Origin of the sequence: Streptococcus sp. FSL R7-0212 (assembly GCF_038007985.1) — a bacterium.
GTDB lineage: Bacteria > Bacillota > Bacilli > Lactobacillales > Streptococcaceae > Streptococcus > Streptococcus parauberis.
Genome location: NZ_JBBOYF010000001.1, coordinates 90,001 through 205,343 on the forward strand (window position 1 = coordinate 90,001; position 115,343 = coordinate 205,343).

Genomic DNA, 115,343 nt, shown 5'->3' on the forward strand with positions numbered 1-115,343 from the left:
GAACTCAGACCATTTCTTTGACCTCATCGAACAGGAAATAGCCATCGTTAATCCTATTTTCCAGACGGTATTGAAGACATTTTTAAAGGATAAAGACAAGGTTGTAAACGCCATGGAATTGCCTTATTCCAACGCCAAACTGGAAGCTACCAATAATCTCATCAAAGTCATTAAGAGAAATGCCTTTGGTTTCAGGAACTTTGAAAACTTTAAAAAACGGATTTTGATTGCATTGAACATAAAGAAAGAGAGGACGAAGTTCGTCCTCTCTAGGTGTTAGCTTTTCATCTACCCACTACAGTTGACAAAGAGCCAAAAATATCTTGACAATTTTCCTTAGCATGTTGTAAAATAAAGTATAGGGTAAAGTACCCTAAAAACATATACTAGGAGGTGTGTTATGCTCTCTACAAATATTAAATTAATTTGTGATGCTGTTGTTAATGCCTGGAAGCCAGAATATGATTTTGAGGTAGAACATTTCAAGTTACCGCTTTCGAAAAATGATTTTTTCAACACAACCTACTCTACTTTAGGTAATAAAACTATTAATGAGTATCTTAAGTCATTTACTGGAGGTTCGTGTTATAGATATGCTACTTTTAAAAGAAGAGCCGAGATATTAATAAGTCACGGAAAAATTCGAAATCTATGTTTTCAGAAACTTGACAATACTACAATTATGAATGCATTATCACAGATTGATAGTGATATTCCAAAGTCTGTAACTCAGTTTATCAATGATAAAGATAATACATTTGATAGCACTGCTTGGCAGGATTACTTGCTGAGTTGTTCTCAGATTTTAGGAGCAATGGAAGCTGATGAAATTATGTTGTTTGCTGCATCTTGCTATTTGCATAACATTATAAGTCTTTATGGTGTTCTTCCCTTTTTAATAGAACTGTCAAATGAAGATGATAGCATTTACTTCCATTGTGTTGATTTCAATAATGACTTGAGCATATACTTCGTAAGCCTGACGAACCCTCTTGTCCCGCATTTTATTGAATAAGCAAAAAGGATACTTATGAGGTATCCTTTTTATATTAGTTCATCAAGTTTTTCTGCCAATTCCTTCTGCTTACTTGGATAGAGGTGAGAATAGGTGTCAATTGTAGTCGTTATAGAAGCATGTCCTAGCCTTTCTTTTACAACTAGATAATCTTCCCCTTGGTTTATCAGCAAGGAAGCGTGTGAGTGCCTTAAATCGTGTATTCGTATTTTTTTAAGTGACTTATCACGTTCAAGTATTTTCTTGTACTGTTTTTCAATAGCATTTTTTGTAATTCTGAGAGGGCTACTTTGAATCACTTGTAGGGTCAAGTTATCGTTAGTAAATTGTTCTAACAGATGTTTTTGGTGCTTTTGCCAAAGTTGTAGTTCCTGGCTTAATTTTTTATTTATAACAATTCTTCTTGTTCCTGCCTTGGTCTTAGTTGTACTAATATGGCTTACACCTCTATTGTCATAAACTGACTTTGTAATATGAATTATATTACTTGAAAAGTAGATGTCTTGCCATGTTAGTGCGAGTGCTTCTCCAAGTCTTATTCCTGTAAAGAATAGAACGGTAAAAAGTAATTTGATATTGTATTCTTCTGGTTCAAACAGTGTTAGAAACTGCTGGAATTCTTTGACCGTCCAAAACTGCATTTTAGTCTTTTCAACAGGCAATTTTTTTAGTAGCTTTACTGGGTTTGTAGAGTAATAACCTTTTCGCAAGCCGACGTCAAAAATCTTTTTAAGCAGAATCATGATTTTGTTGATAGTATTTGTGCTTAAAGGATTATCAGAATTTTTGGCAACTTTTTGCCTAAGATGTTCTCTGAACTGGTAAATATCTTCATAGGTTAGTTTTGCTACATTATCAACCTTTGAAAAATAACCTTTTATGTGTTTATTATAGTTATTTTCTTGTGTGTTGATATAGCTAATTTTTCGATGATTTATACTATCTTCTTCTTTCAGCAGTTCATAGAGCATTGAAAGGGTAATTTTAGCCCCATAGAAGCGTTCTTTGAGCTCTACACTTCTTAGGTAGTGTTCTGCTTCAGTAGCCTCTTTCTTGGTCTTGTAGCCCTTTCTGACTACTCTACGTTGCTTAAGTGTTATTGGGTCAAAACCATTGCTAATATCAACTATCCAACCGCCGTCTTTATCTTTTCTAATTGCCATATATTACCCCCTAGAAAGAGAGCTGTTTTGGACATCGAAGCCAAGTAGTTCGGTAGCGACGGTGGCTGGAATAGTTCCGATACGCTTATTTTGGTACACTCTAAAGCCCCTAGCAATTAGTAGTTCTTTTCCCTGTCTGATAATTCGTTTAGAAGTTCCCTCAGAGAAACCAAGTGCAACGAGGTCATTCTTATTCACGGTTGCTATCATGTGACTTACTCCTTTGTATCTAACTTTATCTTTTTGTAGGTAACGTGATTATTGAAATACTGTCCGTCTCTATAGATCTTGCTGGTGTATTCCGTTTCATATAGGACGGTTGAGTTATTATAGTCAAAAGTTTCATAGGTATAAAACTTATCTTCATCAGGTTTCTTCAAATTACGTGATGATAGATAGGCTTGTTTACCAAAGTTTTCCAATAGCTCCTGTCCGATACCTTTTTCAAAATATTTGGTAACATATCGACCGCGGTTTTCTTTGCTATCGACATCAACTTTATTTATCCGTACTGCTCCATATCCCCAAAGTTCCAAGAGTTGACGGTGTGGAACATAAGGAACGCTGAAAAGCAGAATATGAGCATGCCATGCCCCACGTTTTTGTTTTTCTAATACTGCTACATATCTCAATTGGCTTTTCTTAGTCTTAAATATGTGATAATTAAAGCGTTTAATAAAGGTTTTGAGTAAGTCTTTGAAATGGTTTCTATCGCTGATATTTTCTTTAGTGGTTAATGTGAGAAAAGAAGTCGTATCATCAAAATTACAATCGACTAGTCGGAGTAAATTCCACTTTGCTTCTAAGCGAGTTTTTTTCATACGTTCAAGACGTTGTTCTTGTTCTTCAGGTGTTAGTTGATCAAATGTTCTACGTTTTGATTTTTCCTTGCTTTCAGTATTAGCATCTATTGATTTTCCTTTTGAAAATATTGGCTTTTCATATTCCCAAATTTCAATATAGGAAGAAGTGCGGACTATTTTTTTATTGTACGAAGTCATAAAAAATAGTTCCTTTTAGCTTGGCTTTTCGCCAAAAGATTGTCTATATAATAAATAAACTAAGTTGGAGCAAAGCTCCAACACACTTTTATCAGTTTCCTAAGAATTGCTCCGCTAAACACGCTTCCAGCTTGCCGACAGTGTCGGCAGGTTCTCTTAGAAAACTGATAAAAGTATCATTGTATTCAGATAGTATAATAACTTTTTGTATTAGTATCATACACTAGTACTGGTATTGCCTTACTTTCTGATACATTTCCATCAATATAATAATGATTATATCCATCGTAATATACTTTTCCTAAATAGGAGTCATCATTAGCAACAATATTTGAATGTATATGACCAGAAATAATATCTTTATGAAAACTTCCTAAACTTGCAGGAAATTTATTTGTAAATATATTTGGATTTGAATATTTTTTCCAATCTTTACCTAAATCTTCATCAATTCCAGCGTGGACGAAAATTTGTTTTGGTGTTTCAAAATATCTTGAATCAGCATCTTTTTGTAATAACCAATTTATCAAATCAGAATGACGTTCGATAATAATGTCTTTTAATTTCAAATCAATCCGATGTAAGTATTCTTCATCAGGAATAGATAAATCACTAATAATAGAATTAACAATTGTCGTTTTTTCTTCAGTACTAATAAAACTGTTTATCGTACTTGCTCCGATTCCGGTTGAATAAGAAGTGTAGTTTCCAGATTGTATTTTTCCATTTATCCATGAAATAAACCACTCGTCATGATTTCCTAAAAGTGTAATAATCTGATCGGAGTATTTTTTTTCCAGCTCCATAATTAGCTCCATTACTAGTTTAGAATTTGGACCAACATCAATTAAATCTCCTAAAATCATAAGTTTATTATCCTGAACGGAAAGATCAATTTTTTTTAAGGCGGTTTGTAATTCAGAATAATAACCATGAATATCTGATAAAGCATAAAATAACATATTAGTTACCAATATAATTTATTAATTTATTTTTTGTTTCTTCTGACGCCCAATTTGTAGATTTAATCTCAAATTTTTTGGAAATATCGTCATAAATTAATATTTCTCCATTTCCATAGAAATTAAAGTTTTTATCAACTGCAAAAGTGTCTACTCCAATTACTTCAGAAGGCTTTCCAGCTAATATATGTTTTGAATGATTTATACTTTTCTGAGGTGTATGTCCAACTATTTGTTTATAGAAGTTTTCATTTGGCAGTAATTCTAATTCTCTAAAATCGGCCCAAACTGGAGATCCTCCACCGTCTCGTCCACCTCTATTAGGGCCTACAGCAATAGAAAATCTTATTAATTCATCATCATGTTGACCATCAATAAAGTCAAAATGCCAATCTTCAATATCAAATAATATGTTGAAACCTGCATGAGAAACTAAGTAATCATCTAATTTATAAGCAACTTGTAAATTAAAATCATCCAAAAAATCAGATACTGCAAGAAAAGCTTCTGGATCATGAAGAGAATAATCAGCTGGAAAGTGATTATAATAATTTATATCATGGTTACCAATTAATGTTATTACCTCATAATCTTTATTTGTTTTTTCGTCAATCCATTTTTTTAAGTACATAAGATCTTTAGCATATAATTTTGGATTTTCTTCCTGCCCCCTAAAATCTGTATAATCTCCCATAAAAATTATTCTTTTAATTTTATGGTCTACTAATAATTCATCAATTAAAGGTAAAATGAGTGCACTTTTTAAGTGGGTGTCGCCAATAAATAAAGTTTTCATAGAAATCTCCTTTTATTAAAATAATTTTAGTAATAGCTCTAGACAATATTATAACGCTATTTACTTGGTATTTTGTCAATGACTTGTTCAATACTAATAGGGGTATATCCAATAACATCAACTCCAACATTCAAAGCATTTTTTCCTAAAAGTTGAGTATTAAAGTTTGAATCATTATGAACATGACCAAATAAATGTATAGAATTTCTATGTTTTCCACACCATTCAAGAATTGGATAATGAAAAAGTATTATTTCCCGTTTATGATATTTAAAAACATGGTAGTCTTTAATCCATTCAAACTGATTTATAAAATTTTATGAAAAATATAATCATCATGGTTACCAATAATGAGATATTTTTTCCCATTTAATTTTTTTTAAAGTATCATTGACTTGATCAATATTTGCTTGATAAAACATATCACCTAGAATGTAAACTTCATCGTGCGACTGTATAGTCTTGTTCCAGTTTTCTATTATAGTATTATTCATATCCTCAATAGATTTAAAGGGACGGCTACAATTGGGGATGATATTTTTATGAAAGAAGTGAATATCGGCTACGAAGTACTGCATAAAAAACTACCCCAAATTCTTTCTGCTTATTCTATTATTGAGTGCATAGATATAACAAATGTAAGAGGCAAAGTCACCCACCAAGGTCGGATCTGGCTCTTGACCAAAATCTGAAGGTTTGAATGATTTATACCAATCTATATTATAATGTTTTTTTCTCATGCAATTTTTGAAATTTGAAAAAGACATTAATAATTGAAACTCTGAAGAATTTATTTCTTGATAATAGGTTTCAATATTCCTATTTTTAATGTTAATATTTTTAGATTTCAAATATCTGTAGCTAGCATCTACGAAACGATACCAGTAAATAGCTAACTCATCATCGTTTTTATCAGAAGAGAGAATGATGTCATCATAAATTTTTTCACATTCTATAAAATTTAATGTATTATTTAGTTCTTTAAATGACTGATATGTTAAAAACATTTTTTAATAACTCCTTTTGTTAAATAATTAACGTCCATTTATAGAATAAATGTATGCAACGTAACAAGCAAAATCTCCAATACGTTTTCTGTCATCATTAAAACTTTCAAACCAAGTGATATCATTGTCCTGTTCATTTGCTAAACCCTTTAAGAGTTTTAATTGATAAATAACCTTATTGTGAGTAACAGTTCTTGCTTCATCATTGGCAAGTTTTTCTTCTCTTGAGAGTGTGAGCCATTTGCCACGTGCAGAGGCATACTCTACGCAGAGTAGTACAAATGTTGTCCATTCTTCTTGGAATTCTTTATCAAGCTGATTAGAGGAATTAATAAGATTAGAATAGATTTGTTCCGCTTCCGAAAATGAAATAATCCCCTTTTCATTCTTAAAATCATCGTAGCTAAAAATTTGCATGATAAAACTCCTTATTATATTAAATTCAAATGTATTTTATCACAATTATTTTGCTACAGGTAAGATATCTGAGCAAGAAAACCATAAATTTCCGTTGAATTGTCCAACGTTTAAATCTTTCAAGATAACAGGACAAGTCTTATTATTTTTCATCTCTTGAACACTTAGAGTTGGTGTTAACGAATTAACTTTGACTTGTATCATTTCCATGAAAAAGTCTGAAGTTTCATCTTGAATAGAAACATTCAGTCGTAGGGCAACAGGATTTCCAGATTCACGATCTAAGACTTCTGTATAGCCTTTCACACCAAAGAAACGATTGCCTAATAGTTCGGGTTTCAAAAAGTCATTTAATTTCATGTGTACCTCATTTCTATCATCGCAGAGCGATGAGGAACAGATATTGTTGCTGAAAATCTAGCGAATTTAAGCAACAATATCCGTTGTAATTAGTTTGTTTCTGTTAAATAAAGTTGTAATTCTTTGATAAAGTCAAATTGAGCGGTATCAAGATAAGGACTTTCCCAGTATTGTGCTGTCTCCTTGCCTGAACCTTGCATATAAAGATAACCTGCACCTTTTTCTTCAATAGGTTTTAACTTATCAGGAGTTGCAGAACCAAAGACCATGCGATAGCCCTCATTAGAATTGGCACCAAGGGCTATTCTAAGAAAGAGATTGTCCCTGAGTTCAGTACTTAAAGTAGTACTAGCGTTTACTTGTTGGGCTGATACAAGGATAAATATGCCTGCTTGTCTTCCTAGTAGAATAATTTGTTTAATGCCATCCATAACTTCAACAATGATTTCTTTTGATTTTTTATCTGTTCCTGAAGCTTGGAAAGCTCCCATTTCATCGAAGATAAGCCATGCTGGCTTAAAACCATGGTCAGTAAAATTTGAGCCGTATTGAAAGTTATCACGCATATATTGATATCGTTCCTGCATTTCTTCAACTACTAAACGGACAATCCGAGCAATATTATTTGGTGTGGTTGCTACGTATTTATCTCCTAAGTAATATGCTAAACTTCCTAGGTCAGAATTTTTAGGGTCAGCTATGTAGACTGTTGATTGACGTTTTAAAAATTCTAAAATCAAGAAAGATATAAATACTGATTTCCCACTTCCTGTACCACCAGCAACTAGGATATGAGGACACTTGACAGGATTATAATTCACACCGTATCCTAAATCTATATCAAGGTTATCTATCTCTTGTTTCTGGTTACGAGATTGAAGAACTAACCTGTCAGGTTTCTTATAATAAAAGTGGTATTCTACAAAACTAGAACGGATAATTTTTTCATCTAATTCAAGTTCGAGAACGCCAGCAAGTACATCATCAAGTGACTGTACTTTTTTGCTAAATTCATCGCCTGTAATCAGAGCTTTGATAAGAATATGCCCTTTTTGTTTGTCTAGCTCGTATTGCAAGATTGCACTTCTAGAGATTTTTTCATATCCTGAGCTATCTTTATATGTTGTATAAAGGTGATTTGTATGTAATACATACAATAAGCTTTCTCTGATAATTAGGTAATAATCCAAATGATATCTAAAATATTTTAATTGACGATGAAATTTGTATATGACAAATCCTGCCAGAATAAATAAAGGGATTTTAATAAGGTCAGAGGCTCTAATATTTGCAATAATAGTAAGCATAATGTAGATAGAGAGGCCTAATATTGACCAATGAGCTATCTTTAATTTGCTACTTGAAATGATATAATTTCTTCTTAAGTCAGCAACTTGCTTTGGTTTGAACATAATTAGCACCTCATGGAGAATTATAAAGAAATAGTTGCTGATAAAATCGCATGGTCTGGGTAGCCTACTCGGCTCTTATAATCAGGATTTTTTAAGAATTCCCAAGAATAATTTTCATTTGATATAGGGATATTTGCAAAAATATGGTCTAACTTACAATACTTCCAAGAGTTTAAATCTGATGGAGTATATACAGTTAAGCCTGCCTTGTTCATTGCTGACTTAAGTAATGGATAAGAGTAAAACTCTCTAGCTTTTCCTTGATAGGAATGAATATCATCATTCTGTTTGAAAAAGCCATTATTAAAGTCACCTAGAACGATGGTATTTTCATGACTTGTAGGCAAATTTGAAATTAGATTATCTAATTGTATTTTGCGTTCTTTAAAATCTTTAATGATATCCTTTCCACCAGTTTTTATACGAGTACCGATAATATTTAACTCCTTACCAGATATATTTACTGTAACTCGTAAAAAATTAGGGTTGTTATCATCATTATCAATAGAAATGACTTTACTATCTGAAATTAAGGAATTTTTGATAGCTATTAGGATTTCATTTCCAAAATCAAGAGAACGGATATCTTCAAAAATTTTATACCCCTTATCTTGTAAACTGGAACAGAATAAACTATGATTTTCTTCCTTTACATATTCTGTTAGACACATAATATCAGCACCTAATTGACCTAGTTCATTTACTACCATATCAGGAATTTGCCTGCCAAGTCCTGAACGTTGATTGATATTCCAAGTGGAAATAGTGAGTTGCATAAAAATATCCTCCAAAATATAATTTGGCAAGAGGGGTTATTCCTCTTGCTAGTCGCCTAATCCGTCAAAGATTTCTCCTTGTTCGTCTTCATCATAATAGCTTTCTAATTCTTCATAGAAGATATCTAAAGCTTCTTGTTCTATTTCATACATAGAGCCACCTCTCTAATCATCCTAAAAGGGTAATGTACCCTAAAGTTATTTATAAGGGTAGGATATCAGAAAATAAATACTTTGTCAACGATTTTTGTGTAAAAATATATTTTTAGAGTACAGTTAGAGAAGTAAAAAAATCCAAAGAAATGTTATTTAACACTCCTTTGGATTTCATTTTTACTATCTGCTAAAATATCTTGAAGTTTATCGTAATTAACTGGTGCAACGATTTTTTTTAATTTTTCTTCTAAATGCTCAAAATGTTCGGAAACAGATAATATTTCAGTTTGTCTAAACTTTTCATCTCTCCTTAGTAAGATTGCTGCTTTACAAATTAGTTTAACTGTTACGCCAATTGTTACAGACCGAACTGGTAGATATTTAGGAAGTTCAATTTTTAAATTTCTAATTCCTCGGTCAGTTTTTTCGTTGATTTCAGCTTTAATCTTTACTCCATAGCCTTTTGAATATTCTATATTGTGTAAGGGTATTGTATGTGTATCCTCACTAATTTTTAACCAATTGTTTAGATTTTTTGTTTCTTCGAATGCTTTTGATAGAACTATTCCCCTAGTAACTGCTCCAGTTATCTCTTTGGAGTAAATTTCTTCTAATAGACTAATGTAATACATGCACTCACTAGATACTCTAGCTTGAAATTCCATGATTGCCCTCCTAAATCATTTAGTACCTTAAAATCATTATATCGTAATGATACAGATTAGTAAATCAAAATCTATTTTAGGTTTTTAAAATTCAAGTGAAAAAAATATTAATTCCTAAAAAGTTACTAAAGATAAAAAAATCCACCGTTTTTACGATAGAGGTAATTTCATAAAATGCTGGTTTGACTGGGTTCCTATTCATATGAACCCACGTGAACCAAACTCAAAATCCAGTGCCTCACGGACGTGTCGGTTCGACCCCGACCGCCGGTATAATTGAAAAGACAAGGTTTCTATACCTTGTCTTTTTTGATTTTTCAAAGTTCAATATTTGATTTACCTTTATTCACAACATCTTATCCTAAAATTTGATATACTATAGTAAAAGCGGTTACAGGAGAAAAGTTATGGAAATTAAAGAAATTATGACTATCATTGAAGACATGAAAGTCGGAGTCTTTGCTACAGTTGATAAAGATGGAAAACCACATGCACGGCATGCACACATTGTTGCTGCAAATGAAGAAGGTGTTTTCTTTATGACCAGTCCTAAAACGCATTTTTACCAACAGCTTATGGGTGATGAACGCATTGCTTTGACAGCCATGGTCGAAGATGGTTATCTGACACAGGTTATTCGAATTGAAGGAATGGCTCGCCCTATTAATAATGAAGAATTGCGAACCATTTTTGCCAATAATCCCTACTATAACTTTATCTATACTGACGAAGAAAGTAATACTATGCAAGCATTCCAAATCTATGACGGTGAAGGTTTCTATCACAGTATGACGCAAGGTCATAAGTATGTTTACTCAATTGGCACTACCAAAGAACCATACATTAAATCAATAACATAAGGCATACAAAACATTATAGGCTGGACAAGAACTGAAGTGCTCCCCAAAAGTTAGACTAAATATTTAAACTAAGGATGGAAAGTCAACGAAAAACTAGACACGGAGTTAAGAGAATTTAAGAATTATATTTTTCAAAGTCTTTTGGAGACTTGTAATCAAGACCTGAATGCATCCTTTTTGTATTGTAATAGGTCTCAATGTATTTAAATATTTCTTGAGTAGCCTCAGCTCTTGTCTCAAAATGAGCATCATTAATAAGCTCCCTCTTTAGCGTCTTATAAAAAGACTCCATCATTGCATTGTCATAGGGATTTCCTTTACGACTCATGCTAGATTGAGCACCGACTTGACGAAGAGTAGATTGATAACGAGAGCTTGTATATTGACTCCCTTGATCAGTATGGACAATCAAGCCAGGCTGAGGATGTTCTTTCCCACAAGCTTGTAATAAGCAATCCCTCACCAGTTTATCTTGCATCCGTGAAGACATTGACCAGCCTACAATCTTACGTGAAAAAACGTCGATATTCACGGCTAAGTATAAGGTGCCTTCTTTGGTAGGGATATAGGTCATGTCTCCCAGCCATACTTTATTAGGAGCTGTTGCTTTAAAGATCTGATTAATTAAATTGGGTCTTGAAAGCGAAGCTCCTTTTCTGTTGTAATGTTTATATTTATAACGGCTTCCCTTGGCATAAAGTCCCATCAAGTGCATCAGTTTCCCAACACGTTTCGTGTTGGTCATAATACCAGTATTATGAAGTACCTTGGTAATTCTAACCGCACCATAGCGTCCCTTATGCTCATGAAAGACAGCTTTTATCTTCTCTGAGAGAATTTCTCTCTCCACTTGTTGTTTTGAAGGACGACGATGCATGTATTCATAGAAACCTGAGCGAGAAACCTTAAGAACTTTTACTGCATGCTTAATTTTTATCTTCCCATGATGTTTCAAGAGAAATTCAAAACGTTTTACTTGCTTCGCTTCAAGAAGACCCGGAACTTTTTTAGAAGTTCAAGTTCCTCCTGAAGATAACGATTTTCTTTCTCTAACAATTTAATCTTATGTTGGGCATCAGCTAGGGCTGTCCCATTGCCTGGAAAAGCACTTTCTCCATATTCTTCAACTTCTTGAACCCAGCGATAAAGACTATTGGCATGAACCTCAAGCTCTTGGCTGACTTCTTTAACAGAGTAACCCTCTTCAAGAATGAGTTTTACTGCAGAATTTTTAAATTGTTTATCGAATTTTCTTCTTGCCATAATAAACCTTTCCACGATTTCTCTTAACTTTGTGTCTAGTTTATTATAACCTTTCCAGGATTGAGTTCTGTATTGCACAGGACTCAGTCCTTTTAATGTTAGTTTGATTCGTTTAGTATTGTAGTAGTTGATATATTCTGAAATAGCTTTTTTCAGTGCTTCAAGGGAAGTAAATTCTTTCTCAAACCCATAAAACATTTCTGTTTTCAGTGTTCCAAAGAAAGATTCCATCATGCCATTGTCTAAGCTATTGCCTTTACGAGACATTGAGGGTTTCATCCCATGGATTAAGAACATTTGACTGAGGATGTGGATTTGGAATTGGTAAAGAGATTAATAAACCGATAAAATAATATTAATTTAAAGAAACAGTAGAGGCTGTTTCTTTTTTCATGATTAACATCTCAGAAGACTTCTATTGTATTTTTGTTTTACAAGTATGTGTTTCTAGGCTTGAACCCCTCCCTTCATTGAGTGACGTTTGTTTTAATATTAAAAAACATTAAGTCTTTTCTAATTTTATGAAATAAGCATTGCAGAAATCGATTTCGATAGTGTATAATGTAATAAATTAAGCGAGCTTAACAAATAAAATAAACGGCGTTAAAAAATTTGCCGATTAGAAGGATAAATATGAAAGAGAAAAAAATCTGTAAAATTGCTATTTTAAGTTTAGTTTGTCCGCTAACCTTACTTTTAACTAGTCAGGCAGCAGCAGCTGAATCACAAAATGAAAACACAAGTAATTATCTCTCCAAGGTAAAAGCTGATGAGTCTCGTTCTCTAGAGGTGGAAAATGCTAGTAATTCCTCGAGTCCTATGTCAATTTATGAAGAGAAAGCAACAAATCAGTCTTCTGCTTTTGTTGAGCAAACTAATTCAGAAAATGAAAGCACTAATAAGAGTGAGCCTCTACCTACAAATCATGTTAATTTAGAACAGCCGATAAGGTCAGAAAATGCTGATGAGGCTTCTAGTCATGGAATAAAAGAATATGAAATAGAATTTGATCAGAAAACCAAGTATGTTAATGACGAGCTAATTGCAATGTTAGCAAAAAAAGAGGAAAAAGGGAAACAGAGCCTCAATGATTCCAAGGTTAATATTCAAGTCCCAGAACAATTTTCTTATTATTTAAATAAACTGGTTGGTGTCAAGAATATCAAGGAAATTGCTAATACAAATTTAGAAAAGTCAGAAAAAGAAGCTCTCACTAAATTAATTGATTCCTATATCAAATCGACAAATGATCAAAAGTTTGATGGACGGGGAATTGTCATTGCTTCTGTCGACTCTGGTGCAGACGTTAATAGTCAGGATATGACAATTGATCAAGATCCAAATGTTAAAAAGCATTTAAAATTAGCAGCTAATAAGGACTTGGGTTTTACAGAAAAAATCCCTTTTGGTTTTAATTATTTGACTGGAACATACGATATAAAAGATCGAAGTAATCGTCCGCATGGGATGCATATTGCTGGTATTTTGGCTGGGAACTCAAAAATCCCTGGAGGCTTTAAAGGTATTGCACCAAATGCACAAATTTTATCCTATCGTGTTTTTTCAACGGAACCTAAAGATGAAGATAATCCATCTTATGTCGGTCCAGATTCAAAATTCCATGCTATTGATGACGCTATTAGACGAAAAGCTGACATCATTAGCTTGAGTATCGGTGAACGAGCAAGTGGTTTATCTGATGATGACTTTTACGCCGCAGTTAAGAAAGCTACGGATGAAGGTATAATTGTAGTTGCGGCTATGGGGAATTACGCAGGTTCAGCTTCCACCAATTCTTACGATACTTATGTTGATAATGAATATAGATTAAAAGACACCTCGACAGCGGTAGGAGTTGCGGCAACAGAATCAGCAATCGGAGTTGGGTCGATCAACAATATGGTTGTTCCACTACCAAGAGTTTTGATTGATGGGAAAGAGTACCCATTCACAGAAGTTGGTGCACATTCTATTAAGCGCTTACCAAAAAACAAAGAAGACTTCGGCATTATCTATTTAGGAAAAGGGACACCGGAGGATATTGCCAAGTATAATCCAAATAATGACAGTTATAAGGATAAAGTCGTTCTTATTCAACGTGGAGATGAATCTTTAAAAATGAAAGTTGAACGATTTTTGAAAAACTCAAAAGGTGTTATTTTAGTGAATGAGATTGTTTCTTCTACACGTGGAAATTATCATAGGGCACCAGTTATGGGATATGATGACTTGGATTTAAAACAAAATTGGGTTATTTCATTATCACATGATGACGGTAAAGAGTTAATTGACAAGGTCCAAAAGCTTGGAAACAAAAAAGTAAATCTCCAATTTAAAACGGAGCTTAAGCCATATATTATTGCTGATCAAAACGGTGTTTCTGGCTTTAGTAGTTGGGGGCCAAATTTTGGTTTAGAAATGAAACCTGATCTTCTTGGACAAGGAGAATATATTTATTCTACTAGGAATGATGATGACTATTTCATTAGTTCCGGGACATCAATGGCATCGCCACACGTTGCCGCTTCAGCAGCTTTGCTATTGCCTAAAGTTAAAGAATGGATTAATCAGAACCCAGAATTAAAAAGCCGCTTTCAATTAACTAACAGTGACATCATGAAAATTTTATTGATGAACACGGCAACTCCATTAATTAATCATCAAGCTTCTGATCTAGGAAAAGAGATTGAGCATTCTCCTCGACAACAAGGGGCTGGTTTTATCAATGTGAATAAAGCTTTTAACTCTGAGGTATTAATTAGAAGTAAGCGAAGTGGTGGAGCATCATTAGGTGAGATAGGTAAGGACCACTCCTTTACTTTGACTTTACATAATATGAGTAACCAAAGCCAAACTTTTGACATTGAAATGGGAGATATTTTTACAACAAGTGTTAAAGAAGTCACTCGAGATGATGAGTATGGTCCAGTTAAAATAAAAGCTGTCATTCCGAATATCCTAAGTGATGTCAAGTTGTCTGGTCCAAAACAGCTTACTTTAGCAGCCAAGGGTAGTATGGAAATCACCTTTAATTTGCAAAGTTCGGAATTAATTAATGATTTCATTGAAGGCTATCTTTACTTCAAGTCACATGATGGAAAACATCCACATTTAAGTGTTCCATTTATGGGATTTATGGGGGATTGGAATAGTGAGGCAGTTTTAGACAAGCCAGCGTGGGATAAAGACGCTAACACACATCTTGTTGAACTTGTTAAGGAAAAATATCTGGAACATGATAAAAACGATTATGAGCCTCTAATTAAACATGAGTCTGACGAAGCAGTAAATCCGAAAGATTATGCGATGACAACGAATCTAAATCGTAAAGTTGGACCACGACTTATCTTTTTAAGAGATGCTAGTGACTACGATGTAGCCATTGTTAAAGGAGAACAGAAAGATCAGCTTGTCCGTGTTTTAAAAGTTGGACATTACCCGTTCAAGTATATGGAAAGTTCTTACCGTGAGAGTGCAGACCTTAAAGCTAAGTTAGAAAATATTGACAGCGATATCTTATGGGATGGTAAAATCCATGATGAAAATAGCTTTGGAGAATTGAAGAAAGCTGATCCGGGCCAATATTATTTTAGAATTCGTGCTAAAGCTGGGAAATTTGATGACTTTGAAACCATTTATTTACCAATTTTAATTGATAATGAGAAACCAGACTTTGACTTGAAGTATAAAAGCCAAACACTTCAAATTAGTGCGACAGATAACCATAAAGTTGAATCCGTTAAGGTATCATTAGAAAAAGGCTATAGATATGAAGCTTTAAATGTAAGCAAAGACCAAAACGACTCCTATGTTGTCGAAATTCCGAAAAAAGAAGGAGGACAAGTCACTTTAAGGATTGTAGCGACTGATATTGCAGGGAACGCCTGTGAAAAAACAGTAGTCCTTGACCAAAATGGGAAACTGACGGTTAAAGAAGAGACGCTTTCAAACTATAACTATCAGCCTAAAAAATCAGATGATGATTATGATGAGGCTGAAAATGACCTCCATAGTCTAGCTAGACACGAACTAGAAGATAGAGCAGACTCAGATGATGATGACGATGACTGGAGCGATGACGAAGAGGATGATGAAGACTCGGATATAGATGCTCATAATATAGTATTGACGCATGGAAAAGAAATTACTTTGCATACACTAGCTAGTCTTCAAGAAAATCATATTACTTATGATGATAACTCAAAAATAGCAACTTTAGACTATGCTATTTATCTTAAGAAAGGCTATCAAGCTCGTGTTAGAAATATCAATACTCAATACAACAGCCTTCAAAACAATCTTTCGGATCCATACAAAGCTATGTATGATACAACACTCAAATATGAAAACGACTCTTATAATAAGGAAAGTCAGGAGTATAATACTAAAAAAGTTCCGGATAAGCTCAAATTGGCAAATGGGAATAATCTCGTTTATGTTGATATTCTTGATGAGAAAGGTTCCACAGTCTTTCACAAAAATTATTTCATTTTTGTAGACTTAGAAACTCCGACTTTAGAGTTACTCAACAAAGAGGTCTTTAAAGACGATGAAGATATAACTCCTGTATTAGATACTTCTAACGATTCTGACGATTTGGATGATTTTGAAGATGACAACGAAAGTGATACCTCACAACTAGGATATTATAAAGGTATTATCAAAACAAATACCAACCAACTTACTATGAAATTTAGTGTAAAAGATAATCTTGATTTTTGGAAACTATACGTCAATAATGATATGATTGATTCCTTTAGTTTAGACGGCTATTATCAAAAAAATCAAAAATTTGTGTCCTATACAATGCCAGTTAAAGATAAGCAAAAAAATCTGTGTCAGATTAGAAGATAGGTATGGAAATAGCGTTGAAGACCATTATGTAGTTGTTATTGATCCGACTTACCAAGATAAAAAGAATGTGATTCAAGCAAGTACACTTGTAACGGCAAAAAGTTATTGGAATCAAACAAGTACTCTGCCTGTTAAAGTTAAACAAGGTATTCTTGAAAGAGGAAAAGAGTACTCAATTAATGACTTAATAGAAGTTGGAGAAGGCACTTCTTATAGTATTAAAGAACCATTATCAACACAGCAAGAAGGGATTCAAAAACTGAGTATTGAATTATTTAAAGGCAATACACGACAATTCCAAATCCTTACATTCACTATTACAGATCCACAATCTGATAATATTCAAAAGAAGGAAATTAAAGATTTGCCACTAACTGAAGATGAGAGCCAAAAACAGGTAGATGACTTAAATAGTCAGGAAGTAATACAGGTGCAAGACGGTTTAAATATTATTAATCCTATACCACTTAAAATAAAGGAAACTCAAAAACATCAACAAAAAGTGCAGGGTAACAGAGGACATACCTTACCAGAAACTGGAAGCCGAGATGATTGTTCTAGGCTTGGTGCACTGTTTAGTGTAGTTATGTCTCTGGCTATATTCCTAAAAAATCCAATTAAAGGTAAAAAATTTTAGTGGAACATCTCAAAACCTATGGCTGTATTAAGGTCATAGGTTTTTTAGCTAGTTAATTTTTGGTGCTAGACCTTGTCATCTGAAACTGAGATACTAGTAGTGTTTTTGTCAAAAAACTCAGTTAATCGATAAGATCACTGTTAAAAGGAGTATAATGATAAGAATAGTAGGAAAAAATTTTTTAATCATTTGATTTCTTGAAATGAAAGCAGGTTCAAAAAGTGAATAAAATTAAAAATATGATTGCTTCTTGTCCAGAAATTATGGATATATTAGCCATTATTAAAAGTGTTGGGTTAGAAGATTCATGGCTTTGTGCAGGAACCTTACGAAACTTTGTTTGGAATCAACTATCCAATAATGCAAACGAGCAAACAACTGATGTGGATTTAGTATTTTATGATCCAAACATAAGCTATCAAGATACTCTAAATTTAGAACAAGAAATCAAAGAGAAGTTCCCGCAGTATGATTGGGAAATAAAAAATGAAGTCTATATGCACGTCCATACTCCAAATGCGCAACCCTATCTAAATGCCTGTGATGCCATTGCTAAGTTTCCGGAAAAATGCACAGCCATTGCAGCAAGACTCGACCCAGAGAATTGTTTAGAAGTCTTTTTACCTTATGGGGAAAGTGATATTTTGGAATTTAAGGTAAGTCCAACTCCTTTCTACCAAGAAGATACCCAACGTCATAAAGTATATAACCAGAGGATGCTCAAAAAGAATTGGCAAAAGTCTTGGCCACAACTTGATATTTATTATTTCTCTGAATAAACTCGCAAAAGAAAGGCACTCTATGTCAGTTAATCTTGAATCATATAAAGAAATGCTTGCTCAACCCTGGGGTAAAATTCAATATGAATTAACCTTTGTCCAGCTTGCCCATATCAAAAATCAGAGGGTCCTAGATTTCGGGGCTGGTTTTGGCTTGATCAGTCAATTCTTAGCCAAAGAAAATGAGGTTGTCGCCATTGAACTCAATGAAGAGATGCTTGATCCACAGTCTCCCCAAGATTTTCAGAAAATTTTAGGGAGTATCGAAAAAATTGAGGAATTAGAAGCTCAGTCATTTGATTTGATTCTTAGCCACAATGTTTTGGAATATGTTAATCCACAGGAACGGGCAACTTATTTGCAGGCACTAAAGCGTGTTTTGAAGCCAAATGGACAACTTTCTATTATCAAACATAATCAAGTCGGAAAGGTTATGCAAGCAACTGTTTTTGAGAATCGAATTGATAAAGCTTTACGGTTACTAAATGGTGAAGAATTTGAATCCGTCTTTTTTTCTAAAGGTGCTACCTATACTTTGGAAGAATTGCTGGACGCTTCTCAGATGACGATGGTTAAATACCAAGGGATCCGTTGTTTTTATGGTCTCCAACCAAATACCTTCAAAACAAGTGACGGTTGGCTTGCAGAAATGACTCGGCTAGAATTAGCTGTATGTGACTTGAAACCTTACAAAGATATTAGCTTTTTACAGCATATTTGGTTGACCTTTTCTTGATTTTATAGAAAATACCCCGTAATTATAGTTAAATATGATATCTAAACTCCTTGCATTCCCGTTTAGTTTGGAGTATACTTCATCTCATATTAATAAATGAGAAGTTCTATGAGAATGGAAAATAGATTAGAACTTTTTTTGACTTGTTTGCTTTGCTTTTCTAGCTGCCCTTGTTTATTTCCCTTTTAAGGAAAAATAGATACTGCTAAGGCAGTTGGGGCTTTATATGTCGTTAGTTTTCACGATGTTGGCCATCCAATTGACTTAAAGGAAAATAAGAAGTTAGTGGGTAAAGTTAGAATTGTCTCTAAGACTAGTGAGGGCAATTCCTATCATGTGCAATCTAAGACATTAAGAGAATTTTTGATGCAAGAATATGGCCTCAACAAACATCAAATGGTTGTAGCTATTGGTTAAAAAGTTAAGAGATACTTCCTAAAAGGGTTGAGCTGTTGAGAATCAGCTAGCCCTTTTAATTTTTTAGAAAAAGACAATTTTTACTTGACTTAGAGTCCACTACAAGGTGTATACTTATATTAAGTTATCAGAATAATTAAAAAAGATAACTGGTAAAGGACAAGGAGAACTGATATGAAAGCAACTATTTTTCATGGCTCTTTGTCAACTGTAGTGGGTAGATGAAAAGCTAACACCTAGAGAGGACGAACTTCGTCCTCTCTTTCTTTATGTTCAATGCAATCAAAATCCGTTTTTTAAAGTTTTCAAAGTTCCTGAAACCAAAGGCATTTCTCTTAATGACTTTGATGAGATTATTGGTAGCTTCCAGTTTGGCGTTGGAATAAGGCAATTCCATGGCGTTTACAACCTTGTCTTTATCCTTTAAAAATGTCTTCAATACCGTCTGGAAAATAGGATTAACGATGGCTATTTCCTGTTCGATGAGGTCAAAGAAATGGTCTGAGTTCTTCTCTTGGAAATGAAATAAGAGAAGCTGATAGAGTACATAGTGTTGTCGTAGTTCCTCGGAGAAAGACAGGAGTTTTTCTAGGATTTCCTTGTTAGTCAAATGCATTCGAAACATAGGACGATAAAATCGTTTATCGCTGAGTTTACGGCTATCTTGTTGTATCAATTTCCAGTAACGTTTCAAGGCTCGGTATTCCTGCGATTTTCTGTCGAATTGATTCATAATTTGAATACGGACACGGTTCATAGCACGACTAAGGTGTTGCACGATATGAAAGCGATCGAGTACAATTTTTGCATTCGGAAAAAGTTGTTTAGCAAGTTGATAATAGGGACTAAACATATCCATGGTAATCACTTTGACCCGATTTCTAACCTTTCTAGGATAGCGAAGAAAGTGGTTTCGGATGGTTGCTTGAGTTCTTCCGTCGAGAATGGCGATGACATTTAGGGAGTCGAAATCTTGAGCGATGAAGCTCATTTTCCCCTTCTTGAAGGCATACTCGTCCCAACTCATCACCTCAGGTAGGGTATTCCAATCCGTTTCAAACTTGAACTCATTGAGCTTTCTCATAACTGACGATGTTGAAATTGATAGCCTGTGTGCAATATGTTTCATTGCTTGATTTTCGATGAGTAATTGTGCGATTTTCTGGTTAACAGCGACAGAGATTTGGTGGTTCTTCTTGACAAGAGGAGTTTCAGCGACCGCCATTTTTCCGCAATCTTTACACTTGAAACGACGCTTTCTAAGGCGGATAAGTAAAGGGTAGCCAGCAGTTTCTAAGTAGGGGATTTTAGAAGTTTTCTGGTAGTCGTACTTAGCCATTTGTCCCTTGCATTTTGGGCATTTAGGGGCTGTGTAGTCCAAGTGACCGTGGAGTTCTAAGTGAGTTCCCATATCATATTCATCAGTGATAGTGATATTTTTGTCTTTAATTCTGAGAAAATTTGTGATAAGATTTAGTTGTTCCATATGAGTCTTTCTAAAATGATAGTTTGAGCACTTTTCATTATAGGTCATATGGGACTTTTTGTATATACTCAAAAAGGCTCCATAATCTCTACAGTGGATTTACCCACTACAGAAATTATAGAGCCTTTTTCATAAAGCAGGCTTAGTTGAAGTTGAAGAAGTCTCAAAGCCTAGTATTCAAGAGGCTGACGATGTTATTATTAAAGTTGTCAGAGCATGTGTTTGTGGCTCGGACTTGTGGGCATATGCTCACGGTGACAACAAAGCAGCTCATTCCATTAATGACGGCCATGAGGCTCTAGGAATTGTTGAGGAAGTTGGAGCAGATATCACGACTGTTCAACCTGGAGATTTTGTTATCGTTCCTTTCACCCACGGATGTGGGCATTGCGATGCCTGTCGAGCTGGTTTTGATGGAACATGTGATAATCATCCTGGCTACAGTAATTGGTCTAATGGTTTCCAATCAGAATACATTCGTTTCCATTATGGCAATTGGGCCTTAGTAAAAGTTCCTGGTCAACCTTCAGACTTCTCTGAAGGAATGATAAAATCATTATTGACACTTGCAGATGTTATGCCAACTGGCTATCACGCTGCTCGTTGTGCACAAGTTTCGGCTGGTGATAAGGTAGTTGTCATAGGTGATGGTGCTGTTGGTCAATGTGCTGTTATTGCTGCTAAAATGATGGGGGCATCTCAAATTGTCTTAATGAGCCGTCATCAGGATCGTCAAGAAATGGCTTTAGCATCTGGTGCCACAGCGGTTGTTGCTGAACGGGGCGAAGAAGGTATTGCCAAAGTTAGAGAAATCCTTGGTGGTGGTGCGGATGCTGCTTTAGAATGTGTTGGGACAGAAGCAGCGATGGACCAAGCCTTAGGTGTTCTTCATAATGGTGGTCGTATCGGTTTTGTTGGTGTTCCTCACTACAATAACCGTCCATTAGGGTCAACCTTTGCTCAAAACATTTCAGTGGCTGGTGGTTCTGCCTCAGTGACGACTTATGATAAAAAAGTTCTTTTAAAAGCGGTCTTGGATGGTGATATTAATCCAGGACGTGTTTTCACACAGACCTATGCGCTTGAAGATGTCAACCAAGCTTATCAAGATATGCAGGATCGTAAGACCATAAAATCTATGTTAGTCATTGCTGAATAAGGCTAAATTGTCCTAGGCTAAATGGGCATAATTCTTTAAAATTCTGAGAAAAGACATTTCTTTTTCAAGGAGATGTCTTTTCTCATGTCTTTCTGTAAAAAAATGACAAAAATGACTTCAAAATGAAAAATTTCAAAATCATTTGTTTTATTCTTGAAACAAATTGGAGTATAATATAAGGGTTAAAGAATATCTAAAAGAAAGGCTTTTTATGACAATTCCTGTATTTTTGGAGCTTGTGGAAATGAAAGCTAAAACAGCGAGTGTTTTACCTTTTCTGATTGGTTTGTGCCTTAGCTATTATTACTATGATAGTCTTCATCCCTTCTTAGTTCTTTTATTCTTTATCGCCATGTTCTTTTTCAACATGTTTGTCGATATGTGGGATAATTATAACGATTATAAAAATGCTATTAACTTGGATTACCAAGCAAAGACTAATATTATAGGACGCGAAAGCTTATCGGTCAGTTTAATTGAAAAATTGATGGCTGGCTTTCTCTTCATTTCAGCTAGTATTGGTATCCTATTAACCGCAATAGTGGGTTGGCCCTTATTTGTGATGGGACTCTTTTGCTTTGGTGTCGGCATCCTTTATTCCTATGGTCCGAGACCCTTGTCTAGTTTACCTTTGGGTGAGTTTTTCTCTGGCTTTACGATGGGCTTTGTCATCTCACTGATTTGTGTTTATCTCAATACTTATCAAGATTTCAAGTGGGATTTACCTAACTTAGCAGCTGTTTTCTTGATTTCTCTACCCAACACCCTTTGGATAGCAAATCTCATGTTAGCAAATAATTTATGTGATAAAGAAGAAGATGAAAGTAATCACCGTTATACTTTGGTCCATTACACGGGCCTAAAAGGTGGACTTATGCTATTTGCATTAGGAAATATCATAGCAATTTTAGCAATTGTAGGACAATACTTACTTGGTTTAGCTCCAGTGACTGTATTATTGTGCTTATTTTTGATACCATTTATATATAAGCAAAGTCGCTTACTATGGCAAAAGCAAGTCAAAAGAGAAACCTTTATCTGCGCTGTCCGCATTTTAGCTTTAGGATCATTTACACAGGTTGTAACCTATTTTATTGGTATATTTTTAAAATAATAAATTGACGTTAATATTACAAGGAGAATATTATGCAAGAAATTTTAGTATTAGGAGCTGGTTACGCTGGCTTGAAAACGGTTCGTAGTTTACAAAAACAAGCTGGTGATTTCCATATTACGCTTGTTGATCGGAACGATTATCATTATGAAGCAACTGAATTACATGAAGTAGCATCTGGTTCACAGCCAAAAGAAAAAATTACTTTCTCAATCAAAGAAGTAATTGATGAAAAAAAAGTAACTTTCATTCAAGACAGTGTTGTTAAAGTTAATCCTGAAGAAAAGACTGCTGAATTAGCAAAATCTGGGACACTCCATTTTGACTACGTTGTAGTTGCTTTAGGTTTCTGCTCTGAAACCTTTGGTATTGTAGGTGCGGAAGAAAATGCCTTGCAAATGGTTGATATCAACACTGCAGAAAATATCCACCGTCATATCATTAAAATGATGGAAAAATACCGTGAAACTAAGGATAAAAATTATTTACGTATCTTAGTATGTGGTGCAGGTTTTACTGGAATTGAGTTAGCTGGTGCTCTTACTGACGAAAAGAAACGTTATGCTGAAATTGCTGGTGTTACTGCAGATCAAATTGAAATCATATGTATCGAAGCTGCAACACGTATCCTTCCAATGTTTGATGATGAGTTAGCTAATCATGGACTTGAATTGATTAAAAAACTTGGTATTAATTTAATGCTTGGTTCTATGATTAAAGAAATCAAACCAGGTGAAGTCGTATATGCAACTAGTCCTGATGAAAATGCTGAACGTCAATCAATCGCTGCAGAAACAATCATCTGGACAACAGGTGTAAGTGGAAGTAAGGTTATGGGAGAGTCTGGATTTGCAGAACGCCGTGGTCGTGTTATAATCAACGCTGATTTACGTGACCCTAAATATGACAATGTCTATATCATCGGTGATGTATCAGCGCTAATCGATCCTTCAAATGATCGTCCTTACCCAACAACTGCTCAAATTGCAACACAAATGGGTGCGCATGCTGCAAAAAATATTGCGCATCAATTGAACAATGAAGCTACTGAGAACTTTACTTATGAATCGAAAGGAACAGTTGCCTCTGTTGGTAATACTCATGGCTTAGGTATTGTTGGTAAATCAACTAAAGTTAAAGGTTATCCAGCATCGTTCATTAAAAAAGCAATTATGAATAAATCATTAGTTGATATGGGTGGTTTGAAAGAACTCTTAGCCAAAGGTCGTTTCGATTTATATCATTAAGATAAAGGCTACTATTTAATTATCGGTTTTTCTTAGCTGTGATGGGTTAGGAAGACACTATACAAATCGGAGGATTTATTAATGACTATTGAAACACTCGCACGTTTTCAATTTGCCATGACAACGATTTTTCACTTCTTTTTTGTGCCTTTTACAATCGGGACTTGTTTTGTTGTTGCAATCATGGAAACCTGTTATGTTGTCACTAAAAATGAAGAATATAAAAAGATGACAAAATTCTGGGGCAATATCATGCTCCTCAGTTTTGCTGTTGGTGTTGTTACAGGTATAATCCAGGAATTTCAATTTGGAATGAACTGGTCTGACTATTCTCGTTTCGTAGGGGACATCTTTGGGGCGCCTTTAGCTATTGAAGCCTTACTTGCATTCTTTATGGAATCAACTTTTTTAGGTTTATGGATATTTACTTGGGACAATAAAAAAATTAGTAAAAAGATGCATGCTAGCTTTATCTGGTTAGTTGTTTTCGGTTCATTGATGTCAGCAATGTGGATTCTTATTGCCAATGCCTTTATGCAACATCCAGTGGGCTATGAAGTAATCAATGGACGTGCTCAGATGACGGATTTCTTCGCGCTTATTAAAAACCACCAATTTCTCTATGAATTTTCTCATGTTATTACTGGTGCCATTACAATGGGTGGAACAGTTATTGCGGGTATGGCTGCCTTTAGATTATTGAAAAAAGATAGTTTATCTGAATCTACTCAAAAAATTTATCAAAAGTCATTACGATTGGGGCTACTTGTTACCTTAATTGGATCTATTTCAGTTATGGGTGCAGGAGACTTGCAAATGAAAGCTTTGCTTAATGACCAACCAATGAAATTTGCTGCTATGGAAGGTGACTATGAAGATTCTGGTGACCCTGCAGCATGGACAGTGGTTGCTTGGGCAAATGAAGCAAAAAAAGAACAAGTCTTTGGTATTAAAGTTCCTTACATGTTGAGTATCCTATCCTATGGTAAACCTTCTGGAGCTGTTAATGGGATGGAAACGGCAAACAAAGAATTAGTTGCTAAATATGGCGAAGACAATTATTACCCAATGGTCAATCTATTATTCTACGGCTTCCGTACGATGGCTGCATTTGGGACATTGATGCTTGGTGTATCAACAATTGGACTATTCTTAACACGTAAGAAAAATCCAATTCTATTTAGACAAAAATGGATGCTTTGGATTGTTGCCCTAACAACAGTTGCACCTTTCCTATCAAATACATTTGGGTGGATTATTACAGAACAAGGACGTTACCCATGGACAGTCTATGGATTGTTCAAAATCAAAGATAGTGTCTCACCAAACGTTTCAGTAACCTCGCTTTTTGTTTCTAATACTGTTTACTTTTTACTATTTAGTGGACTGGGTGCTATGATGGTCTATCTGACTATTCGTGAGTTGAAAAAAGGTCCGGAATTTGAAGAAGAACAATTGTTACTTATGAAAAATGCAGTTGTTGATCCATTTGAGAAAGGAGCCTACTAATGAGCGGTTTACAAATTTTTTGGTTCATCCTTATCGGAGTGCTTTTCTCAGGTTTCTTCTTCTTGGAAGGTTTTGACTTTGGTGTTGGTATGGCGGTTCAAACACTCGCCCATAATGAAGAAGAGAAAGATCAAATTGTTTCTACCATTGGTCCAGTTTGGGATGGTAATGAAGTTTGGTTGCTTACTGGTGGCGGTGCAATGTTTGCATCATTCCCATACTGGTATGCATCTCTATTTAGTGGTTATTACTTAATTTTATTAACAATCTTATTTGGATTAATTATTCGTGGTGTCTCCTTTGAATTTAGACATAATGTTCCTAAATCTCAAAAACAAATTTGGAATTGGACTTTATCAATTGGCTCTGCCATTGTTCCCTTTTTCTTTGGGGTTATGTTCATTAGTTTAATTCAAGGGATGCCTTTAGATGCTAAAGCAAATATGACTGCTCATTTTGGAGATTATTTCAATATCTTCTCTATCGTTGGTGGTGTTGCCATGGTCTTGTTATCTTATCTTCACGGTCTAAATTATATTGCTTTAAAAACAGAAGGACCTGTTAGAGAACGTGCAAACAACTTCGCACAATTTCTTTACTTTGTTCTCTATCTTGGATTAGTAGCATTTGCTATTCTTTTATTCTTCCAAACAGACTTCTTCAGTAATCATCCAATAGTAACAACTCTCTTAGTTTTATTAATTGTTGGGCTAACAGTTTTTGCTCATATCTCAAGCTTTAAAAAAGCTGAGATGCAAGCTTTTATTGCTAGTGGATTGACATTAGTGGCAGTTGTTGTCTTGATTTTCCAAGGATTATTCCCACGTGTAATGATTAGCTCTATCGGCTCAAAATATGATTTGCTAATTCAACATGCATCGTCATCACCATATACTTTAAAAGTGATGTCCTTTGTAGCTATCGGTTTAATACCTTTTGTACTTGCTTACACAGCTTGGGCATATTATATCTTTAGAAAACGGATTACTCTACCAGTTATTGTAACGGGGGAAAAATAATGCTAGATAAAGCAGTTATGCGCTTGTTCGGTATTCATAAAATATTAGGATTGCTTGCAGGATTAGATTTCCTTCAAGCAATCTTTATTATAGGACAAGCTTATTTCTTAAGTAGTGCCATTACAGGACTTTGGCAAGGCCAGAGCCTAAATGCTCAGTTGCTATCTATAATGTTTTTTGTTGGAGCTTATTTTTGCCGACATCTGATTAACTATATTAAGGATGAAAGTTTAGATAAATTCTCTGCTAGGCACGCAAAAGAAATTCGAACGCAACTTTTGAAAAAAGTTTTTGAATTAGGACCAAGTGTAGTGCAGGAACAAGGCTCAGGGAATATGATTACTATGGCTTTAGATGGTGTCTCACTCGTAGAAAATTACTTACATCTTGTTCTCAATAAGATGATGAATATGACAGTAATACCAGTAATCATACTTGCTTTCATTTACTATTTGGATATTGATTCAGGGATCATTTTAACTTTGGTTTTTCCTTTAATTATTCTATTTATGATAATACTAGGTTTGGCTGCTAAAGCAAAGGCTGACCGACAATATGCTTCTTATCAAGTCTTATCGAACCATTTCTTAGATTCACTACGAGGTATTGACACTTTAAAATTTTTTGGTTTAAGTAAACGTTATGCTAAAAGTATTTATAGTACCAGTGAAAACTTTCGCAAGTCGACCATGTCGGCATTACGAATTGGAATTTTGTCGACTTTTGCCTTAGATTTTTTTACTACCTTATCAATAGCTATTGTAGCTGTCTTTCTTGGGTTAAGATTAATTAATGAAGAAATCTTACTTTTCCCTGCCTTAACAGTCTTGATTCTTTCTCCAGACTATTTCACACCAGTTCGTGATTTTTCAAGTGATTATCATGCAACTCTTGACGGAAAAAATGCATTCCAAGCTATTCAGTCCATTTTAAGTAAAAATAGTTTTAAAAAAGACCAAGTTACTCTAAAAAGTTGGTCTCAAAATAGTCGGTTAGATTTAGAAAACATTGAACTAGCATATGATGGTAATCATTTTATGTCAATTCCAGGCATTAGTATTTCTGGTTTTCAAAAGATTGGTATCATCGGCATGAGTGGTTCTGGGAAATCAAGTCTGATTAATCTCCTTAGTGGATTTTTAGCGCCAAGCAAAGGACAATTTGTACTTGATGGTCAGAAACTAGAAAATATGGATCAAGATGATTGGAAGAAGCAGATGCTTTATATTCCACAAAATCCTTATGTTTTTGAAATGACATTAAGAGACAATTTGACCTTCTATACACCAAATGCAAACCAAGAGGAGATTGATCAAGCAATTGCGGTCGTTGGTCTCCAAGAATTAGTTGCGGAATTACCGCAAGGGTTAGATACAAAAATTGGTAATGGAGCGAGACCTTTGAGTGGAGGTCAGGCACAACGGATAGCTTTAGCTCGTGCTTTTCTGGATAAGGAACGCCGTATTATGCTTTTGGACGAACCCAGTGCTCACCTAGATATTGAAACAGAGCTGGAATTAAAAGAGAAAATGGTTCCACTTATGGCTAATCGTCTTGTCTTTTTTGCCACTCATCGTCTTCACTGGTTAAAAGAGATGGATCAGATTTTGGTTATGGATCAAGGAAAGGTTGTGGAAATGGGTTCTTATCAAGAGTTGTTGGCTAAAAAAGAACATCTTTATAATCTGCAACATGCGATGGGAGGTTTTGATGATTAAAATACCAATAATTCAAGCCCTAGCAAAAGATCAATGGGTCAAACCTTTTTTCAAACGCTATAAGAAATCATTAATATTGGCCTTGTTTTTAGGATTTTTAACTTTCTTTGCTGCCAGCTCACTCATGTTTAACTCAGGTTTTCTCATCAGTAAGTCGGCATCACTACCAAGCAATATCCTCTTAGTTTACATACCAATTGTTTTAACTCGCGCCTTTGGAATTGGTCGCCCTGTTTTTCGATATGTCGAACGACTAACAAGTCACAATTGGGTATTAAAAATGACTTCTAAGCTGCGCCTAAAACTTTATGAAACATTAGAGGAAGACGCAATTTTTCTCAGGAAGAATTATCGACTAGGCGATATCATGGGTCTGTTAGCTGAAGACATCAATCATATTCAAAATCTATATTTGAGAACTGTCTTCCCTACCATTATTGCCTGGGTCTTATATGTCTTTATTATTGTTGGACTGGGTTACTTTAATATCTGGTTTGCCCTATTTGTACTTCTGTATTTGGGAGTTCTTGTTTTTCTTTTTCCACTTTGGTCAGTTATTATTAATGGTGCCAGACAAGAGCAGGAAAAACAGTTAAAAAGTAAATTATATACAGATTTAACAGATAATGTGTTAGGAATTTCAGATTGGATTTTTAGTCAACGTGGTCAAGAATATGTTGCCTTACATGCAGAATCTGAAGCGAAGTTGGCAAGTGTTCAAGCCAAAATGAAGCATTTTAATAATAAACGTAATTTCATTTTTCAATTAGCCTTTGCCATCCTAGCAGTTGTCACCCTAGCTTGGGCTTCAAATCAGTTCCCAGGTGACCATGGAGGTGCGGCTAACTGGATTGCTGCCTTTGTTTTATCAGTCTTTCCACTGATTGATGCCTTTTCAGGCTTAGCTGCTGCAAGTCAAGAATCATCAAGTTACGCAGAATCTTTAAATCGTTTAAACGATTTGCCACAGATCAAAGAACAACAGGTCACTAGACAGCTTCCTGCTGCACCATTTAATTTGAGTATCAGAAATTTAGATTTCCATTATGCTGATTCGGATAAGTTAGTCCTGTCTGACTTGAATTTGGAAATAACAGCTGGCCAAAAACTAGCTATTCTTGGTAAAAGTGGTTCAGGTAAAAGTACCTTAGCCAGTTTAATACGTGGAGATTTACTAGTATCAGCGGGATCTATTTCTCTTTCTGGAATACCTGTTGGTGAGTTAGGAGAACACATTTCAGATTATATCGGTGTGATTCAACAAGCACCCTACCTCTTTAATACAAGTCTCTTGAACAATATTCGCCTTGGCAATAATCAAGCGAGTGAATCCGATGTCTGGGATGTCCTAGCACAAGTTGGTTTAAAAGGAATGGTTTCAGCACTACCCCACGGTATCCATACCATGGTTGATGAAGCAGGTTTGCGTTTTTCAGGTGGTGAAAGACATCGGATTGCCCTTGCTCGGATACTCTTGCAAGACACACCGATTGTACTTTTAGATGAACCAACTGTTGGTTTGGATCCAATTACTGAAAAAGCATTATTAGAGACAGTTTTGGAAGCCTTACAAGGTAAAACTCTTATTTGGATTACACACCATCTGAAGGGAATTGAAAAAGTTGATAAGGTCATCTTTATTGAGGATGGTCAAATTGAAATTTCAGGTGAACCTTCTGTTTTACAAGAAACGAATGACCGTTACCGTCAATTAAAAGCTATCGATGATGGTAAATAAAAGAGCAAGGGAAGAAATCCTTTGCTCTTTTTATATATCTCGTTTTAACAATTCCTTGGTTACTTTTAAGAGTTGTTTTTGGGCTTTTATTTTTGGTAGTTGTTCAATATCGGCCAGTGCTTTTTCGGTGTACTTATTAGCCAATGCTTTAGCTTCCTCAACACCACCATAAGTTAAAACTAATTCTTTGACTTGTAACCGATCTGCGGAGGTCATGTCTCGCTGCTTATCGAGTAGGGGTTTAAAGGCAGCAGGATTTTTTTTCATTGCTAGTAAAAGAGGCAGACTATAGACACCATTGCATAAGTCTTCTAATACAGGTTTGTTGAAAGTTTTAGGGTCTGCTGTGTAATCTAAGATGTCATCTAAAATCTGGAATGTCATTCCGATGTGATGGCCAATTCTACCAGCAAGGCTTACTACATCTTGACTTGCTCCGGCAAAATAAGCCCCTTCTTGACTAGCTAATTGGAAAAGCTCTGCCGTTTTCCCCGAAATAGCAGTTAGGTAACTTTCCACATCTTGTTCTTGATTGAAGTAGAGCTCCATTTGTTCCAATTCGCCAATTAGAATCTGTTTCATAGCTTTGGCATTGATGGTCATGTAAGGAGAATCTTGCATGCTTTCGAGGATTAATTCGAAGAAAATGGTGAAAAGAAAATCACCTGTATATACGGCCACATCTTTTCCGAATTGGGTTTGAATTGTTTTTTGACCTCGTCTAAGCGGAGAATCATCAATGACGTCATCATGAATTAAGGTGGCCATGTGGAGAATCTCTAGAGAGGCAGCAATTTGACGGAGTTGGTCACGATTTTTTTGTTCTTGGTCTCCGAATTGAGAAAAGAAAAAGAAAAAGGCTGGTCTCAGGTATTTTCCCCCGGCCGTACTTAAATCTACAATTGCAGCTTTTATATTCGAATTTCGAACATTGGCACGTTGACCGATTAATTCTACAACGGCATCTATTTCTTTTTGGATTTCTGGAAACTTGTTCCAATAACGTGACATCTATGGTTCTCCTTGCATACTTTTACCTCTCTATTCTACCTTAAATAGAAGGTGATTGCTAGAATAATATTCGGAGAAAAGTATTATTAGCAGGCATAAGCTATTGATAGACTTGGCTTTTGAGGAATTGACAGAGTCAGTTGACATAAAATTGGAATAACAGATAGTTGAGTTTTTTATTAATATTGTGTATATTTTAAGATATATCAAAGATTAAGTGAGGGGTCTTATGGTTTCAATAATTGAAAGAGCTCCTGCAAAAATTAATTTAGGCTTGGATGTGCTTGGTAAGCGGGATGATGGCTATCATGATTTATCAATGGTCATGGTAAGTGTTGATTTATGTGACTATATTACATTGTCAGACAGAGAAGACAATAAGATTGTGATAACTTCTAATTCTCCTAAAATGCCAGTAAATGATAAAAACGATGTCTTTAAAGCAGCTCAACTGATAAAAGCTGATTATGGTATAAAAAAAGGAGTAAGCATCAATTTGGACAAGAAAATTCCAATTTGTGCAGGTATGGGTGGTGGGTCAAGCGATGCAGCGGCGACAATTAGAGGACTCAATAAGCTTTGGCAATTAAATCTAACTAAAGAGGAAATGATTGCAATTGGCAAACGTATTGGCAGTGATGTTCCCTATTGTATTTCAGGTGGCTGTGCTCAGGTTGGCGGCATGGGAGAGCAGGTAGATTGTATAGATGGGAAATTGTCATCTTGGGTTGTTCTGGTTAAGCCTGAATTTGGGATTTCAACGCGAACGATTTTTTCTGAGGTTGATTGTCAAGAAATTTCTCGTGTTGATATTTCTGCCATAATAAATGCTTTAGAAACTAATAACTATCAGGCTTTGATTACTAGCATGGGAAATTCTTTGGAAAATATTAGTATTACAAGAAAGCCATTTATTCAGAAAATAAAAGATAAAATGATTTTTTCGGGAGCAGATGTTGCCTTGATGACTGGGAGTGGACCAACAGTGTTTGCTCTATGTCGGACAGAAAAACAGGCCAATCGGGTCGTTAATAGTCTAAAAGGATTTTGTAAGGAAGTTTATAAAGTAAGAACATTATAGAGGCAATTCATCTTGCTTCTTTGATTTCTTTTTGTTATAATTAACTGGTTAAGAAAATGAGGTGTGTTATGGGGACTTTAGAAAAGAAAATTGATAGCTTGGTTAATCGAATTTTGATGAAGGCTGAAAATCAGCACGAACTATTATTTGGCTCATGCCAAAGTGATGTTAAATTGACAAATACTCAGGAACATATTTTGATGCTCCTGTCACAGGATAAACTGACAAATACTGAATTAGCAAAAAAATTAAATATCAGTCAGGCTGCTGTTACAAAAGCAATTAAAAGTTTAATTAAGCAAGGCATGCTTGCTTCATCTAAGGATGCAGTAGATGCGCGTGTTACCTATTTTGAATTAACTGAACTGGCTATGCCAATTGCCCAAGAACATACACATCATCATGATCAAACACTAGATGTCTATAAGAGACTGCTTGAAAACTTCTCAGAGGAAGAGGAAGCAGTCGTTGAAAAATTCTTGACTGTATTTGCCAAGGAATTAGAAAGGTAAATTTTGAGATATTTAACAGTTGAAAATCTCTCCTTCTATTATGAAAGTGATCCCGTCCTAGAGGGGGTCACTTATCATTTAGACAGCGGAGAGTTTGTTACCTTAACCGGAGAAAATGGTGCCGCGAAATCAACCTTAATTAAAGCGACTCTAGGTATATTGACACCAAAGGTTGGTACAGTAACTTTTTCGAAAACGAATAAAGAAGGAAAAAAACTTCGAATCGCCTACCTACCGCAGCAAGTTGCCAGTTTTAATGCTGGGTTTCCATCAACTGTCTATGAGTTTGTGAAATCAGGACGGTACCCTCGTAATGGTTGGTTCAGACGTCTTACAAAGCATGATGAAGAACATATCAAAGCTAGCTTGGAATCAGTTGGCATGTGGGAAAGTCGTAACAAACGGATTGGTAGTTTATCTGGTGGACAAAAGCAAAGGGTTGTGATTGCACGAATGTTTGCTTCTGACCCTGATGTTTTTGTCCTCGATGAACCGACTACTGGTATGGATAGTGAAACGACTGAAACATTTTATCAGTTAATGAATCATAGTGCACATAAACATGGTAAAGCTGTTTTAATGATTACCCATGACCCTGAAGAGGTCAAAGATTATGCTGATCGTAATATTCATTTGGTTCGTAATGAAAACCTCCCATGGCGTTGTTTTAATGTCCATGACCAAGAAAGCAAGGAGGTTTAAGTATGTTAGAGATATTATCTTATGATTTTATGCAGAGAGCTGTAATGGCTGTTATCGCTATTAGTATTTTTGCTCCTATACTTGGTATCTTTTTAATTCTGCGTCGCCAAAGTCTAATGAGTGATACACTGAGTCACGTTTCCTTAGCAGGGGTGGCACTTGGCGTGGTCCTGGGTGTTAATCCAACTTGGACAACGATTATTGTCGTAGCGATTGCAGCGGTGGTTCTTGAGTATCTTCGTGTAGTTTACAAGCACTACATGGAAATTTCAACAGCCATTCTCATGTCAATGGGATTAGCAATCTCGCTCATTATTATGAGCAAATCTTCAAGCAACTCCAATGTTAGCCTAGAGCAGTATCTCTTTGGATCAATCATTACAATTAGCATGGAGCAGGTTATTGCCCTCTTCGTTATAGCTATTCTAATCCTTGTCTTGACTATGCTCTTTATTAGACCCATGTATATTTTGACCTTTGATGAGGATACCGCTTATGTCGATGGCTTACCTGTTAGATTGATGTCAGTTCTGTTTAATGTTGTAACCGGTATAGCTATCGCGTTAACAATCCCCGCGGCAGGAGCCTTACTAGTTTCGACTATCATGGTCTTGCCAGCAAGTATTGCTATGCGAATAGGTAAAAATTTCACTTCCGTGATTTTCTTAGGTATTGGCATTGGGTTTGTCGGTATGACTGCCGGAATCTTCCTGTCCTATTTCTGGGAAACACCAGCAAGTGCTACTATCACAATGATTTTTATCACAATTTTCTTGATTGTGAGTATTATCGGGATACTCAAAAAATTAGTTAAATAAAAATGTCCTACCTTGAGGTAGGACATTTTTTCTTGTGATTAATAAGTTAATACAGCGTACTTTTTCTTGCCACGACGGATAACAGTTAATTGTCCATCGATTTTATCTTCATCTTGTAATTGATAGTCTAAATCTTGAAGGCGTTCGCCATTGACATAGATTGCACCATTACTTACATCTTCGCGTGCTTGACGTTTTGATGGGGAGATACCAGCTGTAACTAACATCTCAACAATATTCATATTAGCTTCGGAAGATACATGATAGTTTGGCACATTGCTAAGACCTTGTTTTAATTCACTTGCTGATAATTCTTTGATATTTCCGGCAAAAAGTTGTTCAGTGATTTTGACAGCTTGATCGTAAGCAGCCTTACCATGGACTAGAGTAACAACTTCACAAGCTAATGTTTTTTGAGCTAGACGTTCATGTCGCGCAGCATCAAAAGTTTTTTCGATGGCATTAATTTCGTCTAAGCTTAAGAAAGTAAATATTTTCAAGAAGCGAACAGCATCATCGTCCATTACGTTTAACCAGAATTGATACATTTCATAAGGAGATGTTTTATCTGCGTCTAGCCATATTGCATTACCTTCAGACTTACCGAACTTTTTACCAGTTGCATCTGTGATTAACGGAACGGTCATAACATGACCGGTCTTGTCTGATTTTCTGCGAAGCAGCTCTGTTCCGGCAGTCATGTTTCCCCATTGGTCAGAACCACCAATTTGGAGAGTGACATTGTGTTTTGCGTTCAATTCGTAGAAGTCATATCCTTGCATGATTTGGTAGGCAAATTCAGTGTATGAAATTCCTGTTTCAATTCTTTTTTTAACAGAATCTTTACTCATCATGTAGTTAACGGTAAAGTACTTACCAACATCTCGGAGGAAGTCGATGAAGCTAATTTGAGAGAACCAATCATAGTTGTTTACAAGTTCAGCTTTGTTGTCACCATTTTCAAAATCAAGGAAATTAGATAGTTGTCCCTTAATTTTGTCACTCCATTCCAAAACAGTTTCTTTGGTTTGAAGGCTACGTTCAGCATCTTTAAATGAAGGATCACCAATTAAACCTGTTGCTCCTCCGACAAGAGCATATGGTTTGTGCCCTGCAAGCTGTAAGCGACGTGAAGTCAAAATCGCCACTAAGTGACCTAGGTGTAAGCTATCAGCTGTTGGATCATAACCTGTATAATAGGATACTTGCCCTTCTGTTAGTGCTTTGACAAGGGCTTCTTCGTCGGTCGTTTGAAAGACCAAGCCACGAGCTTTGAGTTCTTCAAAAATATTCATAGGCTTTCTCCATTTTCTTTTTAGTTACGGAAATCATTATATCAAAAAAAGCAACTGCTATGCAAGCTTTATCAAAGTTTGGTATAATAGAAGTTGAGGTATTTTATAGTGAACCAATTAAAGAAGAAAAAAACAGGTAGAAAGCAAAATCTGGATGCTAAAGATATTAGCTTTGTTGCCTTAAGAACTGCAAAATTACTAACCAATTTTATATATATTACAATCTTCCTATTTGGTATGCTTGGTGCTGGGATGGCTTTTGGCTATTTAGCTAGTCAGATTGACTCGGTTAAAGTTCCTAGTAAGGATAGTTTAGTCAAAGAAGTTAAGACTATCACGATGATTTCACAACTTAAGTATTCAGATGATAGTATGATTTCTCCGATTGATACTGATTTATTGAGAACGCCTGTAGCTAATGATGCTATTTCACCAAATATGAAGAATGCCATTATTTCAACTGAAGATGAAAACTTTAAAGAACATAAAGGTGTTGTTCCCAAGGCAGTCTTTAGGGCAACTCTAGGATCTATCCTAGGTTTAGGAGAATCTAGTGGGGGGTCAACCTTAACTCAGCAGTTAATTAAACAGCAAGTGCTTGGGGATGATCCAACCTTTAAACGTAAATCCAAAGAAATTATTTATGCTTTAGCTTTAGAAAGATATATTAATAAGGATGATATTTTATCTACTTATTTGAATGTCTCTCCTTTTGGTCGTAATAATAAAGGACAAAATATTGCTGGTATCGAAGAAGCTGCTCAAGGGATATTCGGTGTTTCAGCAAAAGATTTAACAGTACCGCAAGCAGCTTTTTTAGCTGGTTTGCCACAAAGTCCAATTGTTTATTCACCTTATTTAGCAACTGGTCAGTTAAAATCTGAAAAAGAAATGTCTTTCGGTATTACACGACAACATAATGTTCTCTATAATATGTATCGGACAGGATTCCTTTCTAAGAAAGATTATGAATCTTATAAAAACTATCAGATTAGTAAAGATTTTAAAAAACCAGAATCTATCAAAATTAATAAGCATGACTATCTTTATTATGCTGTTTTAGAAGATGCTAAAAAAGCCATGTTCACTTATCTTATTAAACGAGATAAAATTTCGCCACGAGATTTGAAAAATGATGAGATAAAAGCCTCTTATGAAGAGATTGCTATGAAAGAGCTACAACAAGGTGGTTACACTGTAAAATCAACAATCAACAAGAATGTATACAATGCTATGCAAGATGCTGTTAACCGATTTGGCGGCTTGCTTGATGATGGCTCTGGTATGGTTCAGGTCGGGAATGTCTTAACCAATAATTCTAATGGAGCAATTATTGGTTTTATTGGCGGACGTGATTATAACATGAACCAAAATAATCATGCCTTCAATACCATGCGTTCTCCAGGATCAAGTATTAAGCCAATTATCGCATATGGCCCTGCTATTGACCAAGGTTTGATGGGGAGTGAAAGTATGCTTTCTAATTACCCGACAACCTATTCTAGTGGACAAAAAATTATGCACGTTGACAGTGAAGGTACGGCAATGATGAATCTTCAGGAAGCTTTAAACACTTCTTGGAATATTCCGGCATATTGGACTGAGAAATTGCTTCGTGATCAAGGTGTTGATGTTGAAGCCTATATGTCTAAGATGGGATATCGAATCAATGATTATTCAATTGAAAGTCTTCCACTTGGCGGAGGTATCGATGTATCTGTTGGAACACAGACAAATGCTTATCAGATGATTGCTAATAATGGTGAGTTTCATGAGCAATATATGGTTGAAAAGATTACTGCTAGTGACGGAACTGTCGTTTACCAACATGAGAAAAAAGGACAACGTGTTTTTTCAGCGCCAACAGCGACAATATTACAGCAATTATTACGTGGTCCAATTGATTCTGGTGCAACTACAACTTTCAAATCACGTTTGAATGGACTTAATCCATCTTTGGGTTCAGTTGATTGGATAGGTAAAACGGGTACTACTGAGAATTATTCTGATGTTTGGCTAATGCTTGCTACTCCAAAAGTAACCTTAGGTGGTTGGGCTGGACATGATAATAATAATTCCTTAACACCGATGGCAGGCTATAATAATAATTCAAATTATATGGCAAATTTAGTAAATGCCATTAACCAAGCAGATCCAAGTTTATTTAAATCAGGAAGATTTGGATTAGACAAAGGTGTAATAAAATCTAATGTCTTGAAAACAACAGGGCTACAACCAGGAACTGTAACAGTCAATGGTCGCCGCATCACACTTGGAGGCCAAACAGTGACTAGTTTATGGGCGAAAAATGGAGCTGGTCCGATGACTTATAAATATGGTATTGGTGGTACGGATGCAGACTATCAAAAAGCTTGGGCAAGTTTCAATATTAGAAAAAAATAGCTTGAATTTTAGTGACAAATAGTGTATAATACTAATAACTATTTGTCGTCCAATCTAGTTGAAATATTGTCCAACTAGGAAGTACAGCAGTTAAATCAAACTGATTCAGTCAGATTTAGCTGCTCTTTTTGTGCCTATTTTTGCTAAATATAGTCATTTGTCATCTATATTTAAAGATTCTAAAAATTCACAATTGGGATAAATTATAAAATTAGACCTATTTGCTATCATGCAAATGTTAAAAAGAAAAAGGAGCTAAAAACTTGGCAGGACATGAAGTTCGATACGGAAAACACCGTACACGTCGTAGCTTTTCAAGAATCAAAGAAGTTCTTGATTTACCAAACTTAATTGAAATTCAAACTGACTCATTCCAAGAGTTTCTTGATGCAGGATTAAAAGAAGTTTTTGAAGATGTATTACCAATTTCAAACTTTACTGACACAATGGAACTTGAATTTGTAGGTTATGAATTTAAAGAACCAAAGTATACTTTAGAAGAAGCTCGTATCCATGATGCAAGTTATTCTGCACCAATCTTTGTTACTTTCCGTTTAGTTAACAAAGAAACTGGTGAAATTAAAACTCAGGAAGTTTTCTTTGGCGATTTCCCAATCATGACTGAAATGGGAACATTCATCATCAATGGTGGTGAACGTATTATCGTATCTCAATTAGTTCGTTCGCCTGGTGTTTACTTTAATGATAAAGTGGACAAAAATGGCAAAATTGGTTATGGTTCAACTGTAATCCCTAACCGTGGTGCATGGTTAGAATTGGAAACTGATGCTAAGGATATTGCTTATACGCGTATCGACCGTACTCGTAAAATTCCATTTACAACACTTGTTCGTGCTTTAGGATTCTCAGGTGACGATGAAATTGTTGATATCTTTGGTGAAAGTGATTTAGTTCGTAATACAATTGAAAAGGATATTCACAAAAACCCAAGTGATTCACGTACTGACGAAGCCCTTAAAGAAATTTATGAGCGCTTAAGACCGGGTGAACCTAAAACTGCTGATAGTTCACGTAGTTTATTGATTGCTCGTTTCTTCGATGCTCGTCGTTATGATTTAGCAGCTGTTGGACGTTACAAAGTCAATAAAAAATTGAACATCAAAACACGTTTGTTGAATCAGACAATTGCTGAAAACTTGATTGATGCTGAAACAGGCGAAATTCTTGTTGAGTCTGGTACAGTAATGACTCGTGAAGTGATTGAATCAATTGAAGAACATATTGATGGAGATTTGAACAAATTTGCATATACACCAAATGATTATGCAGTTGTCACTGAACCCGTAATTCTTCAAAAATTCAAAGTGGTTTCACCAATTGATCCGGATCGTGTTGTTACCTTGATTGGCAATGCCGCTCCTGATGATAAAGTTCGTGCATTGACACCTGCTGATATTCTTGCAGAAATGTCTTATTTCTTAAACCTTTCTGAAGGTATTGGTAAAGTAGATGACATCGACCACCTTGGTAACCGTCGTATTCGTGCCGTTGGTGAATTACTTGCTAACCAATTCCGTATTGGTCTTGCACGTATGGAACGTAACGTTCGCGAACGTATGTCTGTTCAAGATAACGATGTTTTAACACCACAACAAATTATTAATATTCGTCCTGTAACTGCTGCGGTTAAAGAATTCTTTGGTTCTTCTCAGTTGTCACAGTTTATGGACCAACATAATCCATTGTCTGAGCTTTCTCATAAACGTCGTTTATCAGCCTTAGGCCCTGGTGGATTGACTCGTGACCGTGCAGGGTATGAAGTACGTGACGTACATTACACTCACTATGGTCGTATGTGTCCAATTGAAACTCCTGAAGGACCAAATATCGGTTTGATTAATAACTTGTCATCATTTGGTCACTTGAATAAGTATGGCTTTATTCAAACGCCTTATCGTAAGGTTGATCGTTCTACTGGTATCGTTACTAGCGAAATCGTCTGGTTAACAGCTGATGAGGAAGATGAGTTCACAGTTGCACAGGCAAATTCAAAACTAAATGAAGATGGCACATTTGCGGAAGAAATTGTAATGGGTCGTCACCAAGGTAATAACCAAGAGTTCTCTGCAAGTATTGTTGACTTTGTTGACGTTTCTCCTAAACAGGTAGTTGCTGTTGCGACAGCATGTATTCCTTTCTTGGAAAACGATGACTCAAACCGTGCCCTTATGGGTGCCAACATGCAACGTCAGGCTGTTCCATTGATTAATCCAAAATCACCATTTGTTGGTACTGGTATGGAATATCAAGCAGCTCATGACTCAGGAGCTGCCGTTATTGCTCAATACAGTGGTAAAGTTGTTTTCTCAGATGCTGAGAAAGTAGAAGTTCGTCGTGAAGATGGCTCTCTAGATGTTTACCATATTACAAAATTCCGTCGTTCAAACTCTGGTACAGCCTATAACCAACGCACACTTGTTAAAGTTGGCGATATCATTGAAAAAGGTGACTTCATTGCTGATGGACCTTCAATGGAAAATGGAGAAATGGCACTTGGACAAAACCCAGTCGTAGCCTATATGACTTGGGAAGGTTATAACTTCGAGGATGCTGTCATCATGAGTGAACGTCTTGTTAAAGAAGATGTTTATACATCAGTTCACTTAGAAGAATTTGAATCAGAAACTAGAGATACAAAGCTCGGCCCTGAAGAAATTACACGTGAAGTACCAAACGTTGGTGAAGAAGCTCTTAGAGATCTTGACGAAATGGGGATTATCCGTATTGGTGCTGAAGTTAAAGAAGGCGATATTCTTGTAGGTAAAGTTACACCTAAAGGTGAAAAAGACTTGTCTGCTGAAGAACGTCTATTGCATGCAATCTTTGGTGATAAATCTCGTGAAGTTCGTGATACATCACTTCGTGTTCCTCACGGTGGAGATGGTATCGTTCGTGATGTTAAAATCTTTACACGTGCTAACGGAGATGAATTACAATCAGGCGTAAACATGTTAGTTCGTGTTTACATTGCCCAAAAACGTAAAATCAAAGTTGGAGATAAAATGGCTGGTCGTCACGGAAACAAAGGGGTTGTTTCTCGTATCGTTCCTGTGGAAGACATGCCTTATTTACCAGACGGAACTCCAGTTGATATCATGTTGAACCCTCTTGGGGTACCTTCACGTATGAACATTGGACAAGTTATGGAACTCCACCTTGGTATGGCTGCTCGTAATTTAGGAATTCACATTGCAACACCAGTCTTTGACGGTGCTACTGCCGATGACCTTTGGGAAACAGTTATAGAAGCTGGCATGGATTCAGATGCTAAAACAGTTCTTTATGATGGCCGTACAGGTGAACCATTTGATAACCGCGTTTCTGTTGGTGTCATGTATATGATTAAACTTCACCACATGGTTGATGATAAACTTCATGCGCGTTCTGTTGGGCCATACTCACTCGTTACACAACAGCCTCTTGGTGGTAAAGCACAATTTGGTGGACAACGTTTTGGTGAGATGGAAGTTTGGGCCCTTGAAGCCTATGGAGCTTCAAATGTTCTTCAAGAAATCTTGACTTACAAGTCAGATGATGTAACTGGACGTTTGAAAGCTTATGAAGCTATTACAAAAGGTAAACCAATTCCAAAACCAGGTGTTCCAGAATCATTCCGCGTGCTTGTAAAAGAATTACAATCTCTAGGTCTTGATATGCGTGTCCTTGATGAAGATGATAACGAAGTTGAACTTCGTGATCTTGACGAAGGTGAAGATGATGACGTGATGCACGTTGATGATCTTGAAAAAGCACGTGAAAAACAAGTTCAAGAAGCTCCAGTTCAAGAAACTCCAGTTCCAGAAACAACTGAAGTAGCTGAAACAACTGAAGACTAAGAATAATAACATTGAAGTGAATTTACTAGACTAGAGCAGGAGCTCTAGTAACTAGTAAAATGATAAAACGAAGAAAGGTAAAACTAGTGGTTGACGTAAATCGTTTTAAAAGTATGCAAATCACATTAGCTTCACCAAGTAAAGTCCGTTCATGGTCTTACGGGGAAGTTAAGAAACCTGAAACAATCAACTACCGTACGTTAAAACCAGAACGTGAAGGTCTATTTGACGAAGTCATCTTTGGCCCAACAAAAGACTGGGAATGTGCGTGTGGTAAATACAAACGTATCCGTTATAAAGGAATCGTTTGTGACCGTTGTGGTGTAGAAGTAACTCGTGCCAAAGTTCGTCGTGAACGTATGGGACATATTGAGTTGAAAGCACCTGTATCTCATATTTGGTATTTCAAAGGAATTCCATCACGTATGGGACTAACATTGGATATGAGTCCTCGTGCCTTGGAAGAAATTATTTACTTCGCAGCATATGTTGTTATTGATCCAATGGACACACCTCTTGAACCTAAATCACTTTTAACAGAACGTGAATATCGTGAAAAAGTTCAAGAATATGGTTATGGATCATTCATCGCAAAAATGGGTGCCGAAGCTATTCAAGATCTCTTGAAACGTGTTGATTTACCAGCAGAAATTGCTGAGTTAAAAGAAGAACTTAAATCAGCATCTGGTCAAAAACGGATTAAAGCTGTTCGTCGTTTAGATGTTCTTGATGCCTTTAACAAATCTGGTAATAAACCTGAGTGGATGGTTCTTAACATCTTACCAGTTATCCCACCAGATTTGCGTCCGATGGTTCAATTAGATGGTGGCCGTTTTGCTGCGTCTGACTTGAATGACTTGTATCGTCGTGTTATCAACCGTAACAACCGTCTTGCTCGTTTATTAGAACTAAATGCCCCAGGTATTATCGTTCAAAATGAAAAACGTATGTTACAAGAAGCAGTTGATGCTTTGATTGATAATGGTCGTCGTGGTCGTCCAATTACAGGACCAGGAAGTCGTCCATTGAAATCTTTAAGTCATATGCTTAAAGGTAAACAAGGTCGTTTCCGTCAAAACTTGCTTGGTAAACGTGTTGACTTCTCAGGACGTTCAGTTATCGCAGTTGGTCCAACTCTTAAAATGTACCAATGTGGTGTACCACGTGAAATGGCAATCGAACTCTTCAAACCATTTGTTATGCGTGAAATTGTTGTTCGCGAATTCGCAGGTAACGTAAAAGCTGCTAAACGTATGGTTGAACGTGGAGATGAACGCATTTGGGATATTCTTGAAGATGTTATTAAAGAACACCCAGTTCTACTTAACCGCGCACCGACTCTTCACAGACTTGGTATTCAAGCATTTGAACCAGTTCTGATTGATGGTAAGGCACTTCGTCTTCACCCACTTGTGTGTGAAGCCTACAATGCCGATTTCGATGGTGACCAAATGGCCATCCACGTACCACTTTCAGAAGAAGCGCAAGCTGAGGCTCGTCTATTGATGCTTGCAGCGGAGCATATTCTTAACCCTAAAGATGGTAAACCAGTTGTTACACCTTCACAGGATATGGTTTTAGGTAATTATTACCTTACTATGGAAGATCCAGGTCGCGAAGGCGAAGGAATGATCTTCAAGGACTTAGATGAAGCTGTTATGGCTTATCAAAATGGCTTTGCTCATTTACATAGTCGTGTAGGTATTGCAGTTGAAAGTATGCCTAACAAACCTTGGAAAGATAGTCAAAGAAATAAAATTTTAGTAACAACAGTTGGTAAAATCTTGTTCAATGCTATCATGCCTGAAGACCTTCCTTATTTAAATGAACCAAACAATGTGAATTTAACTGAAGGTACTCCAGACAAATACTTCCTTGAACCTGGTAAAGAAATTCAAGAATTAATTGATTCATTAGAAATCAATGTACCATTCAAGAAGAAAAACCTAGGAAACATTATCGCTGAAACCTTTAAACGTTTCCGTACAACAGAAACTTCAGCATTCCTTGACCGTCTTAAAGATTTAGGTTACTATCATTCAACACTCGCTGGTTTGACAGTGGGTATTGCCGATATCCCTGTAATTGATAATAAAGTTGAGATTCTTGAAGCTGCTCACCATCGCGTTGAAGAAATCAACAAAGGTTTCCGTCGTGGTTTGATGACTGATGAAGATCGTTATGTTGCCGTTACAACAACATGGCGTGAAGCAAAAGAGGCTCTTGAAAAACGCTTAATTGAAACTCAAGATCCTAAGAACCCTATCGTTATGATGATGGACTCAGGAGCCCGTGGTAATATCTCAAACTTCTCACAGCTTGCTGGTATGCGTGGTTTGATGGCTGCTCCGAATGGTCGCATTATGGAACTTCCTATCCTCTCAAACTTCCGTGAAGGTTTGACCGTTTTGGAAATGTTCTTCTCAACTCACGGTGCTCGTAAGGGGATGACCGATACAGCCCTTAAAACAGCCGATTCGGGTTACCTTACTCGTCGTTTGGTGGACGTGGCTCAGGATGTTATTATCCGTGAAGATGATTGTGGAACAGACCGTGGTCTACTTATCAAAGCTATTACAGATGGTAAAGAAGTTACAGAAACTCTTGAAGAACGTTTACAAGGTCGTTATACTCGTAAATCAGTAAAACATCCTGAAACTGGCGAAGTACTTATCGGAGCTGATCAATTAATTTCTGAAGACATCGCACGCAAAATTGTTGAAGCTGGTGTTGAAGAAGTTACAATCCGTTCAGTATTTACATGTGCAACACGTCATGGTGTATGTCGTCACTGTTATGGTATTAACCTTGCAACTGGTGATGCGGTTGAAGTTGGTGAAGCAGTTGGTACAATTGCTGCCCAATCAATCGGTGAACCTGGTACACAGCTTACAATGCGTACCTTCCATACGGGTGGTGTTGCGTCAAATACCGATATTACTCAAGGTCTTCCTCGTATCCAAGAAATCTTTGAAGCACGTAACCCTAAAGGGGAAGCTGTTATCACAGAAGTTAAAGGTAAAGTGGTTGATATTGAAGAAGATGCTTCTACACGTACTAAGAAAGTATTTGTTGAAGGCAAAACGGGTAAAGGTGAATATGTTGTACCATTTACAGCTCGTATGAAAGTTGAAATTGGTGATGAGATTAATCGTGGAGCTTCACTAACTGAAGGTTCTATTCAACCTAAACGTTTGTTAGAAGTTCGTGATACACTGTCAGTTGAAACATATCTATTGGCTGAAGTACAAAAAGTATATCGTAGCCAAGGGGTTGAAATCGGAGATAAACACGTTGAAGTAATGGTTCGCCAAATGCTTCGTAAAGTTCGTGTTATGGATCCAGGTGATACTGAATTGTTACCAGGAACACTTCTGGATATTGCTGACTTCACTACTGCTAACAAAGATATTGTTATCGCTGGTGGAATCCCTGCAACTTCTCGTCCAGTTCTTATGGGTATTACTAAAGCCTCACTTGAAACTAACTCATTCTTATCTGCTGCTTCATTCCAAGAGACAACACGTGTTCTTACAGATGCTGCAATTCGTGGTAAGAAAGACCATCTACTTGGTCTTAAAGAAAATGTTATTATTGGTAAAATCATTCCAGCTGGTACTGGTATGGCTCGTTATCGTAACATTGAACCACAAGCAATGAATGAAGTTGAAATTATTGAAGAACCTGTTTCAGAAGAAATTGTGGTTACTGAAAACTAATGAAAAAGAGTCTATTGACTCTTTTTTATTTTCTTCGTGAGCAGAAACTTTTTAAAAAGCCTACTATTTAGCTATAATATACTAAAGAGAAGGAAAAATGTATATGTATGAAGTAATAAAAATGTATGGTGACTGGGAACCTTGGTGGTTCATTGACGGTTGGAGAGATGATATTATCTATCAAAAAGAATATGAAAAATGGGAAGATGCTTTAGCTGATTTTCAAAATCAGTGGAATCACTTAAAGGAAACTTACCCAAGTATTCATAGTCAGAAAAATTTACTAGCTACTTTTTGGCAAGAAAGTGAAAAGAAATGGTGTGAAGATTGTGCTGATGATTTACAACAATACCACTCTATTTTGCTTTTAAAAAATAATGACATTATCCCACTTGAAAAAAATATTGCTTCCTTCGAACAGCGTAATGATATCCCACCAGTACCATTTATTTGTAAATTAAGACTAAAAAAAAGTTAACTTATTATTAATAAGTTAACTTTTTTTCGAATAAATTGATAAGGAGGTAAATAATGATCCAAGGTTTGGGTAAGCAAATAATAAGTGAAGCGATGGAGTTGCAAGTTCAAGATATCTATATTTTACCTGAAGAGAATGAGTATCAATTGTTTTTCCGAATTCATGATGAAAGGCAAAAATTAGAAGATTTTCAAACAAGTCAATTACAACAATTAATGAGTCATTTTAAGTTTTTGGCTGGTATGAATGTTGGCGAAAAAAGAAGGTGTCAGTTAGGTTCTTGTAATTATGATATAGATGATTCTATATCAATCTCATTAAGACTTTCTACAGTTGGTGATTATCGTGGGCGTGAAAGTATGGTTATTCGTATTCTTTATCCTTATCAAGAGAATCAAACCTATTGGGAGGATATGGATGAAAAAATTAATCAATTTATAATCGGACGTGGACTCTATCTTTTTGCTGGACCAGTTGGATCAGGTAAAACAAGTCTAATGTATAGACTTATTGAGAAAAATTTCCATGACAGGCAAGTGATTACGATTGAGGATCCAGTTGAAATAAAGAATCCCAAATTCTTACAATTACAAGTTAATGATAGTATTGGAATGACTTATGATAATCTCATAAAGTTATCTCTGCGTCATCGACCGGATATTTTAGTAATTGGTGAAATTCGAGATAGGGAGACTGCACAGGCTGTGATTAGAGCAAGTTTAACAGGAATTATGGTCTTTTCAACAGTACATGCAAAAAGTATTCCAGGGGTATATTATCGCCTTTTAGAATTAGGAATTAATCAAAATGAATTAGAAAACGCCTTAAGATTAATAGTTTATCAAAGATTAATGGGAGGGAAAGGTTTAATTGATTTTACTAACAAAAACTATATTAGTCATTCGCATGAAAAATGGAATCAAGCTATTGATCAGTTGGTTGCAAAAGGACATTTCCCTGAAGAAAAAGGGGAAAAAGAAAAGATTATCAAGTAAAAAACAATATCAACTTATCCAATTGCTACATAATCTCCAAGCAAGCGGATTTAATTTAGTTGAAATGGTATCTTTTCTGAAGAAAAGTAAATTAATATCTGAAGAACAGGTTAAAATTATGGAATTTCACATGCTCAATGGCAGTAGTTTATCAAAAATTATGCTTGATTTAGGTTACCCAGATAGTATTATAACTCAATTGAGTTTAGCAGAATTACATGGGAATATTTTGGGGAGTCTTGAAAATATAGAAACATACCTTTTGCAAGTGAATCATATTAAAAAGAAAACTTTCGAAGTGGTCATGTATCCACTTGTATTACTATTTTTTCTAACAACTATACTACTTGGTTTGAGACAATATTTATTGCCTTCGCTTAATGAGGAAGGTCCACTTATGTTCCTACTAACCTATTTTCCTCACCTTTTAATAATCCTAATTGTGATAATCCTCTTTGTCTCTATAGTAGTTATTTATAAATGGCGACGCAGTTCACCACTCAAGCTAATTAGCCAAATTAGTCGATTGCCTTTAATAGGATACGTCATCCAGTTATATATGACAGCCTTCTATGCTCGAGAATGGGGAAATTTATTAGATCAGGGGCTTGAATTAAGTACGATTTTGTCTGTTATGAGTAAGGAAAAATCACTTTTGGTACGGGAAATAGGTATAGAAATGAATAGTGCTTTTGTAGAGGGGATTCCGTTTGAGCAAAAGGTACTAGATTATCCATTTTTTAAAAATGAATTGAGTTTAATTATTTCATATGGACAAGTTAAATCAAAATTAGGGAAGGAGTTAGAAATATATTCTCAAAATACATGGGAGTCTTACTTCAGGTTCCTCATACAACTTACTCAGCTGATTCAACCAATTGTATTTTTAGCAGTTGCTCTAATTATTGTCATGATTTATGCAGCAATGCTATTGCCAATTTATCAAAATATGGGAGGAAATTTATGAAAAAATTTATTATTAATTTTAAAAACAAATCAGTACAAGCATTCACTCTTTTAGAGATGCTAATGGTTATTCTTATTATTTCTATACTGATGCTCTTATTTATTCCAAATTTAAACAAACAAAAAGAAAAAGTCTTGGATACCGGAGGAGAGGCTCTAGTTAAAATAGTTGAAAATCAAGCTGAACTCTATGCATTGAACAATGCTGGCAAAGTGCCATCATTAAATGATTTAAAGAGCAATGGAAATTTAACAGAAAAGCAAATAACCGCTTATAATGATTATTATAAAAAACACAGTGATAAAATCCCAAATGTTAAATAAGGAAGTATCAGCGTTTACCTATTTTGAATCTTTACTATGTCTAGTAATTACTTGTTTTTCAGTTATTATATTGACAACAAGTGTGGGTACAGTATTTGAAAAAGTTACAAATAATCTATTCTATATTGAATTTGAAAATTTTTATCGGCATAGTCAAAAAATTTCCATACTAAAACGGGTTGCAGGAACAATGGTATTTAAGGAAAAATCAATTTCATATCACAATGAAACAATTACCTTACCAGATACAATCAGACTTGGATTTGTTAACAAGGTAAAGATAAACCAGTTTGGTGGAAATCATTCCCTTGCTAAAATAAATTTTATTAGTTCGGATGAAACTGTTACTTATACTCTAAATTTAGGAAGTGGTACTTATAAAAAAACAAAAAATTAAAGGTTATATCCTTTTTGAAAGTCTTCTTGCTTTAGGTATTCTTGTTTATATTGTATTAGTTATTTTAGGCGCAATTGAGCAATATCAACAACTTCATAATCGGTACATACAGGAAGAAGAGGCTCTAAATGCTGCAATATCAGCTATTCAGACTCAAAAGGACAGTCTGGCTATTAATAATGTAGAAATTATTGTTCATTCAACAGCAAAGGAAATGAGAGTCAATGACAAAAGTAAAGAGTTGTTTCATGTTACAAAAATTAGTGACTAAGGGTTTTACCTTATTTGAAGCCTTAATTGCACTTTTAGTTATCTCTGGATCTCTACTGGTTTATCAAGGTTTAACTAAGTCAACGTTTGCCAATATGAACTATCTAAGTCAAAGTGATCAAGATAGTTGGCTCTTATTTGCAAATCAGTTTAGAGCTGAATTGGAAGGTTCACAATTTATTGAAATTAAAGGAAAAAAAATGCTTGTTAAAAAGGATGAAAAGGTAGTTTCTTTTAGATTAACTGAAAAAAATGACTTTAGAAAATCGGCAGCTAGTGGGAAAGGCTTAAATCCAATGTTGTTAAACTTACAGGATATTCAAATGACGACAGTAAATCACCAACTAACTCTTCATTTGATCTGGCAAAGTGGCCTGGAAAGGGATTTTATCTATGCATTTGAGAAGCCAAGTTAAAGCAGGAGTTCTCTTATATTCACTTTTGATGGCTTCAATTTTCATATTAATTGTTCAGGTTTACATTATTCAGAGCAACCGACTACAAGTTGAACATCAAGCTCATCTTGCAATTGCTAAGGCTTATGCAATGGCTGAAATGACAAAGTCTTCTCGTTCTGACAAACAAAATGGACAAATCTCATTTAATACAGGTACTGTAAAATATTCTAATAAAAATGATCAACTTCATATGCAAATTAATGTGGAAGGAGGTTTTGATTATCACTTTAGTTATGGCAATCAAAAACAAGAAAATCTAGAAAAAAACTCATTCATTGAAGATAACCAAAATCCAAATATACCAAGTAAAAAGAGAAAAGTTCGAAAAGAAAAACCATCAACAAACCAAAAGGGGAGGCAAGGTAAAGTCAAAGATCATACAGTACAATTTGAAAAATATGATGAGGATAAGATATTATCAGTTGTTGAATAATTGGTAATATGAAAAGAATAATGAAATTTATTGAAATTATAAAGCAAGATTACTAACTGAAAGAAACTTCCTTTTCAATTAAGGCTTATTTTGTTATGATAGAATTATGAATTTTGAAAAAATAGAAAAAGCCTTTGAGCTTATTTTAGAGAATAGTCAGCTTATTGAAACGGACTTACATACACATATTTATGATGCAATTATTGAACAAAATTCCTACTTATTGGGTGCAAAAGGGGCAAACAAACAAGTTGAAGGAAATATTCAAGCATTAAAAGAATTACACTTAACAAAAGAAGAATGGCGACGTGCCTTTCAATTTGTATTTATTAAGGCCTCACAGACCGAGAGATTGCAAGCCAATCATCAATTTACTCCAGACAGTCTTGGTTTTATCTTGCTCTATATGATGGAGACTTTAGTATCTAATCATTCATTTGATTTATTAGAAATTGGTAGTGGAACTGGTAATTTGGCTCAAACTATCTTAAACAATACGAGTAAGTCTATTGACTATCTTGGTATTGAGCTGGATGACTTGCTTATCGATTTATCAGCAAGTATTTCTGAAATAATGGATTCTTCTGCAAAATTTTTACAGGAAGATGCTGTGAGACCACAAATTCTTAAAGTAAGTGATGTTATCATTAGTGACTTACCAGTTGGTTATTACCCAAATGACGATATAGCAAGTCGTTATAAAGTAGCTAGTAAGGAAGAGCATACTTATGCTCACCATTTATTAATGGAACAGTCATTGAAGTATCTAAAAGAAGGTGGTTATGCTATATTTTTAGCTCCAACTAATATTTTAACTAGTCCACAAAGCGATCTGTTGAAGCAATGGTTAAAAAACTATGCCCAGGTTATGGCAGTTGTTACTTTACCTGAAACGATGTTTGGCAATCCAAATAATGCCAAGTCGATTTTTGTCTTAGGAAAAACGAAAAATCAAGCGGTTGAAACATTTGTCTTTCCAATTACTAACATTCAATCCACAGAGCTTATTCAAGATTTCATGAACAAGTTTAAAAATTGGAAACTTGCTAATGTCATTTCATAGAATTTTTGATATAATAGTAGAGCATTACAGAAAACGATTACAAGCGAGGTAAAACATGTCAAAAACAATTGCAATTAATGCTGGTAGTTCAAGTCTTAAATGGCAACTATATCAAATGCCTGAAGAAACAGTTCTTGCACAAGGAATTATTGAACGTATTGGATTAGAAAATTCAATTTCAACTGTTAAGTTTAATGGTCAAAAAGAAGAAGATATTACTGATATTCCAGATCATTCAACAGCAGTTAAAATTTTATTGAATGATTTAATTCATTTAGGGATTATTGCATCTTATGATGAAATTACAGGCGTTGGTCACCGTATTGTGGCTGGTGGTGAATATTTCACGGATTCAGTATTAGTTGATGAAAAAGTTGTCGAACGAGTTGAAGAATTAGCAGCTTTGGCACCATTACATAACCCAGGTGCAGCAGCAGGTATTCGTGCTTTCCGCGAAATCTTACCGGATATCACAAGTGTATGTGTCTTTGATAATGCTTATCATATGACAATGCAACAACATACTTACTTATATCCAATCCCACAAAAATATTATACTGAACATAAAGTTCGTAAATACGGTGCACACGGAACTAGTCATAAGTATGTTGCCAATGAAGCAGCAAAAATGTTAAACCGTCCTGTTGAAGAATTAAAAATCATTACTGCTCATATTGGTAACGGTGTTTCAATAACTGCTAATTACCATGGAGAGTCTGTTGATACATCAATGGGATTCACTCCACTAGCAGGTCCAATGATGGGAACTCGTTCAGGTGATATTGACCCTGCAATTATTCCTTATATCATTGAACGTGATCCAGAATTAAAAGATGCAGCTGATGCCGTAAATATGCTTAATAAAAAGTCTGGTTTAGGTGGCGTATCTGGTATTTCAAGTGACATGCGTGATATTGAAGCTGGACTACAAGAACATAATCCAGAGGCTGTGTTGGCTTACAATATGTTTATCGATCGTATTAAAAAATATATTGGTCAATATTTTGCAGTTTTAAATGGAGCTGATGTGCTTGTCTTTACAGCAGGTATGGGTGAAAATGCACCATTAATGCGTCAAGACGTTATTGCTGGTATGTCGTGGTTTGGTATGGAACTAGATACTGAGAAAAATGTATTTGGTTACCGTGGTGAAATCTCTACTCCGGATTCAAAAGTTAAAGTACTTGTTATTTCAACTGATGAAGAGTTATGTATTGCCCGTGACGTTGAACGTCTACGCCAAAAATAAGAAACAAGAAAATGAACAGCTCCTGGTAAAATGGACATGAAATAAAAAAACTATTTCAATCATTTTATCAAGGAGCTTTTTCATGCGTAAAAATCAGAACTACACGGGCGACTTTAAAGTAAAGGTTGCACAAGCTTATCTTTTTGACCACTTAGGTGGCTATCAATCAGTGGCAGAACATTTTGGTGTCACCAATCGCTCACAAGTACAACATTGGGTTAAATTGTACGAGAACAATCCTCAACTTCTCTATCAAGATAATCGTGGTAGACCGGCACAAGTTAAGTCAGAGACGATGACTTTAGAAGAACAAGTCAACTATCTCAAAATGGAGGTAGCTATTCTAAAAAAGCTCAGAAAGCTCTTGTAAAAATCTCTACAAGAGCTAAGTATCAAGTCGTTGATAGTTTAACAGGACAGTATGCCATTACTGCTCTTTGTCATTATCTTGGTATTTCAAGGAGTGGTTATTATAGCTGGATTAAGAAAAACCGCCCCCTTACAAAATCTTGGAATTCTCAGCTGGCAGAGAAGATTCAACTTCTCTTTGATGCCTCTTTTAAGGGCTATCGCTATATCTGGATGCAACTTAAGCGACTTTATGGTATAAGCGTCAACCCAAAGACTGTCCTTCGCTATATGCAAGTTCTCGGTTTGAAATCGCCAATACGCAAGAAACGCTTTACTTCTTGCACGAGGCAAGAAATGAACAAAAAAGCGAGAAAGGTTTCGCCAAACCTTCTCGCAAGACACTTCGTCGCCACACGACCTCATGAAAAGTTAGTGACAGATGTTTCTTATGTGTATCATAAACAGGGTAGACTGTACTTAAGTATTATCAAAGACCTGTATGATAACTCTATTTTAGCTTACAATCTATCAAAATTCAATGATAATCAGTTAGTTTTTGAGAATTTAGACCTTGTTTTCAGAAAAGATTGGGACAAATCAAAATCTTGTCTTTTACATTCAGATCAAGGATTTCAGTATACGAACAAGCAGTATCACAAAAAACTTGAAACTTTTAATGTGACGGTTTCTCATTCTCGTAAGGGAAACTGTTATGACAACGCTTGTTGTGAAAACTTTTTTTCTCATCTTAAAAGTGAATCTTTGGAATTATTTGTACCTGAAAATGAGACGGAATTGATGCAGCAGATTGACGATTTCATTACATGGTATAACTTTGATAGACCACAACTCAAACTAAAAGGCATGACTCCTATTGAATATAGGCAGACATACCTTTGAGTGGAAATGTGTTTTTTTTGAACTGTCTATTTTATTTGGGGCTTGACAAAACACATTATTCTTAATGTGTTTTTTATTTTTCTCTTGACAAAAAATGTAAAGTCAACTATACTATAAATGTAAAGTTAAGTTGACATAAAAGGGGAAATATGAAAAATAATCTTCAAGAACTCCGCAAAGAAGGTAAAATAAGTCAATCAGATTTAGCTGAACAAGTTGGAGTTACAAGGCAGACGATTATCTCACTAGAAAAAGGTCGCTACAATGCATCTTTAGAATTAGCCTTTAAATTATCAAAGTATTTTCATGTGGGTATTGAAGACATTTTTGTCTATGAAGAAGAGGGATTAGAAAATGATTAAAGGATTAGTTAATGGGTTAACAGGTAAGAAAACACTTGAAGATTATAAAAAATCAATTCAATTTTGGTCTATTCTTTTATTTTTTATTGCATCACTTACATTAATTATAAATGGAAAACTGCATCTTACTTCGTTTGGTAAAGGGGTTTTAATTGGTGTAGCATTAGCCTTGTTCGTTTTAATTGGTAGAAATTACTATTTATTAGGTAATGAAAAGAAATTAAAAGAAGCTTACTTAAGTGCCTATGATGAAAGAAATCAGCAAATTTTTTTAGTAGCCAGTGCTTTTGCCTTGAGTTTGCAAGCAATAATCGTTAGTATAGGATTAATCCTATTTGCTTTCTGGTCAATTGAATGGTCAATCATTGGTTTTCTGATCATTGATTTGTATGTCTTATTGATCAGTTTCATAGGAACTAAAATAATTTTAGATAAAGTCATATAGGAGGTTTCATGGATACAGCTCTATCAAAAATTAAGTGGTTTTTTATTGCTCTGGGGATTGTTGTTGTCGAGCAATTACCAATTCTATTGGTAAAAAAAGGCCAACCACTATGGCAAGTTATAGCCATTTCAAGTATATTATTAATTATCACTGGGCTAACTTATTATTTTGCGAAAAAAACGGAACTGCTAGAAAATAAACTCATTTCAGATGGTGATTCTGCCATCCTTTGGATAGGGCTGGGTTTTGCAGCATTAACGATCACCAAATTCATAGGTGGTATGGTTCTATTTTTAGAACACGGAGCTAATGCTAACACAGCTAACCAGGCGGCTTTAGTACAGGCTGGTCTGCATCCGATCTTGCTCTTCATTCTAGCAGCAATAGTTGCACCGGTCGTTGAAGAGACAGTCTTTCGTGGCATTATCTTTGGGAAACTCTTTGGTAGTGAATCCTATCTTGGCTTAGTTGTCAGCAGTTTGCTGTTTGGTGGTCTACATATGCCATCAGACATCGGCAGTTGGATTATTTATGCTGGTATGGGACTGGTTTTAGGCTTCGTTTATCATAAAACTAGAAATTTAAGCTATTGCATGATTATCCATTTTATCAACAATGGCTTAGCTGTTGTTCTCATGCTCTTGCTCCCTCATATAACATAAAAAAACCTTGTAAATTTTACAAGGTTTTTGCTTTTTCGATTGTTTTGTCAATTGCAGAGCTGACAGTTGAAGTCAGACCTTTTTCTTCAAGTTCCATTAGACCAGCAATTGTAGTTCCGCCGGGGCTACAAATCTTATCAATTAAGTCGTTAGGGCTATCATTGCCAACTAATAACTGTTGGGCACTGGCCTGAACAGTTTCAGCTACGATTGCTAAAGCTTTGTCCTTTGGCAATCCATGTTTAACCCCGGCCTTTGCCATGGCTTCGATGAAGAGGTAGATGTAAGCAGGGCTAGAGCCGGCTAATGCAGTAAAAGTATCAAAGTCCTTCTCATCGATAATAAAAGTCGAACCAAAACTATCAGTAATCTCTTTAGCAGTTTCTAACAGATTATCTGACACCCAATCGTTGGCTGTTAAAGCAGTTGTAGATTGCAAAATCTGAGCATTCATGTTGGGCATAATTCGAATCACAGGTAGATCAGAACCAACAAGTTGACTGATCCGCTCTAAACTTAAACCAGCAGCCATTGATAAAACAGTTTGCTTGAAATGTAAGGGGCTGAGCACTGATTCAAACATCTGGGGTTTTATGCCTAAGACAATTAAATCCACTTGATCAATTAAATCTTGATGTGAGTCGGCATAGTTTAGATTGAGCTGTCTCGCTAATTCTTTTGAGCGATCCAAGGAAGAACCAGAGATGAGGATCTCATGCTCGGTCTTTTTCAAACCTTGGATAATAGCGCTAGCCATTTTTCCGACTCCGATAAATCCAATTTTCATAGGTCTACCTTCTAGTATTTCTTAATTAAATCAACAGTTGAGCGGTCAAGTTTTTTAATAATGGCTTGTAAATAAGCTTGTGCTTCAAGGAAGTCATCCATAGCATAAAGCGTTTGATGTGAGTGGATGTAACGGGCACAAACACCAATTGTAGTTGATGGAACGCCGCCATTTTTAAGGTGTGCAGCACCAGCATCAGTACCACCTTTTGCACAGTAGTATTGGTATTTGACACCAGCTTCTTCAGCTGTTGTTAAAAGGAAATCACGCATATTTTTGAGCATGATATGGCCAGGGTCATAGAAACGTACTAATGTGCCTTCTCCAATAGCTCCTTGATTACCTGAGATATCACCTGCAGGTGAGCAGTCAACGGCAAAGAAAAGTTCAGGATCAAATTTAGTAGTGGAAACATGAGCTCCACGTAGACCAACTTCTTCTTGAACATTAGCACCCGCAATTAGGGTATTTCCTAATTCTTCTCCCTTAAGACTTTCCAGTAACTCAGAGACCATTAAGACACCATATCGGTTATCCCACGCTTTTGAAATGATATTCTTTTTATTTGCTGTTAAAATGGTTTCAGACTGTGGCACGATGATATCACCTGGTGTAATTCCGAAGCTTTCAGCCTCTTCCTTGTTAGCAAAGCCACCGTCGAATGTGATATCACTGATAGCTGGGAGACCTGCAGAGCCATTTCCTCCGCGTAAAAAGTGAGGGGGAACAGAACCAGAAATAACTGGAATGGCTTGTCCTCGGCGAGTATAGAGGGTGAAGCGTTGGGAACTCACAACTAATGGATTCCATCCACCGATCCCAACAACATTGAAAGTCCCGTTAGCATTGATTTGACTAACCATAAAGCCGACTTCATCCATGTGAGCAGCGACTAAAATACGTGGGGCATCACTTGCTTTGCTTTCTTTAATACCGAAAATTCCTCCAAGACCGTCTGTTTCGACACGATCAACCAAGGGGGTCATTTTTTGACGCAAAAAATCACGGACATTATGCTCATAGCCAGCAATGCCATCAAGTTCGGTTAATTCTTTAATTTTAGAAAATAATTCTGTCATTATTACACTTCCTTTATCTATTAAGGGATTTCCCTATTATCACTATATATTTTACCATTTTTATAGCAGAAAAGCCCTATAAATATAGATTAGTAGTGTAAGGTGAAAAGAAAATAGAGGAGAATTACTAATGAAAAAAGAAGAAAGATGGTGGCACAAAATATGGAAATTTGTGTTTCGTTTGTACAAGAAATAAGTTGACTACATAATTGGGACATTGGGCCTCCTTTTTATGACTAACTTACCTAAATTACAATTAAATGTCAACATTTTAACCAAAAACTAATATAAAGAAATTTTTCATTTATCATTCTAGACTCAGACCTATCCCAAATACTCCATTTTATGATAAAATATAGGATATGACTAATAGAAAACAAAAAGGTATTTCTGGGTTAGTAGGGCTATCAGCAGTTGCAGTGACAGCCCTAGTACTCAAGGAAAAATACCAAGAAAACAGAAGACTAAAAATCACAAATGAGATTCGTCAGTATTTTTCTGATTTAGGAGAAATTGATGTTCTTTATATCAATGACTATTCCTCAAGTTTTAGGGTTATTAATGGAGGAGTCGTCATGGCTGATAGCAGAGCTTACCAATTTACCTATAGTCGGGGCGATATTGTCTTTCAGGAGGAAAAATAATGATTATTCCAAAAAACTATGAAGAAATCGCTGAATTGCTTGAAAAGAAAGAAAAACTATTGCTTTTCTTTACTGCCGATTGGTGCCCAGATTGCCAATTTATATATCCAGTCATGCCAGAAATTGAATCAGAAAATCAAGAGTTAACCTTTGTCCGTTTAGATCGCGATGATTTTATGGATCTTGCACAAAAGTGGAATATTTTTGGCATTCCAAGCTTTTTAATCATTGAAAATGGACAAGAGAAGGCGAGACTGGTTAATAAATTAAGAAAAACTAAAGCTGAAATTAATCAGTTCATTTCAAGTAACAAGTAAGGAATAGGAAGAAAAATGATATTTGCTTATAATAAAGAACAAGTCGGTGATGTCTTGATGGTCATCTTAGAAGACACTAAAGATATCAAACGTTCTGTTGAACGTAAGGGACAAGTTGCCCGAATTACTGCTGATGAAACTGGCAAGACGCTTGCTTGGAATATCTTTGATGTCTCTAGCTTGATTAAGGTTGAAGGAAACGGCCAAGTTTTCCCAAGTCGAGAAGAACTTGATCGTTTAAATCAAGAATTAGCAAAAGAAGGATTTGAAGAAAGATTAACTGAGACAGTGTCTCCTGTGTTTGTTGTTGGACAAATTACAGAAATGGTAGCTCATCCTGACAGTGATCACCTCAATATTTGCCAAGTGGCCATCGGAGAAGATAAAACAGTCCAAATCGTAGCAGGAGCACCAAATGCAGCTCTTGGTTTGAAGACGATTGTCGCCTTACCAGGCGCAATGATGCCAAGCGGCAGCCTTATTTTCCCTGGCAAACTACGAGGACAAGACAGCTATGGGATGATGTGCTCTCCACGTGAATTGGCACTTCCAAATGCCCCGCAAAAACGTGGCATCATCGAACTTGATGATAGTGCAGTTGTTGGCGAATCATTCAATCCAGAAAAACATTGGCAAGTTTAATAAATTTGAAAGCGGGACAAAAATCAGTCATTTTGTAGAAATGACTGATTTAGTTGTTCCCCTTTTTTTGTTTAAATATAGACAAATACCTTAACTAAACATTTCGTTTACGAATAATTAGTTAAGGAGGTACAAAAATGTACAATAGAGTAATCATGATAGGACGCTTAGTTGCCGACCCACAATTAATTAAGACACCGAAAGATAAGTCGGTTTGTCGTGTTTCAGTTGCTGTTAATCGTCGTTATAAAAATGCTCAAGGTGAAAGGCAAGTGGACTTTGTCAATTTAGTTTTATGGGGGAAACTTGCTGAATCACTAGTTTCCTATGGTAGTAAAGGCAGCCTAATTTCTTTGGAAGGCGAGTTGCGAACACGTCGCTATGAAAAAGATGGGAAGAACTGTTATGTGACCGAGGTTTTGTGTCATACTTTTCAATTATTAGAAAGTCGTGCGCAGCGAGCAATGCGTGAAAATAACATGACGAATGATCTCTCTGACTTAGTTCTTGATGAGGAAGATGACCTACCCTTCTAAAATTTTTTTATTAAATTTTTGATTTTGTCTTATATGTCTGCTTAGCCCTGTCATAATAGGCTTTAGCAGTGATTCAATTGTCAGAATATTTCAACTAAAAGAGATGATTTGTATTTTTAGGTGTTGACAGGCCTAAAAAAATGGATTATAATTTAAAAAAATTAAACGAAGGAAAACAGGAGGTGCCCTATGGTAAACATTTGCACAACTCATAACATCAATAAGCGTTATTACTTTAGCTTCTTTAGATAGTGTTTGTAGTCATGGTAAGCATGGATACAAACACGTGAAACGTAAGTTTGTATCTATGAGGCTAGGGCTATTTGAGTTGTATGTCCACATAGATAAATCATATCTAAGTGGACACCACCATAGAGCAGTGTATTTTTAGCACTCTTGTATTTGTGTAAGACCATTTAGATATATCTAAATGGTCTTATTTTTGTACACAAATGAAAGAGGAGTCGAATGAAATTTAAACAATTATTTTTTACAGTCGGTGTATTAAGCTTATTGGTTATCTTATCAGCTTGTCGTAAAGAAGCGACAGAAAACAAGGGACAAGTTAAAGTAGGGATTATTCAATATGCCAAGCATCCTGCTTTAGATGCTTCACGAAAAGGCTTTATCGAGGCACTTAGAGATGGTGGTTATAAAGAAGGCAAGAACTTACAAATTACCAGTAAAAATGCTCAAGGTGAACAAGCTAATCTCCAAACCATGGTTGACCAATTAACTGGTAAGAATGATTTGAATTTTGCCATTGCAACACCGGCAGCACAGGCACTCTTGACTAGTGATCCAGATACACCCGCCGTTTTTACTGCCGTTACTGATCCCGTTGGAGCAGGTTTAGTTGATTCAATGGAAAAACCTGGTAAAAACATGACCGGTTCAATTGATGCTGGAAATGTTCCACAACAAGTCGCCTTGTTGCTAAAAGCTGTTCCGACTTCTAAAAAAGTGGGCATCTTTTATAATTCCAGTGAAGTAAATTCACAGATGCAAGCTAAAGAAGCAAAAAAAGCTCTGAAGAAAAAAGGAATTATAGCTGTTGAAAAGACAGTTACAACAAGTAATGATGTGCAACAAGTGATGACAAGTTTAGTTGGTCAAGTTGATGCTGTGTACTTACCGACTGATAATACAGTTGCATCAACAGCGATGACAATTGGTCAAATTTTAAAAGAAAATAAAACCCCGGCAATTGGCAGTGACAAAGCTTACCTTGACGCAGTACTCTTCACATCAGGCGTTGATTATGAAGCGATTGGTAGGCAAGCCGGGGAAGAAGCGGTAGCAATTCTCAATGGCAAAAAAGCTTCAACCATCGCCGTTGCCAAACCAGAAAAACCTGAACTAGCTATTAATAAAGACATGGCTAAATCACTTGGATTAAATCCTAAAGAACTTGAAAAACAATTAGTAGAAAGCAAATAGAGGACACTGACATGGAAGTTAACTATCAAAGAATCACAAAATTAAGCAAATTACTCTTCTTAGCTCTTACTAGCATTATCTTAGTTGCATGTCGGACAAGTGCAACGGAAAATGTGAGAACCTCAAAAAAAGAAATTAAAATTGGAATTCTGCAGTATATGGAACATGTCTCTTTAGATCAAGCTCGTAAAGGGTTTAAAGACGAGTTAAAAGCGCAGGGCTACACTGAAGGTGAGGATGTAACCTTTGATTACCAGAATGCGCAAGGGGATCAATCTAATTTACAGACTATATCAGAACAGTTGGTCAAAAAAAATGATTTGGTCTTAGCTATTGCAACACCGGCAGCGCAAGCAATGGCAACAGCCTCTACTGATAAACCGATTGTTTTTACAGCTGTAACAGATCCTGTTTCTGCTAAATTAGTTTCTTCTATCAAAAAACCTGGGGGGCTGTTGACCGGAGCAAGTGACCAAGCACCAATCGATAAGCAAGTTGATTTACTGGGGCAAGCACTTCCCAAGGCAAAAAAAGTCGGAATTCTCTATACAAATAGTGAGCGCAACTCAGAAGTACAAGTTAAAGAAGCTGAGAAAGATTTGAAGAAAGCTGGCTATCAAGTGGTTAAAAAAGCTATTTCTTCGACCAATGATGTGCAAGATGCGACTAATAGTCTGATGTCACAAGTGGATGCTGTTTTCGTTCCGACAGATAACACGGTTGCTTCAACCATGTCAATGATTGGTCAATTGTCAGTAGAGCACAAGGTTCCAATCATTGGTGGGTCAACAGATATGGTCGATGCGGGTGGCTTGCTGACTTATGGTACAAACTATCGTCAGTTAGGTAAACAAGTAGCAAAACAAGCTGTTAAAATCATCGAAGGTAAAAAGGCAGCTGAGATTCCGGTTGAGTATCCAAAGACACTTGAGTTGCATATCAATAAGGAGCAAGCCAAGAAATTAGGCTTAGATCTTAATCACTTATCAGTTAAATAATAAACAAGTAGTGGTAACTACTTAAGGGGGAAACATGGCATTAATATTATCAAGCTTGTCACAAGGGCTCTTATGGTCCGTGATGGCAATTGGCGTATACATCACATTTAGAATATTGGACATCGCGGACTTAACAGCAGAAGGGTCATATCCCTTAGGTGCAGCGGTTTGTGCGACAGGAATTGTATCTGGTCTCAATCCTTTACTTTCCACTCTCTTAGCTTTAGCTGCCGGGTTCATAGCCGGACTTGTATCCGGATTAATTCATACCAAGCTAAAAATTCCAGCTCTTTTGACGGGGATCATCACTTTGACAGGCCTTTACTCAATTAATCTGAAGGTGCTAGGTCGTGCTAATGTCGCCTTATTAGGACAAAAAACCTTAGTTAGCCAAGTCTATGATCTGGGCTTTACCAAAACGGCCTCAGTCATGATTCTTGGTGGCATCTTTGTTTTAATGGTTATTGCTGTCCTAACCTTACTCATGAAAACACAACTAGGATTAGCACTTCGTTCGACCGGAGATAACATTCCGATGAGTGAGTCCAACGGCATTAAAACGGACAATATGAAGATTTTAGGATACATGATTTCCAATGGCTTAATTGCTCTTTGTGGGGCACTTCTTTGTCAGAATAATGGCTACGCAGATTTGAATTCTGGGGTAGGAACCATTGTTATCGGTCTGGCATCAATTATTATTGCAGAAGTAGTGATTCGGAATTTGAGCATAGGCTGGCGCCTAACCTCAATTGTTATCGGTTCAATTATCTACCGTCTGATTATTCTAGCCATTTTATCTATTCCTGGTATGGATGCAGACTTAGTTAAACTCTTCTCAGCTATTCTTTTAGCCAGCGTTCTTTATGTTCCAGAAGTTCAAAAGAAATTACGTATTCGTCAACCCAAATTAGGTTAGGAGTTCATATGACAGCATTATTAACAATCGATTCGATTCACAAAGTATTTGAAGCAGGCACTGTTAATGAAAACCATGTCTTGCGAGGTCTATCTTTGGAAGTTGAGCAAGGTGACTTCATTTCTATTATTGGGGGCAATGGAGCCGGTAAGTCAACATTAATGAATAGCTTAGCAGGAACTCTCAGTCTTGATCAAGGAGATATTTTATTAGAAACTCAATCGATCAAAAATCAACCAGCTTCTCGTCGCGCAAAATTCATCAGCCGTGTTTTCCAAGACCCTAAGATGGGGACAGCATCACGCCTAAGTATTGAAGAAAACATGGCTATTGCTTACCGCCGTGGTAAAAAACGTGGTTTATCTTGGGGAGTTAAAGAAAACGAACGGCAGATTTTCAAGGAAGCTTTAAAAGAACTAGATTTGTCTTTAGAGAATAGGATGAAAGTGGACACACAATTCCTATCTGGTGGACAAAGACAAGCCTTAACTCTATTAATGGCTTCATTAGAAAAGCCAAAACTCTTGTTGTTGGATGAGCATACAGCGGCCCTTGACCCAAAAACCAGTGATATGGTGATGCGCTTGACTGATAAAATTGTCCAGACACATCAATTAACAGCCTTAATGATTACACACAATATGGAGAATGCCATTGCCTATGGCAATAGACTAGTGATGCTCCATCAAGGTAAAATTGTTGTAGATATTTCAGGGGAAGAAAAGCAAAAGCTCACCGTCCCACAGCTGCTAAATCTTTTCCAAGAAAGAAGTGGTCAAGAACTTAATGATGATGCCCTAGTTTTAGGCTAAATACCTACCATATCGTTTAAAACAGGAAAAATGATAAGATAAAAAAACCAGTATAGAAAATAGCTCTATACTGGTTTTTTTATTATAGTAAATCTAATTTTTTAAGTTTTTCATCGACCATTGCTAAGACGCGTTTGAGGTCATCTTCGTTTTGGACAAAATCAAGAACGTCGCCATTGATTTTCATTTTTGGTGATACATCGTAGTTTTCATACCATTCTGGATATTCACCGTGAACTTGTTGGTAGTAGTGTTCAAGACTTGGATTATCATCCACTTGCTCAAAGCTACGGCCACGTTTTTCAATGCGTTCTAGCATCCGTTCAAAGGAAACATCAATATAAATTAAGAGATCGGGACGTTTTTTTGGCATGCCTTCAAGTTCTTCAAGCATATTTGCCAATAATTCTTTATAGATTTCTAATTCAGCTTCTGTTACATTGCCATTTTTATAGTTGAGGGTTAAAAACAACTCGTCTTCAAATATAGAACGATCTAGTATATTGTTATCTGCTTTGTAAGCTTCCTTGATTGATTTAAACCGTTTGTTTAAAAAGAAAATTTGAAGTAAAAAAGCATACTTCTTAGGGTCTTCGTAATATAAATCAAGAACTGGATTATTATCCACAGCCTCATAAAAGACTTCAGTTCCGAGGTGTTCACCAAGTGCGGCTGCAAGAGAACTTTTTCCTGCACCAATTGTTCCAGCTAATACTATCAACATGATTCTCCTTCTTTATCTTAGCGGACAGTTGCAAAAATGTCCTGAACTTCACTTAATGTTTCGGCGCGTGATACTACCCCACGAACCTTTGCAGCACCTGCCGTACCGCGAAGGTAGTGCGGTGCTAAACCACGAAATTCACGAACAGCAATCATTTCACCTTTCAGTGAAATCAGCCGCGTTAAATGATCTTCAGCAATATCTAATTTTTTGGTAAATGGAAGATCTGGCAATTCTTGACCCGTTTCAAAGAAATGGTTAATTTGTGTGAAAAGGTAAGGGTTGCTCATAGCTGCGCGCCCAATCATCACGGCATCGACACCAATTTCTTCAATCATAAATTTGGCATCTTGGACATTGCGAACATCACCGTTGCCAATAAATGGAATTGTAGTGATGGCTTTTGAAACGCGTGCTAGTGTCTCATGATCACAGGTGCCCGTATACATTTGTTTCCGGGTCCGGCCATGCATGGCTAGCGCAGCGACACCTGCTGATTCAGCAGCTAATGCATTCTCAACGGCAAGAGAGCTGTCGTTCCAGCCGGTCCGCATTTTGACGGTTAAAGGTATATCAAGGACAGCTGTGACTTCTTTTATAATCTGGTAGATTTTCTCTGGGTCGCGGAGCCATTTGGCGCCAGCCTCATTTTTAACCACTTTGTTGACCGGGCAACCCATATTTATATCAACGATGTCTGCTTTTGTATTGGTCTGAATAAAATCAGCGGCTCGTTTTAAGCCTTCAATATCACCTCCAAAGAGTTGAATCGACATTGGATGCTCAGTCTCGTCAATATGAAGCATGTGCAGGGTCTTTTCGTTATTATAAAGTAGTCCCTTTTCCGAAATCATTTCCATGACAACTAAACCAGCTCCAAATTCTTTGGCGATTGTCCGAAATGCTGAGTTAGTCACACCAGACATCGGTGCTAGCACTGTACGATGAGGTATCTCAACATTCCCAATCATAAAGGAAGAATTAAGCTTTGTCATTGATGATTCCTTCCAAATTTGTTTCATCAAATGTGTAGACAGTCTGACAAAATTGGCAGACGATTTCGGCACCATGATCTTCATCGATCATGGCTTTTAAATCACTGGTCGGTAAAGAGATTAGTGCAGACTCAAACCGTTTCTTAGAACAATCACAGGTAAAGCTGAGAGGCTCTTCTGATAAACATTTGTATTCATCTTCTCCATAGATAGCTGATAAGAGAGCTTCAATATGGTCATCTGATTCTAAGAGAGTAGAAATGGCGGGCATTTCTTGAAGACGCTTTTCATAACGGGCAATTTCTTCTTCCGATGTACCAGGTAAAACTTGGAGCATGAAGCCACCAGCAACTTTGACCTGATCATTCTCGTCTAAAAGAACGTTTAAGCCGACAGCAGATGGTGTTTGTTCAGATTCAGTTAAATAGTAGGCGAAGTCTTCACCGATTTCACCAGAAATTAAAGGGGTCGTCGACGTATATGGGTTACCTGTTCCGTAATCAATGATTGATACAAAATGGCCATTACCCATAAAAGGTCCGACTAGAACTTCTCCAGTAGCAGTCTTTTTAATGTCAACGCCTCTGTTTTGGATGTAGCCCTTAACATGGCCTTTGGTATCAGCAACAGAGATAATGTGGCCAAATGAAGAGTCACCAATGACTTTGACCGTAATTTTACTATCCCCTTTTTGATTAGCTGCTAAGATTTGATTGGCAATTAAAGTGCGTCCTAAAGCAACAGTAGATGAAGAAAGAGTTTCATGTTTTTTTTGAGCAGTTCTGACTGTCTCAGTGCTGTCAAGAACAAAGGCTCTAAACGAGCCTGATTTGGCTATTGATTTAATTAGTTTATCCATAGCTAATATTATAGCATAAAGACAATTTTATAACTTATGAGATAACTGACTTCTTTCATATTTAGATTGAAATTGCAATTTTAATTGTTTTCGTAAATAGTCATTTAAACGACACAAGACTTCTGCAGGAACCAATTTATTAAAGTAAAGAACGGTCACGCTTTCCATTTCACTTAAAAGTGTGTCGGTGATGATTAGATCACAGTCATCGGTATTTAAGTGGGCTAAGTTGTAATCTGTGAAAATCGAAATTTCAAAAAATTGTCCCAAATAGACTTGAAGAAAATGACCAAGGCTCCCTTTCCCGCGTTCAACGACCATCAACTTCTGTTTCTCAATATGCTGACTTAAATGGAGGAACAGATTTTCCCAAGTCATCAGTAAAAGATAAGTTAAATGGTCAACAGTATAATCAATAATCTCACTAGGATATTTGCGGATCATCAAATTAGCATGCTTTTGGACTTCTTGCATAAAATGAGGATAATCTTGACTAAAGTAATCTAAGAATTCTTTACGATAGTCGTAAACCAAGAAATTAAGATAAAAGTCCTCATTTCCGAGTTCCAGTGCATTATGACAGCGCATGATAATCTCATCTTTGTTGGTGATAGGAAGATGAATTTCGCCTTCTAAGCAAAGCAAGAGGTGACGCCAAGTTTTGAAATGTAAAAACTTATTTTCAGACAAGGAAACTTGCTTTGGGTTGCACAGCAATTCCTCTGACAAGAAAGAGGAAAAAAGGTCTGTAAAGGTCTGATCGTCTAAAGGTTTTTTGAAGTTTTCGTGGAATCGCTGGCGCAGAAAGTGATTTTTTGGAGATTGAGCTAGTTGCTTAGACAAATTATGGTCGAGGCAAGAGAGGTTCCCCTTTTGATAACCATCCAAGTAACGAATCAAGTTAACAGTAGCATAAATCAGCAGGTGCTGATACTGTGAAAAATCCATTTGCCACTTTTGTTTCTCTGCCACAAAGGAAACCAAATCTTCAATTAAATCTTTGGGAATGTAGGGAGTAAACGGCCAATCGTCAATACTATTAATTTCTGAAAAATACTTAAGAAAAAAGAGACGAATAGCTTTCTCCTCACCAATAAAGACTAATTTTTTCAAGTCTACTTTAAAGTGATAACGAGTTGTCAGATAACTGTTGGTCTTTTTTAATAAACGTTTTAGAGTAGACAGACTAATGAAGAGTTTATCTGCTAGTTCCTCCATCGTTTCGCATTCGGAAAAAAAGATGAGCTTCAAGAGATTTAAAGAGGGAGAATCTTTAAGGATTGTCTGGTAAAACTTTTGGGTTCCATATTGTTCTTTATAGGTAATGGCTAGGTGGGAGGGCTGGTAAGACATATCTTCTATCTCAGGAAATGTTTTCAAGGTGGAAATTTCAGTCTGCAGGGTCAGAAAGGAGCAATCTAAATAGTGACAAACCTTTCTATAATCTAATAATGACTTATGTTCTTGCAAGAGGGTGATCAATTTCAATTCACGCACTTGCTGATTGGTAAAGATATCCTTATGAAATGGCATAACTACTCCTTATTAAATGTATTACAATCCCTTATGGATAAGGCTTTGAAACGGTACCATAAAAGCTTGCTTGTTCAAGATATCTCAAAATGAGATAGTTGTCAATAATTTTATAATAAAAAATTAATTGTTTTATTAGAATAGTTTTGAGTAACACATGCCAATTAATGCAAGTAATAAGCGGTTTTAAATCTTGTTTCCTATTTATTATACAAAACTGACACAACCAAAAATTATAAATTAAATAAAAAATATGAACTTTATTCTAATCAAAAACTCATATATAATTTATTAAGAGCTTTAGTGAACAGGTAGATAGATAATGCATTTTGTCTACAGCATAAAGCGATACTTAAGAAGTAAAAAGGAGAAAGAAACAAATGGCTAAAAAAATTAAAGCCCGCAAATACGCACTTAGAAAAGCGGTCACTGCTACAGTATTGGCAAGCACAGCCCTTGGAACAATGGGAGGAGCTGTAGGAACAGTAACGGCTAATGAATATCGTCATAAAATTGCAACTGATGATTATAATAAATTAATTAAAGCGATTGTTGAAAAAAATTATGATGAAGGTAAAGCACTGGATTCAATCAGAAATACTCTAAAAAATGCAGATATCGATACTCTATTTTCACTCCTAGAGGGACTCGATAATGGACACATTTTATACGGGAAAGGTACTTATAACAGATTTTCTAATCTTTTAGGAAGTTTTAATAATGATAATTCTAGAGATTATTATCATAAACAATTAAGCTTAGCTTCTCTATTAATTACTGAATTAGAAAAAAGAGTCCTTAGTAATGAGAACAGAGGGAAATTATTAGAAGAAAAAGAAGTCATAATAAAAGAAAAGCAACAAGAACTTGATAAAACAAAAAAAGCTTTACAAGACCTATTTGAAAGCAAATTGAAAATGGCAAAGCGTGAAGCTAAACATTCAGAGGATTTAAATAATAAAATTGAAGACCTCAATAAAAAACTTGCTAGTGAAAAGAAAAAGTATGAGATTGCAACCAGAGATGCTGCAAATCTATTTATTCAACGAGAGTCAATTCAAAAAGAAGCTGATAAATACAAAAACGAAGCTAAGGTCATGACCCATGCCTTAGAGCAAGCTAAGCAAGAGTTTGATCAAAAAGCTAAAGAGGCTGAAGTTGCTAACAATCGTGTTATTGTTTTAAGTAATGTTTTAAATCAAGCTAAAGAAGAATTTGATTTGAAAGCTGCTGAAGCACAAAAACTGAATAATAACGTCACTGTATTATCAAATGCCCTACAACAAGCTAAAGAAGAATTTGACAAAAAAGCCCAGGACTATCAAGCAGCTCTTGCAGAAAAAGATGCTATTGACGGACAATTAGAAACTGCTTTGACTAAAGTTTCAGACCTAGAAAGTCAATTGGCAAGTTTAAAAGAAGCTAATGAAGCTGCTAATCAAAAGATTACTCAATTAGAACAAGAAGTTGCTGATGGAGGGGTTGCCTTTAAAGACCTTAAAGGGCAAAAAGAAAAATCAGACGCACAAGTTAAAGCTCAAGCAGATAAGATTAAAGAACTGGAATCTGACTTAGAAGCGACTCAATCAGAATTAAACCAGGTGAAAGAGCAACGTGCTAATTTAGAACAAGAAGTTGCTGAGCTTGGAACTAAGGTAAAAGATTTAGAAAAAGAAAAAGCTGATTTAGAGAAAAAAGCGATAGACTTGGAAGCTGACAAAGCGGAACTTGAAGCAGAAATGGATCGTTTAAAAGCCTTACTAGCTGATAAAGACTTAGCAAATGATAAATTACTTAAAGAAATGGAAGATCTACAAAAAGACTTTGATACTAAGAAAAATCATAGTGACAGAGAAATTGCCGACTTCCAAGCTGAAATTGCACGCCTTCAAAAAGAATTGGCTGACCAATTAGCTAAGATGAACATTGCTCACCCACAGAACCAAGGTTTAGGCAAAGCGATGGCTGCTTCACCGATGACTGACAGTCACAAAGCGTCTACAGATGCTAAAAACAATTTGCCTTCAACTGGTGATGTGATGGCAAATCCTTTCTTTACAGCCTCTGCAATGGCTATTATTATTGGAGCTGGTGGTTTGGCTCTCAATCGTAAACGTAAAGAAGCTTAAGCAAGTCGTCCATTCCCCCTAGTACATTCAGTCTTGCTTAATCAAAAGAGTTGAACCTAGATGGTTCAACTCTTTTTTGTCTTCTATAAAATGGGCACTTCTGGAAATAGTTTTGCTAAGATTTTAGGAGTAATAGCTTGTCCAGGTCCATCATGACAGTATGTGTGCATGTACATTGAAGGATTGAAATTTAATTCAATACAAGAACAGTTTGGTTCTACTAGACTAGCTTGTTTACTGATATCTGGAATAATCAGATCAACGCCACAGACCCACGCCCCTATAGATTTAGCCATTTGTGCTGCTAACTCTTTATATGACGGGTCCATTTCCTCTGTTAAATCAATAGAATCTCCACCAGTTGAAATGTTGGAGTTCCGTCTTAATTCGACCTTGCGACCTTTCTCTAGAACACTGTTTTCATCTAGTCCTTCTTGAGCAAGCATTAGTTTTTCAATTTTGCCCAGTTGAATTTTTTCTAATGGAGAACGATGGTCTAATCCTCGAAGAGGATTTTGGTTCTTGATTTCAATTAATTCTTTTATAGTATGCTTACCATCGCCAACTACATTAGCCGCTAAGCGAAGCAGTACAGCCTCGCATTTGCCATCTAAGATGAAGAAGCGGTATTCTGTTCCAGAAATGAACTCTTCAACTAAGACATCGGTATCTTCAGAAAAAGCAATGTCCAATGCTTTTTCATAATCTGAAAGGCTAGCCGGTTTTTGGAAGATGGAAATGCCAAGTCCAAAATTAGTTGATTTTGGTTTGACCACAATCGATTTGTCAGCAATTAATTGATAATAACGAAGAGCCTCATCCTTAGTGGCAAATTCTCTTCCCTTTGGTGTTGGATAACCAGCCTGATCCAAAATTTTCTTGGTTACTGTCTTATTAGCCATGGCTAATGGAACAATATAATTATCTTTGGAGGTCATATTACCATTTTTGACATACTCAAAATGATCATCGTGCCAAAGCTTCAGAAATTGGTCATTTTCATCCAGAATTTCTAAATTGATTCCTTTTTGAATGGCATCAAACATTAGCATCTGAGTTGACAATTCCATGGTTTCATAACCTTTTAAAGCATAAGGAGCTTGGTTTAACTCTTCTGTGAAGTGTCTAGCTTGGTCTAATCCAAATGCTTCTAAAGAACCCTCTTGAATATGTGATGCGAGCTGTCCACCTATTGTGCGTACTGGCTGATTTACAGCCTCAGACAGGTGCTCAACTAACTGCTTAGCATAGTCCCCTAATTGGAAATGTTCAATCATGTCTGTCATCTCTTGGAGAATAGCTATTGCGTCAGCCGGGTTTGGCAATGGGTCAAGAGGAGATGCAAGGGCAATGTCCTCATTAAGTTGACGGGCGCTAGCAATTTCTCCATCAAAATCAAGCACATCGTCCATCCAAAGGAGGCTGAGGATAAAGAGATGGAAGCTATCTAGAGTCTCTTGAGAGATTCCTAGACGGTCAAAGGGGTTGATGTCGAAATTACGAAACTCAATATAGGTAATGCCCTTTTCCAGATAATCACGCGAGTGCTTGCTGCCGCGTAAGCGTACGGACGAGTAGAATTCCTTTTCAAGTGACAGAGCGCCAGAATTAATGGCAGTTTCCATATCCTTAACGTAATTTTCAAGTGAAGAAAATGAAATTTGAACAGAATCATCGTTGCTATAGCCAAATTGATGGCTGGCTCGCAATGCACGAACAGTTTGCTGAGGGGCATCTTGGTAGAAGTCTTTTTCAGCAATCGGACTAGCACCAAATAAGTAAGTTGCAAACCATTGATAACGTAAGAACTGTCTGGCAATTTTCATGTAAAGCTGATTTTTAAAGTCAGTTAGATTGTCACTTGCACTTAATTCAAAGAGGTGCTTCGTTAAGTCTTTACCTAATTCAAAGTTATAGTGAATCCCCGAAATAGATTGGAGTCTTTTGCCATAATTTTGGCCCAACTTTTCGCGGTAGTCAACTTCATCTTGATTTTCTAGTTTGGCGATTTGAATGTCATCTTCAGTAATGTAAGGTGGCATTGATAGTGGCCAAATCATTTCATCGGTGGGCATTGAAGCATGAGCAACATCAGTAATAGCATTTAATCGTCTAAGTGCTTGTTTTGTTGTCTGTGAAATTGGTGTAATTAATTCTAATTGCGCTTCACTAAAATCGGTTTGGATATAGGGGTGAGACGTTCGTGATCCTAATGATTTCGGATGGTTGGTTTGAGCAACCTGTCCTGATTCCTTGATACGTAAGCCTTCACGTTCCAAACCAAAAGTGGCTTCTAATATATTAGTTGTCGCTGGGACATTTTGTAATAGCTGATCTAATACCAAATACTTGGTCTCCTTCGTAGTCTTTTGTTCCAGTTTACATGTTTCAAGACTGAATTTCAAAAAATTGATACGTTTATCACAAAAAATGACTTGCTTTCGCAAGCCACTTTTTAAAAGGATAGTTTATTCTTAATTAGTCGTAGATGCTGACGGTTGATCAACTTCATCTTGCGTAGTTCGCCCTTCATTGAGTAATGCTTGGACAATCTTCTCATCACGCAGTTTGACCGAGTCATTAATAGTTTCAGCGGATTTAATAATAGTATGTTCCAATTGGGCCCGTTTTTGACGGCCACTATCAATAGCAGCAATAATGCCGTTATTTTGAGCAACTAAACTTTCAGTAAGGGAAGTGACAGACTTGATAGACATGGTTGGGTTTTGTGCCGAACGTTCCAAAGCAGGAATAACTTCTTTACTTGTTTCAGCTAACATTTGAAGAGCTGCATTATTAGCATTAACAATGGCATCCGCAGTAATCCCAGATTTGAGTGATTGTTGCAAAATGCCTAGTTGCGCAATTGACAACTTCATCGTAGGGATAGTGTTGCGACGCAGCATGCCAAGTTTTTGACGCATGTCAGAAGAAACTTTTACTAAGTTACGCATTTGTGGTGTTGTTGCCCAGGCAACATAGAGACGACTGAGGTACTCAGTATGTTGTTGTTCAAGCGTATTAATGACTTCAGTTGTGCGCGCTAAGAGATCACTAGCTTGTTGGTATTCAGGAGTTTGGGCATCTAGTTTAGCAAGTTCAGTCTGAATACTACTTGCACGTTTAGTAGCTTCATTTTGGCTGGCTTCAACAAAGGAGATAACACCAACTAAATTTTCAATTGATTTAGTATTGTCTTCAATTAAGAGTTCAGCTGAAACAATATTTCTAGCCAAGGTGTCTTCTTGCTTGACAACAGCAGCAGCCATCCCGTCCATTTTTTGCTCAATATTCTGTGCATCAAAATAGAATTCTTGGAGGGTATCTTTGCTTTGTTTAAAGAATTTTTGAAGCAAGTTTGGTTTCTTTTCTAATTCAACAGGACCGATGTCTTTATATTTAGCAATAAAACCGTTGAGTTCACGGTTAGTATTTTTTAACAAATCATCAACTTGTGGAATTTCAATTTTCTTTTGTTCAGCAAGGATATGATTAACAGTGTTATTTACTCCTTCGACAGCAGATTGACCAAAGTCAAGTAAGGCATTTTGGTCTGCCATAAAACTATCGACAACAGCAGGTACTTTGCTTTGAATAGCTGTTCGTTGTTCAGGACTTAATTTCTCTAAGAAGGAAATTGGCTTACTAACATCACTTGCTTCATGGCTAATGATTTCAGTTGTTTTATCATTTTTAGTAATAGCATTATTAGCTATTTGGTCAATGTCAAAATTAAAATCTGGCATGGTTTATCTCCTCTAAATTGTTGTATCTGAGTCAGGTGTCCGCTTATTAGTTTGCATCATTCGAAGACTAATATCAAAATCACTAAGATCACTTTCATTGAGTTGTCGCAATGTTTCATCCAAATCTAAGTCAAAAGCTTTGATAGCGACTAATGCATTTTCTAGCCGTTGTTCAGCGTTGTAGTAATCCTTTGGTGAAGCTTTTATTTTGAGGTAACCATCTAATATATCATAGAATTTTTGCATACCACTTTCATGAAGTGCTTCTAATTCAGCAACATTATCTGCTTTTTTGATTTTTTCAAGAATGTTATGATGATCTTTTTGGATATTTTTATAGAGATCGTTTATTTCCGGTGCTTCTTGGACAATCTGTAGATGTAAATCGGTATGCTCAGCTTGCGGACCAGATATTTGTTGCAGTTTTTCTAATTGTAAAACTGTATCTACTTTGACATCGTCAGCTTTTTGGTTCATACGACTATAAACATCTCGAGGAATATGAGATTGTAAATTGTAAGATTCATCTTTGATATATTCAATTCGGGCTAATAATTGTTCAGCTGTTACTTTGAAATTACTATAATCACTGATAGCTAGATAGTCTTTTAAGAGATTACTTTGTTTGTCAGCCAAATGAACATTGTCTTTCAGATTTTGAATGCGTTTAGCTAATTTTTGGCTAGTTAGCCATTTTTTCCGTTTGCCGACATAATTAAAACCAAGACCAAGACCAATCATAGCCGTAAAAAGAAGACCATCTGGTAGGACATCAGATAATGGTGCAATCATCAAAAAATAAATAATAAACCAAACCCACTTTGGTAGCTTTGGAAGATGCTGAATAATACCATCAAATTTTTGTAACATAGATTGTTCTCTTTCTAGGACTCTTTAGTGGGTTAAACCCATTATTATACTGTTATTTTACCTCAAATAGGACTTTTCTTAAAGAGAATACTTTAAAAATAGCGGATATTATTTAGATTACAAATAGAATAGCAAAATAGGGCATAATAAAGTGACGAAATACAAATGTTCGGATTTTGCTTAATTGAAAATAATAATTTTTCTAATGAAATGTATTTTCTTAATATTATTATAAAAGTTGGCAAATATATCCATTTTTTGCTATAATAGGGTGTAAGATAAACTGCAGGTGAGATTCCTGCCATGTTTTCAAGAAAGGTGAAGGCCCCTGCTCTACCATTCTAGAGTAAGCCTATATCGTATACATATGACATCAGTAGTAGTTGTTGGTACCCAATGGGGTGATGAAGGTAAAGGAAAAATCACTGACTTTTTATCTGCAGATGCAGAAGTGATTGCTCGTTATCAAGGTGGTGATAATGCTGGACATACAATTGTCATCGATGGAAAAAAATTCAAATTACATTTGATCCCATCAGGTATTTTCTTCCCAGAAAAATTTTCTGTTATTGGTAATGGAGTGGTTGTTAATCCTAAATCATTGGTTAAAGAACTAGCTTATCTTCATGAAGAAGGCGTTACAACAGATAATTTGCGTATTTCAGATCGTGCCCATGTTATCTTGCCTTATCACATTAAATTGGATCAATTACAAGAAGATTCAAAAGGTGATAACAAAATCGGAACAACTATTAAAGGAATTGGCCCAGCTTATATGGATAAAGCTGCGCGTGTTGGTATCCGCATTGCTGATTTATTAGACAAAGAAATCTTTGCTGACCGTTTGATGGCTAATTTGGCTGAAAAAAATCGTTTGTTTGAAAAAATGTACGATTCGACTGCACTTGACTTTGATGAGATCTTTGATGAATACTATGCTTATGGTCAAGAAATCAAAAAGTATGTAACAGATACATCAGTTATTTTGAATGATGCCCTTGATGGTGGTAAACGTGTCTTATTTGAGGGCGCACAAGGTGTTATGCTTGATATTGACCAAGGTACTTACCCATTTGTAACATCTTCAAATCCAGTAGCTGGTGGAGTAACAATTGGTTCTGGTGTTGGCCCAAGTAAAATCAATAAAGTAGTTGGTGTATGTAAAGCTTACACAAGCCGTGTTGGTGATGGACCATTCCCAACTGAATTATTTGATGAAGTTGGGAATCGTATCCGTGAAATTGGTCATGAATATGGTACAACAACTGGCCGTCCACGCCGTGTTGGTTGGTTTGACTCAGTTGTTATGCGTCATAGCCGTCGTGTGTCAGGGATTACTAACCTTTCACTCAACTCAATCGACGTTCTTTCAGGACTCGATACAGTTAAAATTTGTGTTGCTTATGACCTTGACGGAGAACGCATTGATTACTACCCAGCAAGTTTAGAAAAATTAAAACGTTGCACACCAATCTATGAAGAATTACCAGGTTGGTCTGAAGATATCACAGGTGTTCGTAGCCTTGAAGACCTTCCAGAAAATGCCCGTAACTATGTTCGCCGTGTTGGTGAATTAGTTGGTGTTCGCATCTCTACTTTCTCAGTAGGTCCAGGACGTGAACAAACAAACATTCTAGAATCAGTTTGGGCAAATATCTAATAAAATGTAAATAACAATCTTTCTTTGGAAAGATTATCAGAGTGAAGATAAGCTACTTGTCTTCACTTTTTTTGTTTGTAAATGGAAAAGTATCATAGGATGTCCAACGACTATCAATAATTCAGGCTCTTTGTCAACTGTAGTGGGTAGATGAAAAGCTAACACCTAGAGAGGACGAACTTCGTCCTCTCTTTCTTTATGTTCAATGCAATCAAAATCCGTTTTTTAAAGTTTTCAAAGTTCCTGAAACCAAAGGCATTTCTCTTAATGACTTTGATGAGATTATTGGTAGCTTCCAGTTTGGCGTTGGAATAAGGCAATTCCATGGCGTTTACAACCTTGTCTTTATCCTTTAAAAATGTCTTCAATACCGTCTGGAAAATAGGATTAACGATGGCTATTTCCTGTTCGATGAGGTCAAAGAAATGGTCTGAGTTCTTCTCTTGGAAATGAAATAAGAGAAGCTGATAGAGTACATAGTGTTGTCGTAGTTCCTCGGAGAAAGACAGGAGTTTTTCTAGGATTTCCTTGTTAGTCAAATGCATTCGAAACATAGGACGATAAAATCGTTTATCGCTGAGTTTACGGCTATCTTGTTGTATCAATTTCCAGTAACGTTTCAAGGCTCGGTATTCCTGCGATTTTCTGTCGAATTGATTCATAATTTGAATACGGACACGGTTCATAGCACGACTAAGGTGTTGCACGATATGAAAGCGATCGAGTACAATTTTTGCATTCGGAAAAAGTTGTTTAGCAAGTTGATAATAGGGACTAAACATATCCATGGTAATCACTTTGACCCGATTTCTAACCTTTCTAGGATAGCGAAGAAAGTGGTTTCGGATGGTTGCTTGAGTTCTTCCGTCGAGAATGGCGATGACATTTAGGGAGTCGAAATCTTGAGCGATGAAGCTCATTTTCCCCTTCTTGAAGGCATACTCGTCCCAACTCATCACCTCAGGTAGGGTATTCCAATCCGTTTCAAACTTGAACTCATTGAGCTTTCTCATAACTGACGATGTTGAAATTGATAGCCTGTGTGCAATATGTTTCATTGCTTGATTTTCGATGAGTAATTGTGCGATTTTCTGGTTAACAGCGACAGAGATTTGGTGGTTCTTCTTGACAAGAGGAGTTTCAGCGACCGCCATTTTTCCGCAATCTTTACACTTGAAACGACGCTTTCTAAGGCGGATAAGTAAAGGGTAGCCAGCAGTTTCTAAGTAGGGGATTTTAGAAGTTTTCTGGTAGTCGTACTTAGCCATTTGTCCCTTGCATTTTGGGCATTTAGGGGCTGTGTAGTCCAAGTGACCGTGGAGTTCTAAGTGAGTTCCCATATCATATTCATCAGTGATAGTGATATTTTTGTCTTTAATTCTGAGAAAATTTGTGATAAGATTTAGTTGTTCCATATGAGTCTTTCTAAAATGATAGTTTGAGCACTTTTCATTATAGGTCATATGGGACTTTTTGTATATACTCAAAAAGGCTCCATAATCTCTACAGTGGATTTACCCACTACAGAAATTATAGAGCCATAATTCAGCGGAATTATTCTATAAAGGGTGAAGAAAAAATTGACTTGTAAAGTTAATAAATGTTATATTTATGAAAAATAATTAAAAGGAGAAAAATATGTCTAAAATTTCGAAAGATAGATTTTCAGTTATTAATACTGATTTTGGAACACAAGTGATTGTTGATAATGAAACAGGTGTCGAATACTACAAAAATGGTAACCACATTATTCCTCTTCTTGAAGCAAATGGCAAACCTAAGTTAAATAGAGAATGGTTATCAAATCAATAATCCTATCGGAACATATGAAACATCATGAATTATCCTGTGACCATTCTGTGTTAAAATAGAAAAAAAGAGTTGGAGTTTAATGCTATGTCACATAAAGTATTTCAAATGTCATTTCAATCAATCTATAAGGCTTTAGTAGCCAAAGTCGAGCGCAAAGGTGGTCAGGCTCAGAATGTGGATGCCATTATTGAATGGTTAATGGGCTATTCGGCCGATCAAGTTGCCCAACTGAATCAATCAGATACTACTTATGGAGAATTTCTCGAGCAGGCACCTAGCTATAATCCTTTGCGTCAAAATATCACTGGTAAAATTTGTGGTGTTCAAATTGAAACCATCGAAGATGATCAGACACAAAAAATGCGCCAGTTGGATAAACTCGTTGACTGGTTAGCAAAAGGCAAGAGTCCTCAACAAGTCTTCGACAAGTATGATAAGTAAAAAAGAATAGCTGAAAAATTAGATTAAACAGATGAAAAGACAAGCCAATCTTTTAGCTTGTCTTTTTCTTTCTTAAAAGTAACAATGAATCTGATGGTCTAGGAAGACTTGTTGATAGTCTTTGAGGTCTTCGGTATGGTAAGCTGGGACATCACTCATTGTGTAGTCGCGTTCCAAGAGTTTGTATTTGTTTTCCCCAAATTGATGGAAAGGAAGTAATTGCACCTGATTAATGTCCAACTCGTTAAAGAGTTGGGCAAAGCATTGGGCATCTTCTAGGCTGTCATTGAAGTTAGGGATGACAGGGATGCGGAGAACGATTTTTTTGCCAGCTTGGAAGGCAGCATGGATATTCTTGATAATGACCTGGTTAGCTACGCCTGTCACCTTGCGGTGTTTGATTTGATCATAGTGCTTGAAGTCGGTGTAGATAAAATCGACATATTGAATCAAATCTAGGAATTGCTCGTGTTTGGTATAAGCGGTGGTCTCAATGGCGGTATGCAGTCCAGCTTTTTTGGCTGCCTTTAAGATGGCCTTTGCGAATTCAAATTGAGCAAAAATTTCACCACCTGATAAGGTTAGTCCGCCTCCAGATTCTTCATAGAAATCTTGGTCTTTGAGGACTTCTTCCATAATTTGGTCGATTGTTTTAACTTGACCGACTGTTTCATAGGATTGACCGTCTGCCTTAAGCATTTCCTCCGGTTCTCTCCGTTGAGACTCTGGGTTAGCACACCAAGGACATTTTAGAGGACATCCCTTTAAAAAAACAGTGGTCCGGATACCTGGGCCGTCATGGATACTAAAGTGTTGGATGTTAAAGACAATTCCTGATTCTGTCATAGTGCTACCCTTTCTTTTATGGACATGATAACACATAAACGTAATTTTATCAATTACGTTCGTAAGTCGTTTTTTTCTTTCAATTTTCTTGTTCAAACTGATATAATGACAAGTGAGGTGTCCAATGAATAGATTAGAAAAGATTATCCAATTAGTATCAAAACATCAAAAAATTGACGTTAATACCCTTTCTCGTAAGTTAGCTGTTTCGAAAGTAACTATAAGGAAAGATTTAGATAAATTAGAAGGCAAAGGTCTTCTGCATCGGGAGCATGGTTATGCTGTTTTGAACAGTGGCGATGACCTTAATGTTCGCCTGTCTTACAATTATAATATCAAGCGTAAGATTGCTGAAAAAGCGGCTGAATTGGTTGCGGACAACGATACTATCATGATTGAATCAGGCTCTACCTGTGCTCTTTTGGCGGAAGTCCTTTGCCAGACCAAACGCAATATTAAAATTATTACCAATTCTTGTTTTATAGCCAATTTTTTGCGTCAATATGACTCCTGTCAAATCATTCTCTTAGGGGGTAATTATCAGCATAACTCGGAGGTGACTGTTGGGCCTTTGCTCAAACAAATGATTAACCTCTTCCATGTGGATATGGTTTTTGCGGGGACGGATGGCTTTAGCCCACAAGTTGGTTTTATGTGCAAGGATATGATGCGCTGTGAAGCGGTCCAAAGCATGGCTGACGCGGCCGAAAAAACGATTATTCTTACTGATTCCAGCAAGTTTCTCAAACCAAGTTTGGTGCATCAGCTGAGCCTTGACAAGGTTAGCCGCATTATTACTGACAAGGGGATTGATCAAGAGAGCAAAGGCTTTCTAACTTCCTCTGGGATTGCCATGGACTACGTATAAGAGCAAGTGAGGGTGTCATGAAGGAAGAAAAAAAACGACTCTTGGCCAAAATCGCCTATATGCACTATATTGAGGGCAAAAGTCAAACCACCATTTCCAAGGAGTTGGATATTTATCGGACCACGGTCTGTCGCATGTTGGCCAAAGCTAAGGATGAGGGCATTGTTAAAATAGAGATTCAAGGCTATGACTCCTCCCTATTTGCCTTGGAATCCTACGTTCAAGAAAAGTATGGTCTCAAAAAAGTGACTATCTTGCCCTATCAAGCAGGGCATGACGACCAAGATAACCTCAATCATATAGCTAAAGAAGGGGCGGAAGTTCTCCGTTCCATGATTAAAGACAATGAGGTTATTGGCATTTCATGGGGTTCTAGCATTAGCGCCTTGATTGACCATATGACTCAGAAGAGTTTGAAGGGGATTTCGATTTTCCCACTTTCTGGAGGTCCAAGTGCTATCCATGCTAACTTTCATGTGAATACTTTGGTTTACCGCTTAGCTCGGTTATTTCACGGTCAAAGCTCATTTATTAATGCCACTGTCATTCAGGAAAATGCTACGATTGCTCAGGGGATTAAGAAATCCAAATACTTTGAAAAAACCTTGCTTTCCTGGGAGAAACTGGATTGGGCAGTTATTGGTATTGGAGCCGAGCCTAATGCTCAAAAAAATAGCCAATGGCGTGATCTTTTGATAGGTAGCGACTATATGAAACTGCGTCAACTTGAGGCTGTCGGTGAGATTTGCTGCCGCTTCTTTGACAAGAATGGTCAGTCAGTTGATAAAGACCTACAAGAACGCACGATCGGTATTTCCTTGCAACAATTAAGGCAAGTACCAAATGTCTTTGCCATTGCTTGTGGCCAAGAAAAAGCGGCTGCCATCTTGGCTTCTTTAAAAGTTAAGTGTATTAATTATTTGGTTACCGATGAAGAAACCATCAAAGCATTATTAGCAAAGGACGGCGATACCTATCTGCAAGATAAAATAGGATAATTTTGCACAATTGTGTAAAATTCCACTCCCTATACATTTTATTTTTAAGTATGCTTTCCATGGAATGAAATAACTTAGCATTTTCCAGCTTAAAAAAAGTCAGTTATGACTATGAAATGGTAAGAGGTAAGTATCTGAAATACTGATTAGATATTTTCATAGCTATTGCAAAGAACTTGTTTTGAAAGACAGGTTCTTTTCATTAGCAAAAATATGCATCAAGCAAAACTGGAAAATCTTGAAGTAGCCTAAAGTGCTAGCGTATGTTTTTAATTTGTCTAATGTTTATACATTTTTTTGAGAAAAACTTAAATATTGAAATGAAAAAATGAATGAAAATAAATTTAGGCATGGGAAAGGGTGATAGCCTAGGATGAGATTTTATCAGATTATTCAAAAAAATAGAGGTATATTTTTTTGCTGAAAGTAAAAATTGTTTAATTAATTATAAATATAAGACTATACAAAATGTCTAGACAAGAATGGAGTAGTCTTGATTAAGACCTCCTTTTTCGGCTTGACAGTGAGGATAGGAGCTTGTTATACTGACAAATGTAACCGCTTTCTGACAAAAGAGTTACTTGTATTTATTAGAGAAAGTGCACTAACTCTAATAAATGATTCACATCAAACACAAATCCAAAGGAGAATTTACGCATGAGCGTTAATAACGAAGTCTTAGCAAGAAATACTGAACTTGCTCCTAAAATTCTAGGATCTCACACTGTAGCTTTTTCACACTACAACAATCTATCAGCACAGTTACCAATTGATGTTTCATCTGGTCAACTGGTTGAAGGTGGGATTAAAGAACAAGCCCAACAATGTTTTCAAAACTTAAAAACAGTTGTTGAAAGCATTGATCATGTCCTAACTGACATTGTAAGACTTACTATTTTCGTTAAAGATATTCAAGATGTTGATACTATTAATTTAGTTCAAACAGATTTCTTCCCAACCTATGTACCTTCACGCACAGTTGTAGCAGTTTCTGCTCTACCAATGGATGCGAAAGTGCAAATGGATGCCATTATCTCAAATGGTGAGGGGACAATTCCAAATACTCCTCAAGCAGGTGATTTGGTTAAATTAACGAATAATACTTATAATGCTCCTGTGTCCGCAATGTCAACACAAACAGTAGCTTTTTCACACTATAATAATGTAACTGCTCAATTACCAATCGATCCTAAAACTGGACGTTTAGCAATTGGTGGCGTTAAAGAACAAGCCCAACAATTTTTGAAAACCATCAAAGTAGTGCTTGAAAGCATCGATGTCCCTCTTGATGACGTTGTTAAAATGACTGTTTACGTCACTAACTTAGCTGACCTTGATGTCGTTAACGAAGTATACAAAACTTTCTTACCAGATTCAGGAATTGCGCGTGCTGTCAACTACCTACCAGCTCGTACGGTTGTTCCAGTTGCAGCACTTGAAATGGGTGCATTAGTTCAAATGGAAGCAACGGTATCACACGGTGATGGAACTCCGCCACAAGCTATCGAAGACCGTCACGGCCTTATCATTGAACACTCAAACACTGACAAAGCTCCTAAATGTGCTTATTCTAGTCAAACAGTTGCCTTCTCACACTACAACCACATTTCAGGCCAACTTCCAGTTGATGCAAGCACTGGTGACTTAGTAGCTGGGGCTGTTAAAGAACAAGCACAATTAGCTTTTGAGCATATCCAAGCAATCATCGAAAGTGTTGATCATGTTATGGCTGATGTTGTGAAAATCAATGTTTACATGACTGATCTTAATGAAATGACTGCAGTAGAAGAAGTCTTCTCAGCAATCTTTGCTGAAACTAAACCAGCACTTCGTTTCGTAGGTGTTTCTGAATTACCAAAAGGTGCTTCTGTTCAAATTGACGCAACAGTTGGTAATGCTGAAGGAACTCCTCCAGTAGTTTAATATAAACAATGTCAAGGCACCGAGATATTGCACAATTGTGCAATATCTTTTTGCTTACGCTTTTAACGAATGAACATATCTTTTAGAATATATTTTATGTTAAAATAGTTACGAAAGAAACATAAAACTATTACGAAAGAAAAAACAAGGAGTGATAGCTATGACCCTAACTAATTCACGTTTTGGCCAATTAACTGAACGGATGAGCACTTACCGCGAGGCTGTGCTTGATAAAAAACCGTATATCGATGCTGAGCGAGCTATTCTGGTAACAGAAACTTATAAAGAGCATCAAGATAAACCAGCCAATCTTAAAAGAGCTTATATGTTGCAAAATATTTTGGAACATATGTCAATTTATATTGAAGATGAAAGCTTGATTGCTGGTAACCAAGCTTCTTCAAATAAAGATGCCCCCATTTTTCCTGAGTATACACTTGAATTCGTAATTAATGAATTGGATCTCTTTGAAAAGCGCGATGGCGATGTCTTCTATATTAAGGAAGAAACCAAAGAGCAGTTGCGTTCAATAGCACCATTCTGGGAAAACAATAATCTCCGGGCACGCGCAGGTGCGCTTCTACCAAGAGAAGTTGATGTCTATATGGAAACAGGCTTCTTTGGGATGGAAGGTAAAATGAATTCAGGTGATGCTCACTTAGCTGTCAATTACCAGAAAGTTCTTGAATTTGGCTTGAAAGACTTTGAAGCCCGTGCACATGCTGCTAAAGATGCCTTGGACCTAACTGTTCCAGAAAACATTGATAAGTATCATTTGTACGATTCCATTTTCATCGTCATCGACGCCATCAAGACTTACTCTCGCCGTTATGCAGAATTAGCACGCCAAATGGCGGAAAAGGCTTCGGCTGATCGCAAAGCTGAACTCTTGGAAATTGCCCGAATCTGTGACAAAGTACCCTATGAGCCAGCTGCGACATTTGCGGAAGCTGTCCAATCTGTTTGGTTTATCCAGTGTATTTTGCAGATAGAATCAAATGGTCACTCCCTCTCATATGGACGTTTTGACCAATACATGTATCCCTATGCCAAGGCAGATTTAGAAGCTGGACGTGAAACAGAGGAATCAATTGTTGAACGCCTAACCAATTTATGGATAAAAACCTTAACCATCAATAAAGTACGCAGTCAATCACATACCTTCTCTTCAGCAGGTAGTCCAATGTACCAAAACGTGACCATTGGTGGTCAAACCAGAGATAAAAAAGATGCTGTCAATCCAATGTCCTATATGGTTCTGCGCTCAGTAGCTCAAACTAAATTACCACAACCAAACTTGACTGTTCGTTACCATAAAGGTTTAGATAATGATTTTATGAATGAATGTATCGAAGTCATGAAACTTGGTTTTGGGATGCCAGCCATAAATAATGATGAAATTATTATTCCATCCTTTATCAAAAAAGGTGTTTTGGAAGAAGATGCTTATGATTACTCAGCTATTGGCTGTGTTGAAACAGCTGTCCCTGGTAAGTGGGGTTACCGTTGTACAGGGATGAGCTATATTAACTTCCCGAAAATCTTATTAATTACTATGAATAACGGCATTGATCCCTCATCTGGTAAACGTTTTGCTAAGGGACATGGTTACTTTACAGATATGACTTCTTATGAGGAGTTGAAAGTTGCTTGGGATAAAACTCTACGCGAAATAACCCGCATGAGTGTCGTTGTCGAAAATGCCATTGACCTTGGTTTGGAACGCGAATGCCCAGACATTCTTTGCTCTGCCTTAACTGATGACTGTATCGGCCGAGGTAAGACTTTGAAAGAAGGCGGAGCAGTTTATGACTTTATCTCTGGCCTTCAAGTAGGGATAGCCAACCTTGCTGATTCCTTAGCAGTGCTTAAGAAATTAGTCTTTGAGGAGCACAAACTGACTCCTCAAGAATTGTGGCATGCTTTGGAATCCGATTTCGCGGGGGACCGCGGCGAAGAAATTCGTCAAATGCTCATTAATGATGCCCCTAAATATGGGAATGACGACGATTATGTCGATCAGTTAGTCGTCGATGCTTATGATACTTACATTGATGAGATTGCCAAATATCCAAATACGCGTTATGGTCGTGGTCCAATTGGAGGTACGCGCTATTCAGGAACATCATCAATTTCAGCTAATGTCGGTCAAGGAAAGGGAACACTGGCAACGCCTGATGGACGTCATGCTGGTACGCCGCTAGCTGAGGGTTGTTCTCCTGAACATAGTATGGATAAAAAAGGACCAACTTCAGTACTGAAATCTGTTTCTAAATTGCGCACAGATGAAATTGTTGGTGGTGTCTTGCTTAATCAAAAAGTCAACCCACAGACTTTAGCCAAAGAAGAAGATAAGTTGAAACTGATGGCTCTTTTAAGAACATTCTTTAATCGCCTTCATGGTTATCATATCCAATATAACGTGGTCTCTCGTGAAACCTTAATTGACGCTCAACTGCATCCAGAAGAACACCGTGATTTAATTGTTCGTGTTGCTGGCTACTCAGCATTCTTCAATGTTTTATCAAAAGCAACACAAGATGACATCATTGAACGCACTGAGCATACTTTTTAAGGATTTTGTTTAGAAAAGGAAATGTAATGGAATATATGTTAGACACCCTCAATCTTGAGGCAATTAAAAAATGGTCAAAAATTTTACCTCTAGCCGGGGTTACTTCAAATCCGACAATTGCTAAAGCAGAAGGTCAGATTGATTTTTTTGAACGAATTAAAGAAGTTCGTTCCATTATTGGTGATAAAGCGTCAATCCATGTTCAAGTGGTCGCAAAAGACTATGAAGGGATATTAAAAGATGCTGCTGAAATTCGTCGTCAGGCAGGAGATAGTATTTTTGTTAAAGTTCCTGTAACTACCGATGGCCTTACTGCTATTAAAACCTTGAAAGCTGATGGTTATCATATTACAGCAACAGCTATCTATACAACTTTCCAAGGTCTGTTGGCTATTGAAGCAGGAGCAGATTATTTAGCCCCTTACTATAACCGGATGGAAAATCTCAATATTGATGCGGAAGCTGTTATTGGACAATTAGCGGAAGCAATTGACCGCGAATGTTCTGACAGTAAAATTTTAGCTGCTAGCTTTAAAAATGTTGGACAAGTTAATAAAGCATTTGCCCTTGGCGCCCAAGCAATAACAGCAGGGCCAGATGTCTTTGAAGCCGGATTTGCTATGCCATCAATCCAAAAAGCAGTTGACGATTTTGGCAAAGACTGGGAAAGTATTCATCAAAAACAAAGCATTTAGGAAAAACAATGTTTACCAAAGGTAATGAAAAAGGAATTATTACTTGGGATGATGAGCAACAAGTCCTTATCTTAAAGAAGAAAATAATCCCATTAAATGATATCAAGGCTGTAAAATTGTATACTTCAGGCATTGAAACAACTGTCGATGATTTAGTAAGGCGATTAAATCCCCAAACTAATTATCTGGACTACTTTGCAATGACTTCTCTAGAAGTAGAACTTTACTTAAAATCAAAAGCAAGACCAGAACAAATTACCTATTACAAAACACCCTTTCAAGCTTCTGAGAAAGAATAGCTTATGGAAAAGAAGTAATAAGTCTAATCAATAAGGTTAATCAGATAATACCTGGGAACTAAAAAGTAATGAATAAAAATGACAAAAGCACCCATTTTCGGCACTGCACCCCAATAGTGGGACAGAAGAAAAACACTCTTATGAAACCAATTTTCTGAATTGAACAGGAGATTGGTTTTTTAAATGACGTTGAATTCTAGTTTCATTATAAAATGTTATGTAATTTTTAACAATATTTGTTATACTAACTTTGTTGTGTTTTCTCCTATCTTGGAGATAAAAGGTTTCAGTCTTTAAAGCGGAGTGAAACCATTCAATACAGGCGTTATCTGCAGGTGTCCCTTTTCGAGACATTGAGCGGGTAATGCCTTTTTCAATACAAGCGAGATAGTAAGCATGTGATGTATAGACAGATCCTTGATCACTGTGTAATAGGACTCCTGATTCTAAATCAAGTTGATTAAGGGTATCAAGTACAAGATCATTGTCCTGTGTATCTGAAATAGTATAGGCCACAATTTCACGATTATAAAGGTCCATAATAGATGACAAGTATAAGGTAGTTTTTCCAAAGTTGAGATAAGTAATATCTGTAACTAGTTTTTGTAATGGTCTGGTTGCCTTAAAGTCACGGTCTAGCTTATTGTCTGTGACGTAGTATGGCCTACCTAATTTAGGGGACTTCTTTATTCTAGTGCGACATAGCCACCCTCTGCTCTTCATGATACGATAGACTTTCTTTACATTGGCATTAATCCCAAACTCTTTCTTTAGAAGACTTGTAATGGTTCTATAACCATATATAAACTTATATTTTAAGCAGAGCTCTTCAACTTTTTCGATAAGACTATCATGAATAGGAGGCTTGATATTAGATTTCCACCGATAATAGGTTGAGCGTGAGACCTTAAAACAGTCCAGAATAAAACCTAATGGATACTGATATCTGTAGTAATCAACAAGCTTGATGAGTGTTACTTTATCGATTTTCTCATCAAGCTTTGATACTTTTTTAAAAGTTCAACTTGTAGTTTTAATTGCTCAACTTCTGATAACTGTTCCATTCCTTGACCGTAAGTATATTGCTTACCTACAGGTTGATGAAAACGATACGTTTCTCCTTTTTGATACCAGCGCCACCATGTATATATCTGGCTTTTATTTTTAATACCAAGTCTATCCATAATAACTTTTTCGGGCTTACCTGATTTCTTCATTTCAATACAGGCTAATTTGGTTTCTAACGAGTAAGCTTTTTTGACCATAATAAAACACTCCTGATTCTATTTTACTAGAATTCTACAGGAGTGTTTTTCTTGTGTCTCATTTATTGGGTGCAGTGCCTTTCCAGGGTGTTTTTTTATTCCTAACAAAAATAGAACAAAAGTGTTAATTGTTCATCTTTGATTAATTATTTAAAAAATTTACAATACTTTTACAAAAATCATATGGGAAATTTAAAGTCTCTCGCTATACTTAGGTTAAGCTTTAGTTAAGGAGAGAAACATGGCCCTCTATTTTTTACTCTTAGCCATCATCGCAGAAGTCTTTGCAACATCAACTTTAAAGTTGACTAAGGGATTTACACTATTCTGGCCAAGTATCTTGTGCTCTTGTGTATATATGATCTGTCACTATTTTTTTGCCAAAGCTATCCAAGAATTAAATTTGGGAGTGGCATATGCCTTATGGTGTGGTCTAGGAATCCTAGTAACAGTTCTAGTATCTCTTATTTTTTATAAGGAAAGTCTATCTCTTACTGGGGTACTAGGGATTATATTAATTTTAGCTGGCTGTCTTTTAGTCAATTTAGGAAGAAACTAACCAATGACCTTAAGTCAAAGTCGTTTCAAAAATGCCTTGTTGGTAGCATTATTTGTTCTACCAGCCTTTATTCCTTTATTTATTTTCTGGGTTTATCCAATTCTTCGAACCTTTTGGTTAAGTTTTACAGACTGGAACTTCATGACACCGGAGTATCAGTTTGTACAGTTTAGCAATTATAAGAGTTTACTTGCTGATTCCAGATTCTACGAAGCCTTAAAAAATACCCTAGTCTTTACATTGGGAACTTTAGTTCCAACGATACTTGGTGGACTAACTTTAGCTATGTTATTACAAAAAAAGATGGCAGGATCAGGTTTATTCAAATTCATCCTATTCTCACCTTGGATTACACCAACAGTAGCAATATCAATTGTTTGGACTTGGATTTTTGAACCTAAAAATGGTTTTGCAAACTTAATCTTACAAGCTTTGCATTTACCAGCTTTAGAGTGGTTAAAGAGTTCTCAGACAGCAATGTTAGCAGTTGTTATTGTTACTGTTTGGAAAAGCCTCGGCTACGCAATGATTTTCTACTTGTCAGCTCTTGAAAAAGTTCCAAAAGATATCTACGAAGCAAGTTCACTGGATGGGGCAAAGCCTTTGCGTCAATTCATTGACATGACTTTACCAAGTATTTCTCCGACAACCTTCTTTCTGATGATCATTACCATGGTTAATTCTTTACAGGCCTATGACCAAATTCAGATTTTAACACAAGGTGGACCAAGCGGAAGCACCAGAACCTTACTTTATATGTATTACCAACTTGGTTTCCAAGAATACAATATGGGACAAGCAACAGCCGTTGCCGTCGTCATGGTCCTTATAACAGTGGTTCTATCTTATATGCAATTTGTTGGTTCTAAACGTTGGGTTCATTATTAAGGAGTAATCATGTCGGAAAATCAAAATATGAATGCCAAGAGCATTTTAGCCACACTTATTAAGTGGACCATCTTAATTCTCGTTAGTATCTTTACAGCATTTCCATTCTTATGGATGATTATTAGTTCTCTAAAAACTAAGGCGGAAGTAATGAATCCAGATAATTTTTGGCCAACCGTACCACAATGGTCAAATTTTTCAGAGATTTTCTTCAACTCACCTATTCCGCTTTATATCTGGAATAGTTTGTGGACATCATTAGTCATTGTTTTAATCCAAATTGTTACTGGTGCTATGTTAGCCTATGCCTTAGTTTTTTTGAGATTTAAAGGCAGAAACCTCATTTTTACCATCGTTATGGGAACATACATGTTACCAGTGGCGGCAACTTATATCCCGAGCTACATTATCTTATCTCAAAGTGGCTTACTAAATACTTTATCAGGCTTGATTGTCTCAAGTACGATTAGTATCTTTGGAATCTTCTTGTTACGTCAGGCATTCATGCAGGTTCCAAAAACCTTAGTTGAAGCCTCGCGGATGGATGGTGCTTCACATTTCCGAGCTTTATGGGAAATTGTTTGTCCGATGACCAAGTCATCATTTATTACTTTCGGTTTGATGAGTTTTATAGCAGCTTATAACAGTTATATGTGGCCATCATTAATTACTAATGATCAGCCTAAGTATCTAGTGTCACAAGGGTTGCGTAGTTTCTTCATTGAAGGTGGAGCTTATGGAACAGAGTGGGCAAAAGTAATGGCAGCAAGTGCTGTTATTGTCCTACCTTTACTCATCATCTTTGCATTCACTCAAAGATGGTTTATCAATGGTATCGGTGGTGACACTGGTGTCAAAGGTTAATATATATTGTTTTACACTTATTAAAAAAAGAGGATTTTATCATGAAAAAAAATTGGTTAGCACTTACTTCAGTTGGACTATTATCGACACTTGTACTTTCGGCATGTGGTGGTTCAAGCTCCTCAGCTCCTAAAACAAAAGATGGCAAAATTGAAGTTGAATTTTGGTTTGCAGGTGGGAAAACAGCCGTTAATGTTTGGAAAGATATTATTAAAGACTATAACAAGTCTCAAGATAAATATGAAATTAAAGCAGTAACACAAGCAGACTATGGTGAAACTTATACTAAATTACAAGCAGCAATTGCTGGTAATAAAGCACCAGACCTTGTCCTATTAGATACTGCACCATCTCGTAATCTAGATAAGAAAAAATTATTAGTTGATATCAATGAATTAGCTAAGGATGATAAAGACTTCAAAGAAGATAACTACCTTCAAGTATTCGCTGATCAAGGTAAAAATAAAGATGGCAAACGTTATGGCTTACCAGCTTATGGTACAACACAGGTTATGTACTATAACCAAGAAGCTTTCAAAACTGCAAATATTCAACCAGATTCAATTAAGACTTGGCAAGATATGGGCAAAGCAGCCCAAGCCATCAAAGATACTGGTAAATTCAAATATGGTTGGGAACCAATGTGGGGCCAATATAACCTAATTGATGCATCTTTAAGTAATGATGCAAAAATGTTCAGCGAAGATGGGAAAACAGTTACCATCAATGATAAAGAGTGGGTTGAAGTTTGGGAACAATTCAGAAGTTGGATCCATGATGATAAAACAATGACTGTTAACTCAGGTGGGCAAGGCTGGGAGTATTGGTACAAAACAATTGATGATGTACTAGATAACACTGCCGGTGGTTACATTGGATCATCTGGTGACCAAGCCGACCTTGACTTAAAAAAAGTACAAGCAATGGAACAACCTGCTTGGGATGCAGACTCTAAATCAGCACCAGCAGCAGACGCTCTCTTAATGGACGTCCTCGCGAAATCTACCAAAGACGAGCAAAAGGGTGCTTATGACTTCATGAAATACTTTACAAATGTTGAAAACCAAGTTAAGTGGACAAAAGCTGTTGGTTATGTAGCCGTAAACAAAGCAATCACAGAAAATGCTGACTACAAAGCATATGTTAAAGAAAACCCACAAGCATTAGTACCATTTGAACAAGCAAAACATGGTTCAGTATTACCAATTGACCCAACTGATGGTGCTATTTACGACGCTTTGAAGATTGCTGCTGATAAAGTTGAATTAGAAAATGTTCCTGCACAAAAAGCTTTAGATGATGCACAAAAAACAGCACAAAAAGCCTTAGATAAAGCTTTAGAAAAATAATAATAGGAGTTAAATCAGCATGGAAACTTATCACTTTCAATTAAATAAAGATACGCATAAGATATCTCCAGTCTGTTTCCAAATGCCTGAAAATTGTACAGGGATTAGTTTACAGTATGATTTAGAAGTGCCTTATACAATGCTTGTTCTCTTAATGATTAAGGATGAAAAAGGCAGACTCCGTTTTCAAAAGCAACTCAGTTATAGCAACCCAATTATTTCATTAAGTAATGACCCTAAAACCAGCACCCTTGGCGCAATTCCAGGGGAGCTCGGCCAAGGTCAATGGACAATTGAAGCTGTCTACAACCAAGAATATGGCAAGCACTTTGATAAAGACTTGATTGAATTCAAAATTGACCTTAGTTTTGAAGCTAGTTCTATTTTGGAAGCAATTGGTGGCCCAATCTGGGTTGATAAAGACTTTAACTATAGCTTTTTCGACCAAGACAAAATTTATCAAAAAGGCAAAGCCTGGTATAAAGGTGACTTCCATACACACACCCAATTATCAGATGGAAAAGAATTAATTCCTACAGTCACTGAAAAAGTTCTTGGAGAGGGATTAGATTTCTATTACGCAACTGAGCATAACTTGCTTCATACAGGATGGCAAGAAACAGAATTAATGGTTCTACCAGGAATGGAAATGACCACTAATTTTGGTCATGCTAATGTTTTTGGAATGACTAAACGACCTGAAAGCCTTGATGCCATTATCAACGATAGTGGACAAGAAAAGGTTCTTGCAGCCATTGATAAATTTATCAAAGAGTGTAATGATAATGATTGGTATTTTTCAATCAATCATCCATTTCTATACCAATGGAAATGGCAATTCGATGAATTAAGTCTAGACAAAATAAGAAGTCTAGAAATAATAAATGACCCTACTTATGAATTAGAGCCCAAAGCCCGAGGGAAATTGGCTAATCAACAAGCTGTGGATTTATCAGATTTCTTCTGGTCAGAGGGGTATCGTATTTGTGCAATTGGTGGTAGTGACTCTCACCTCCTAAAAGATGAATGTTATCCAACTGCAACGACCCCTTCTGTGCCTGGAGACCCTGCAACATGGGTACTAATGGATGACCTTACGCCCAATAATCTCAAAAAAGGATTGGCAGCTTGTCATACCTATGTGACTCGTTTTTGTCAGTTAGACAGTCAATTTACAACTGATGACAATCAAGTAATTGTTTATGGTGATAAAGTAGCTGATGACTGTCAGGAATTACACTTTGATATTTGTATTGAAATGGAAAAAAAACCATACCTTTTCTATAAACTTAACGGCCAAGAAGTTGCTCTTGATTTAGAAAAAATCGATCAAGATCAGTACCGTGCTCAAGGGAAAATTAGCTTTAGTCAAGAATCGTATGACTGGATTCGCTTTGGTGCAAATACTCAGGATGGAGATTTTCGATTTTATGGTAATCCAATCACTAGGGGTGAAAAAACGACTAGTATTAAAACATTTGGTCAAGCTAAAGAGAAGTTAGGACTGGAATAATGATAAAAGGAATATTATTTGATAAAGATGGCACTTTAATAGATTTTTTCAGCTTGTGGCAACCAGCTATTATTCCTGTATTAAATCAACTTATTAAAGATTATCACTTATATCCAAGTGACATATATCTTGAACAATTGTCTGATGCCATCGGGTTTCATAATGGTGAAGTTGATCCAGAAGGAGCAATTGCCTGGAAACCATATCAGTTGATTGCTGAAGATTTAGGTGAGATTATTGAAAAAGAAGTCAAAGACCTTGATTATAATCTCTTAACACAACGCTTACAAGATTATTTTACAGATGCCGTTCATGTTTCTATGTCGGATATTCAAACCTTTACAGATACTAGAAAACTCTTTGACAAGCTCAAAAGAATGGATATTGCAATTGGAATTGTCACAACGGATACTTTCTTATCTACCTGGAAAACGATGGAAGATTTAGGTTTAGATCATTTCATTAGTTTCGTTGGAACGTCAGACAATAGTCGGCCAATTAAACCAAATCCTGAATTGCTTTATCAAGCTGCAAGACTTTGGGGATGCGACAGCTCTGAGATTATAGTTGTAGGAGATACACCTAATGATATGCGTTTTGCTAATAATGGCAGAGCGATAGGCGTAGGCGTAACCAGTGGAACTGGCAATCTTTTCAGTCTTGCAGAATACACGTCTTATGTGATTCCTACGGTGGCAGAATTAGTGCCTCTATTGGAAGAAATTAATCAAATGAAAGAGGATCCGCGTGTCAACTATTGAATTAAAGCACATTAATAAGGTTTATGAAACTGCAACTGCAGTAAAAGATTTCAATTTAAAAATTGAAGACAAGGAATTCATCATCTTTGTTGGACCATCGGGATGTGGCAAGTCAACAACGCTTCGAATGATTGCTGGCTTGGAAGATATTTCATCTGGTGATTTACTGATTGATGGTAAGAAAATTAACCACGTCAGTCCAAGTGATCGAGATATCGCCATGGTTTTCCAAAATTATGCCTTATATCCACATATGACTGTTCGGAATAACATGGCTTATAGCTTGAAAATTCGTGGTCTAAAAAAAGCCCAAATTGATGAAAAAGTAGCAGAAGTTTCTAAATTGTTGAGAATGGATGCTTATCTTGATCGTCGTCCAGGTCAATTATCTGGTGGACAAAAACAACGTGTAGCCATGGGTAGAGCAATGGTTCGCCATCCTAAAGTGTTTTTAATGGATGAGCCTTTGTCGAACTTAGATGCTAAGTTGAGAGGGGAAATGCGCCTTGAAATTGCTAGTCTTTATCAAAAATTAGATGCAACATTTATCTATGTTACACATGATCAGACAGAAGCAATGACTTTAGGTACACGAATTGTTGTTATGAAAGATGGCGAAATTCAGCAAATTGATAGTCCAAAAAATCTCTTTGATCATCCAGTAAATCTTTTTGTTGCTGGTTTTATAGGAACTCCACCAATGAATTTCTTAGATGGTCACTTGACGCAAACGAATGGTCAACTACAGCTTGAAACAGACTATCATGAGCAAGTGATTAGTCCAGCTAAAGCATTAGAATTTGAAGATAAAGGTTGCCTAGCCAAAGAATTGGTCCTAGGAATCAGACCAAATGATATTGAAATTTTCCATGAGGAGAAAGCAAATACCATTAAAGGTCACGTTAAAGTTTATGAGATGCTTGGTGAGGATGCAATAATTCATGTCAGAATTGAAGGCTCCAAAACAAATCTTGTCATAAAAAGCATCTCTAAAGAATTATTTGAAGTTGGTGATTCATTGTACCTTGGACTTCCTGAAAAATTTCTTTACCTTTTTGATAAAGCAACTGAATTAGCTTTAGTCAATTAAAAAAAGCCCTAATGGGCTTTTTTTAATTGATCTATTTGGCTATGATGTTTTAGAGTAAATAGTCGTTTAATAGAATGAATTGATACCACCAGTGAAGGCTTGAATTAAATCATCGTAATAGTAGTTTTGATCACTATCAGATGTATCAACAGTCCATTTACCAGTATCAGTGTCTTTAGTTAAGTTAATTTCGTACCCATCACCAGACATAGAATCTGGTGTTGAAATTGATGCAGAATCATAACGTGTATGCATATTTTCAAAGATATACTTTTCAGCATCTTTGTAGACTTGGTCATAATCTGAATAGTTATTGTTTTTCAATTTCTCTTTTGCATCATTAATTAAGCTATCATAATCCATATCACCATAGTTGATAACGGATGGTTTAACAGCAATAGTAGCTGATGTTGGGAGATAATTTTTTACAGTATATTCAATTTTTGCACGTTTTGAATTAGCCGCAATATATTGTTGAGCGAATTTTTGTAAATCTGCTTCGCTTGGACTGTAATCTGAGAATGAACCTTTAATTTCTTCTTTAAATTTATTCATATAAGCAGCACGGTCTTCGTCAACTTTATTAGTTAATTGCCACTCTTTGCTTTTTTTAGATCCAAGTAGTTCAACTTGTCCACCACCAGTTGTGCTTGCAGCTTCAGCATCTGAACCAGCAATAGCCGCTTTCTCATCTAGGAAAGTTTGTGTAACAAAGGTTTCAGCAAGTTTTGTAATTTTCTCTGTGTTGTCATTGTATTTAGTTGCATTAACAGGAATTTTAAGTTCTTGAGACTTTTCGTCATCCATTGAAGCATCAATAACTAGATTGTATTTTTTCTGATCTTTATCAACTTCATATACAAGATAGCCTGTTTTTGAGCGACCTTTTGAAACTTTACCATAAGAAATAGTTTTAAAATGATCTAGCGAGTCATAAACTTGACTTGGTTCGATACTTTCTTCATCTTCATCCTTACCAGTATAAAGTGTGAAATTATCTTCACCATAAGTAACACTTTTATCACCAGTATTTTTTAATTTAACTTCTAAAGCAAGGTAACCTTTGTTACTACTAGATGTTTTTAAGTCCTCATTTGTGATATACTCGCCGTCAACAATTTTTACTTGAAGACCATCTTTAGTTGTTGTTGCATTTTTTTCATCTTTGCCACCGCAAGCAGTTAAAACAAATACTGATGACAACGTTAACAAGCCATAAATAATTTTACGTTTTTTCATAAACTTCTCCTAACCCCAAAACGATTTCTAATATATGAGCCAAAATTAGAAATTGTATTATTATTTAAATTTACTCTAAAATCCAGACAAGAACTGGATATCATATCCTCCTTTCTATTATTTTACCCCCGTTTTGTAAAAGCTGTCAAATGTTACCTTAATTTTTTCACAATTTTATGTAAATAAACAAACGTTGAAGGTCGAAAATTTTCTGAAAATATCATAATAATAATATTTTATAAAATAGTAATTTTCATTGACAAGTGAGTGATTACTCACTATAATGTATTTATAAAAAGTGAGTGAACACTCACCAAAAAGAAGGTAACTATGGAAAACATCTATATCCTAGATTCACTAGAGAAATCATATGGACAAAGTAAAATATTAGATAAGATTAGTTTTGCCCTATCTAAGGGTCAGATTGTTGGACTGATTGGTCCCTCAGGTGCCGGCAAATCTACCATGATCAAATTAAGTCTAGGGATGGAGAAAGCTGACGCAGGGCAATCCACCATACTTGGGGTAACAATGCCGAACAGACAAGTATTAGGTAAAATAGGGTATATGGCACAGGCTGATGCTCTTTATGAAAGCTTAACGGCCTATGAAAACTTGAAATTTTTTGCCCAAATGAAAGGTGTTAAAGGTAATGCTATAAAGGAAGTCATTGAACATGTGGCCAAGATTGTTGGACTTGTAAATGATTTAAGCAAATTGGTATCAGGCTTTTCAGGTGGAATGAAACGCCGTTTATCTTTGGCAATAGCCCTACTAGGTGATCCTCAAGTACTAATTTTGGATGAACCAACAGTTGGGATAGACCCATCCTTAAGATTAAAAATTTGGCAAGAATTATATCACTTAAAAGAAAAGGGTGTTGGTATCCTTGTAACAACCCATGTCATGGATGAGGCTGAGAAAACAGACAAAGTAGGCTTATTATTGGATGGACGGCTAATTGCTTTAGATACTCCGGAACAATTGAAGACTACTTATGGTGTATCAAGTATTGAAGAAGTCTTTTTGAAAGCTGAAGGTGAGTAATATGACACTTGCAATTGTAAAAAAAGTAATTACTGAATTATTAAGAGATAAGCGGACAGTCTTGATGATGTTTGTAGCACCTATATTTATACTTTTCTTGATGAATGTCATGTTTTCGGCTGAGACTAGTGTTTCTGTCAATTTGGCTGCCAATAACTTACCAACAGAACTTGTTAACGGGTTGAAGAAAGTAGATGGTATGGAAATAAAGGATGTCTCTTCAGAAGAAGAAGCTATTAGAGGTATGAAAGAAGGTAAGTATGATGCGTATCTTAATCGAGAACAAGACGGCAATTATAATTTGCTCCACGCAAATACCGACAGTTCGAAGACCAAGATGACTCGTCAGGCAATTAATACCGTTCTAGCAACAGATGGACAAAAAGAGCTCATTTCATCAATTACCAAAAAGTTATCCCAACTATCAATTCCGAAAACTACCCCACAAGCTAAACCAGCACTTAAAATTGAGGCACCCAAGCTTCCTGAAATAAGTCAAAGCTACCGATATGGTGATAAAAATACCAGCTTCTTTGCGAAGATGATTCCAGTTTTAATTGGTTTTATTACCTTCTTCTTTGTTTTTCTAATTTCGGGTATGGCTTTGCTGAAAGAAAGAACTTCAGGTACACTTGATCGCCTCTTAGCAACACCAGTCAAAAGATCACAAATAGTCTTTGGCTACATGATTTCTTATGGCATACTAGCTTTAATTCAGACAACAATTATTGTCATTGCATCAGTTTACCTTATGAAATTAGAAGTTGTCGGCAACATTTATTTATTAGTTTTGGTCAGTAATGTTTTAGCACTTGTTGCCTTAGCCTTTGGGATCTTGTTATCAACGCTTGCGAAATCAGAATTTCAAATGATGCAATTCATTCCTTTAGTTGTTCTTCCCCAATTATTCTTCTCAGGAATTATTCCGTTAGACACGATGACAAGCTGGGTTCGAAGTATTGGTAAAATTTTACCTCTCACTTATTCTGGTCATGCCATGTCAGGGATTGTCCTTCAAGGCAAAGGATTTATGGATATCTGGTCTGATATAGCAGTCTTGTTAATTATTTTAGTTATCCTCACATTTGCTAACATTTTTGGGATGAAACGCTACCGCAGAGTATAGAAAGGACTTATGATGACCGATAATCAAAAGACCACCTATCTTGAGGTTTTAGCAACGCTATCTATTCCCAAAGGAAAAAAGCAAACCATTTTAGCTGCCTTAGAATTATTTTCCAAGCAGGGGTATGATGGAACCTCAACAGCAGAGATTGCAGCAGCCGCTAGAGTTAGTCAAGCAACCGTATTTAAGTATTTTGTGACCAAAGAAAACTTATTGTTAGAAGTTATTAATCCAGTTTTACCAGCATTGTTTGGTGATTTTTTTAATCTATTAAAGGATAAAAATGATTTAGAAGAAGCGGTTGACTTCATTGTTGTCAATCGACTAATCTTTTTTGAAGTAAACTATCCACTTCTACAAATCGTATTTCAAGAAGTGATGGTTAATGCCAGTCTAAAAAAGCACATTTTGGCCTTGTCCGAGAAAAATCATATACTTTCCAAAATGGGAAGTTGGTTGGAAACCCTAAAAGAAGCTAACCCAACTGTTAATCAAGACTTAGACTTAGTATCAATAATCAGATGCATTATTGGCCCGATGTTAGCCTATTTTGGTCAACGTTACATCATGGGCATAGCAAGTCAGGACCCAGAAATGGATATTGCTATTATCAAAAAACAAATTCTAGCAGGCATAACAAATTAGATTTGGAAGTTAATTCCTTTTTTTAGGTCATATTCAGGTCATATTTCTCTTTTATTCAGGGCACTACAGTAGCTGTGTCTTTACCCAACAAACTGTAAAAGTTGAAGAGGTTGTTTTCTTCAGTTTTTTTTAATCTTTGAAAGAAAATTTACAGAAGGTTTACACAAATCGCAAACTAATTTTACAAGCGAATATTACAATAGAAGTGTAGCCAATTTGTTTAGGGGAAAAAAGGAGATTTATTGTGGCAGTAACTACACATTCGTTTAAAAAGATAGGTACACTTCTCATAGCATCATCTATTTTATTAGGAGCTTGTTCAAAACAAGCCGATGTCAAAATTGATACTGATGCAGCAAATAGCACTAAATTAGCTAAGAAAACAGCTAATGGTAAAGCTGTTCAAATGTATGATGCGAAGCGTCCAAAAACTGAGGATTACTCTAAAGTTAATGAGAACAAAGCAAAATATGTTTTCTTATTTATTGGTGACGGGATGGGTGTTACCCCAGTAACGGCAGCTGAGGATTATTTAGGATTTACTAAGACCAATAAAGATGAAGTTTATCCTACACGCATGAATTTCACTGAGATGCCAGTCATTGGCTTAAAGTCACAATATGATTGTCACTCTTTCATTCCTGATTCGGCTTCCACAGCGACAGCCTTTGCCACAGGAAATAAAACACAAACCAATACAATTGGCCTTAATGGCGACTTCTCAAAATCAAGTGACTCTGTAGCTGAAAAAGCTAAACGGGCTGGGAAATCTGTTGGGATTTTAACAACTGTTACACTTAACCATGCAACACCAGCTGCTTTCTATGCTAATGAAGAATCACGTAAATCAAATTATTCAATTGGTTTACAGATGGCAGAATCAAATTTTGACTTCTTCGCTGGGGGTTCTTTAATGGATCGTAAAGGTGAAAATGAAGATCAAAAGGACCTTTATTATGTCTTGAAAGACAAGGGCTACAATGTCGTCGAAACCAAAGATGAAGCTAAAAAAGTCAATCCTAAATCGAAGAAGACTTACATTGTTTCAGAAGATCTTCAAGATGATGGCGCAATGCCATATCAGATAGATCAGAAAAAAGGTACGCAAAATCTTAATGATATGGTCAAAAAAGGGATTGAAGTAATGGAAGATGATCCTGAAGGCTTCTTCATGATGGCTGAATCTGGTAAAATCGACTGGGCTGAGCATGCAAACGATGGAGCAACAACAGTTAATGAAGTCATTGGATTCCAAAAATCAATTCAGTCAGCTGTTGATTTTTATAACGAACATCCAGATGAAACGCTAATTGTTGTAACGGCAGACCATTCAACAGGTGGCTTTACGATTGGTAACGAATCAACTGGTTATGAAACTTACTTTGATCAATTAACTAAACAAAAAGGTTCACAGGTTGAATTTGATAATCTTGTAACCAAAGAATTAGAAGCAAATCCTGATATGTCTTTCAAAGACTTTGCATCAAAAATTGAAGACTACTTTGGTTTAACTTTGAAAGAAGATGCACCGTCTGAAAAAGTAAGCAATGCTGATGAAGATGCTTACCTTGAAGAAAAAGCTAAAGATCGTGGCTTATGTTCTAAAGAAGAATATGAGGCCTTGAGAGCAGCTTTTGAAGAGTCTAAAAAAGAATCTGATGATCAAGATACCAATTATGGTGGCTATATTCCAGTTTCAATTACAGCAACTCGTATTCTAGATAAGAAGGCTGGACTTGCTTGGTCAACAACTGACCACTCAGGTGAAAAAGTTCCTGTCTATGCTATGGGTTCAGGTGCTTTCATGTTTGACGGCGAGTATGATGATACAGATGTAGCTGTGCGCATGGGTGAAGCTATGGGCTTCAATGGAAAAGATTCAAAACCGAAAAAAGAAGTTGAGAAAAAATCCAAAAAACCAAGTGGTGTTGGCTTAAAAGCACCAAAGAAAAATTAATTAACCAATAAGGCTTCCTCCTAAAAAGTCGTTGAAAAAACCTCTATTAGAAAATAGAGGTTTTTTGCTTATTGTTGGTTAGTAATGGCACTTTTATCTGGGTCATTATGAGCTAGACGGCTAGCGGCAGCCGCAGCAATGGCTGCTACGATATCATCTAAGAAAGTATGACATTGTTTACCATCTTTTTCGTTAAGCTTGGCGATAACGCCAGGTTTAATTTTATCAAGGTAACCGTAGTTAGTGAATCCAATTGAACCATAGAGATTGACAATTGAAAGTGCCAAAATTTCATCTATCCCATACAAGCCTTCATCTTTCATCAGAATAGTTAATAGTGGCTCAGACAGAAGCTCTTGCTCAGCTAATTTGTCTAATTCAATCCCCGTTATGATAGCATTTTGAACTTCTCTTTTTTTCAAAACGGCAGCAATACTTTCTAAACACTCTTCTTTATTCAGATTTGGAATATATTTGTTTTGTAAAGATAAAACGATGTCAGCAATATCATCAAGGCTAACACCACGTTCGACTAATAATTGACTGGAAATCTCTTTTAATTGATAACTATTATTCATTTTGAATCCTCCTTGACACAATCATTATAACACAGTCTGCAAAAAAGCTTAGATAATAAGTTGGGATTGATTTTATATTTTATTGTTACAGTCATTTTAGAACTGTATTACAATTTTAAAATATATAAGTTTATATTATCCTAATCACTGAAATATATAGTATAGTAGTTGTACTATACTATATATTTCAGTGATTAGGATAGGTCTAAACAAGTGTGGACGCAAAAATTGAGGGATTGGGATGGTATGCATTGTTGCAAAATCCTAATGTCTTTTCTTTTTATTCAAGTATCATTAGTCCTTCTTTTAAAGTTTAATTTTGAACGTTAATTCAGATATTATTTTAATTGGATATCGTAAATAGACAAGTAAAGAAATTGATTCTTTTAATCATTTGCTTGATAAATAAGGTTAATTAGAAAGGTTCTAATTGGTTTATGATGAAATAATGATGTTTTCTGAAAACAATTCTTTTTAAATTACAACCTTTAAAAGTTTATGTTCAGAGAAATAGTTACTTGTGTTATTGAAAAAATAGGAAAGAAAGACCTTTAAAGGTTGAAAGGGAATAAAAATGTCATTAAAAAATCTAAAAAATTTTGTGATATATGTGTAGAATTAATGTTATGAGGTAAAAATTAATGGATAATAAAATATTACAGGAATATATTTCCAAGAGAATTCGACTTTTAAGGTTGGAACATGGGATGACCCAAGAGCAACTAGAGGAAAAAGCAGACCTCGGGACTAATTATGTGTATAAATTAGAAAATCAGTCCACAAACATAAAGGTGAAGACTCTGGAAAAGGTCATGAAGGCACTACAAGTTGATTTTGAAGGATTTTTTGATATTAGTTTAATTGAAGAAAATTCTGATCTATCAGATCTCATGATGCAAATTAAAGAACTATCTTCAGGTCAACAAGATCGTATTATAAACGCCTTGTCAGTGATTATAGGGGAAATAAAAGGGAAATAATAGCCTTTTGTGTCACCACATTAAAAGAAGTCGTATTGAGGTACGCTTTTTTTTATTGAAAAATTCAGAAAAGGTATGATTCTTCATTGGATATGATAAATAAAACTTGAAGACGGAGGAAAACAATGGAGAAAATGTGTCAATCATGTGCTATGCTTTTTATGCCAAAGGGACAAGATTTAAGAGGAAGCAATGATAAAGGAGGAAAATCTGATGAGTATTGTTATTTATGCTATGTAAATGGCAAATTTTTATCTCCAGATATCACCTTTGAACAAATGGTTGCCTTAGGACGGGAAGGTATTTCTAAAGGAGAAGGGAGTACTCTGGCAAAAGTGATTTTCAAAATGACCTATCCAATGGTCTTAAAACAGACAAAACGCTGGCGGAACGCTAAGTAGAAGGACTAGTTAAAAACTAGTCTTTTTTTGTTAGAATCATCACCATATAATAACTAAATCAGACTATAATTTACCTAAAAAGGAAAGGTATGGCGATTATGGAAAAAAAGGTATTGAAATCATTAGTAAAGCAGAAGCAATCAACATAAGAAAAGAAAATGGAACGGAAGTAGATTATTATAGTTCTAGTGAATTTGAAGTACATCATAATCTGATACCAGACCAAAGCCATCAAGATTAGCATCGCCATATAAAAATAGAGGAAGTCCTATACATCTTAACTGGACAAGGAAAAATTCAAGTATTTGAAGAAAATAGAATAGAAAGCTTTAATGTAACAACAGGTGATGTAATTAGGGTTAAAAGATCAATCCATCGATTAATTAGATAGTACAAATTCAGCTGCAACTTTCTTAGTTTTTAGGTTTGTATCAGATGGTATTAATAAAAGTACAATGATAAAAAATGATAAGGTTGATAGCCAAGATATAATTGACTGAAAGAAGTTGAAATCAATAAATCAAAATCATTAACAATTATGCTATAATAAAAAAACTAAGGAGGTGTATCTGATGATTAAAACAATTGGTATAGTTAGTTTATCCAGTGGTATCATTGGTGAACAAATCGTTAAACATGAAGTCCTACTTGGAATTCAACGACTTGAAAACATGGGCTTGAAAGTTGTTTTTCTACCCCACAGTTTAAAGGGTGTCGACTTTATTGAAGACAATCCTAAAGCACGTGCTGAGGATTTAATCCAAGCATTTGCTGATCCAGATATTGACTTGATTCTCTGCGCCATTGGTGGTGAAGATACTTACCGCCTTTTACCTTACCTCTTTGAGAATAATGAACTTGAAAAAGTCATCCAACAAAAGCCTTTTTTAGGATTCTCAGACACGACGATGAATCACCTGATGTTGCACAAACTTGGAATTCAAACTTTCTACGGGCAGGCTTTCCTACCAGATATTTGCGAGTTGGACCAGGACATGCTTCCCTACACTGAGCACTATTTCAAAGAATTGATCAGAACAGGAAAGATTTCTGAAATAAAAGCTAGCGATGTTTGGTATGATGAACGGACTGATTTTTCGGAGGACGCCCTAGGTACACCACGTATTTCCCATGATAATCAGGGTTTCCAACTGTTAAAAGGTTCTGGAAAATTTAGTGGCCCTATATTGGGAGGCTGTTTAGAATCCCTCTATGATCTCTTTAATAATGAGCGACATGGAGATAGCGTTGAGCTCTGCAAAAAATATGACTTATTCCCAAGTTTGCAAGATTGGACAGGAAAAATTTTATTGCTTGAAACTAGTGAAGAAAAACCGGAACCAGCCCTCCATAAAAAAATGTTACTAGCTCTAAAAGAAACAGGTATCTTCTCTGTCATTTCTGGACTGCTTGTTGGTAAACCGATGGACGAAACCTTCGATCAAGAATATAAGGAAAACTTACTAACAGTAGTTGATCAGGATATCCCTATAGTGGCTAATCTAAATGTTGGTCATGCGACCCCAAGGGCCATTATCCCGTTTGGTCCAGTAGCTTATGTTGATGCAGAAACAGGCTTAATCCGTTTTTCTAATGAAAAGTCCATCTAAATTATGGCTAAAATGTTTTTATAATCAAAAAATTTGAATTACTTCAAAAATCATCTATACTTGAATCAGAACATAATATTAAGGAGATTGTTGTGAAAAAATATATTTCAGAATTTTTTGGTGCATTTTTACTAGTTTTTATCGGCTCTGCGACAGCTGTTATTACAAAAGGTAGTGTTTTGGCCATTGCCATGGCATTTGGTTTAGCTATTACTATTTCAGCCTATACATTTGGTAGTATTTCGGGTGGTCATTTTAACCCAGCCGTTACAACAGCCATGTTGATTCAAAAGAAAATTTCCGGTAAAGATGCTGGATTTTACATGCTTGCCCAATTTGTTGGCGGACTCATAGCAGCAGGCCTTATTGCCTTATTTGTTAAAGCAGCAGGCTTACCAGCAAATATGCTAGCACAAAATGATTTTCCAACTATTTCAGCTGGGATGGCGATTTTAGTTGAAACTTTAGCTACTTTCTTGTTTGTAACATTAATCTTACTAGTAACTGATAATAGATTTGGTAATCCAAATTTTGCCGGCTTAATTATCGGCTTGTCACTAACGCTATTAATTCTTACAACAATTAGCTTGACAGGTGCATCATTAAATCCTGCTCGTTCATTTGGTCCAGCTTTATTAGCAGGTGGATCTAGTTTGAGTCATTTGTGGGTTTACTTCTTAGCACCTGAACTTGGTGGCGCATTAGCAGCAGTTTTTGCTAAATGGTTAACAAGCGAAGACAAGTAATTTTAAAACAGTCCTTAGGGCTGTTTTTTTATTTTCACTTGAAATAAGAAGACAATTGTATTATTATAACAAGATAAGAATGAAATGAGGATGATTATGGCTAATAAAATGTTGTCATTTAATACTGACCGCTACCAAAAATGGCCAGCTTGGCTTATCATTATCTTGGCTTGTGTGATGACACAGGTCGTTATGTTCGTAGGAGTGACTATTTATTCTTTACTTTCACTACTTGTTTTTTTAATATATAGTTTACTAAAAGATGGTCATACGGGTAATGTCTTGAATATGATGCAAAGTATGCATTTTGAATTATTGGGATTTGCTGGGGCAGCGTTGGCCTTAATGGCTTGGGTAAAGTGGTTTGAAAATCGACCAATTACCAGTCTCGGTTTTTTTAAGCAGAAATGGGCTTTCGAGATTGTCAAAGGTTGGTTCTGGGGAACAGTTCTTTTATCAAGTGCCTTTTTACTATCCTATCTATTTGGAGGTCTGACTTTTGATAAAGTTGACTTATCCAGTAAAACCATCTGGTATGTACTTTCCTTAATTCCCTTATGGTTTATTCAAGGAGGGACTGAGGAGTTGATTACCCGAGGGTGGTTCCTACCTCTCATAAATAAGCGAAGTAATTTGGCAATAGCAGTTGCAGTGTCAAGTAGTCTTTTTGGTCTTATGCATTTAGGAAATGATCATGTGACCATTGCTTCTATGCTTAGTCTCATTTTATCTGGTTTCCTAATGGCACTTTACATGCTGAAAACGGATAATATTTGGGGTGTGGCTGGTCTTCACGGAGCATGGAATTTTATGCAAGGTAATTTCTTTGGTGTTGCAGTCAGTGGTTCGCAGACGGGGGCTTCGATTCTAACATTCAAAAGCAAGGTTGGTGCACCGGACTGGCTATCAGGCGGAGCTTTTGGGACTGAAGGTAGTCTTATGGCAAGTCTTGTTCTTTTTGTTGGAATTGCTATACTAGCTTGGCAATTGAAAAAAGGAGAAATTTCATAAGATATGATAGAGGCTGAAATGGGTAAAGATAATCAAGGAAGTTTAAAAAAATAAATCATTATGAATGAGACACCTTATTTAGTCTTTGACTTGGACGGAACACTGGTTTTTGATGGGATAAGGATTGCTGATGGTCTTAACGAAATCTTGCAACTCTTAAATAGTCGTTTTAACATCATTTTTGCTTCCGCTCGTCCGATTCGTGATATGTTGCCACTTTTAAATGATTTTCCAGATAATGATTTAATCGGTGGGAATGGGAGCATGTATCGTCAGGATGGCCAAATCATTCTAATGGAATCCATTCCTGTTAAAGCTGTTGCTGCAATTAGAGTAATTATGGACAGGGAAGATTTAGATTATATTTTTGATTATGATTGGGATTATACAGCTAGAATTAGAAATTCTCAAAATCATATTTTGCAAAAACTAGACAGTGGACGATTGGCAAAGGCTCAGCCTATAAGCAATAGTAAAGTCAGTAAAATTATCCTGTTTGATGTATCTTCTGAAAGGCTTGCTCATTTTTCTGACATAAAAGGCATTTCTTATGTTTATCATCCGTAAGAAAAGGAACTTGTCATTACAGCAAAAGGAAATGATAAGTATGCCGCTCTTTCTAGATTAATCGGTGCCCAAGCATATCTTGCTTTTGGAAATGACCACAATGATATAGAAATGTTAAGACAGGCAACCTATGGCTTTGCGATTGGAAAAGAATTAGTTTCGGGTGCAAATCAATTTGTATTAACAGTTGACCACTTACAAAAATTATTAAATCAATTTGAAAAAGAGAATGCTAAATAGTTTTCTCTTTTTTTTGCCATTTTAGGAGAGGGATTCAGGCTGTCTACCATGGTATAATAGAAGAAAGATTATCTGGAGGGATTATTATGATTGACAGACAATTGTTGTGTGATTTATTGGACCGATCTGAGGAACGATTTTTAGATTCTTTTCATCAAATGACCCTGGAAGAAGCAAATACCATGCCAGATCCACTGATTAAATCAGTCTCATGGTTGATTTGGCATACTGCTAAGATGTTGGATCAACAAGTATCAGAGCTAAAGGGTGAGGAAGCACTCTATTTTTCTCAGGGATGGGTTGATCGCTTTGCATTTGATTTACCAAGAGACACTGAAGAATGGAAACATCGTCCAGAGGAAGCAAGAAAAGTCATTATTAAGGATAAGAATTTGTTGATAGATTACTTAAAGGTCACATTTAACCTAAGTAAGACTTATCTCAGTCAACTTGATTTTAACAGTCTAGATGAAATTATTGATCGTTCTTGGAATCCACCAGTCACTCGCGCAGTTCGCCTAGTCTCAACTATTGACGATGCTCTCATGCATTCAGGTCAAGCAGTTTATACAAGACGATTGGTTCTTGGTAAATAGATAGGAAAGGAAATGACAAACAATACCAAAAAAGACCTTATCATAGGGTCGCTTTGTGCCATTGGATGTGAAATTTTATTTGGTCTAAGCTACCTTTTCACTAAAGAAGCTGGCCAAACAGCATCAGCTTTAGCTCTACTTGGCTGGCGTTTTCTAGTGGCTGCACTTTTTCTCCTAATCCTATTTGTGATAGGATTAATAAGAGTCAATTTTAAAGGCAAGTCCATTAAGTATGTCCTTTTGGCAGCAATTTTTAGTCCCGTTCTCTACTTTTTAGGTGAAACATTAGGTATCAATTTAACTACAGCATCCGAAAGTGGAGCCTTTTTAGCCTCAATTCCAGTCATGGCTTTAATTGCGGCAACTTTGATATTGAAAGAAAAGCCAAGTATGCATCAGATTGTCGGTATTGCAATAACTGTTTCAGGTGTTTTGCTTAGTGTTATGGCCGTAGGCATATCAGCTAGTTTTTCGGTGCTAGGGTATGCCATGCTCTTTCTAGCAGTACTATTCTATGCCCTCTATTGTGTTTATGTAGACAAGGCTAGCCATTTTACAGGAGTAGAATTAACCGTCGTCATGATTTTGCTTGGTTTTCTGGTATTCGCTAGCCTGGCTATAGGCGAAGCAATCGTTCATCAAAACTTATCACAACTCATCATTCTGCCATTTGAAAATAAGACATTTGCGCTAGCCATTCTTTATCAAGGTATTGGTTGTTCAGTCTTGGCCTTCTTCTTATCAAATGTCGCTATTGCCAAAATTGGTGTCAATCGAACAGCTTCCTTTATTGGCGTATCGACGGCTGTGGCTATTGTGTTTGGTGTGCTTATTTTAGGCGAATCTTTTACGGGCTTGCAAATTTTTGGTGTTTTGGCTATTATGATTGGTGTTTATACTTCAAATAAAGGATAAGTAAAGGAGTTGCTTATGGACTTATATCAGCCTGTTGCAGACAAGTTAAATGAACTAGGCATTGCTTTTCAGATTGTGGGACATGAACCTGCTTTAACAACTGAACAAGCTGATTCTTTCATTGAAGGGATAGACGGCGTCCGGACAAAAACTATGTTTTTAACCAATAAGAAAAAAACACAGTTTTATCTTTTGATAATGGATGACCAAAAGATGTTAGATATGGATGCTTTTAAGGAGGTTGTCGGAGCTAATAGAATGCGCATGGCTTCAAGTGACAGTCTATATGAGAAGATGCTCTTACCACCAGGTGTCGTCTCACCTTTTGGTTTACTAAATAACAAGGACCACGACATCTCAGTTTATATTTACAAGGAGATTATTCCTGAAGAACGAATGAGTTTCCACCCCAATACGAATGAAAAAACAATTTTCTTAGCTACCAATGATTTACTGACATTCTTGGCAGCAATCGACTATCCAGCAACAATTATTGAATTGTAATGGAGATATCCAATAAAAAAGACGCCATATAAAATGGCGTCTCAGAATGAAGGACCTTGATTCATTTTTTAATCCTTATAAGAAAATAAAGTTCTAATTGAGAAATCATTTCTCAAAAAAGTTTCTAGTTAGGAAAGTTGAGTTTTCTGATATGGATACTCATCAGTGATATAATATATTTCATAAGGCATTGACATTATTGTAAAACAATAATATAATTTGCTTGTTAAATAAAGAAATTGTTGTCTATTAAGTTCTTAAAGGGGGATTTTGATTGTTGTTTAGGCAAGGTGTCAGCTATCGGAAAGAATAGAATAAAGGTGAAATAGATGAAAAATTTTATTAAAATAATAATTGTTATATTTTGTCTTGTACTTGTATTTGGTGGTGTTATTATAGCACTTCGAAAAACGAATGATGCAAAATATGGAGAGGATGATCCAAATACCCCTAAGTATTTGACCGACGTGACCAATGTGAGTTATTATCCTACTAAGATAGCTGGTGTATCGGTAACTTATGTGGATGAGGGGACTATGGAAGGCTTCCACTTGGTTCCGGATCAGAAAAAATATGAGGGAATTGTGGTTTGCTATGGCGGATCTGAAGGGAGTCCTAACTTTGGAGAAGCTGAGCGTTTAGCTAAAGAGGGATATGAGACATTGGCAGTCTTTATGTATGGCATGAACAATCAACAAAAAACATTGGCAAGAATTCCTTTAGAACAATTTGAAGATGTCCTCAATTATATTCAGAAACAGAAGGTTGAAAAAGGGCCGATAACAGTTTTAGCTGGGTCAAAAGGCGCAGAATATGCTTTGAATCTTGCCAGCAAATATGATGATATTTCAAATCTTGTAGTGACAGCCCCATCTGCGTATAATTTTGCCGGTTTGGATTTTAAGGATTACGGGTCTTCATGGACTTGGCAAGATAAAGAACTACCATATATTGATATTAAGAAGAGTTCATTTGTTGCTTTGGTAAAAAATATGCTTTGGCCGATGCTCACAAAAGGACCAATTGTATATAAGGAAACCTATGATACGGCTATCAAGAGTGACAAATCATTGGTAAAAAAAGTCATACCTGTAAAAGATGTTAAAGCTCATATTATGATTATTGCAGGGGAAGATGACCAAATGTGGAATAGTCCAGCTATGGCTAAAAAAATAAAAGAGCAAAAACCTGATACAGAAATTAATCTTTATAAAGATGCTGGTCACCTCTTTCTTGGAAATGGTGTTCTTAGTACACCTGAGATGAGGATGAGAACTGGTGGTAGCTTATCCGCAAATGAAAAAGCCAATACAGAAAGTCAAAAATCTATTAACAATTTCCTATTGGAAAAACATGGTAAATAAAAAAAGCCTTTAGAGGCACTGCACCCAATAAATGAGACACAAGAAAAACACTCCTGTAGAATTCTAGTAAAATAGAATCAGGAGTGTTTTATTATGGTCAAAAAAGCTTACTCGTTAGAAACCAAATTAGCCTGTATTGAAATGAAGAAATCAGGTAAGCCCGAAAAAGTTATTATGGATAGACTTGGTATTAAAAATAAAAGCCAGATATATACATGGTGGCGCTGGTATCAAAAAGGAGAAACGTATCGTTTTCATCAACCTGTAGGTAAGCAATATACTTACGGTCAAGGAATGGAACAGTTATCAGAAGTTGAGCAATTAAAACTACAAGTTGAACTTTTAAAAAAGTATCAAAGCTTGATGAGAAAATCGATAAAGTAACACTCATCAAGCTTGTTGATTACTACAGATATCAGTATCCATTAGGTTTTATTCTGGACTGTTTTAAGGTCTCACGCTCAACCTATTATCGGTGGAAATCTAATATCAAGCCTCCTATTCATGATAGTCTTATCGAAAAAGTTGAAGAGCTCTGCTTAAAATATAAGTTTATATATGGTTATAGAACCATTACAAGTCTTCTAAAGAAAGAGTTTGGGATTAATGCCAATGTAAAGAAAGTCTATCGTATCATGAAGAGCAGAGGGTGGCTATGTCGCACTAGAATAAAGAAGTCCCCTAAATTAGGTAGGCCATACTACGTCACAGACAATAAGCTAGACCGTGACTTTAAGGCAACCAGACCATTACAAAAACTAGTTACAGATATTACTTATCTCAACTTTGGAAAAACTACCTTATACTTGTCATCTATTATGGACCTTTATAATCGTGAAATTGTGGCCTATACTATTTCAGATACACAGGACAATGATCTTGTACTTGATACCCTTAATCAACTTGATTTAGAATCAGGAGTCCTATTACACAGTGATCAAGGATCTGTCTATACATCACATGCTTACTATCTCGCTTGTATTGAAAAAGGCATTACCCGCTCAATGTCTCGAAAAGGGACACCTGCAGATAACGCCTGTATTGAATGGTTTCACTCCGCTTTAAAGACTGAAACCTTTTATCTCCAAGATAGGAGAAAACACAACAAAGTTAGTATAACAAATATTGTTAAAAATTACATAACATTTTATAATGAAACTAGAATTCAACGTCATTTAAAAAACCAATCTCCTGTTCAATTCAGAAAATTGGTTTCATAAGAGTGTTTTTCTTCTGTCCCACTATTGGGGTGCAGTGCCAGATAAGGCTTTTCTTTTATTCTAAATATTACAGTAGACAACTCCTCGCTCTGCCATCTTTTGAATTTTAATGGTGGAGTTGTTTTGGTAAATGACACCATTAATCAGCGCTCCATGTGCAAAAAGAGTTGGCATTGCACCATATTTAGGTGACATGACTTGCATAGTCTCTGGTCTGACAGACAGCCCTCCAAGGTCATCGATTTGAGCTAGTTCTTGCTTAACGATGTTTTGCAAGAATGGAGTCGCCAGTTCAATTGTCTTTTCGGTCAGTTGGTAGCCAGTAGCATTAATAACTTGATCAACAGTGATTGCTTCGCCAACCAGGAATTTGTCGCCCTTTACGTTGATTTCCTCAACACCAGAAATGATGTTCAATCTACCTTGGGCTGCCGCTTCTAAAATAGTTTGAGCTGACTCTTCAGGCATAGGGTTTCGTAAATTCACAATGGCTTTACCATAGTTTTCTTGGTAGGAATGGCGGTCCGCAGGGGACATTAAGGGCCACAGGTCGGTTAAACAGTCGACCAGCCTTGATGCTAGTTGCTGCAAGTGATAGAGATGCTCGGCCATGTCAAGCGACAGCTTGATACCAGCAATCCCTTCTGACAAGAATTCATTTTTTGTTTTTTCCCAGTTACTAAAGCCTAGTGCCTGCAATTCCTTTTGGAATAGTTGATCAAGTTCCTGATAGCTGACGCTTTTGCTGTCAATGAGTGTTTGAATGGTTTGGTCGGTCAGGTGGTGCCAGGTGATGTCGGGGCCTTGGGTGATGCGAACAGTCGGAAAGTAGTTGCTCCGTGAGAAGGCTTTGATAGTAACAGTTGTTCTCAATAAAAGCCATTTGATCACATCAACTGCTGCTAGGCCGGTGCCAATAATTGCTACATCTTTATTATCCCAGCTCTTTGTGGCTAATTCCTTTTGAATTGGATAAGGATCTGCTATGTAGGAAGAATGCCCGGTTAGCTGATAGGGGTCAGCAACGGGAAGTGCTCCACAGGCCAAGTGAACATGGTCAAATATTTGAGGGGACCTTGTATTAGTAAGGGTTAATTGGAAGGTCTGAGTCGAAGGCGAGTAGCTAATAGACTCAACGGGTTCTTTGATAATGGTAACTGGTAGTTGTGTAATGAGCTGATGAGCACGTTCTTTCATGTATCTTCCATAGAGGGCGCGTGAGGTGTAGGTCACACTTGTATCGTACTTGTTTACTTTTAGCCAGTCCATAAAATCCATCATCTGATGGTAATCAAAAGAAATATCATCGAGTGGTGAATTAATTAAGGCTGAGTCATCATCTTCCTGAAAAGGAATACCACGGCCAAAATGTTCACTGTCATCAAAACAGCTAATTTCTATTGATTGTAAATACTCTTTTGTCTGTTGAGAGATGGCCAGTAAAACAGCTAAACCACTGACACCCATCCCAATAATTGCAATCTTCTTCGTCAAAATTAAACCTCCGCTTTAATATCATAGCATAAACAAGGAGTAGGATATAGGTTTTAGAGGAGGAGAAGCCCTATTATTTATTAATTTAGGTCATTATTTATTGTGATACATAAAAAGTTGATTATTAGAGAAATATCCAATTGAAAATCTCAATTTAGCTATTGTATCTAGTGATACTGGTATTCTTGTCGAAAAGAGAGTTTCAGATTTATAAAAGTCAGATTATTCCCATAAAAATAGCATTGACTGAATAAAAAATAAATAATAACATATTTACAAATTGGTTAAGAGAGCCATTTGAAAAGTAAGTCTTAGAGATTCTTAAAGTGACAAAACATTCTCTATAGACTAAGCTTTCTTATAAAATAATTGAATAATTTTAAAAATTGAAAGGAGAAAGATGAAGAAATTATCGAAAAAAGAAAAGAAAATGATCACAGCAGGACGATTCTGTATCGTTGGACTTCCTAAACGAAAAGGACTTTTTTGTTGGGATTAGAATATAATTGGTGAGAAAAATGAAAAAATTATCAAATAATGAAAAGAAGATGATTACAGCAGGCCGTCTTTGTGTTTTTAATATAAGAAAAATAGGATATTTCTGTTTTGATTAATTATCTATAAGATTAAATAATTAGTAATTGTTTCGTCGATAGTTTGTCACTTTACTATCGACTTTTTTATATTTTAATAAGAGATGTTGAGGTTTAGTAAATGAATCAAGCTTTAATAGATATTCAAAATATAACAAAATACTACAATAAACGTATAACATTAAATGATCTTAGTTTCACAGTTCATAAAGGAGAAATTTGTGGTCTGGTTGGTGAAAATGGTGCTGGTAAGACAACATTAATTCGGATTATTGCAGGACTAATAAAATCCGATGGTGGTGTAATAGATAAATCTAAAATTAAGAATTTAAGCTGCATTATTGAATCGCCAGCATTTTATCCCAATCTGTCAGCATATGATAATTTAAAGTATCATATGCTCAGACTAGGTTTTCCAAAAAGTAATAAAAAAATTGATGAAATTCTAAATTTAGTAGGTTTAAAATCGGTTGAAAGAAATAAGAAAGTAAAAAATTTCTCCTTAGGAATGAAGCAACGTTTGGCTATTGGACTGTCCATAATTGATTCTCCTCAGTTACTGATATTGGATGAGCCTATTAATGGACTTGACCCAGTAGGAATTAAAGAAATGCGAGAGCTTTTGTTAAACCTGAGAAAAAATTACAATATGACAATTCTTATATCCAGTCATATCTTATCTGAACTAGAACTCGTAGTGGATCGATATATTATTTTGCATAAAGGAAAAATTATTCAAAATATTACAAAGACAAGTATTCAAAGATATTTATCTTCAAAAATAATATTAGAAGTAGATAATGTTGATGATTGCTATCGACTTTTAAATAACGCCGATTGTAAAATTAAGCTAGACAAATAAAAAAGTCATTTGTGCTACACTCAAGATAGTTCCCGCAAAAGAATTATAAGGAGTGAAGACAAATGACCTATACCCATCTTACATCAAATGAACTTGCAATGATAGAGGCGTATTATAATAATCATCAATCTGTAGCTAAAACCGCAGTACTATTGAATAGATCTAGACAAACGATTCATAAAGTTTACCAATTTTTCAAAACAGGGCACAATGCTCTAGATTATTTCAATCAATACAAGAAGAATAAAACTCGCTGTGGCAGACGTCCTATTGTCTTATCAGATGAACAAACAGAATATATTCAAAAGAGGGTTGTTCAAGGTTGGACACCTGATGTGATTGTTGGCCGTGCAGAGTTTTCTATTTCTTGTTCTATGCGTACACTTTATCGTATGTTTAAACAAGGCGTATTTGAAGTGACTCACCTACCTATGAAAGGAAAACGTAAAGCCAACGGACACAAAGAAACTCGGGGAAAACAATCTTTTCGTCGATCACTTCGTGACAGAGGAAATGATTATTCTAAATTCAATCAAGAATTTGGCCACCTTGAAGGGGATACTATTGTGGGTAAAAAGCACAAAAGTGCTGTTATTACCCTCGTTGAGCGATTATCTAAAGTAATCATCACTCTTCAGCCAGAAGGCAGACGAGCTATAGATATTGAAAATCGTTTGAACCAATGGATGCAATCTGTACCTAAGCATCTATTCAAATCAATGACTTTTGATTGTGGAAAGGAATTTTCAAATTGGAAATCAATCAGTAATATAAATGATATTGATATCTATTTTGCAGATCCTGGTACACCATCACAAAGAGGGTTAAATGAAAACTCTAATGGTTTATTACGTAAAGATGGTTTACCAAAGCAAATGGATTTCAACGAAGTTGATGAATCTTTTATCCAATCTATTGCATCGAAAAGAAATAATATCCCTCGAAAATCATTAAACTATAAAACACCAATAGAAGTATTCTTGAGTCACATATGCAAAGAGGAATTGTCTAACTTAATTTGACAATTAATAGGTTTAAAAGTTGAAATAGCCAAAAGTAAAGATTGGGAACTAAAATCAGGATTACAAGTTTTGTTAGATGAAGAGTTAACAAAAAAAGATGCATACTACAGACAAAAAAGTATAAAAGAAGAAGCAGATAGACAAGAAGAGGAAAAAAGAGTTGCTAAATATCA

Annotated in this window: 111 protein-coding genes and 2 pseudogenes (2 of these 113 only partly in view); 82 read left to right on the forward strand and 31 right to left on the reverse strand. The window is 36.0% G+C overall.

Going from position 1 to position 115,343, the window contains the following annotated elements:
• Positions 1 to 280, forward strand: the final stretch of a protein-coding gene (locus MKY69_RS00635) for an ISL3 family transposase (protein WP_017768237.1). 977 nt of this gene lie to the left of the window's left edge; the window shows 280 of its 1,257 coding nt (coding positions 978-1,257); its start codon lies beyond the left edge, outside the window; it ends in the stop codon at positions 278 to 280.
• Between the two features lie 120 nt (positions 281 to 400).
• Positions 401 to 1,015: a hypothetical protein gene (locus MKY69_RS00640; protein WP_340790773.1), complete on the forward strand. Its 615-nt coding sequence runs from the start codon at positions 401 to 403 to the stop codon at positions 1,013 to 1,015.
• A 29-nt stretch (positions 1,016 to 1,044) separates the two neighbouring features.
• Here MKY69_RS00640 and MKY69_RS00645 read toward each other — a convergent pair whose 3' ends face one another.
• The 11 genes from MKY69_RS00645 to MKY69_RS00695 form a co-directional block, all read right to left on the reverse strand.
• Positions 1,045 to 2,178, reverse strand: a complete 1,134-nt coding sequence (locus MKY69_RS00645) for a tyrosine-type recombinase/integrase (RefSeq protein WP_340790774.1) — start codon at positions 2,176 to 2,178, stop codon at positions 1,045 to 1,047.
• A 3-nt stretch (positions 2,179 to 2,181) separates the two neighbouring features.
• On the reverse strand, positions 2,182 to 2,388 hold the full coding sequence (locus MKY69_RS00650; protein ID WP_340790775.1) for a DUF3173 domain-containing protein: 207 nt from the start codon (positions 2,386 to 2,388) through the stop codon (positions 2,182 to 2,184).
• A gap of 5 nt (positions 2,389 to 2,393) precedes the next feature.
• Positions 2,394 to 3,179: a rolling circle replication-associated protein gene (locus tag MKY69_RS00655; RefSeq protein WP_340790776.1), complete on the reverse strand. Its 786-nt coding sequence runs from the start codon at positions 3,177 to 3,179 to the stop codon at positions 2,394 to 2,396.
• Positions 3,180 to 3,364: 185 nt separating this feature from the next.
• Positions 3,365 to 4,141 carry a metallophosphoesterase gene (locus tag MKY69_RS00660; RefSeq protein WP_340790777.1) on the reverse strand — a complete coding sequence of 259 codons (777 nt, stop codon included), beginning with the start codon at positions 4,139 to 4,141 and terminating at the stop codon, positions 3,365 to 3,367.
• Between the two features lies 1 nt (position 4,142).
• The gene (locus MKY69_RS00665) at positions 4,143 to 4,937 is read right to left on the reverse strand and encodes a metallophosphoesterase family protein (RefSeq protein WP_340790778.1); all 795 of its coding nucleotides are present in this window, start codon (positions 4,935 to 4,937) and stop codon (positions 4,143 to 4,145) included.
• A gap of 584 nt (positions 4,938 to 5,521) precedes the next feature.
• Positions 5,522 to 5,944, reverse strand: coding sequence for a hypothetical protein (locus tag MKY69_RS00670; RefSeq protein WP_340790779.1), 423 nt, complete (start codon positions 5,942 to 5,944; stop codon positions 5,522 to 5,524).
• Positions 5,945 to 5,971: 27 nt separating this feature from the next.
• A complete protein-coding gene (locus MKY69_RS00675) occupies positions 5,972 to 6,361 on the reverse strand; it encodes a hypothetical protein (RefSeq protein ID WP_340790780.1) in 390 nt (129 codons plus the stop codon).
• Positions 6,362 to 6,406: 45 nt separating this feature from the next.
• Positions 6,407 to 6,721, reverse strand: coding sequence for a hypothetical protein (locus MKY69_RS00680; protein ID WP_340790781.1), 315 nt, complete (start codon positions 6,719 to 6,721; stop codon positions 6,407 to 6,409).
• A gap of 89 nt (positions 6,722 to 6,810) precedes the next feature.
• Positions 6,811 to 8,133: an FtsK/SpoIIIE domain-containing protein gene (locus MKY69_RS00685; RefSeq protein WP_340790782.1), complete on the reverse strand. Its 1,323-nt coding sequence runs from the start codon at positions 8,131 to 8,133 to the stop codon at positions 6,811 to 6,813.
• Positions 8,134 to 8,153: 20 nt separating this feature from the next.
• Positions 8,154 to 8,909: an endonuclease/exonuclease/phosphatase family protein gene (locus MKY69_RS00690; protein ID WP_340790783.1), complete on the reverse strand. Its 756-nt coding sequence runs from the start codon at positions 8,907 to 8,909 to the stop codon at positions 8,154 to 8,156.
• A gap of 305 nt (positions 8,910 to 9,214) precedes the next feature.
• Positions 9,215 to 9,730, reverse strand: coding sequence for a hypothetical protein (locus MKY69_RS00695; RefSeq protein ID WP_340790784.1), 516 nt, complete (start codon positions 9,728 to 9,730; stop codon positions 9,215 to 9,217).
• A gap of 407 nt (positions 9,731 to 10,137) precedes the next feature.
• Between MKY69_RS00695 and MKY69_RS00700 the strand changes: the two genes are divergently transcribed.
• Positions 10,138 to 10,590, forward strand: coding sequence for a pyridoxamine 5'-phosphate oxidase family protein (locus tag MKY69_RS00700; RefSeq protein ID WP_003104970.1), 453 nt, complete (start codon positions 10,138 to 10,140; stop codon positions 10,588 to 10,590).
• Positions 10,591 to 10,705: 115 nt separating this feature from the next.
• On the opposite strand, the gene MKY69_RS00705 is transcribed toward MKY69_RS00700, so the two are convergent.
• Together MKY69_RS00705 and MKY69_RS00710 are read right to left on the reverse strand one after the other, a co-directional pair.
• A protein-coding gene (locus tag MKY69_RS00705; RefSeq protein ID WP_096368445.1) for an IS3 family transposase occupies positions 10,706 to 11,853 on the reverse strand; the annotation gives its coding sequence in 2 pieces (ribosomal slippage) (positions 10,706 to 11,601 and positions 11,601 to 11,853; 1,149 coding nt in all).
• 54 nt (positions 11,854 to 11,907) lie between these two features.
• Positions 11,908 to 12,135: pseudogene (locus MKY69_RS00710) on the reverse strand (transposase); the annotation flags it as partial.
• 351 nt (positions 12,136 to 12,486) lie between these two features.
• Between MKY69_RS00710 and MKY69_RS00715 the strand changes: the two are divergent.
• The 5 genes from MKY69_RS00715 to MKY69_RS00735 all read left to right on the forward strand — a co-directional run bounded on the left by MKY69_RS00715 (position 12,487) and on the right by MKY69_RS00735 (position 19,276).
• Positions 12,487 to 16,707 carry a S8 family serine peptidase gene (locus tag MKY69_RS00715; RefSeq protein ID WP_311981281.1) on the forward strand — a complete coding sequence of 1,407 codons (4,221 nt, stop codon included), beginning with the start codon at positions 12,487 to 12,489 and terminating at the stop codon, positions 16,705 to 16,707.
• 67 nt (positions 16,708 to 16,774) lie between these two features.
• A complete protein-coding gene (locus MKY69_RS00720) occupies positions 16,775 to 17,344 on the forward strand; it encodes a hypothetical protein (RefSeq protein ID WP_003108783.1) in 570 nt (189 codons plus the stop codon).
• Between the two features lie 221 nt (positions 17,345 to 17,565).
• A complete protein-coding gene (locus tag MKY69_RS00725; protein WP_003108781.1) occupies positions 17,566 to 18,123 on the forward strand; it encodes a nucleotidyltransferase family protein in 558 nt (185 codons plus the stop codon).
• A 22-nt stretch (positions 18,124 to 18,145) separates the two neighbouring features.
• Positions 18,146 to 18,859, forward strand: a complete 714-nt coding sequence (locus MKY69_RS00730; protein WP_003108779.1) for a class I SAM-dependent methyltransferase — start codon at positions 18,146 to 18,148, stop codon at positions 18,857 to 18,859.
• Positions 18,860 to 19,144: 285 nt separating this feature from the next.
• Complete coding sequence (locus MKY69_RS00735) at positions 19,145 to 19,276, forward strand: hypothetical protein (protein WP_003108778.1); 132 nt, start codon at positions 19,145 to 19,147, stop codon at positions 19,274 to 19,276.
• A 229-nt stretch (positions 19,277 to 19,505) separates the two neighbouring features.
• Here the strand turns inward: MKY69_RS00735 and MKY69_RS00740 are convergent, their stop codons facing one another.
• A complete protein-coding gene (locus MKY69_RS00740) occupies positions 19,506 to 20,762 on the reverse strand; it encodes an ISL3 family transposase (protein ID WP_017768237.1) in 1,257 nt (418 codons plus the stop codon).
• A 121-nt stretch (positions 20,763 to 20,883) separates the two neighbouring features.
• Between MKY69_RS00740 and MKY69_RS00745 the strand changes: the two are divergent.
• From MKY69_RS00745 to cydC, 7 genes and pseudogenes are all read left to right on the forward strand, one after another.
• Positions 20,884 to 21,921: pseudogene (locus tag MKY69_RS00745) on the forward strand (zinc-binding dehydrogenase); the annotation flags it as partial.
• A gap of 211 nt (positions 21,922 to 22,132) precedes the next feature.
• Positions 22,133 to 23,035, forward strand: coding sequence for a prenyltransferase (locus MKY69_RS00750; RefSeq protein ID WP_004347201.1), 903 nt, complete (start codon positions 22,133 to 22,135; stop codon positions 23,033 to 23,035).
• 32 nt (positions 23,036 to 23,067) lie between these two features.
• The gene (locus tag MKY69_RS00755) at positions 23,068 to 24,282 is read left to right on the forward strand and encodes an NAD(P)/FAD-dependent oxidoreductase (protein ID WP_003108771.1); all 1,215 of its coding nucleotides are present in this window, start codon (positions 23,068 to 23,070) and stop codon (positions 24,280 to 24,282) included.
• Between the two features lie 81 nt (positions 24,283 to 24,363).
• Positions 24,364 to 25,791 carry a cytochrome ubiquinol oxidase subunit I gene (locus MKY69_RS00760; protein WP_076751812.1) on the forward strand — a complete coding sequence of 476 codons (1,428 nt, stop codon included), beginning with the start codon at positions 24,364 to 24,366 and terminating at the stop codon, positions 25,789 to 25,791.
• Entirely contained in the window at positions 25,791 to 26,810 is a 1,020-nt protein-coding gene (gene cydB, locus MKY69_RS00765; RefSeq protein ID WP_003103466.1) for a cytochrome d ubiquinol oxidase subunit II, read from the forward strand. The genes MKY69_RS00760 and cydB overlap by 1 nt, the downstream gene beginning before the upstream one ends.
• A complete protein-coding gene (cydD, locus tag MKY69_RS00770; RefSeq protein ID WP_003105290.1) occupies positions 26,810 to 28,528 on the forward strand; it encodes a thiol reductant ABC exporter subunit CydD in 1,719 nt (572 codons plus the stop codon). Before cydB ends, cydD begins: the two co-directional genes overlap by 1 nt.
• A complete protein-coding gene (cydC, locus tag MKY69_RS00775; protein WP_037621243.1) occupies positions 28,521 to 30,266 on the forward strand; it encodes a thiol reductant ABC exporter subunit CydC in 1,746 nt (581 codons plus the stop codon). Before cydD ends, cydC begins: the two co-directional genes overlap by 8 nt.
• Before the next feature lie 30 nt (positions 30,267 to 30,296).
• Here the strand turns inward: cydC and MKY69_RS00780 are convergent, their stop codons facing one another.
• On the reverse strand, positions 30,297 to 31,277 hold the full coding sequence (locus MKY69_RS00780) for a polyprenyl synthetase family protein (RefSeq protein WP_003108764.1): 981 nt from the start codon (positions 31,275 to 31,277) through the stop codon (positions 30,297 to 30,299).
• 229 nt (positions 31,278 to 31,506) lie between these two features.
• Here MKY69_RS00780 and ispE point away from each other — a divergent pair, with 229 nt between their 5' ends.
• The 4 genes from ispE (at position 31,507) to MKY69_RS00800 (ending at position 34,390) form a co-directional block, all read left to right on the forward strand.
• Positions 31,507 to 32,358, forward strand: coding sequence for a 4-(cytidine 5'-diphospho)-2-C-methyl-D-erythritol kinase (gene ispE, locus MKY69_RS00785; protein ID WP_003103055.1), 852 nt, complete (start codon positions 31,507 to 31,509; stop codon positions 32,356 to 32,358).
• A 68-nt stretch (positions 32,359 to 32,426) separates the two neighbouring features.
• Positions 32,427 to 32,870: a zinc-dependent MarR family transcriptional regulator gene (locus MKY69_RS00790; RefSeq protein WP_003104958.1), complete on the forward strand. Its 444-nt coding sequence runs from the start codon at positions 32,427 to 32,429 to the stop codon at positions 32,868 to 32,870.
• Positions 32,871 to 32,873: 3 nt separating this feature from the next.
• A complete protein-coding gene (locus MKY69_RS00795; protein WP_340790788.1) occupies positions 32,874 to 33,572 on the forward strand; it encodes a metal ABC transporter ATP-binding protein in 699 nt (232 codons plus the stop codon).
• 2 nt (positions 33,573 to 33,574) lie between these two features.
• Positions 33,575 to 34,390, forward strand: coding sequence for a metal ABC transporter permease (locus MKY69_RS00800; protein ID WP_003108760.1), 816 nt, complete (start codon positions 33,575 to 33,577; stop codon positions 34,388 to 34,390).
• A 38-nt stretch (positions 34,391 to 34,428) separates the two neighbouring features.
• Here the strand turns inward: MKY69_RS00800 and tyrS are convergent, their stop codons facing one another.
• Positions 34,429 to 35,685, reverse strand: coding sequence for a tyrosine--tRNA ligase (tyrS, locus tag MKY69_RS00805; RefSeq protein WP_003105208.1), 1,257 nt, complete (start codon positions 35,683 to 35,685; stop codon positions 34,429 to 34,431).
• A gap of 93 nt (positions 35,686 to 35,778) precedes the next feature.
• On the opposite strand from tyrS, the gene pbp1b reads away from it, so the two are divergent.
• The 18 genes from pbp1b to MKY69_RS00895 all read left to right on the forward strand — a co-directional run bounded on the left by pbp1b (position 35,779) and on the right by MKY69_RS00895 (position 55,017).
• Positions 35,779 to 38,088 carry a penicillin-binding protein PBP1B gene (gene pbp1b / locus MKY69_RS00810; protein ID WP_372697374.1) on the forward strand — a complete coding sequence of 770 codons (2,310 nt, stop codon included), beginning with the start codon at positions 35,779 to 35,781 and terminating at the stop codon, positions 38,086 to 38,088.
• A gap of 263 nt (positions 38,089 to 38,351) precedes the next feature.
• On the forward strand, positions 38,352 to 41,945 hold the full coding sequence (gene rpoB, locus MKY69_RS00815; RefSeq protein ID WP_062807010.1) for a DNA-directed RNA polymerase subunit beta: 3,594 nt from the start codon (positions 38,352 to 38,354) through the stop codon (positions 41,943 to 41,945).
• An 86-nt stretch (positions 41,946 to 42,031) separates the two neighbouring features.
• Positions 42,032 to 45,664, forward strand: a complete 3,633-nt coding sequence (gene rpoC / locus MKY69_RS00820; RefSeq protein ID WP_279386803.1) for a DNA-directed RNA polymerase subunit beta' — start codon at positions 42,032 to 42,034, stop codon at positions 45,662 to 45,664.
• 103 nt (positions 45,665 to 45,767) lie between these two features.
• A complete protein-coding gene (locus MKY69_RS00825; RefSeq protein ID WP_003103833.1) occupies positions 45,768 to 46,142 on the forward strand; it encodes a DUF1033 family protein in 375 nt (124 codons plus the stop codon).
• Between the two features lie 53 nt (positions 46,143 to 46,195).
• Positions 46,196 to 47,137, forward strand: a complete 942-nt coding sequence (gene comGA / locus MKY69_RS00830; RefSeq protein ID WP_340790794.1) for a competence type IV pilus ATPase ComGA — start codon at positions 46,196 to 46,198, stop codon at positions 47,135 to 47,137.
• The gene (comGB, locus tag MKY69_RS00835; RefSeq protein ID WP_076751810.1) at positions 47,049 to 48,104 is read left to right on the forward strand and encodes a competence type IV pilus assembly protein ComGB; all 1,056 of its coding nucleotides are present in this window, start codon (positions 47,049 to 47,051) and stop codon (positions 48,102 to 48,104) included. The genes comGA and comGB overlap by 89 nt, the downstream gene beginning before the upstream one ends.
• On the forward strand, positions 48,101 to 48,427 hold the full coding sequence (gene comGC, locus MKY69_RS00840; protein ID WP_004347181.1) for a competence type IV pilus major pilin ComGC: 327 nt from the start codon (positions 48,101 to 48,103) through the stop codon (positions 48,425 to 48,427). Before comGB ends, comGC begins: the two co-directional genes overlap by 4 nt.
• On the forward strand, positions 48,417 to 48,824 hold the full coding sequence (gene comGD / locus MKY69_RS00845) for a competence type IV pilus minor pilin ComGD (RefSeq protein ID WP_243619590.1): 408 nt from the start codon (positions 48,417 to 48,419) through the stop codon (positions 48,822 to 48,824). Before comGC ends, comGD begins: the two co-directional genes overlap by 11 nt.
• Positions 48,796 to 49,095 carry a competence type IV pilus minor pilin ComGE gene (gene comGE, locus MKY69_RS00850; RefSeq protein WP_003104125.1) on the forward strand — a complete coding sequence of 100 codons (300 nt, stop codon included), beginning with the start codon at positions 48,796 to 48,798 and terminating at the stop codon, positions 49,093 to 49,095. The genes comGD and comGE overlap by 29 nt, the downstream gene beginning before the upstream one ends.
• Positions 49,073 to 49,510, forward strand: a complete 438-nt coding sequence (gene comGF / locus MKY69_RS00855; RefSeq protein WP_003102915.1) for a competence type IV pilus minor pilin ComGF — start codon at positions 49,073 to 49,075, stop codon at positions 49,508 to 49,510. The genes comGE and comGF overlap by 23 nt, the downstream gene beginning before the upstream one ends.
• Positions 49,488 to 49,985: a competence type IV pilus minor pilin ComGG gene (gene comGG, locus MKY69_RS00860; RefSeq protein ID WP_340790795.1), complete on the forward strand. Its 498-nt coding sequence runs from the start codon at positions 49,488 to 49,490 to the stop codon at positions 49,983 to 49,985. The genes comGF and comGG overlap by 23 nt, the downstream gene beginning before the upstream one ends.
• Before the next feature lie 106 nt (positions 49,986 to 50,091).
• On the forward strand, positions 50,092 to 51,048 hold the full coding sequence (locus MKY69_RS00865; RefSeq protein WP_003103712.1) for a class I SAM-dependent methyltransferase: 957 nt from the start codon (positions 50,092 to 50,094) through the stop codon (positions 51,046 to 51,048).
• A gap of 55 nt (positions 51,049 to 51,103) precedes the next feature.
• Positions 51,104 to 52,297 carry an acetate kinase gene (locus MKY69_RS00870; RefSeq protein ID WP_003108638.1) on the forward strand — a complete coding sequence of 398 codons (1,194 nt, stop codon included), beginning with the start codon at positions 51,104 to 51,106 and terminating at the stop codon, positions 52,295 to 52,297.
• A gap of 82 nt (positions 52,298 to 52,379) precedes the next feature.
• Positions 52,380 to 52,667, forward strand: coding sequence for a helix-turn-helix domain-containing protein (locus MKY69_RS00875; RefSeq protein WP_014571824.1), 288 nt, complete (start codon positions 52,380 to 52,382; stop codon positions 52,665 to 52,667).
• Positions 52,668 to 52,669: 2 nt separating this feature from the next.
• Entirely contained in the window at positions 52,670 to 53,548 is an 879-nt protein-coding gene (locus tag MKY69_RS00880; RefSeq protein WP_167842509.1) for an IS3 family transposase, read from the forward strand.
• 149 nt (positions 53,549 to 53,697) lie between these two features.
• The gene (locus tag MKY69_RS00885) at positions 53,698 to 53,910 is read left to right on the forward strand and encodes a helix-turn-helix transcriptional regulator (protein ID WP_003108636.1); all 213 of its coding nucleotides are present in this window, start codon (positions 53,698 to 53,700) and stop codon (positions 53,908 to 53,910) included.
• Positions 53,903 to 54,355 (forward strand): hypothetical protein, encoded by a 453-nt coding sequence (locus MKY69_RS00890; RefSeq protein ID WP_003108634.1) that lies wholly within the window; start codon positions 53,903 to 53,905, stop codon positions 54,353 to 54,355. Before MKY69_RS00885 ends, MKY69_RS00890 begins: the two co-directional genes overlap by 8 nt.
• Before the next feature lie 8 nt (positions 54,356 to 54,363).
• Positions 54,364 to 55,017 carry a CPBP family intramembrane glutamic endopeptidase gene (locus tag MKY69_RS00895; RefSeq protein WP_071520092.1) on the forward strand — a complete coding sequence of 218 codons (654 nt, stop codon included), beginning with the start codon at positions 54,364 to 54,366 and terminating at the stop codon, positions 55,015 to 55,017.
• Positions 55,018 to 55,033: 16 nt separating this feature from the next.
• On the opposite strand, the gene proC is transcribed toward MKY69_RS00895, so the two are convergent.
• Positions 55,034 to 55,804, reverse strand: coding sequence for a pyrroline-5-carboxylate reductase (gene proC / locus MKY69_RS00900; RefSeq protein WP_003104671.1), 771 nt, complete (start codon positions 55,802 to 55,804; stop codon positions 55,034 to 55,036).
• A gap of 11 nt (positions 55,805 to 55,815) precedes the next feature.
• On the reverse strand, positions 55,816 to 56,883 hold the full coding sequence (pepA, locus tag MKY69_RS00905; RefSeq protein WP_003105090.1) for a glutamyl aminopeptidase: 1,068 nt from the start codon (positions 56,881 to 56,883) through the stop codon (positions 55,816 to 55,818).
• 362 nt (positions 56,884 to 57,245) lie between these two features.
• Between pepA and MKY69_RS00910 the strand changes: the two genes are divergently transcribed.
• The 8 genes from MKY69_RS00910 (at position 57,246) to MKY69_RS00945 (ending at position 63,191) form a co-directional block, all read left to right on the forward strand.
• Complete coding sequence (locus MKY69_RS00910; protein ID WP_003102775.1) at positions 57,246 to 57,527, forward strand: DUF4651 domain-containing protein; 282 nt, start codon at positions 57,246 to 57,248, stop codon at positions 57,525 to 57,527.
• Complete coding sequence (locus MKY69_RS00915) at positions 57,527 to 57,844, forward strand: thioredoxin family protein (protein WP_003103432.1); 318 nt, start codon at positions 57,527 to 57,529, stop codon at positions 57,842 to 57,844. Before MKY69_RS00910 ends, MKY69_RS00915 begins: the two co-directional genes overlap by 1 nt.
• Positions 57,845 to 57,859: 15 nt before the next feature.
• Entirely contained in the window at positions 57,860 to 58,486 is a 627-nt protein-coding gene (gene ytpR, locus MKY69_RS00920) for a YtpR family tRNA-binding protein (protein WP_013794394.1), read from the forward strand.
• A 137-nt stretch (positions 58,487 to 58,623) separates the two neighbouring features.
• On the forward strand, positions 58,624 to 59,022 hold the full coding sequence (locus tag MKY69_RS00925) for a single-stranded DNA-binding protein (RefSeq protein ID WP_003105619.1): 399 nt from the start codon (positions 58,624 to 58,626) through the stop codon (positions 59,020 to 59,022).
• Positions 59,023 to 59,490: 468 nt separating this feature from the next.
• Entirely contained in the window at positions 59,491 to 60,462 is a 972-nt protein-coding gene (locus MKY69_RS00930; protein ID WP_003108625.1) for an ABC transporter substrate-binding protein, read from the forward strand.
• A gap of 11 nt (positions 60,463 to 60,473) precedes the next feature.
• Positions 60,474 to 61,460: an ABC transporter substrate-binding protein gene (locus tag MKY69_RS00935; RefSeq protein WP_003108623.1), complete on the forward strand. Its 987-nt coding sequence runs from the start codon at positions 60,474 to 60,476 to the stop codon at positions 61,458 to 61,460.
• Positions 61,461 to 61,494: 34 nt separating this feature from the next.
• On the forward strand, positions 61,495 to 62,379 hold the full coding sequence (locus MKY69_RS00940; protein ID WP_003104091.1) for an ABC transporter permease: 885 nt from the start codon (positions 61,495 to 61,497) through the stop codon (positions 62,377 to 62,379).
• 8 nt (positions 62,380 to 62,387) lie between these two features.
• Positions 62,388 to 63,191 (forward strand): ABC transporter ATP-binding protein, encoded by an 804-nt coding sequence (locus MKY69_RS00945; protein WP_003104647.1) that lies wholly within the window; start codon positions 62,388 to 62,390, stop codon positions 63,189 to 63,191.
• Positions 63,192 to 63,273: 82 nt separating this feature from the next.
• Here the strand turns inward: MKY69_RS00945 and MKY69_RS00950 are convergent, their stop codons facing one another.
• Genes MKY69_RS00950 through MKY69_RS00965 form a run of 4 tightly spaced genes read right to left on the reverse strand, consistent with a single transcriptional unit; the run spans position 63,274 to position 67,302 of the window.
• A complete protein-coding gene (locus MKY69_RS00950) occupies positions 63,274 to 63,915 on the reverse strand; it encodes a deoxynucleoside kinase (RefSeq protein WP_003102694.1) in 642 nt (213 codons plus the stop codon).
• Positions 63,916 to 63,932: 17 nt separating this feature from the next.
• A complete protein-coding gene (gene dusB / locus MKY69_RS00955) occupies positions 63,933 to 64,910 on the reverse strand; it encodes a tRNA dihydrouridine synthase DusB (RefSeq protein ID WP_311981347.1) in 978 nt (325 codons plus the stop codon).
• Complete coding sequence (gene hslO / locus MKY69_RS00960) at positions 64,897 to 65,769, reverse strand: Hsp33 family molecular chaperone HslO (protein ID WP_003108619.1); 873 nt, start codon at positions 65,767 to 65,769, stop codon at positions 64,897 to 64,899. The genes dusB and hslO overlap by 14 nt, the downstream gene beginning before the upstream one ends.
• A 27-nt stretch (positions 65,770 to 65,796) precedes the next feature.
• Complete coding sequence (locus MKY69_RS00965) at positions 65,797 to 67,302, reverse strand: helix-turn-helix domain-containing protein (protein ID WP_340790797.1); 1,506 nt, start codon at positions 67,300 to 67,302, stop codon at positions 65,797 to 65,799.
• A gap of 380 nt (positions 67,303 to 67,682) precedes the next feature.
• On the opposite strand from MKY69_RS00965, the gene MKY69_RS00970 reads away from it, so the two are divergent.
• Complete coding sequence (locus MKY69_RS00970) at positions 67,683 to 69,431, forward strand: LPXTG cell wall anchor domain-containing protein (RefSeq protein WP_311981624.1); 1,749 nt, start codon at positions 67,683 to 67,685, stop codon at positions 69,429 to 69,431.
• A gap of 83 nt (positions 69,432 to 69,514) precedes the next feature.
• On the opposite strand, the gene gshAB is transcribed toward MKY69_RS00970, so the two are convergent.
• The 3 genes from gshAB to MKY69_RS00985 form a co-directional block, all read right to left on the reverse strand.
• Entirely contained in the window at positions 69,515 to 71,776 is a 2,262-nt protein-coding gene (gene gshAB, locus MKY69_RS00975) for a bifunctional glutamate--cysteine ligase GshA/glutathione synthetase GshB (protein WP_340790798.1), read from the reverse strand.
• Between the two features lie 129 nt (positions 71,777 to 71,905).
• Positions 71,906 to 73,177 carry a toxic anion resistance protein gene (locus MKY69_RS00980; RefSeq protein ID WP_340790799.1) on the reverse strand — a complete coding sequence of 424 codons (1,272 nt, stop codon included), beginning with the start codon at positions 73,175 to 73,177 and terminating at the stop codon, positions 71,906 to 71,908.
• Between the two features lie 12 nt (positions 73,178 to 73,189).
• A complete protein-coding gene (locus tag MKY69_RS00985; RefSeq protein WP_004347158.1) occupies positions 73,190 to 74,047 on the reverse strand; it encodes a hypothetical protein in 858 nt (285 codons plus the stop codon).
• A gap of 367 nt (positions 74,048 to 74,414) precedes the next feature.
• On the opposite strand from MKY69_RS00985, the gene MKY69_RS00990 reads away from it, so the two are divergent.
• Positions 74,415 to 75,707, forward strand: coding sequence for an adenylosuccinate synthase (locus MKY69_RS00990; RefSeq protein ID WP_004235464.1), 1,293 nt, complete (start codon positions 74,415 to 74,417; stop codon positions 75,705 to 75,707).
• 158 nt (positions 75,708 to 75,865) lie between these two features.
• Here MKY69_RS00990 and MKY69_RS00995 read toward each other — a convergent pair whose 3' ends face one another.
• Entirely contained in the window at positions 75,866 to 77,122 is a 1,257-nt protein-coding gene (locus MKY69_RS00995) for an ISL3 family transposase (RefSeq protein WP_017768237.1), read from the reverse strand.
• Between the two features lie 223 nt (positions 77,123 to 77,345).
• Here MKY69_RS00995 and MKY69_RS01000 point away from each other — a divergent pair, with 223 nt between their 5' ends.
• Positions 77,346 to 77,519: a DUF6440 family protein gene (locus MKY69_RS01000; protein ID WP_003105051.1), complete on the forward strand. Its 174-nt coding sequence runs from the start codon at positions 77,346 to 77,348 to the stop codon at positions 77,517 to 77,519.
• Positions 77,520 to 77,603: 84 nt separating this feature from the next.
• A complete protein-coding gene (locus MKY69_RS01005; RefSeq protein ID WP_003105842.1) occupies positions 77,604 to 77,960 on the forward strand; it encodes a DUF2200 family protein in 357 nt (118 codons plus the stop codon).
• 72 nt (positions 77,961 to 78,032) lie between these two features.
• Here the strand turns inward: MKY69_RS01005 and MKY69_RS01010 are convergent, their stop codons facing one another.
• Entirely contained in the window at positions 78,033 to 78,806 is a 774-nt protein-coding gene (locus MKY69_RS01010) for a glycyl-radical enzyme activating protein (protein WP_340790800.1), read from the reverse strand.
• A 124-nt stretch (positions 78,807 to 78,930) separates the two neighbouring features.
• Between MKY69_RS01010 and MKY69_RS01015 the strand changes: the two genes are divergently transcribed.
• The 6 genes from MKY69_RS01015 to MKY69_RS01040 all read left to right on the forward strand — a co-directional run bounded on the left by MKY69_RS01015 (position 78,931) and on the right by MKY69_RS01040 (position 86,164).
• Positions 78,931 to 79,674 (forward strand): DeoR/GlpR family DNA-binding transcription regulator, encoded by a 744-nt coding sequence (locus tag MKY69_RS01015; RefSeq protein WP_004235460.1) that lies wholly within the window; start codon positions 78,931 to 78,933, stop codon positions 79,672 to 79,674.
• A gap of 17 nt (positions 79,675 to 79,691) precedes the next feature.
• Positions 79,692 to 80,672 (forward strand): sugar-binding transcriptional regulator, encoded by a 981-nt coding sequence (locus MKY69_RS01020; RefSeq protein ID WP_004235458.1) that lies wholly within the window; start codon positions 79,692 to 79,694, stop codon positions 80,670 to 80,672.
• Positions 80,673 to 81,329: 657 nt separating this feature from the next.
• A complete protein-coding gene (locus tag MKY69_RS01025) occupies positions 81,330 to 82,595 on the forward strand; it encodes a RidA family protein (RefSeq protein WP_340790801.1) in 1,266 nt (421 codons plus the stop codon).
• Positions 82,596 to 82,755: 160 nt separating this feature from the next.
• On the forward strand, positions 82,756 to 85,170 hold the full coding sequence (locus MKY69_RS01030) for a glycyl radical protein (RefSeq protein WP_311981626.1): 2,415 nt from the start codon (positions 82,756 to 82,758) through the stop codon (positions 85,168 to 85,170).
• A gap of 26 nt (positions 85,171 to 85,196) precedes the next feature.
• Entirely contained in the window at positions 85,197 to 85,865 is a 669-nt protein-coding gene (locus MKY69_RS01035; protein WP_004235454.1) for a fructose-6-phosphate aldolase, read from the forward strand.
• 8 nt (positions 85,866 to 85,873) lie between these two features.
• Entirely contained in the window at positions 85,874 to 86,164 is a 291-nt protein-coding gene (locus MKY69_RS01040) for a hypothetical protein (protein WP_004235451.1), read from the forward strand.
• A gap of 138 nt (positions 86,165 to 86,302) precedes the next feature.
• Here MKY69_RS01040 and MKY69_RS01045 read toward each other — a convergent pair.
• Positions 86,303 to 87,429 (reverse strand): IS3 family transposase gene (locus tag MKY69_RS01045; protein WP_233847614.1). Its coding sequence is split into 2 segments (ribosomal slippage): positions 86,303 to 87,159 and positions 87,159 to 87,429, totalling 1,128 coding nucleotides; the frame shifts between segments, so codons are not numbered across the junction.
• A gap of 241 nt (positions 87,430 to 87,670) precedes the next feature.
• Between MKY69_RS01045 and MKY69_RS01050 the strand changes: the two genes are divergently transcribed.
• The 7 genes from MKY69_RS01050 to MKY69_RS01080 are packed head-to-tail and all read left to right on the forward strand — an operon-like array spanning position 87,671 to position 94,453.
• Complete coding sequence (locus tag MKY69_RS01050) at positions 87,671 to 87,988, forward strand: DMT family transporter (RefSeq protein WP_340790802.1); 318 nt, start codon at positions 87,671 to 87,673, stop codon at positions 87,986 to 87,988.
• A gap of 3 nt (positions 87,989 to 87,991) precedes the next feature.
• Complete coding sequence (locus tag MKY69_RS01055; protein WP_003105195.1) at positions 87,992 to 88,876, forward strand: carbohydrate ABC transporter permease; 885 nt, start codon at positions 87,992 to 87,994, stop codon at positions 88,874 to 88,876.
• 9 nt (positions 88,877 to 88,885) lie between these two features.
• Positions 88,886 to 89,740 carry a carbohydrate ABC transporter permease gene (locus tag MKY69_RS01060; RefSeq protein ID WP_340790803.1) on the forward strand — a complete coding sequence of 285 codons (855 nt, stop codon included), beginning with the start codon at positions 88,886 to 88,888 and terminating at the stop codon, positions 89,738 to 89,740.
• Between the two features lie 41 nt (positions 89,741 to 89,781).
• Positions 89,782 to 91,089 (forward strand): extracellular solute-binding protein, encoded by a 1,308-nt coding sequence (locus MKY69_RS01065; RefSeq protein ID WP_340790804.1) that lies wholly within the window; start codon positions 89,782 to 89,784, stop codon positions 91,087 to 91,089.
• Positions 91,090 to 91,108: 19 nt separating this feature from the next.
• Positions 91,109 to 92,602 (forward strand): CehA/McbA family metallohydrolase, encoded by a 1,494-nt coding sequence (locus MKY69_RS01070; RefSeq protein ID WP_041828610.1) that lies wholly within the window; start codon positions 91,109 to 91,111, stop codon positions 92,600 to 92,602.
• Positions 92,602 to 93,363, forward strand: a complete 762-nt coding sequence (locus tag MKY69_RS01075; protein WP_340790807.1) for an HAD family hydrolase — start codon at positions 92,602 to 92,604, stop codon at positions 93,361 to 93,363. Before MKY69_RS01070 ends, MKY69_RS01075 begins: the two co-directional genes overlap by 1 nt.
• On the forward strand, positions 93,350 to 94,453 hold the full coding sequence (locus MKY69_RS01080; protein WP_340790808.1) for an ABC transporter ATP-binding protein: 1,104 nt from the start codon (positions 93,350 to 93,352) through the stop codon (positions 94,451 to 94,453). The genes MKY69_RS01075 and MKY69_RS01080 overlap by 14 nt, the downstream gene beginning before the upstream one ends.
• A 66-nt stretch (positions 94,454 to 94,519) precedes the next feature.
• On the opposite strand, the gene MKY69_RS01085 is transcribed toward MKY69_RS01080, so the two are convergent.
• Positions 94,520 to 95,692: a DUF4352 domain-containing protein gene (locus tag MKY69_RS01085; RefSeq protein ID WP_004347143.1), complete on the reverse strand. Its 1,173-nt coding sequence runs from the start codon at positions 95,690 to 95,692 to the stop codon at positions 94,520 to 94,522.
• A 330-nt stretch (positions 95,693 to 96,022) separates the two neighbouring features.
• Here MKY69_RS01085 and MKY69_RS01090 point away from each other — a divergent pair, with 330 nt between their 5' ends.
• The 4 genes from MKY69_RS01090 to MKY69_RS01105 all read left to right on the forward strand — a co-directional run bounded on the left by MKY69_RS01090 (position 96,023) and on the right by MKY69_RS01105 (position 100,467).
• The gene (locus tag MKY69_RS01090) at positions 96,023 to 96,739 is read left to right on the forward strand and encodes an ABC transporter ATP-binding protein (RefSeq protein WP_004347142.1); all 717 of its coding nucleotides are present in this window, start codon (positions 96,023 to 96,025) and stop codon (positions 96,737 to 96,739) included.
• Between the two features lies 1 nt (position 96,740).
• Positions 96,741 to 97,865: an ABC transporter permease gene (locus MKY69_RS01095; protein WP_340790809.1), complete on the forward strand. Its 1,125-nt coding sequence runs from the start codon at positions 96,741 to 96,743 to the stop codon at positions 97,863 to 97,865.
• Positions 97,866 to 97,874: 9 nt separating this feature from the next.
• A complete protein-coding gene (locus MKY69_RS01100) occupies positions 97,875 to 98,510 on the forward strand; it encodes a TetR/AcrR family transcriptional regulator (RefSeq protein ID WP_340790810.1) in 636 nt (211 codons plus the stop codon).
• A 244-nt stretch (positions 98,511 to 98,754) separates the two neighbouring features.
• Complete coding sequence (locus MKY69_RS01105; protein ID WP_340790812.1) at positions 98,755 to 100,467, forward strand: alkaline phosphatase; 1,713 nt, start codon at positions 98,755 to 98,757, stop codon at positions 100,465 to 100,467.
• A gap of 68 nt (positions 100,468 to 100,535) precedes the next feature.
• Here MKY69_RS01105 and MKY69_RS01110 read toward each other — a convergent pair whose 3' ends face one another.
• Positions 100,536 to 101,045: a phosphatidylglycerophosphatase A family protein gene (locus MKY69_RS01110; protein WP_004235415.1), complete on the reverse strand. Its 510-nt coding sequence runs from the start codon at positions 101,043 to 101,045 to the stop codon at positions 100,536 to 100,538.
• Between the two features lie 641 nt (positions 101,046 to 101,686).
• On the opposite strand from MKY69_RS01110, the gene MKY69_RS01115 reads away from it, so the two are divergent.
• From MKY69_RS01115 to MKY69_RS01170, 13 genes are all read left to right on the forward strand, one after another.
• Positions 101,687 to 102,025 carry a helix-turn-helix domain-containing protein gene (locus MKY69_RS01115; RefSeq protein ID WP_340790814.1) on the forward strand — a complete coding sequence of 113 codons (339 nt, stop codon included), beginning with the start codon at positions 101,687 to 101,689 and terminating at the stop codon, positions 102,023 to 102,025.
• Between the two features lie 125 nt (positions 102,026 to 102,150).
• Positions 102,151 to 102,426 (forward strand): zinc ribbon domain-containing protein, encoded by a 276-nt coding sequence (locus tag MKY69_RS01120; RefSeq protein WP_004235413.1) that lies wholly within the window; start codon positions 102,151 to 102,153, stop codon positions 102,424 to 102,426.
• A 250-nt stretch (positions 102,427 to 102,676) separates the two neighbouring features.
• Positions 102,677 to 102,817 (forward strand): hypothetical protein, encoded by a 141-nt coding sequence (locus MKY69_RS10540; RefSeq protein ID WP_367682863.1) that lies wholly within the window; start codon positions 102,677 to 102,679, stop codon positions 102,815 to 102,817.
• Positions 102,818 to 102,998: 181 nt separating this feature from the next.
• Positions 102,999 to 104,036, forward strand: a complete 1,038-nt coding sequence (locus MKY69_RS01125) for a S66 family peptidase (RefSeq protein WP_340790815.1) — start codon at positions 102,999 to 103,001, stop codon at positions 104,034 to 104,036.
• A gap of 92 nt (positions 104,037 to 104,128) precedes the next feature.
• On the forward strand, positions 104,129 to 104,782 hold the full coding sequence (locus MKY69_RS01130) for an MIP/aquaporin family protein (RefSeq protein WP_003106122.1): 654 nt from the start codon (positions 104,129 to 104,131) through the stop codon (positions 104,780 to 104,782).
• Between the two features lie 93 nt (positions 104,783 to 104,875).
• A complete protein-coding gene (locus MKY69_RS01135; protein WP_372236793.1) occupies positions 104,876 to 105,793 on the forward strand; it encodes a CPBP family intramembrane glutamic endopeptidase in 918 nt (305 codons plus the stop codon).
• A 60-nt stretch (positions 105,794 to 105,853) separates the two neighbouring features.
• Entirely contained in the window at positions 105,854 to 106,360 is a 507-nt protein-coding gene (locus MKY69_RS01140) for an HAD family hydrolase (RefSeq protein ID WP_340790816.1), read from the forward strand.
• A 15-nt stretch (positions 106,361 to 106,375) separates the two neighbouring features.
• A complete protein-coding gene (locus tag MKY69_RS01145; RefSeq protein WP_340791856.1) occupies positions 106,376 to 106,600 on the forward strand; it encodes an HAD hydrolase family protein in 225 nt (74 codons plus the stop codon).
• Between the two features lie 86 nt (positions 106,601 to 106,686).
• Complete coding sequence (locus MKY69_RS01150; RefSeq protein WP_003104567.1) at positions 106,687 to 107,196, forward strand: DinB family protein; 510 nt, start codon at positions 106,687 to 106,689, stop codon at positions 107,194 to 107,196.
• A 12-nt stretch (positions 107,197 to 107,208) separates the two neighbouring features.
• The gene (locus MKY69_RS01155; protein WP_340790817.1) at positions 107,209 to 108,111 is read left to right on the forward strand and encodes a DMT family transporter; all 903 of its coding nucleotides are present in this window, start codon (positions 107,209 to 107,211) and stop codon (positions 108,109 to 108,111) included.
• A gap of 15 nt (positions 108,112 to 108,126) precedes the next feature.
• Positions 108,127 to 108,615, forward strand: a complete 489-nt coding sequence (locus MKY69_RS01160) for a prolyl-tRNA synthetase associated domain-containing protein (RefSeq protein ID WP_340790818.1) — start codon at positions 108,127 to 108,129, stop codon at positions 108,613 to 108,615.
• A 329-nt stretch (positions 108,616 to 108,944) separates the two neighbouring features.
• Positions 108,945 to 109,979 carry an acyl-CoA thioester hydrolase/BAAT C-terminal domain-containing protein gene (locus MKY69_RS01165; RefSeq protein ID WP_340790819.1) on the forward strand — a complete coding sequence of 345 codons (1,035 nt, stop codon included), beginning with the start codon at positions 108,945 to 108,947 and terminating at the stop codon, positions 109,977 to 109,979.
• Positions 109,980 to 110,072: 93 nt separating this feature from the next.
• A protein-coding gene (locus MKY69_RS01170) for an IS3 family transposase (protein WP_233847614.1) occupies positions 110,073 to 111,199 on the forward strand; the annotation gives its coding sequence in 2 pieces (ribosomal slippage) (positions 110,073 to 110,343 and positions 110,343 to 111,199; 1,128 coding nt in all).
• 60 nt (positions 111,200 to 111,259) lie between these two features.
• On the opposite strand, the gene MKY69_RS01175 is transcribed toward MKY69_RS01170, so the two are convergent.
• Entirely contained in the window at positions 111,260 to 112,693 is a 1,434-nt protein-coding gene (locus tag MKY69_RS01175; RefSeq protein ID WP_340790821.1) for an FAD/NAD(P)-binding protein, read from the reverse strand.
• A gap of 714 nt (positions 112,694 to 113,407) precedes the next feature.
• Between MKY69_RS01175 and MKY69_RS01180 the strand changes: the two genes are divergently transcribed.
• The 3 genes from MKY69_RS01180 to MKY69_RS01190 all read left to right on the forward strand — a co-directional run.
• Positions 113,408 to 114,148, forward strand: coding sequence for an ATP-binding cassette domain-containing protein (locus MKY69_RS01180; RefSeq protein WP_340790822.1), 741 nt, complete (start codon positions 113,408 to 113,410; stop codon positions 114,146 to 114,148).
• Positions 114,149 to 114,210: 62 nt separating this feature from the next.
• Positions 114,211 to 115,170 carry an IS30-like element IS1062 family transposase gene (locus tag MKY69_RS01185; RefSeq protein ID WP_002360751.1) on the forward strand — a complete coding sequence of 320 codons (960 nt, stop codon included), beginning with the start codon at positions 114,211 to 114,213 and terminating at the stop codon, positions 115,168 to 115,170.
• 69 nt (positions 115,171 to 115,239) lie between these two features.
• Positions 115,240 to 115,343, forward strand: partial view of a hypothetical protein gene (locus MKY69_RS01190; RefSeq protein WP_340790829.1) — the beginning only. It continues 931 nt past the right edge of the window; 104 of the gene's 1,035 nt are visible here — the first part of the coding sequence; its start codon is at positions 115,240 to 115,242; the stop codon falls past the right edge of the window.

Coding starts and splice junctions, on each gene's coding strand:
- MKY69_RS00640 (WP_340790773.1), top strand. CDS start 401: ATGCTCTCTACAAATATTAAATTAATTTGTGATGCTGTTGTTAATGCC.
- MKY69_RS00645 (WP_340790774.1), bottom strand. CDS start 2,178: ATGGCAATTAGAAAAGATAAAGACGGCGGTTGGATAGTTGATATTAGC.
- MKY69_RS00650 (WP_340790775.1), bottom strand. CDS start 2,388: ATGATAGCAACCGTGAATAAGAATGACCTCGTTGCACTTGGTTTCTCT.
- MKY69_RS00655 (WP_340790776.1), bottom strand. CDS start 3,179: ATGACTTCGTACAATAAAAAAATAGTCCGCACTTCTTCCTATATTGAA.
- MKY69_RS00660 (WP_340790777.1), bottom strand. CDS start 4,141: ATGTTATTTTATGCTTTATCAGATATTCATGGTTATTATTCTGAATTA.
- MKY69_RS00665 (WP_340790778.1), bottom strand. CDS start 4,937: ATGAAAACTTTATTTATTGGCGACACCCACTTAAAAAGTGCACTCATT.
- MKY69_RS00670 (WP_340790779.1), bottom strand. CDS start 5,944: ATGTTTTTAACATATCAGTCATTTAAAGAACTAAATAATACATTAAAT.
- MKY69_RS00675 (WP_340790780.1), bottom strand. CDS start 6,361: ATGCAAATTTTTAGCTACGATGATTTTAAGAATGAAAAGGGGATTATT.
- MKY69_RS00680 (WP_340790781.1), bottom strand. CDS start 6,721: ATGAAATTAAATGACTTTTTGAAACCCGAACTATTAGGCAATCGTTTC.
- MKY69_RS00685 (WP_340790782.1), bottom strand. CDS start 8,133: ATGTTCAAACCAAAGCAAGTTGCTGACTTAAGAAGAAATTATATCATT.
- MKY69_RS00690 (WP_340790783.1), bottom strand. CDS start 8,909: ATGCAACTCACTATTTCCACTTGGAATATCAATCAACGTTCAGGACTT.
- MKY69_RS00695 (WP_340790784.1), bottom strand. CDS start 9,730: ATGGAATTTCAAGCTAGAGTATCTAGTGAGTGCATGTATTACATTAGT.
- MKY69_RS00700 (WP_003104970.1), top strand. CDS start 10,138: ATGGAAATTAAAGAAATTATGACTATCATTGAAGACATGAAAGTCGGA.
- MKY69_RS00715 (WP_311981281.1), top strand. CDS start 12,487: ATGAAAGAGAAAAAAATCTGTAAAATTGCTATTTTAAGTTTAGTTTGT.
- MKY69_RS00730 (WP_003108779.1), top strand. CDS start 18,146: ATGTCAGTTAATCTTGAATCATATAAAGAAATGCTTGCTCAACCCTGG.
- MKY69_RS00740 (WP_017768237.1), bottom strand. CDS start 20,762: ATGGAACAACTAAATCTTATCACAAATTTTCTCAGAATTAAAGACAAA.
- MKY69_RS00750 (WP_004347201.1), top strand. CDS start 22,133: ATGACAATTCCTGTATTTTTGGAGCTTGTGGAAATGAAAGCTAAAACA.
- MKY69_RS00755 (WP_003108771.1), top strand. CDS start 23,068: ATGCAAGAAATTTTAGTATTAGGAGCTGGTTACGCTGGCTTGAAAACG.
- MKY69_RS00760 (WP_076751812.1), top strand. CDS start 24,364: ATGACTATTGAAACACTCGCACGTTTTCAATTTGCCATGACAACGATT.
- cydB (WP_003103466.1), top strand. CDS start 25,791: ATGAGCGGTTTACAAATTTTTTGGTTCATCCTTATCGGAGTGCTTTTC.
- cydD (WP_003105290.1), top strand. CDS start 26,810: ATGCTAGATAAAGCAGTTATGCGCTTGTTCGGTATTCATAAAATATTA.
- cydC (WP_037621243.1), top strand. CDS start 28,521: ATGATTAAAATACCAATAATTCAAGCCCTAGCAAAAGATCAATGGGTC.
- MKY69_RS00780 (WP_003108764.1), bottom strand. CDS start 31,277: ATGTCACGTTATTGGAACAAGTTTCCAGAAATCCAAAAAGAAATAGAT.
- ispE (WP_003103055.1), top strand. CDS start 31,507: ATGGTTTCAATAATTGAAAGAGCTCCTGCAAAAATTAATTTAGGCTTG.
- MKY69_RS00790 (WP_003104958.1), top strand. CDS start 32,427: ATGGGGACTTTAGAAAAGAAAATTGATAGCTTGGTTAATCGAATTTTG.
- MKY69_RS00800 (WP_003108760.1), top strand. CDS start 33,575: ATGTTAGAGATATTATCTTATGATTTTATGCAGAGAGCTGTAATGGCT.
- tyrS (WP_003105208.1), bottom strand. CDS start 35,685: ATGAATATTTTTGAAGAACTCAAAGCTCGTGGCTTGGTCTTTCAAACG.
- MKY69_RS00825 (WP_003103833.1), top strand. CDS start 45,768: ATGTATGAAGTAATAAAAATGTATGGTGACTGGGAACCTTGGTGGTTC.
- comGA (WP_340790794.1), top strand. CDS start 46,196: ATGATCCAAGGTTTGGGTAAGCAAATAATAAGTGAAGCGATGGAGTTG.
- comGB (WP_076751810.1), top strand. CDS start 47,049: ATGAAAAATGGAATCAAGCTATTGATCAGTTGGTTGCAAAAGGACATT.
- comGC (WP_004347181.1), top strand. CDS start 48,101: ATGAAAAAATTTATTATTAATTTTAAAAACAAATCAGTACAAGCATTC.
- comGD (WP_243619590.1), top strand. CDS start 48,417: ATGTTAAATAAGGAAGTATCAGCGTTTACCTATTTTGAATCTTTACTA.
- comGF (WP_003102915.1), top strand. CDS start 49,073: ATGTTACAAAAATTAGTGACTAAGGGTTTTACCTTATTTGAAGCCTTA.
- comGG (WP_340790795.1), top strand. CDS start 49,488: ATGCATTTGAGAAGCCAAGTTAAAGCAGGAGTTCTCTTATATTCACTT.
- MKY69_RS00865 (WP_003103712.1), top strand. CDS start 50,092: ATGAATTTTGAAAAAATAGAAAAAGCCTTTGAGCTTATTTTAGAGAAT.
- MKY69_RS00870 (WP_003108638.1), top strand. CDS start 51,104: ATGTCAAAAACAATTGCAATTAATGCTGGTAGTTCAAGTCTTAAATGG.
- MKY69_RS00875 (WP_014571824.1), top strand. CDS start 52,380: ATGCGTAAAAATCAGAACTACACGGGCGACTTTAAAGTAAAGGTTGCA.
- MKY69_RS00885 (WP_003108636.1), top strand. CDS start 53,698: ATGAAAAATAATCTTCAAGAACTCCGCAAAGAAGGTAAAATAAGTCAA.
- MKY69_RS00890 (WP_003108634.1), top strand. CDS start 53,903: ATGATTAAAGGATTAGTTAATGGGTTAACAGGTAAGAAAACACTTGAA.
- MKY69_RS00895 (WP_071520092.1), top strand. CDS start 54,364: ATGGATACAGCTCTATCAAAAATTAAGTGGTTTTTTATTGCTCTGGGG.
- proC (WP_003104671.1), bottom strand. CDS start 55,804: ATGAAAATTGGATTTATCGGAGTCGGAAAAATGGCTAGCGCTATTATC.
- pepA (WP_003105090.1), bottom strand. CDS start 56,883: ATGACAGAATTATTTTCTAAAATTAAAGAATTAACCGAACTTGATGGC.
- MKY69_RS00910 (WP_003102775.1), top strand. CDS start 57,246: ATGACTAATAGAAAACAAAAAGGTATTTCTGGGTTAGTAGGGCTATCA.
- MKY69_RS00915 (WP_003103432.1), top strand. CDS start 57,527: ATGATTATTCCAAAAAACTATGAAGAAATCGCTGAATTGCTTGAAAAG.
- ytpR (WP_013794394.1), top strand. CDS start 57,860: ATGATATTTGCTTATAATAAAGAACAAGTCGGTGATGTCTTGATGGTC.
- MKY69_RS00925 (WP_003105619.1), top strand. CDS start 58,624: ATGTACAATAGAGTAATCATGATAGGACGCTTAGTTGCCGACCCACAA.
- MKY69_RS00930 (WP_003108625.1), top strand. CDS start 59,491: ATGAAATTTAAACAATTATTTTTTACAGTCGGTGTATTAAGCTTATTG.
- MKY69_RS00935 (WP_003108623.1), top strand. CDS start 60,474: ATGGAAGTTAACTATCAAAGAATCACAAAATTAAGCAAATTACTCTTC.
- MKY69_RS00940 (WP_003104091.1), top strand. CDS start 61,495: ATGGCATTAATATTATCAAGCTTGTCACAAGGGCTCTTATGGTCCGTG.
- MKY69_RS00945 (WP_003104647.1), top strand. CDS start 62,388: ATGACAGCATTATTAACAATCGATTCGATTCACAAAGTATTTGAAGCA.
- MKY69_RS00950 (WP_003102694.1), bottom strand. CDS start 63,915: ATGTTGATAGTATTAGCTGGAACAATTGGTGCAGGAAAAAGTTCTCTT.
- dusB (WP_311981347.1), bottom strand. CDS start 64,910: ATGACAAAGCTTAATTCTTCCTTTATGATTGGGAATGTTGAGATACCT.
- hslO (WP_003108619.1), bottom strand. CDS start 65,769: ATGGATAAACTAATTAAATCAATAGCCAAATCAGGCTCGTTTAGAGCC.
- MKY69_RS00965 (WP_340790797.1), bottom strand. CDS start 67,302: ATGCCATTTCATAAGGATATCTTTACCAATCAGCAAGTGCGTGAATTG.
- MKY69_RS00970 (WP_311981624.1), top strand. CDS start 67,683: ATGGCTAAAAAAATTAAAGCCCGCAAATACGCACTTAGAAAAGCGGTC.
- MKY69_RS00980 (WP_340790799.1), bottom strand. CDS start 73,177: ATGCCAGATTTTAATTTTGACATTGACCAAATAGCTAATAATGCTATT.
- MKY69_RS00985 (WP_004347158.1), bottom strand. CDS start 74,047: ATGTTACAAAAATTTGATGGTATTATTCAGCATCTTCCAAAGCTACCA.
- MKY69_RS00990 (WP_004235464.1), top strand. CDS start 74,415: ATGACATCAGTAGTAGTTGTTGGTACCCAATGGGGTGATGAAGGTAAA.
- MKY69_RS00995 (WP_017768237.1), bottom strand. CDS start 77,122: ATGGAACAACTAAATCTTATCACAAATTTTCTCAGAATTAAAGACAAA.
- MKY69_RS01000 (WP_003105051.1), top strand. CDS start 77,346: ATGTCTAAAATTTCGAAAGATAGATTTTCAGTTATTAATACTGATTTT.
- MKY69_RS01005 (WP_003105842.1), top strand. CDS start 77,604: ATGTCACATAAAGTATTTCAAATGTCATTTCAATCAATCTATAAGGCT.
- MKY69_RS01010 (WP_340790800.1), bottom strand. CDS start 78,806: ATGACAGAATCAGGAATTGTCTTTAACATCCAACACTTTAGTATCCAT.
- MKY69_RS01015 (WP_004235460.1), top strand. CDS start 78,931: ATGAATAGATTAGAAAAGATTATCCAATTAGTATCAAAACATCAAAAA.
- MKY69_RS01020 (WP_004235458.1), top strand. CDS start 79,692: ATGAAGGAAGAAAAAAAACGACTCTTGGCCAAAATCGCCTATATGCAC.
- MKY69_RS01025 (WP_340790801.1), top strand. CDS start 81,330: ATGAGCGTTAATAACGAAGTCTTAGCAAGAAATACTGAACTTGCTCCT.
- MKY69_RS01030 (WP_311981626.1), top strand. CDS start 82,756: ATGACCCTAACTAATTCACGTTTTGGCCAATTAACTGAACGGATGAGC.
- MKY69_RS01035 (WP_004235454.1), top strand. CDS start 85,197: ATGGAATATATGTTAGACACCCTCAATCTTGAGGCAATTAAAAAATGG.
- MKY69_RS01040 (WP_004235451.1), top strand. CDS start 85,874: ATGTTTACCAAAGGTAATGAAAAAGGAATTATTACTTGGGATGATGAG.
- MKY69_RS01050 (WP_340790802.1), top strand. CDS start 87,671: ATGGCCCTCTATTTTTTACTCTTAGCCATCATCGCAGAAGTCTTTGCA.
- MKY69_RS01055 (WP_003105195.1), top strand. CDS start 87,992: ATGACCTTAAGTCAAAGTCGTTTCAAAAATGCCTTGTTGGTAGCATTA.
- MKY69_RS01060 (WP_340790803.1), top strand. CDS start 88,886: ATGTCGGAAAATCAAAATATGAATGCCAAGAGCATTTTAGCCACACTT.
- MKY69_RS01065 (WP_340790804.1), top strand. CDS start 89,782: ATGAAAAAAAATTGGTTAGCACTTACTTCAGTTGGACTATTATCGACA.
- MKY69_RS01070 (WP_041828610.1), top strand. CDS start 91,109: ATGGAAACTTATCACTTTCAATTAAATAAAGATACGCATAAGATATCT.
- MKY69_RS01075 (WP_340790807.1), top strand. CDS start 92,602: ATGATAAAAGGAATATTATTTGATAAAGATGGCACTTTAATAGATTTT.
- MKY69_RS01085 (WP_004347143.1), bottom strand. CDS start 95,692: ATGAAAAAACGTAAAATTATTTATGGCTTGTTAACGTTGTCATCAGTA.
- MKY69_RS01090 (WP_004347142.1), top strand. CDS start 96,023: ATGGAAAACATCTATATCCTAGATTCACTAGAGAAATCATATGGACAA.
- MKY69_RS01095 (WP_340790809.1), top strand. CDS start 96,741: ATGACACTTGCAATTGTAAAAAAAGTAATTACTGAATTATTAAGAGAT.
- MKY69_RS01100 (WP_340790810.1), top strand. CDS start 97,875: ATGATGACCGATAATCAAAAGACCACCTATCTTGAGGTTTTAGCAACG.
- MKY69_RS01110 (WP_004235415.1), bottom strand. CDS start 101,045: ATGAATAATAGTTATCAATTAAAAGAGATTTCCAGTCAATTATTAGTC.
- MKY69_RS01115 (WP_340790814.1), top strand. CDS start 101,687: ATGGATAATAAAATATTACAGGAATATATTTCCAAGAGAATTCGACTT.
- MKY69_RS01120 (WP_004235413.1), top strand. CDS start 102,151: ATGGAGAAAATGTGTCAATCATGTGCTATGCTTTTTATGCCAAAGGGA.
- MKY69_RS01125 (WP_340790815.1), top strand. CDS start 102,999: ATGATTAAAACAATTGGTATAGTTAGTTTATCCAGTGGTATCATTGGT.
- MKY69_RS01140 (WP_340790816.1), top strand. CDS start 105,854: ATGAATGAGACACCTTATTTAGTCTTTGACTTGGACGGAACACTGGTT.
- MKY69_RS01150 (WP_003104567.1), top strand. CDS start 106,687: ATGATTGACAGACAATTGTTGTGTGATTTATTGGACCGATCTGAGGAA.
- MKY69_RS01155 (WP_340790817.1), top strand. CDS start 107,209: ATGACAAACAATACCAAAAAAGACCTTATCATAGGGTCGCTTTGTGCC.
- MKY69_RS01160 (WP_340790818.1), top strand. CDS start 108,127: ATGGACTTATATCAGCCTGTTGCAGACAAGTTAAATGAACTAGGCATT.
- MKY69_RS01165 (WP_340790819.1), top strand. CDS start 108,945: ATGAAAAATTTTATTAAAATAATAATTGTTATATTTTGTCTTGTACTT.
- MKY69_RS01180 (WP_340790822.1), top strand. CDS start 113,408: ATGAATCAAGCTTTAATAGATATTCAAAATATAACAAAATACTACAAT.
- MKY69_RS01185 (WP_002360751.1), top strand. CDS start 114,211: ATGACCTATACCCATCTTACATCAAATGAACTTGCAATGATAGAGGCG.